This window comes from Methylobacterium hispanicum (genome assembly GCF_022179285.1).
Lineage (GTDB): Bacteria > Pseudomonadota > Alphaproteobacteria > Rhizobiales > Beijerinckiaceae > Methylobacterium > Methylobacterium hispanicum.
In genome coordinates this window covers 1-111857 of the sequence record NZ_BPQO01000017.1, presented here as the reverse complement: position 1 = coordinate 111857, position 111857 = coordinate 1, and the positions used below count along the sequence as shown (strand labels likewise).

General features: G+C 72.1%; 104 protein-coding genes, 3 tRNA genes, 1 other RNA gene and 1 riboswitch. Of the genes, 55 read left to right on the top strand and 53 right to left on the bottom strand.

Annotated elements, in window-relative coordinates:
• Positions 1-75 precede the first annotated feature (75 nt).
• The 6 genes from ftsA to murB are packed head-to-tail and all read right to left on the bottom strand — an operon-like array spanning position 76 to position 4840.
• Positions 76-1398 carry a cell division protein FtsA gene (gene ftsA, locus MFF56_RS19160; RefSeq protein ID WP_066918156.1) on the bottom strand — a complete coding sequence of 441 codons (1323 nt, stop codon included), beginning with the start codon at positions 1396-1398 and terminating at the stop codon, positions 76-78.
• A gap of 56 nt (positions 1399-1454) precedes the next feature.
• On the bottom strand, positions 1455-2381 hold the full coding sequence (locus tag MFF56_RS19155) for a cell division protein FtsQ/DivIB (RefSeq protein WP_238230589.1): 927 nt from the start codon (positions 2379-2381) through the stop codon (positions 1455-1457).
• The gene (locus MFF56_RS19150) at positions 2348-3271 is read right to left on the bottom strand and encodes a D-alanine--D-alanine ligase (protein ID WP_238230588.1); all 924 of its coding nucleotides are present in this window, start codon (positions 3269-3271) and stop codon (positions 2348-2350) included. Before MFF56_RS19150 ends, MFF56_RS19155 begins: the two co-directional genes overlap by 34 nt.
• A 35-nt stretch (positions 3272-3306) precedes the next feature.
• Positions 3307-3660: a type II toxin-antitoxin system PemK/MazF family toxin gene (locus tag MFF56_RS19145; RefSeq protein WP_066921212.1), complete on the bottom strand. Its 354-nt coding sequence runs from the start codon at positions 3658-3660 to the stop codon at positions 3307-3309.
• Complete coding sequence (locus MFF56_RS19140) at positions 3647-3874, bottom strand: AbrB/MazE/SpoVT family DNA-binding domain-containing protein (protein WP_066921214.1); 228 nt, start codon at positions 3872-3874, stop codon at positions 3647-3649. Before MFF56_RS19140 ends, MFF56_RS19145 begins: the two co-directional genes overlap by 14 nt.
• Before the next feature lie 33 nt (positions 3875-3907).
• Entirely contained in the window at positions 3908-4840 is a 933-nt protein-coding gene (murB, locus tag MFF56_RS19135) for a UDP-N-acetylmuramate dehydrogenase (RefSeq protein WP_066921216.1), read from the bottom strand.
• A 49-nt stretch (positions 4841-4889) separates the two neighbouring features.
• On the opposite strand from murB, the gene MFF56_RS19130 reads away from it, so the two are divergent.
• Both MFF56_RS19130 and MFF56_RS19125 read left to right on the top strand, forming a co-directional pair.
• The gene (locus MFF56_RS19130; protein WP_238230586.1) at positions 4890-5159 is read left to right on the top strand and encodes a type II toxin-antitoxin system RelE family toxin; all 270 of its coding nucleotides are present in this window, start codon (positions 4890-4892) and stop codon (positions 5157-5159) included.
• A gap of 10 nt (positions 5160-5169) precedes the next feature.
• Positions 5170-5553, top strand: coding sequence for a helix-turn-helix domain-containing protein (locus tag MFF56_RS19125; protein ID WP_066921218.1), 384 nt, complete (start codon positions 5170-5172; stop codon positions 5551-5553).
• A 16-nt stretch (positions 5554-5569) separates the two neighbouring features.
• Here MFF56_RS19125 and murC read toward each other — a convergent pair whose 3' ends face one another.
• The 3 genes from murC to MFF56_RS19110 are packed head-to-tail and all read right to left on the bottom strand — an operon-like array spanning position 5570 to position 9293.
• Positions 5570-6976 (bottom strand): UDP-N-acetylmuramate--L-alanine ligase, encoded by a 1407-nt coding sequence (murC, locus tag MFF56_RS19120; protein ID WP_066921219.1) that lies wholly within the window; start codon positions 6974-6976, stop codon positions 5570-5572.
• Positions 6977-7020: 44 nt separating this feature from the next.
• The gene (murG, locus tag MFF56_RS19115) at positions 7021-8130 is read right to left on the bottom strand and encodes an undecaprenyldiphospho-muramoylpentapeptide beta-N-acetylglucosaminyltransferase (protein ID WP_066921221.1); all 1110 of its coding nucleotides are present in this window, start codon (positions 8128-8130) and stop codon (positions 7021-7023) included.
• Complete coding sequence (locus MFF56_RS19110; RefSeq protein ID WP_066921223.1) at positions 8127-9293, bottom strand: FtsW/RodA/SpoVE family cell cycle protein; 1167 nt, start codon at positions 9291-9293, stop codon at positions 8127-8129. Before MFF56_RS19110 ends, murG begins: the two co-directional genes overlap by 4 nt.
• 274 nt (positions 9294-9567) lie before the next feature.
• Here MFF56_RS19110 and MFF56_RS19105 point away from each other — a divergent pair, with 274 nt between their 5' ends.
• Positions 9568-11043, top strand: a complete 1476-nt coding sequence (locus MFF56_RS19105; protein ID WP_066921224.1) for a methyl-accepting chemotaxis protein — start codon at positions 9568-9570, stop codon at positions 11041-11043.
• A gap of 106 nt (positions 11044-11149) precedes the next feature.
• Here MFF56_RS19105 and murD read toward each other — a convergent pair whose 3' ends face one another.
• From murD to rnpB, 8 genes are all read right to left on the bottom strand, one after another.
• Positions 11150-12526, bottom strand: coding sequence for a UDP-N-acetylmuramoyl-L-alanine--D-glutamate ligase (gene murD / locus MFF56_RS19100; protein WP_066921226.1), 1377 nt, complete (start codon positions 12524-12526; stop codon positions 11150-11152).
• Positions 12527-12617: 91 nt separating this feature from the next.
• Positions 12618-13703, bottom strand: coding sequence for a phospho-N-acetylmuramoyl-pentapeptide-transferase (gene mraY / locus MFF56_RS19095; RefSeq protein WP_066921228.1), 1086 nt, complete (start codon positions 13701-13703; stop codon positions 12618-12620).
• An 83-nt stretch (positions 13704-13786) separates the two neighbouring features.
• Positions 13787-15244 carry a UDP-N-acetylmuramoylalanyl-D-glutamyl-2,6-diaminopimelate--D-alanyl-D-alanine ligase gene (locus MFF56_RS19090; protein WP_066921230.1) on the bottom strand — a complete coding sequence of 486 codons (1458 nt, stop codon included), beginning with the start codon at positions 15242-15244 and terminating at the stop codon, positions 13787-13789.
• A 172-nt stretch (positions 15245-15416) separates the two neighbouring features.
• Positions 15417-16868 carry a UDP-N-acetylmuramoyl-L-alanyl-D-glutamate--2,6-diaminopimelate ligase gene (locus MFF56_RS19085; protein ID WP_066921232.1) on the bottom strand — a complete coding sequence of 484 codons (1452 nt, stop codon included), beginning with the start codon at positions 16866-16868 and terminating at the stop codon, positions 15417-15419.
• Positions 16865-18637, bottom strand: a complete 1773-nt coding sequence (locus tag MFF56_RS19080; RefSeq protein WP_066921250.1) for a peptidoglycan D,D-transpeptidase FtsI family protein — start codon at positions 18635-18637, stop codon at positions 16865-16867. Before MFF56_RS19080 ends, MFF56_RS19085 begins: the two co-directional genes overlap by 4 nt.
• 272 nt (positions 18638-18909) lie before the next feature.
• A complete protein-coding gene (gene ftsL, locus MFF56_RS19075; protein WP_066921234.1) occupies positions 18910-19323 on the bottom strand; it encodes a cell division protein FtsL in 414 nt (137 codons plus the stop codon).
• Positions 19320-20372: a 16S rRNA (cytosine(1402)-N(4))-methyltransferase RsmH gene (rsmH, locus tag MFF56_RS19070; protein ID WP_066921236.1), complete on the bottom strand. Its 1053-nt coding sequence runs from the start codon at positions 20370-20372 to the stop codon at positions 19320-19322. The genes ftsL and rsmH overlap by 4 nt, the downstream gene beginning before the upstream one ends.
• A gap of 466 nt (positions 20373-20838) precedes the next feature.
• Positions 20839-21256: RNase P RNA component class A (gene rnpB / locus MFF56_RS19065), an RNA gene on the bottom strand.
• Between the two features lie 193 nt (positions 21257-21449).
• On the opposite strand from rnpB, the gene MFF56_RS19060 reads away from it, so the two are divergent.
• Entirely contained in the window at positions 21450-21611 is a 162-nt protein-coding gene (locus tag MFF56_RS19060) for a hypothetical protein (protein ID WP_156453650.1), read from the top strand.
• 5 nt (positions 21612-21616) lie between these two features.
• Here MFF56_RS19060 and MFF56_RS19055 read toward each other — a convergent pair whose 3' ends face one another.
• From MFF56_RS19055 to MFF56_RS19045, 3 genes are all read right to left on the bottom strand, one after another.
• A complete protein-coding gene (locus MFF56_RS19055; RefSeq protein ID WP_066921238.1) occupies positions 21617-22057 on the bottom strand; it encodes a VOC family protein in 441 nt (146 codons plus the stop codon).
• An 80-nt stretch (positions 22058-22137) separates the two neighbouring features.
• Positions 22138-23547, bottom strand: coding sequence for a malonyl-CoA decarboxylase (locus MFF56_RS19050; protein ID WP_066921240.1), 1410 nt, complete (start codon positions 23545-23547; stop codon positions 22138-22140).
• Between the two features lie 204 nt (positions 23548-23751).
• The gene (locus MFF56_RS19045) at positions 23752-23949 is read right to left on the bottom strand and encodes a hypothetical protein (protein WP_066921252.1); all 198 of its coding nucleotides are present in this window, start codon (positions 23947-23949) and stop codon (positions 23752-23754) included.
• 357 nt (positions 23950-24306) lie between these two features.
• Between MFF56_RS19045 and MFF56_RS19040 the strand changes: the two genes are divergently transcribed.
• Positions 24307-25494 carry an MFS transporter gene (locus tag MFF56_RS19040; protein ID WP_066921242.1) on the top strand — a complete coding sequence of 396 codons (1188 nt, stop codon included), beginning with the start codon at positions 24307-24309 and terminating at the stop codon, positions 25492-25494.
• Between the two features lie 4 nt (positions 25495-25498).
• Here MFF56_RS19040 and cobD read toward each other — a convergent pair whose 3' ends face one another.
• Complete coding sequence (cobD, locus tag MFF56_RS19035) at positions 25499-26527, bottom strand: threonine-phosphate decarboxylase CobD (protein WP_066921244.1); 1029 nt, start codon at positions 26525-26527, stop codon at positions 25499-25501.
• On the opposite strand from cobD, the gene cbiB reads away from it, so the two are divergent.
• On the top strand, positions 26504-27517 hold the full coding sequence (gene cbiB / locus MFF56_RS19030) for an adenosylcobinamide-phosphate synthase CbiB (protein WP_066921254.1): 1014 nt from the start codon (positions 26504-26506) through the stop codon (positions 27515-27517). The genes cobD and cbiB overlap by 24 nt on opposite strands.
• Before the next feature lie 239 nt (positions 27518-27756).
• Here cbiB and MFF56_RS19025 read toward each other — a convergent pair whose 3' ends face one another.
• Genes MFF56_RS19025 through cobU form a run of 4 tightly spaced genes read right to left on the bottom strand, consistent with a single transcriptional unit; the run spans position 27757 to position 31761 of the window.
• The gene (locus tag MFF56_RS19025) at positions 27757-29100 is read right to left on the bottom strand and encodes an MFS transporter (protein ID WP_066921246.1); all 1344 of its coding nucleotides are present in this window, start codon (positions 29098-29100) and stop codon (positions 27757-27759) included.
• Positions 29101-29160: 60 nt separating this feature from the next.
• Positions 29161-30615 carry a cobyric acid synthase gene (locus tag MFF56_RS19020; protein WP_238230584.1) on the bottom strand — a complete coding sequence of 485 codons (1455 nt, stop codon included), beginning with the start codon at positions 30613-30615 and terminating at the stop codon, positions 29161-29163.
• 13 nt (positions 30616-30628) lie between these two features.
• Positions 30629-31237, bottom strand: coding sequence for a cob(I)yrinic acid a,c-diamide adenosyltransferase (gene cobO, locus MFF56_RS19015; RefSeq protein ID WP_066924157.1), 609 nt, complete (start codon positions 31235-31237; stop codon positions 30629-30631).
• On the bottom strand, positions 31234-31761 hold the full coding sequence (cobU, locus tag MFF56_RS19010; RefSeq protein WP_066924159.1) for a bifunctional adenosylcobinamide kinase/adenosylcobinamide-phosphate guanylyltransferase: 528 nt from the start codon (positions 31759-31761) through the stop codon (positions 31234-31236). The genes cobO and cobU overlap by 4 nt, the downstream gene beginning before the upstream one ends.
• Positions 31762-31864: 103 nt before the next feature.
• Positions 31865-32057: riboswitch (cobalamin riboswitch) on the top strand.
• Between the two features lie 38 nt (positions 32058-32095).
• On the opposite strand from cobU, the gene MFF56_RS19005 reads away from it, so the two are divergent.
• The 10 genes from MFF56_RS19005 to cobJ are packed head-to-tail and all read left to right on the top strand — an operon-like array spanning position 32096 to position 42293.
• A complete protein-coding gene (locus MFF56_RS19005) occupies positions 32096-32272 on the top strand; it encodes a CbtB domain-containing protein (RefSeq protein WP_066924161.1) in 177 nt (58 codons plus the stop codon).
• A 21-nt stretch (positions 32273-32293) separates the two neighbouring features.
• Positions 32294-33055, top strand: coding sequence for a CbtA family protein (locus MFF56_RS19000; RefSeq protein ID WP_066924163.1), 762 nt, complete (start codon positions 32294-32296; stop codon positions 33053-33055).
• Entirely contained in the window at positions 33048-33431 is a 384-nt protein-coding gene (locus MFF56_RS18995; RefSeq protein WP_066924165.1) for a DUF1636 family protein, read from the top strand. Before MFF56_RS19000 ends, MFF56_RS18995 begins: the two co-directional genes overlap by 8 nt.
• Before the next feature lie 12 nt (positions 33432-33443).
• Positions 33444-34478: a cobalamin biosynthesis protein CobW gene (gene cobW, locus MFF56_RS18990; protein ID WP_066924167.1), complete on the top strand. Its 1035-nt coding sequence runs from the start codon at positions 33444-33446 to the stop codon at positions 34476-34478.
• On the top strand, positions 34475-35374 hold the full coding sequence (locus tag MFF56_RS18985) for a DUF4349 domain-containing protein (RefSeq protein ID WP_066924169.1): 900 nt from the start codon (positions 34475-34477) through the stop codon (positions 35372-35374). Before cobW ends, MFF56_RS18985 begins: the two co-directional genes overlap by 4 nt.
• Positions 35375-35385: 11 nt before the next feature.
• Positions 35386-38751, top strand: coding sequence for a cobaltochelatase subunit CobN (gene cobN / locus MFF56_RS18980; protein ID WP_238230582.1), 3366 nt, complete (start codon positions 35386-35388; stop codon positions 38749-38751).
• The gene (gene cobG, locus MFF56_RS18975) at positions 38748-40124 is read left to right on the top strand and encodes a precorrin-3B synthase (protein ID WP_066922050.1); all 1377 of its coding nucleotides are present in this window, start codon (positions 38748-38750) and stop codon (positions 40122-40124) included. The genes cobN and cobG overlap by 4 nt, the downstream gene beginning before the upstream one ends.
• Positions 40121-40753 (top strand): precorrin-8X methylmutase, encoded by a 633-nt coding sequence (locus MFF56_RS18970; protein ID WP_066922052.1) that lies wholly within the window; start codon positions 40121-40123, stop codon positions 40751-40753. The genes cobG and MFF56_RS18970 overlap by 4 nt, the downstream gene beginning before the upstream one ends.
• On the top strand, positions 40753-41538 hold the full coding sequence (locus MFF56_RS18965; RefSeq protein ID WP_066922053.1) for a precorrin-2 C(20)-methyltransferase: 786 nt from the start codon (positions 40753-40755) through the stop codon (positions 41536-41538). The genes MFF56_RS18970 and MFF56_RS18965 overlap by 1 nt, the downstream gene beginning before the upstream one ends.
• Positions 41535-42293 (top strand): precorrin-3B C(17)-methyltransferase, encoded by a 759-nt coding sequence (cobJ, locus tag MFF56_RS18960; protein WP_066922055.1) that lies wholly within the window; start codon positions 41535-41537, stop codon positions 42291-42293. Before MFF56_RS18965 ends, cobJ begins: the two co-directional genes overlap by 4 nt.
• A 194-nt stretch (positions 42294-42487) precedes the next feature.
• Here cobJ and MFF56_RS18955 read toward each other — a convergent pair whose 3' ends face one another.
• Positions 42488-43219, bottom strand: a complete 732-nt coding sequence (locus tag MFF56_RS18955; protein ID WP_082773027.1) for a cobalt-precorrin-6A reductase — start codon at positions 43217-43219, stop codon at positions 42488-42490.
• On the opposite strand from MFF56_RS18955, the gene cbiE reads away from it, so the two are divergent.
• From cbiE to MFF56_RS18935, 4 genes are read left to right on the top strand one after another with little or no spacing between them, the layout of a single operon-like run.
• Complete coding sequence (gene cbiE, locus MFF56_RS18950) at positions 43218-44468, top strand: precorrin-6y C5,15-methyltransferase (decarboxylating) subunit CbiE (RefSeq protein ID WP_238230580.1); 1251 nt, start codon at positions 43218-43220, stop codon at positions 44466-44468. The two genes, MFF56_RS18955 and cbiE, sit on opposite strands and share 2 nt — an antisense overlap.
• Positions 44447-44848: a cobalamin biosynthesis protein gene (locus tag MFF56_RS18945; RefSeq protein ID WP_066923641.1), complete on the top strand. Its 402-nt coding sequence runs from the start codon at positions 44447-44449 to the stop codon at positions 44846-44848. The genes cbiE and MFF56_RS18945 overlap by 22 nt, the downstream gene beginning before the upstream one ends.
• An 8-nt stretch (positions 44849-44856) precedes the next feature.
• On the top strand, positions 44857-45639 hold the full coding sequence (gene cobM, locus MFF56_RS18940; RefSeq protein ID WP_066923639.1) for a precorrin-4 C(11)-methyltransferase: 783 nt from the start codon (positions 44857-44859) through the stop codon (positions 45637-45639).
• Positions 45636-46955 (top strand): cobyrinic acid a,c-diamide synthase CobB, encoded by a 1320-nt coding sequence (locus MFF56_RS18935; protein WP_066923637.1) that lies wholly within the window; start codon positions 45636-45638, stop codon positions 46953-46955. Before cobM ends, MFF56_RS18935 begins: the two co-directional genes overlap by 4 nt.
• Positions 46956-46962: 7 nt before the next feature.
• Here the strand turns inward: MFF56_RS18935 and MFF56_RS18930 are convergent, their stop codons facing one another.
• Entirely contained in the window at positions 46963-47376 is a 414-nt protein-coding gene (locus MFF56_RS18930) for a helix-turn-helix domain-containing protein (protein ID WP_066923635.1), read from the bottom strand.
• A gap of 320 nt (positions 47377-47696) precedes the next feature.
• On the opposite strand from MFF56_RS18930, the gene hmuQ reads away from it, so the two are divergent.
• The gene (gene hmuQ, locus MFF56_RS18925) at positions 47697-48038 is read left to right on the top strand and encodes a heme-degrading protein HmuQ (RefSeq protein WP_066923632.1); all 342 of its coding nucleotides are present in this window, start codon (positions 47697-47699) and stop codon (positions 48036-48038) included.
• Positions 48039-48059: 21 nt separating this feature from the next.
• Here hmuQ and MFF56_RS18920 read toward each other — a convergent pair whose 3' ends face one another.
• On the bottom strand, positions 48060-49319 hold the full coding sequence (locus MFF56_RS18920; RefSeq protein ID WP_066923630.1) for an MFS transporter: 1260 nt from the start codon (positions 49317-49319) through the stop codon (positions 48060-48062).
• Between the two features lie 251 nt (positions 49320-49570).
• Here MFF56_RS18920 and MFF56_RS18915 point away from each other — a divergent pair, with 251 nt between their 5' ends.
• From MFF56_RS18915 to MFF56_RS18900, 4 genes are all read left to right on the top strand, one after another.
• The gene (locus MFF56_RS18915) at positions 49571-51073 is read left to right on the top strand and encodes an undecaprenyl-phosphate glucose phosphotransferase (protein WP_066923645.1); all 1503 of its coding nucleotides are present in this window, start codon (positions 49571-49573) and stop codon (positions 51071-51073) included.
• Between the two features lie 165 nt (positions 51074-51238).
• Entirely contained in the window at positions 51239-54055 is a 2817-nt protein-coding gene (topA, locus tag MFF56_RS18910) for a type I DNA topoisomerase (protein ID WP_066923628.1), read from the top strand.
• Positions 54056-54175: 120 nt separating this feature from the next.
• Complete coding sequence (locus MFF56_RS18905; RefSeq protein ID WP_197430618.1) at positions 54176-54517, top strand: hypothetical protein; 342 nt, start codon at positions 54176-54178, stop codon at positions 54515-54517.
• A 96-nt stretch (positions 54518-54613) separates the two neighbouring features.
• Positions 54614-54892, top strand: a complete 279-nt coding sequence (locus MFF56_RS18900; RefSeq protein WP_066923626.1) for a DUF1488 family protein — start codon at positions 54614-54616, stop codon at positions 54890-54892.
• Positions 54893-54947: 55 nt separating this feature from the next.
• On the opposite strand, the gene MFF56_RS18895 is transcribed toward MFF56_RS18900, so the two are convergent.
• Positions 54948-56639, bottom strand: coding sequence for a M10 family metallopeptidase C-terminal domain-containing protein (locus tag MFF56_RS18895; RefSeq protein ID WP_238230578.1), 1692 nt, complete (start codon positions 56637-56639; stop codon positions 54948-54950).
• 529 nt (positions 56640-57168) lie between these two features.
• Between MFF56_RS18895 and MFF56_RS18890 the strand changes: the two genes are divergently transcribed.
• The 10 genes from MFF56_RS18890 to MFF56_RS18850 all read left to right on the top strand — a co-directional run bounded on the left by MFF56_RS18890 (position 57169) and on the right by MFF56_RS18850 (position 67448).
• Positions 57169-58206, top strand: coding sequence for a helix-turn-helix domain-containing protein (locus MFF56_RS18890; RefSeq protein ID WP_066920642.1), 1038 nt, complete (start codon positions 57169-57171; stop codon positions 58204-58206).
• A 211-nt stretch (positions 58207-58417) separates the two neighbouring features.
• A complete protein-coding gene (locus MFF56_RS18885; RefSeq protein WP_197430510.1) occupies positions 58418-58558 on the top strand; it encodes a hypothetical protein in 141 nt (46 codons plus the stop codon).
• Positions 58559-58956: 398 nt separating this feature from the next.
• Entirely contained in the window at positions 58957-59079 is a 123-nt protein-coding gene (locus MFF56_RS32140; RefSeq protein ID WP_280949065.1) for a hypothetical protein, read from the top strand.
• A gap of 12 nt (positions 59080-59091) precedes the next feature.
• Positions 59092-59181, top strand: coding sequence for a K(+)-transporting ATPase subunit F (locus MFF56_RS18880; RefSeq protein ID WP_017484418.1), 90 nt, complete (start codon positions 59092-59094; stop codon positions 59179-59181).
• Between the two features lie 23 nt (positions 59182-59204).
• Positions 59205-60920, top strand: a complete 1716-nt coding sequence (gene kdpA, locus MFF56_RS18875; protein ID WP_238230576.1) for a potassium-transporting ATPase subunit KdpA — start codon at positions 59205-59207, stop codon at positions 60918-60920.
• Position 60921: 1 nt separating this feature from the next.
• Positions 60922-61122 (top strand): hypothetical protein, encoded by a 201-nt coding sequence (locus tag MFF56_RS18870; protein ID WP_066921089.1) that lies wholly within the window; start codon positions 60922-60924, stop codon positions 61120-61122.
• Positions 61123-61182: 60 nt separating this feature from the next.
• The gene (gene kdpB / locus MFF56_RS18865) at positions 61183-63273 is read left to right on the top strand and encodes a potassium-transporting ATPase subunit KdpB (protein ID WP_066921091.1); all 2091 of its coding nucleotides are present in this window, start codon (positions 61183-61185) and stop codon (positions 63271-63273) included.
• 78 nt (positions 63274-63351) lie between these two features.
• The gene (locus tag MFF56_RS18860; RefSeq protein WP_066921128.1) at positions 63352-63957 is read left to right on the top strand and encodes a K(+)-transporting ATPase subunit C; all 606 of its coding nucleotides are present in this window, start codon (positions 63352-63354) and stop codon (positions 63955-63957) included.
• 21 nt (positions 63958-63978) lie between these two features.
• Positions 63979-66696, top strand: coding sequence for an ATP-binding protein (locus MFF56_RS18855; protein WP_066921093.1), 2718 nt, complete (start codon positions 63979-63981; stop codon positions 66694-66696).
• Complete coding sequence (locus MFF56_RS18850) at positions 66693-67448, top strand: response regulator (RefSeq protein WP_066921095.1); 756 nt, start codon at positions 66693-66695, stop codon at positions 67446-67448. The genes MFF56_RS18855 and MFF56_RS18850 overlap by 4 nt, the downstream gene beginning before the upstream one ends.
• Before the next feature lie 19 nt (positions 67449-67467).
• On the opposite strand, the gene MFF56_RS18845 is transcribed toward MFF56_RS18850, so the two are convergent.
• The gene (locus MFF56_RS18845; protein ID WP_082772978.1) at positions 67468-67713 is read right to left on the bottom strand and encodes a hypothetical protein; all 246 of its coding nucleotides are present in this window, start codon (positions 67711-67713) and stop codon (positions 67468-67470) included.
• A 209-nt stretch (positions 67714-67922) separates the two neighbouring features.
• On the opposite strand from MFF56_RS18845, the gene MFF56_RS18840 reads away from it, so the two are divergent.
• Positions 67923-69272, top strand: a complete 1350-nt coding sequence (locus MFF56_RS18840) for a TAXI family TRAP transporter solute-binding subunit (RefSeq protein WP_066921097.1) — start codon at positions 67923-67925, stop codon at positions 69270-69272.
• Between the two features lie 56 nt (positions 69273-69328).
• On the opposite strand, the gene MFF56_RS18835 is transcribed toward MFF56_RS18840, so the two are convergent.
• Entirely contained in the window at positions 69329-69694 is a 366-nt protein-coding gene (locus tag MFF56_RS18835) for a c-type cytochrome (RefSeq protein ID WP_066921100.1), read from the bottom strand.
• A 432-nt stretch (positions 69695-70126) separates the two neighbouring features.
• On the opposite strand from MFF56_RS18835, the gene MFF56_RS18830 reads away from it, so the two are divergent.
• Complete coding sequence (locus MFF56_RS18830) at positions 70127-70366, top strand: hypothetical protein (protein WP_066921102.1); 240 nt, start codon at positions 70127-70129, stop codon at positions 70364-70366.
• Between the two features lie 172 nt (positions 70367-70538).
• On the opposite strand, the gene MFF56_RS18825 is transcribed toward MFF56_RS18830, so the two are convergent.
• Positions 70539-70614, bottom strand: a tRNA-Lys gene (locus MFF56_RS18825).
• Between the two features lie 137 nt (positions 70615-70751).
• On the opposite strand from MFF56_RS18825, the gene MFF56_RS18820 reads away from it, so the two are divergent.
• The gene (locus tag MFF56_RS18820; RefSeq protein WP_066921112.1) at positions 70752-71822 is read left to right on the top strand and encodes a hypothetical protein; all 1071 of its coding nucleotides are present in this window, start codon (positions 70752-70754) and stop codon (positions 71820-71822) included.
• A 94-nt stretch (positions 71823-71916) separates the two neighbouring features.
• On the opposite strand, the gene tgt is transcribed toward MFF56_RS18820, so the two are convergent.
• Together tgt and queA are read right to left on the bottom strand one after the other, a co-directional pair.
• The gene (gene tgt, locus MFF56_RS18815; RefSeq protein WP_066921114.1) at positions 71917-73071 is read right to left on the bottom strand and encodes a tRNA guanosine(34) transglycosylase Tgt; all 1155 of its coding nucleotides are present in this window, start codon (positions 73069-73071) and stop codon (positions 71917-71919) included.
• Between the two features lie 8 nt (positions 73072-73079).
• A complete protein-coding gene (gene queA, locus MFF56_RS18810; protein ID WP_066921116.1) occupies positions 73080-74174 on the bottom strand; it encodes a tRNA preQ1(34) S-adenosylmethionine ribosyltransferase-isomerase QueA in 1095 nt (364 codons plus the stop codon).
• Between the two features lie 129 nt (positions 74175-74303).
• Between queA and MFF56_RS18805 the strand changes: the two genes are divergently transcribed.
• The 5 genes from MFF56_RS18805 (at position 74304) to MFF56_RS18785 (ending at position 76721) form a co-directional block, all read left to right on the top strand.
• On the top strand, positions 74304-74552 hold the full coding sequence (locus MFF56_RS18805; RefSeq protein ID WP_066921118.1) for a hypothetical protein: 249 nt from the start codon (positions 74304-74306) through the stop codon (positions 74550-74552).
• 8 nt (positions 74553-74560) lie between these two features.
• Positions 74561-74824 (top strand): hypothetical protein, encoded by a 264-nt coding sequence (locus MFF56_RS18800; protein WP_066921120.1) that lies wholly within the window; start codon positions 74561-74563, stop codon positions 74822-74824.
• On the top strand, positions 74814-75341 hold the full coding sequence (locus MFF56_RS18795) for a GrpB family protein (protein ID WP_066921122.1): 528 nt from the start codon (positions 74814-74816) through the stop codon (positions 75339-75341). Before MFF56_RS18800 ends, MFF56_RS18795 begins: the two co-directional genes overlap by 11 nt.
• A 68-nt stretch (positions 75342-75409) precedes the next feature.
• On the top strand, positions 75410-76297 hold the full coding sequence (locus MFF56_RS18790) for a cation diffusion facilitator family transporter (protein ID WP_066921124.1): 888 nt from the start codon (positions 75410-75412) through the stop codon (positions 76295-76297).
• A gap of 118 nt (positions 76298-76415) precedes the next feature.
• Positions 76416-76721: a class II aldolase/adducin head domain-containing protein gene (locus tag MFF56_RS18785; protein ID WP_066921126.1), complete on the top strand. Its 306-nt coding sequence runs from the start codon at positions 76416-76418 to the stop codon at positions 76719-76721.
• Positions 76722-76962: 241 nt separating this feature from the next.
• On the opposite strand, the gene MFF56_RS18780 is transcribed toward MFF56_RS18785, so the two are convergent.
• The 3 genes from MFF56_RS18780 to MFF56_RS18770 form a co-directional block, all read right to left on the bottom strand.
• Complete coding sequence (locus MFF56_RS18780) at positions 76963-78606, bottom strand: porin (protein WP_238230574.1); 1644 nt, start codon at positions 78604-78606, stop codon at positions 76963-76965.
• Positions 78607-79290: 684 nt separating this feature from the next.
• Positions 79291-79722, bottom strand: a complete 432-nt coding sequence (locus MFF56_RS18775; protein WP_066927013.1) for a hypothetical protein — start codon at positions 79720-79722, stop codon at positions 79291-79293.
• Positions 79723-79855: 133 nt separating this feature from the next.
• Positions 79856-80140: a hypothetical protein gene (locus MFF56_RS18770; RefSeq protein WP_066927014.1), complete on the bottom strand. Its 285-nt coding sequence runs from the start codon at positions 80138-80140 to the stop codon at positions 79856-79858.
• Between the two features lie 151 nt (positions 80141-80291).
• On the opposite strand from MFF56_RS18770, the gene MFF56_RS18765 reads away from it, so the two are divergent.
• From MFF56_RS18765 to ureG, 8 genes are all read left to right on the top strand, one after another.
• Positions 80292-80633: a hypothetical protein gene (locus MFF56_RS18765; protein ID WP_156453996.1), complete on the top strand. Its 342-nt coding sequence runs from the start codon at positions 80292-80294 to the stop codon at positions 80631-80633.
• Positions 80634-80839: 206 nt separating this feature from the next.
• Positions 80840-80915: transfer RNA gene (locus MFF56_RS18760), tRNA-Asn, on the top strand.
• A gap of 171 nt (positions 80916-81086) precedes the next feature.
• The gene (locus MFF56_RS18755) at positions 81087-81707 is read left to right on the top strand and encodes an urease subunit gamma (protein WP_066919411.1); all 621 of its coding nucleotides are present in this window, start codon (positions 81087-81089) and stop codon (positions 81705-81707) included.
• Between the two features lie 2 nt (positions 81708-81709).
• On the top strand, positions 81710-83437 hold the full coding sequence (gene ureC, locus MFF56_RS18750; RefSeq protein WP_066919413.1) for an urease subunit alpha: 1728 nt from the start codon (positions 81710-81712) through the stop codon (positions 83435-83437).
• Between the two features lie 15 nt (positions 83438-83452).
• The gene (locus tag MFF56_RS18745) at positions 83453-84007 is read left to right on the top strand and encodes an urease accessory protein UreE (protein WP_066919415.1); all 555 of its coding nucleotides are present in this window, start codon (positions 83453-83455) and stop codon (positions 84005-84007) included.
• Positions 83940-84668, top strand: coding sequence for an urease accessory protein UreF (locus tag MFF56_RS18740; protein ID WP_373324134.1), 729 nt, complete (start codon positions 83940-83942; stop codon positions 84666-84668). The genes MFF56_RS18745 and MFF56_RS18740 overlap by 68 nt, the downstream gene beginning before the upstream one ends.
• Positions 84665-85864, top strand: a complete 1200-nt coding sequence (locus MFF56_RS18735) for an aminotransferase class V-fold PLP-dependent enzyme (RefSeq protein ID WP_238230573.1) — start codon at positions 84665-84667, stop codon at positions 85862-85864. The genes MFF56_RS18740 and MFF56_RS18735 overlap by 4 nt, the downstream gene beginning before the upstream one ends.
• Positions 85861-86487 carry an urease accessory protein UreG gene (gene ureG / locus MFF56_RS18730; protein ID WP_066920535.1) on the top strand — a complete coding sequence of 209 codons (627 nt, stop codon included), beginning with the start codon at positions 85861-85863 and terminating at the stop codon, positions 86485-86487. Before MFF56_RS18735 ends, ureG begins: the two co-directional genes overlap by 4 nt.
• A gap of 10 nt (positions 86488-86497) precedes the next feature.
• Here the strand turns inward: ureG and MFF56_RS18725 are convergent, their stop codons facing one another.
• Positions 86498-87622, bottom strand: a complete 1125-nt coding sequence (locus MFF56_RS18725) for a hypothetical protein (RefSeq protein ID WP_066920537.1) — start codon at positions 87620-87622, stop codon at positions 86498-86500.
• Positions 87623-87696: 74 nt separating this feature from the next.
• Between MFF56_RS18725 and MFF56_RS18720 the strand changes: the two genes are divergently transcribed.
• Genes MFF56_RS18720 through MFF56_RS18705 form a run of 4 tightly spaced genes read left to right on the top strand, consistent with a single transcriptional unit; the run spans position 87697 to position 91778 of the window.
• Positions 87697-88134: a GlcG/HbpS family heme-binding protein gene (locus MFF56_RS18720; RefSeq protein ID WP_066920539.1), complete on the top strand. Its 438-nt coding sequence runs from the start codon at positions 87697-87699 to the stop codon at positions 88132-88134.
• Positions 88134-89726, top strand: a complete 1593-nt coding sequence (locus MFF56_RS18715) for a peptide ABC transporter substrate-binding protein (protein ID WP_066920560.1) — start codon at positions 88134-88136, stop codon at positions 89724-89726. Before MFF56_RS18720 ends, MFF56_RS18715 begins: the two co-directional genes overlap by 1 nt.
• Positions 89727-89766: 40 nt before the next feature.
• Positions 89767-90690 carry an ABC transporter permease gene (locus tag MFF56_RS18710; protein ID WP_066920541.1) on the top strand — a complete coding sequence of 308 codons (924 nt, stop codon included), beginning with the start codon at positions 89767-89769 and terminating at the stop codon, positions 90688-90690.
• Entirely contained in the window at positions 90687-91778 is a 1092-nt protein-coding gene (locus MFF56_RS18705; RefSeq protein WP_066920543.1) for an ABC transporter permease, read from the top strand. Before MFF56_RS18710 ends, MFF56_RS18705 begins: the two co-directional genes overlap by 4 nt.
• A gap of 27 nt (positions 91779-91805) precedes the next feature.
• Here MFF56_RS18705 and garD read toward each other — a convergent pair whose 3' ends face one another.
• From garD to MFF56_RS18630, 15 genes are all read right to left on the bottom strand, one after another.
• Entirely contained in the window at positions 91806-93377 is a 1572-nt protein-coding gene (garD, locus tag MFF56_RS18700) for a galactarate dehydratase (protein WP_066920545.1), read from the bottom strand.
• Positions 93378-93743: 366 nt separating this feature from the next.
• Positions 93744-94631: a LysR family transcriptional regulator gene (locus tag MFF56_RS18695; RefSeq protein ID WP_238230572.1), complete on the bottom strand. Its 888-nt coding sequence runs from the start codon at positions 94629-94631 to the stop codon at positions 93744-93746.
• Between the two features lie 80 nt (positions 94632-94711).
• Positions 94712-96046: an MFS transporter gene (locus MFF56_RS18690; RefSeq protein WP_066920549.1), complete on the bottom strand. Its 1335-nt coding sequence runs from the start codon at positions 96044-96046 to the stop codon at positions 94712-94714.
• 402 nt (positions 96047-96448) lie between these two features.
• Positions 96449-100657, bottom strand: a complete 4209-nt coding sequence (gene rpoC, locus MFF56_RS18685) for a DNA-directed RNA polymerase subunit beta' (protein ID WP_066920551.1) — start codon at positions 100655-100657, stop codon at positions 96449-96451.
• A 173-nt stretch (positions 100658-100830) separates the two neighbouring features.
• Entirely contained in the window at positions 100831-104961 is a 4131-nt protein-coding gene (gene rpoB / locus MFF56_RS18680; RefSeq protein WP_066920553.1) for a DNA-directed RNA polymerase subunit beta, read from the bottom strand.
• A gap of 264 nt (positions 104962-105225) precedes the next feature.
• Positions 105226-105606 (bottom strand): 50S ribosomal protein L7/L12, encoded by a 381-nt coding sequence (gene rplL / locus MFF56_RS18675; protein WP_066920555.1) that lies wholly within the window; start codon positions 105604-105606, stop codon positions 105226-105228.
• Between the two features lie 56 nt (positions 105607-105662).
• Positions 105663-106181, bottom strand: coding sequence for a 50S ribosomal protein L10 (gene rplJ, locus MFF56_RS18670; protein ID WP_066920557.1), 519 nt, complete (start codon positions 106179-106181; stop codon positions 105663-105665).
• A 498-nt stretch (positions 106182-106679) separates the two neighbouring features.
• Positions 106680-108323 (bottom strand): B12-binding domain-containing radical SAM protein, encoded by a 1644-nt coding sequence (locus tag MFF56_RS18665; RefSeq protein WP_238230570.1) that lies wholly within the window; start codon positions 108321-108323, stop codon positions 106680-106682.
• Positions 108324-108568: 245 nt separating this feature from the next.
• Complete coding sequence (locus MFF56_RS18660; protein ID WP_066922307.1) at positions 108569-108862, bottom strand: GIY-YIG nuclease family protein; 294 nt, start codon at positions 108860-108862, stop codon at positions 108569-108571.
• 78 nt (positions 108863-108940) lie between these two features.
• Entirely contained in the window at positions 108941-109639 is a 699-nt protein-coding gene (rplA, locus tag MFF56_RS18655) for a 50S ribosomal protein L1 (RefSeq protein ID WP_066922304.1), read from the bottom strand.
• Between the two features lie 11 nt (positions 109640-109650).
• Positions 109651-110100 (bottom strand): 50S ribosomal protein L11, encoded by a 450-nt coding sequence (gene rplK, locus MFF56_RS18650; RefSeq protein WP_066922303.1) that lies wholly within the window; start codon positions 110098-110100, stop codon positions 109651-109653.
• A gap of 226 nt (positions 110101-110326) precedes the next feature.
• Positions 110327-110860, bottom strand: coding sequence for a transcription termination/antitermination protein NusG (nusG, locus tag MFF56_RS18645; protein WP_066922300.1), 534 nt, complete (start codon positions 110858-110860; stop codon positions 110327-110329).
• A gap of 52 nt (positions 110861-110912) precedes the next feature.
• Positions 110913-111209 carry a preprotein translocase subunit SecE gene (secE, locus tag MFF56_RS18640; protein WP_066922309.1) on the bottom strand — a complete coding sequence of 99 codons (297 nt, stop codon included), beginning with the start codon at positions 111207-111209 and terminating at the stop codon, positions 110913-110915.
• A gap of 212 nt (positions 111210-111421) precedes the next feature.
• Positions 111422-111498: transfer RNA gene (locus MFF56_RS18635), tRNA-Trp, on the bottom strand.
• A 184-nt stretch (positions 111499-111682) separates the two neighbouring features.
• Positions 111683-111857 (bottom strand): EF-Tu C-terminal domain-related protein (locus tag MFF56_RS18630; RefSeq protein WP_505744315.1); only part of this gene is annotated, 175 nt, incomplete at its 5' end.

Genomic DNA, 111857 nt, shown 5'->3' with positions numbered 1-111857 from the left:
TTGGGATTGCTGGGGCGCCTAGACGCCGGAGTTTTCTCGTTCTTTCGCGGACCGCCGGGGCGGGCCGCCGAAACCTCAGAAGCCGCCGCGGATCCACTCGACCATGCGGCCGAAATACCCGTCGGTGCCGGTCCGCGCGAAGGCGCTGTGCCCGCGCGGCTCGAAGTGCTCGGCATGGGCGACCTGCGGGTAGACCAGCAGGCCGACCGCGGCCGAGAAGGCCGGGCCCTTGGCGGCCTCGGGCAGGCCGCGGATGCCGAGCGGGCGGCCGATGCGGACCTGGCCCTGCATCACCCGGCGCGCCACCTCGGGCAGGCCCACGAGCTGGCTCGCCCCGCCGGTGAGCACCACGCGGCGCCCGGCCTGGGCGGCGAAGCCCGCGTTGCGCAGGCGGTCGCGCACCAGCTCGACCACCTCCTCGACGCGCGGCTTGATGATCCGCACGAGCTGGGAGCGCGGCACGTGGGCCGGCGCGTCGCCCTCGTCCTCGCCGACGCCGTGGACCGCGATCATGTCGCGCTCGTCCGACGGGGTGGCGATGGCCGAGCCGTAGAGCGTCTTCAGCCGCTCGGCCGCCGCGACCCGGGTGGAGAGGCCGCGGGCGATGTCCATGGTGACGTGGTGGCCGCCGACCGCGACCGCGTCGGTGTGGACGAGGTGGCCGCCCTGGAACACGCCGAAGCTCGTGGTGCCGCCGCCCATGTCGATGACGCAGACGCCCATCTCGGCCTCGTCGTCGACGAGCGCCGAGAGGCCGGCCGCGTAGGGCGTGGCGATCACCGCCTCGACGCCCAGATGGCAGTGCTCGACCGCCAGCATCACGTTGCGGGCGGCCGCGGCCTCCGCGGTGACGACGTGGAGATCCACGCCGAGCGCCTCGCCGATCATGCCGGAGGGGTCGATCACCGCGCCCTGGCCGTCCAGCGCGTAGCCGGTCGGCAGGGCGTGGAGCACGGCCCGGCCGGGGCTGACGCCGTGGGCGCTCGCGGTCTCGAGCACGCGCTCGACGTCCGAGCCCGTGACGGTGCCGGTGCGGACGTTCACCCGCGCCTGGAAGTGCTGCGAGGCGAGGCGCCCGCCCGACATGTTCACGATGACGGACTGGACCTCGACCTTGGCCATCCGCTCGGCCGCGTGCACGGCCTGCCGGATCGCGCCCTCGGCGGCCTCCAAGTCCACGATGGCGCCGCCCTTGAGTCCGAGCGAGCGCTGGTGGCCGATGCCGATGATGCGCGCGAGGTGGGTGCGGCCGCGGAGCGTCGACATCGCCTCGGCGGGCTGCAGCTCGGCGATGAGGCAGACGACCTTGCTGGTGCCGATATCCAGCACCGAGAGCGTCGCGGCGCGGCGCGCCGAGAGCGGCTTCAGTCGGGGCGTGAGGCCGTGCTGGCTGTGCATCGAACGCTACCGGGCGACAGGAACGACGAGAGGGGTGGAAGAACGGGCGGGCGCGCTCACGAGGCCGTCCCCTTCTTGGTCTTCTTCTGCGCCTCGGCGCGGGCGGCGGCGGCCTCCTCGGTCAGCCGGACCACCACGCGGTCCGGCATCCGGAGGTCGACCGCGATGATGTCCTTGTCGAGGAGCCGCTCGCCGCGCTGCAGGGCGACGAGGCGGGCCAGCGCCGCGGCCGGGTCGGCCTCGGGCAGGCGGATGTCGACGCCGTCGAGTTTCAGCGTCCAGCGCCGGCCCGAGACGTAGGTGCCGGCCCGGACGCGCTCGCCGAGGCTGCCCGCGGCCTGGATCAGGCCGAGATATTCGGCGAGCCGCTCGTTGGCGCCCTCGCCCACGACGAGCGGCAGGCTGGCGTAGCGGTCGTCCCGCATCGTGTCGATCACGGTGCCGTCGGCGGCGATCACGCTGACCTCGCCGTTCTTCTGCCAGAGCGCGGCGGGCTCCCGCTCGACCTGCGTGATGACGATCTCGTTCGGGTAGATCTTGCGGACCGAGGCCGAGGCGATCAGCGGCACGCGCAGCAGCTTCTCGCGCACCTCGGCGACGTCGAGGAAGGGCACGGAGGAGCGCCAGTCGATGCCGGCCGCGGTCAGCACCTCCCGCTCGTACATGCGCGAGATGCCCGAGATGGTGACGCGCTCGACGCCGAACCCGGCGATGCGGGCGGCGATGTCCAGGGGGCGGCCCTGCTCGGCCACGAAGGCGTCGTAGCGGCCGCTCGCGACGAAGCCGGCGAGCGCGAGGCCGGCGCAGGCCGCGGAGAGCCCGACGGCGCCGACGCCGCGGGGGAGGCGGTGCTCGATCGGGAGCCGGGGGCGGAGGCTGCGGAAGGGCGAGCGGCGCAGGAGGCGCGCGGCCAGCCGCGCGACCGGTCCCGCGGCGGGGCCGGCGGGGCTCAGCGGCCCAGAGAAGCGTCCTCCACCATCCATCGGACGAGCTCACCGAATCCGTAGCCCGCATGGGCCGCCAACTCCGGCACAAGGCTCGTCTGGGTCATACCGGGTTGCGTGTTGACCTCGAGCACGACGAGGGCACCGGTGCCTCCCGGTGTATCGTCGTAGCGAAGGTCCGCACGGCTGACGCCCCGGCAGCCCAGTGCTTGATGCGCCGTTAACGCCAACTCTTGGACACGCTGGTAAACATTTGGTTTAAGCTCCGCCGGGAGGACGTGGATCGACCCCCCCTCGGCGTACTTGGCGTCGAAGTCGTACCACTCGCCCGATGCGGGCTTGATCTCGATGACCCCGAGGGCCCGGTCGCCCATCACCGCGCAGGTCAGCTCGCGGCCCGCAATGTAAGTCTCCGCAAGGACTTCCTCTCCGTAGGTCCACGCGTCCGAGGCCAGGATCTGGGGCGGGTGCGAGCGTCCGTCGCGCACGATGATGACGCCGACCGAGGAGCCCTCCGAGACCGGCTTCACGACGTAGGGAGGCGGCAAAGGGTGTGACTTGGCGGCCACGTGACGGTTAACGACGCGGCCCTCCGGCACGGCGACGCCGGCCGCCCGCATGACCACTTTGGCACGCTCCTTGTGCATGGCGAGCGCCGAGGCCAGCACGCCGGAATGCGTGTAGGGGATCTTCAGGATCTCCAGCAGGCCCTGGATCGTGCCGTCCTCGCCGGCCGGGCCGTGCAGGGCGTTGAAGGCGACGTCCGGGCGAAGATCCGCGAGCACGGCGGCGATGTCGGCCCCGACATCGACGCGGGTGACGCGGTAGCCCTCGCCTTCCAGCGCCCCCGCGCAGGCGTTGCCGGAACTGAGCGAGACGACGCGCTCGCTGGAGGTGCCTCCCATGAGGACGGCGACGTGCTTGGGCATGGGGGCACCTCGTGCTTCGGGTCTCGGAAAGGATCTCAGGCGCGGCCGATCAGCGAGCGGACGCGGTCGAACAGATGCTCGGCGGCGGCGGGATCGAGGTCGCCGGCCCGCCGGACGACCCGCGATCCGTCGATGCAGGCGATCTTCAGCGGGCGCACCACCGACGGCTTGGCAAGCCCGGCGCGGGCCAGATCCGCGATCGGCAGGTCGTCCGCCATCGGCGCGTTGCGCGCGCTCGTGATCATGGCGATCCAGACGAAGCCCGCCGCCGCGACGGACGCGTTCGAGATCACGACCGCGGGTCGCCGCTTCTCCGCCAAGCGATCCGCGTAGGGAAACGGGATGATCACGACGGCCCCCGCGCCGAGTGCGGGCTCAGAGGTCGGCATAGTCTTCGTCGTCGATCGGGCCAGCCCACTCGGTGAAGGCGACCAGCGGATCCTCACCCTCGGGGGGCGCCTTCTCGATCAGGACGCCGCGCGGCGTGAGGAGATAACGGAGGCGGTCGCCCGGGCGGAGGTCCAGGCGCTCGCGCACCTCCGCGGGGATCACGGTCTGGCTCTTCACCGACACCTTCGAGTAGGCCTTGGCCGTCCCGCTCACCGCCCACTCCCGTAGCTGAACGCGCCTTACGTCTTACGCCTTACCAATCGGGGCGTCGATGCCGATCCGCTTGATCTCCCAGTGCAGCTCGACGCCCGAGGTCTCGCGCACGCGGCGGCGGACCTCCTCGCCGAGCGCCTCGATGTCGGCCGCGCTGGCGTTGTCGCGGTTGATCAGGAAGTTGCAGTGCATCTCGCTGACCTGCGCGCCGCCGAGCGCGAGGCCCCGGCAGCCGGCCTGGTCGACGAGCTGCCAGGCCTTGGCCCCGGGCGGGTTCTTGAAGGTCGAGCCGCCGGTCCGCTCGCGGATCGGCTGGGCGGCCTCGCGCGCGGCGGTGACCCGGTCCATCTCGGCCTCGATCGCGGTGCGCTCGCCCGGTCGGCCGCGGAACAGGGCGCTCGTGAAGATCACGTCCTCGGGCGCCGTGCTGTGCCGATAGGTGAAGCCCATCTCGGCATGGGTGAAGCTACGCAGGTTGCCCCGGCGATCGACGCCCCTTGCCTCGACCAGCACGTCGGTGGTCTCGCCGCCGTGGGCTCCCGCGTTCATGCGCAGCGCCCCCCCGACCGAGCCCGGGATGCCGCGGAAGAAGGCGAGCCCGTCGAGCCCGGCCTCGGCCGCGGCCTTGGCGAGCCGCATGTCGGGCACGGCGGTGCCGACGCGCAGCCTGTCGCCGTCGATGTCGATCCCGCCGAAGGCCCGGCCGCCGAGGCGCACCACCACGCCCGGCACGCCACCGTCGCGCACGATGAGATTCGAGCCGAGGCCGATCACGGTCACCGGCACGGCCGGGTCGAGGACGGCGAGCAGTCGGGCGAGGTCTTCCTCGTCCGCCGGCGTGAATAGAACCTCGGCCGGTCCGCCGACGCGGAACCACGTGAGGTCGGCGAGCGGCTGGTTCGCCAGCAGGCGACCGCGCAGGCCGGGCGCCGCGGCGCGGATGGAATCGTGGAGCTGTGTGGTCATGCTATGCTTCGCGCCGGCCGAACCGGTTGCGTGAGGGGAGCGCGGCGGAATGAGCGCCGGAATGGGCAAGGAGCTTGTCTTCACCCGCGCCGCTGCACGGGCCCTGACCCGGATGCCGCGCGACAGCGAGGATCTGATCCGCCGGAAGCTGAAGCAGTACGCCGACGATCCGGCGAGCCTCGCCAACAACGTTCGGGCCCTGAAGGGCGAGGGCGAGCGCTACCGACTGCGTGTCGGCGACTGGCGCGCGGTCTTCACGAGCGAGCCGGATCGGATCATTGTCCACGTGGTCGGGCCGCGCGGCTCGATCTACGATTAGGATTGCGCCTGTGACCATCGTCAGAACGAGGACGCCCTCCGGCGAGGCGATCGTAATCCTACCGGAGGCCGAGTTCGAGCGCCTGCGGGAACTGGCGGAGGACACCCTGGACGCTCGCCTCGTGGACGCTTCGCAGGAGCGGCTGCGGGCCGGCACGGAGGAGTTGCTGAGCGAGGCCGACCTCGACGCCCTGCGTGCCGCGCCGAGCCCCCTCGCCTTCTGGCGGGCACGCCGTGGCGCCTCGGTTGCCCGGCTGGCGCAGGTATGCGCCCTCGACGAGGACGAGATCTCGGCTCTGGAGCGGGGCGTAGGCACGGCCGAGCCCGCGATCTACGAGCGGCTCGCACGGGTCCTCGACGTCGACGTCGAGGACCTCGTGCCGGAGGCGGCCTGAGCGGCGCGCATCCCCCTCACCGCTTCCGCGCGGCGAGCTCGCCCGGCAGCGCGTAGGCCCACTGGGTGATGTTGCCGGCGCCCAGGCACACCACGTAGTCGCCGGGCTTGGCGAGCTCCGCGACGATGCCGGCCAGATCCTCCGGTCGCTCCAGCGCCCGCGCGTCGCGGTGGCCGCGGGAGCGCAGGCCCGCGACCAGCCCATCGCGGTCGATGCCCTCGATCGGCTGCTCGCCCGCCGCGTAGACGGGGGCGACGATCACCGTGTCGGCGTCGTTGAAGCAGGTGCAGAAATCGTCGAACAGCGACTGCAGCCGCGAGTAGCGGTGCGGCTGCACGATCGCGATCACGCCCGCATCCGTCGAGGCGCGGGCTGCCTTGAGCACCGCCTTGATCTCAACCGGATGGTGCCCGTAATCGTCGAAGATCGCCGCGCCGTTCCACTCGCCCGTGCGGGTGAAGCGCCGCTTGACGCCGCCGAAGCCCGCGAGCGCCTGGCGGATCGCCTCGGGCTTCACGCCGAGCTCGTGCGCCACGGCGAGCGCCGCGGTGGCGTTGAGCGCGTTGTGCTTGCCGGGCATCGGCAGGACGAGATCCTCCATCTCCATCCGGTAGCCCGGGCGGCGGTCGCGGATCATCACTCGGAAGCGGCTCTGGCCGCCGCGCAGGTCCACGTCGATCAGGCGCACGTCGGCCTGCGGGTTCTCGCCGTAAGTGATGATGCGCCGGTCCTCGATATGGCCGACGAGGTCCTGCACGACGGGATGATCGATGCACATCACCGCGAAGCCGTAGAACGGGATGTTGTCGATGAAGCGCCGGAAGGCGTCCTTCACCGCCTCGAACGAGCCGAAATGGTCGAGGTGCTCGGGGTCGATGTTGGTGACGATGGCGACATCCGCGGGCAGCTTCAGGAAGGTGCCGTCGGATTCATCCGCCTCCACCACCATCCACTCGCCCTCGCCCATGCGGGCGTTGGTGCCGTAGGCATTGATGATGCCGCCGTTGATGACGGTCGGGTCGAGATTGCCGGCGTCGAGCAGCGTCGCGACGAGCGAGGTCGTCGTGGTCTTGCCGTGGGTGCCGGCGATCGCCACGCAGGACTTGAAGCGCATCAACTCGGCCAGCATCTCGGCGCGGCGCACCACCGGCAGGCGGCGCTCGCGGGCGGCCTGCAGCTCCGGGTTGTCGCGGCGGATCGCGGTCGAAACGACGACGAGGGCGGCCTCCTCGACGTTCCTGGCGTCGTGGCCCACGAAGGTGCGCATGCCCTGGTCGGCGAGCCGGCGCACGTTCGCGTTGTCGTTCGCGTCCGAGCCCTGAACCGTGTAGCCGAGATTGTGCATCACCTCGGCGATGCCGGACATGCCGATGCCGCCGATGCCGATGAAGTGGATGGGGCCGAGCTTGTCGGGCAGCTTCATGGGTCGAACCGTGGTGTCTGCGGACCCGTGAGAGTCCGGGAGAATCAGGTGCGGGCCGCCGTCTCGACGACGACCGTGGCGAGCCGCTCGGCGGCGTCGTGAATGCCCGCGCTTTTGGCCGCCTCGGCCGCCCGGGTCAATTTTTCGGGATTCTCGAAGGCCTCGACGAGCTCCGCCGTCAGCCGATCCGGCGTGAAGGCGGTCTGCGGCAGGGCGAGCGCCGCGCCGATCCGGCCGAGCGTCTCCGCGTTCGCCGCCTGGTCCTGGTCGAGCGCTCCGGGCAGCGGCACGAGGATCGACGGGCGGCCGATGGCTGCGAGTTCCGAGACCGTCGAGGCGCCCGAGCGCGAGACCACGAGATGGCTCGCGGCCATGCGGCCCGGCAGGTCCTTGAAGAAGGGCGCAGCCTCGAGGCCCCTGAGCCCCATCGCGAGATAGTCGTTCTGGACCGCGGTCAGGTCCTCGGGCCGCACCTGCTGCACGAGGTACAGGCGGGCGCGCAGATCCGCCGGCAACTGGGCGAGCGCCCTCGGCACCACCTCGCCCATCACCCGGGCGCCCTGGCTGCCGCCGAAGACGAGGAGGTGGAAGAGATCGTCGGGGCCGAGGGCCGGATAGGGCACCGTCGCGGCCTCGATCACCGCGGGGCGCAGCGGATTGCCGGTATGGATGCGCGGCGCGGTCGCCTTGTCGGGCACACCGCGCACCTCCTTGAACCCCGTCGCGATGGTGCGGGCGCCCCTGGCCAGGAACGCGTTGGCCCGGCCCATCACGGCGTTCTGCTCGTGCAGGATCGTGGGCACGCGCAGGATCTGGGCGGCCAGCATCGGCGGCACGGTCGGGTAGCCGCCGAAGCCGACGACGGCGGCCGGGTTCAGCCGTTTCACCTCCTTCGCGGCGATGCCGAAGCCGCGCCCCAGCGTCAGCACGGCACCCGCCCGCTTGACGAGGTTGCGGCCGGACGGCGTCGCCGAGGGGATGGTGACGATCTCGGAGGCCGGGAACTCGCCTTTCAGCCCCTCGACGCGCGCGTCGGTGGCGAGCGCCACCCGGATGCCGCGGGCGCGCAGCGCGTGGGCGAGGCTCTCGGCGGGGAAGAGGTGGCCGCCGGTCCCCCCTGCGCAGAGCAGGATCGTGGGGGTGAAGACCGTCACCGCATCACCCCGGCGACGGTGGCGGGCGCGGTGCCGGGCGGCTTCTGGCTGAGCATGGTCGAGCGCGGGCGCTTGCGGGTCAGCGCGATCAGGAAGCCCATGCCGAGCGCGAGCGAGATCAGCGAGGAGCCGCCGTAGGAGACGAAGGGCAGCGTCATGCCCTTGGCGGGCATCAGCTGGGTGTTCACCGCCATGTTGATGCAGGCCTGCAGGCCGAACAGGGTGGTCAGCCCCGTGATGGCCAGCCGCGTGAACGTGTCGTCGGTGCGGCGCGCGAGCTTGAGGCCGCGCAGCACGATGTAGGCGAAGAGCGCCACGAGGCCGAGGCAGACCAGCACGCCGAATTCCTCACCGGTGACCGAGAAGATGAAGTCGGTATGTGCATCGGGCAGGTGGCGCTTGGCCACCCCCTCGCCGGGGCCGGTGCCGAACCAGCCGCCCGACCAGAAGGATTGCTGCGACCAGTAGACCTGGAAGCTGTCGCCCGAATCCTTGTCGAGGAAGCGCTCGATGCGCTCGCGCACGTGGTGGAAGAAGGTGTAGGCGGCAAACACCCCGAACATGCCCGCGATGCCGATCGCCGCGACCCAGATCAGGTGCAGGCCGGCCACGAAGAACAGCGTCGACCAGACCAGCGTGATCAGCATGGTCTGCCCGAAATCGGGCTGCAGCAGCAGCGGCACGATGGTGACCGGCAGGAGCAGCATGCCGAGCGTGCCGCCCGGCATGTCGCGCCGCTGCGCGCCCTCCGAGAAGGCCCAGGCCGCCACCACCACGAAGGAGGGCTTCACGAACTCGGAGGGCTGCAGGCCGAAGGAGCCGAACTGGATCCAGCGGTGCGCGCCCTTGATCTCGGGCCCGAACTTGCTCGCGAGCAGGCAGAGCACCACGCCGAGACCCCAGGTGATCAGCGCGAGGCGGCGCACGCCGCGCAAGCTCAGGAACGAGACCGCCACGATCAGCAGGACCGTGGGGGCAAGGTACATCGCCTGCCGGTTGAGGAAGTAGAAGGTCGGCAGGCCGATGCGCTCGGCCACCGGCGGGCCGCCGCCCATCAGGAAGACGAGGCCGGCCACCATCAGGGCGCCGAGCGCCGCGAGCAGGCCGCGATCGACCGTCCACCACCAGTCCGTGAGGGGCGTGCGTTCCGCGCGGGACATCATGGCGGGCGAGGACTCCTGGGCGCGCTGGACGGGCTGCGGGCCACGGGGGATCCTGTGCCGGAATGGTAAACGCATCCTTAGGGAACCTGGCCCGGACACTTGGGGGACCGGGGCCGCACGTAACGGTTATCCCGCGTGCGAGCCCGCACGTTGCATTCCATGTTAAGAATCTGATGCAACCTTGGGTTTGGCCGACGCGGCGTCGGCCAACCGCCGTGCGGCAGGCCTCCCGTTCCCGCTCCGGCGTCGTCTCAGATCTGCGAGAAGACGGCCCATGTTCGCTGCCCGAAAGACCCTGCAGGCCCGCGCCAAGCTCGCCGCCCTCGACCGGGTGCAGGCCGTGATCGAGTTCGATCTCGACGGTCGCGTCCTCTCGGCGAACGAGAACTTCCTGGCGCTGATGGGCTACACCCTGCCGGAGATCGCGGGGCGGCACCACGAGATCTTCGTGGAGCCCGCACACCGCACCTCGCCCGAGTACAGGGCCTTCTGGCAGCGGCTGCGCGACGGGACCTTCGAGGCGGCGCAGTTCCGGCGGATCACGAAGGACGGCCGCGAGGTCTGGATCGAGGCGTCCTACAACCCGCTGATCGGCCGCGACGGCCGGCCCTACGGCGTGGTGAAGTTCGCTACCGACATCACGCGGCAGAAGCAGGAGGACGCCGACCGCGCCGGGCAGATCGCCGCGATCCGCAAGGCGCAGGCGGTGATCGCCTTCGATCTCGACGGCACGATCCTCGACGCCAACGACAACTTCCTGGCCGCCGTCGGGTATGACAGGGACGAGGTCGTGGGGCGCCACCACAGCATCTTCGTCGATCCACGCGAGCGCACGAGCCCGGACTATGCGGCGTTCTGGGCGAGCCTGCGCAGCGGCGCCTACCAGAGCGCGCAGTTCCGGCGCCTCGGCAAGGGCGGCCGCGAGATCTGGATCCAGGCGGTCTACAACCCGATCCTCGACGCGTCGGGCCGGCCCTACAAGGTGGTGAAGTTCGCCACCGACATCACCGAGCAGGTCCGCCTTCTGGGGAGCCTGCGCACGCTGATCGACAAGAACTTCGGCGAGATCGAGAGCGCCGTCACGCATTCGAGCACGGCAGCCTCGACCGCGACGCGGGCCGCCCACACGACCTCGGGCAACGTGCAGACGGTGGCGGCCGCCGCCGAGGAGCTGGCGGCCTCGGTGAGCGAGATGTCGCAGAGCATCGTGCGCTCGCAAGGGGCCACCGACAACGCCTACGCCTGCGTCCAGGCGGCGGACGGCTACACCAAGCGGCTCGCCGAGACGGCCGCCGCGATGACGGGCATCGTCGGGTTGATCCAGACGATCGCCGGGCAGATCAATCTCCTGGCGCTCAACGCGACGATCGAGGCGGCCCGCGCCGGCGAGGCGGGCCGCGGCTTCGCGGTGGTGGCCAGCGAGGTCAAGGCGCTGGCCGACCAGGCCGCGCGGGCGACGGAGCAGATCAACGCCGAGATCGGCAACGTGCAGGCGGTCTCGCAGGAGGTGGTGGGGGCGCTGGGCTCGATCCGCGGCTCGGTCTCGGTGATGCGCGAGACCGTGGTGGCGACCGCCGCGGCGATCGAGGAGCAGAGCGCGGTGACGCGCGACCTCGCCGAGAACATGCAGAGCGCGGCCGGCGCCGTCACCTCGATCACCGGCAGCATCGGCTCGATCGCCGCAGCGGTGGATCAGGTCTCGGCGGCGGTGAACACCACGCGGGACGCCGCCAAGGTGCTGGCGCGGTAGCGACGACGGACCTTCAGTCCGCGGAGGCTGCCGCGGTCACGGATCGGTAGGGGGCGAGCGCACCGCGCCTCCCTCCCCCGCAGAGGCGGGAGGGAGAGCGGCGCCCTCAGAGCACCTCCCGCACCAGCTCCCGGAAGCGGTCGCCGCGGTGCTCGAAGGAGCGGAACTGGTCGTAGGAGGCGCAGGCCGGGGAGAGCAGCACCACGGGCTCGGGCGCGCCCGACGCTTCCGCGCCCTCGGAGGCCGCCCGCACGGCGACGTCCAGCGTCTCGCAGCGGGTGTAGGGCACCGCGCCCTCCAGCGTCGCCGCGAAGGCGTCGGAGGCCGCACCGATCAGGTAGGCGTGGGCGATCCGCTCGAAATACGGCACCAGCGGGAAGATTCCGCCGTCCTTGGCCTTGCCGCCGAGGATCCAGTGGATGTCCCGGAAGGCGGTGAGCGCCTTCTCGGTGGAATCCGCGTTCGTGGCCTTCGAGTCGTTGACGAACAGGACCCGCCCGCGCCGGCCGACCTCCTCCATCCGGTGGGGCAGACCCGGGAAGGAGGCGAGGCCGGCCTGGATCGCCTCAGACGAGATGCCGAGCGCGCGGGCGACCGCCACCGCGACGGCGGCGTTCTGCCAGTTGTGTGCGCCGCGCAAGCTGCCGATGCCCGAGACGTCGGCGAGGCGGGTGTCGTCGGCGTCGAAGATTGCGGCGTCCCGGGCGATCAGCGCGTCGCCAGCCAGGGTCGCGTCGCGCGGCGAATGGACCGGGACGTGGATCCGCACCAGCCGGTCGCCCCGGCGCTCGGCGATCTCGCGGCTCGGGCGGTCGTCGATGCCGACGATCGCGAGGTCGGCGCCCCGGATCAGCCGCTCCTTGATGGCGGCGTACTGCTCCAGCGTGCCGTGCCGGTCGAGATGGTCGGGGGTGATGTTGAGCAGGACGCCGACGCTCGGAGCGAGCGAGGGCGTCAGGTCGATCTGGAACGAGGACAGCTCGATCACGTGGATGCGGTCGACCGACGGCGGCTCCAGGGAGAGGATCGCGGTGCCGATGTTGCCGCCCATCTGCACGTCGCGGCCAGCTTGCGCCAGGATGTGGGCGACGAGCGCCGTCGTGGTCGACTTGCCGTTGGTGCCGGTGATCGCGACGAAGGGCGCCTCGGGGGCGATCCTGGCGCGCTCGCGGCAGAACAGCTCGATGTCGCCGATGATCTCGACGCCCGCGCCCTCTGCCAGCCCGACGCTCCAGTGCGGCGCGGGGTGGGTCAGCGGCACGCCGGGCGCCAGCACCAGGGCGGCCATCTCCGCCCAGTCGATCCCGTGCAGGTCGGCGGTCTCGATGCCCGCTTCGCCCGCGCGCGCCACGCTTTCCGGGTTGTCGTCCCAGGCGAGCACGCGGGCACCGCCCGCCTTGAGGGCCTTGGCGGTGGCCAGGCCGGAGCCGCCGAGGCCGAACAGGGCGACGTCGCGCTCCGCGAAGGTGGTGATGGGGGTCATGCGCGCGAAACCTCGAGATCGGCCGCGCCGGGGCGCGGCCGCCTCTCCTAGCCCCGCCGCTCGGGGCTAGGGAAGAGCGCCGCGCGCCGTTTCAGCGCAGCTTCAGCGTGGCGAGGCCGGCCAGCGCCAGGATCACGGCGATGATCCAGAAGCGGATGACGACCTGCGCCTCCTTCCAGCCCTTCTGCTCGAAGTGGTGGTGGATCGGCGCCATGCGGAAGACACGCTTTCCCGTGAGCTTGAACGAGGCGACCTGGATGATCACCGACATCATCTCCAGCACGAACAGGCCGCCGACGATCGCCAGCACGATCTCGTGCTTGGTGGCGACCGCGATGACGCCGAGGAGGCCGCCGAGTGCGAGCGAGCCGGTGTCGCCCATGAAGATCTGGGCGGGGGGCGCGTTGAACCAGAGGAAGCCGAGCCCCGCCCCGATCACGGCGCCGCACACCACGGCGAGTTCGCCCGTGTCGCGCACGTAGTTCACCTGCAGGTAGCTCGCCGTGAAGGAGTTGCCGACGAGGTAGGCGATCACCCCGAAGGTGCCGCAGGCGATCATGACGGGAACGATGGCGAGCCCGTCGAGGCCGTCGGTCATGTTCACGGAGTTGCCCGCGCCGACGATGACGAAGGCACCGAACAGCACGTAGAACCAGCCGAGGTTCAGGAGCGCGTCCTTGAAGACCGGGAAGGCGAGCTGGTTCTGCAGCGGGGCCGGTGAGAAATAGGAGATCGCCGCGCAGGCCGCGCCCGCGATGAGCGCCTCCAGCAACAGGCGGGACTTGCCGGAGAAGCCCTTGTGCGACTGCTTCGTGACCTTGAGGTAGTCGTCGTAGAAGCCGATGGCGCCGAAGCCCAGCGTCACCAGCAGCGTCACCCAGACGTAGTGGCTGCGCGGGTTCGCCCAGAGCAGGATGGCGACGACGGCACCGGCCAGGATCATCAGGCCGCCCATCGTGGGCGTGCCGCGCTTCGTCAGCAGGTGGGTCTGCGGTCCGTCCTCGCGGATCGGCTGGCCCTTCCCCTGGCGCAGGCGCAGCAGTGAGATGATCCAGGGACCGAACCAGAACACGAACAGGCCCGCCGTGAACAGCGCGCCCCCGGTCCGGAAGGTGATGTAGCGGAAGACGTTGAGGGCCGAGAGCGTGCCGCTCAGGTCCGACAGGAGATACAGCATCGGTTCAGCCGAGCCCGCTCGTTCAGGGAGGGGGCGGCCCCTTGGCCGGCCCGGGATGGGGTCAGGTGAGGGAAGCGGGCCCCTCAGGGTGTGGCGGTGCGGGGCGAATCGCGCTGCGCCGCGGCGTCCGCGTAGCGGGCTTTCAGCGCCTCGACAATCCGGCCCATGCGCATGCTGTTCGAACCCTTGACCATCAGGGCGTCGCCCGGCCGCAGGAGCTTGGCCAGCGGCTCGACGAGGTCGTCGGAGGCGCCCGCCGCGATGCCGCGGCGCCCGATGGGCAGCGCCTCGAACAGGTGGCCCATCCGGGTGCCGGCGGTGAAGACGAGGTCGATGCCGTGGGACTCGACCGCCTCGGCGAGGCCGCGGTGCTGGGTCTCGCTGGTGGGCCCGAGTTCCAGCATGTCGCCGAGCACCGCGATCCGGCGCCCGCGCGGGCCGGTCTCGATGCCGGCGAGCGTCGCCAGGGCGGCGCGGGCGGAAGCCGGGTTGGCGTTGTAGCTCTCGTCGACCAGCCAGGCCTCGCCGCCGGGGAGGTGCAGGGCGGTGCGCGCGCCGCGCCCGACCGGGGGGCTGAGCCGCGCGAGCGCCAGGGCCGCCTCCGCGAGGTCGGCCCCGAGCGCGTGGATCACCGCCAGGACACCCAGCGAGTTCATCGCCGTGTGCCGGCCGGCGGTGCCGAGCTGGTAGGTCACGGGCTGGCCCATCACCACGGCGTCGACCACCGAGAGATCGGGGCGCACCACGATGCGCAGGGCCCGCACGTCGGCCGCCTCATGCTCGCCGAAGGTGATCACTCGGCCGGCGGGCGAGGCCTGTGCGTGGGCGAGCAGCCGCGAAAAGTTCGGGTTGTCGCGGTTGATCACCGCGACGCCGCCGGGCTTCAGCCCGGAGAAGATCTCGCCCTTGGCGTCCGCGATCGCCGCGAGCGAGGGGAAGTGCTCGATATGGACGGGCTCGACCGTGGTGATCAGCGCGACGTCCGGCCGGACCTCGGCGGTCAGCGGCAGGATCTCGTGGGCGTGGTTCATGCCGATCTCGAACACGCCGTAGCGCGTCTCGGCGGGCATCCGCGCCAGGGTCAGGGGCACGCCCCAATGGTTGTTGTAGGAGGCGACGGAGGCGTGGGTCGGCCCCTGCCCCGCCAGCACGTGGCGGAGCGCCTCCTTGGTGCCGGTCTTGCCGACCGAGCCGGTGACGGCGACGACCTGCGCGCCGGTGCGGGCGCGCGCCGCCCGGCCGATCGCCCGCATGGCGTCGAGGACCGGGTCGGGTCCCTCCCCCGGCACGGCAAGGACCGGCCCGGATTGGTAAAACTCCTCCGCCCGCGCGGCCCCGACGACCGCCGCGCCCGCGCCCCTTTCCAGCGCCGCGGCGACGAAATCGTGCCCGTCGCGGGCCTCGCCGCGGATCGCGAAGAACAGGTCGCCCGGCTGGAGCGTGCGCGTATCGATCGAGGCACCGCCGATCGGGCGGGCCGCGCCGACGAGCCGCCCGCCGGTGGCGGCCTCCAGGGCTTGCGGGGTCCAGAGGTCTGTCATTTCGTACCCACGTCTTTGCCCGGTCCGCGCCTGTATCGAGACCAGTTTCATGGTGGAGCGCGGGTCCCCTCTTCCGCACGGGAGAGGGAGCGCGTTGCGCCATCCGTGCCCCGGCCCGCAGGCCTTGCTCCGCCCGCTGAGGGCGCGCCTTCCGAGCGCGGCGGCGAGAAGCCTACGCGTCCGCGATCGCGGCCCGGACCACGTCGTGGTCCGAGAACGGCAGGGTGCGATCGCCCACGATCTGGCCGGTTTCATGACCCTTGCCGGCCACCACCAGAACGTCGCCGGGGCCGAGTTCGCGCACGGCCAAGCGGATCGCCTCGGCCCGGTCACCGATCTCGGCGGCGCCGGGTGCGGCCGCCAGGATCGCGGCGCGGATCGCGGCCGGGTCCTCGCTGCGGGGGTTGTCGTCGGTCACGACGACCCGGTCGGCGAGGCGGGCCGCGATCGCGCCCATCAGCGGGCGCTTGCCGCGGTCGCGGTCGCCGCCGCAGCCGAAGACGAGGACGAGGCGGCCGCCGGCGAAAGGGCGCAGCGCCGTCAGAACGCTCTCCAGCGCCTCCGGCTTGTGGGCGTAGTCCACCAGGCACAAGGCCCCGTTGGCCTCGCCGATCCGCTCCATCCGGCCGGGCACGCCGGTCAGATGATCGAGCGCGGCGAAGACGCCGTCCGGGTCGGCGGCACCCGCCGGCGTCGCCAGGACGAGCCCGGCGGCGACGAGCGCGTTCTCGACCTGAAAGGCGCCCACGAGCGGCAGGCGCACCGTGCGGGGCCCGTGCGCGCCGTCGAGGTCGAGCGCTTGCGCGAAGCCCTCGGTGCGGGCGGCGACGAGGCGGATTGCCTCCCCGGCCCGGCCGGTGGTGCGGACCGGCCGGCCCGCCGCCTTCGCCACCGCGATCACCCGGTCGGCGAAGGGGCCGTCGGCGTTGACGATCGCGGGGCGGCCTTCCGGCAGCAGGGTGTCGAACAGCCGGAGCTTGGCCGCGAGATATGATTCGATGTCGGCGTGGTAGTCGAGATGGTCGCGGCCGAGATTGGTGAAGCCGGCGGTGGTGAGCCGCACGCCGTCGAGGCGGCGCTGCTCGATTCCGTGCGAGGAGGCCTCCATGGCCAGATCCGTGACGCCCTCCTCCGCGAGACGCGCCAGGGTCTCGTGCAGCGTCACCGGGTCGGGGGTGGTCAGCGAGCCGTACTGCGCGCCGCGATTCGTCACGATCCCGACCGTGCCGAGGCTTGCCGCGTCGCGGCCGAGCCGGGACAGGATCTGGCGCACGAAATCGGCGACCGAACTCTTGCCGGCCGTGCCGGTGACCGCGACGACCGTCTCGGGCTGGCGCGGGTGGAGTGCGGCCGCCGCGAGCGCCAGCGCCCGGCGTGCGTCGGGCACCGCGATCCAGGGCGTGCCGGCCGGCAGATCGGCGGGCCGCGCGCCCTCCCCCGCGACGGCGACGGCGCCCGCGGTCGCGGCGGCCGCGGCGAAGATCCGCCCGTCCGCCTTCGTGCCCGGCACCGCGACGAAGACCGCGCCGGGCCCGGCCCGGCGGCTGTCGGCGGTGACGGCGGAGGCGGCGAGGTCGGCGACCGCCGCGTCGGCCTCCGGGAACAGGTCGCCGAGGGCCGTCATCGCCCGTCGACCTTGTCGGCGTGGTAGGCGCCGAGCTTCACCATCAGCGGGAACGGCTTCACCGGCGGCTCGAATTGCGGCGGCAGGCCGAGGATCGGCGCGACCCGCTCGATCACGCGGCCCGTCACCACGCCCGAGTTCCAGGCGGCGGTGGCGTAGCCGCCGGATTCCGGCAAGCCCTGCGGCTCGTCCATCAGGGTGACGAAGAGGTATTTCGGGTTGTTCATGGGTGCCGCCGCCATGAAGGTGGTGAAGAGGCGGTTCTTCACGTAGCGCCCGTTGATCACCTTCTCGGCCGTGCCGGTCTTGCCGCCGACGTAGTAGAGCGGGATCGAGGCCTTCTTGGCCGAGCCCTCGACGGCGTTGAGGCGCATGATGAAGCGCATCGCCTCGCTGGTGTCGGAGCGCAGCACCCGCGTGGCCTTCTCCATCGCCGCGTCGGGGGTGGTCTTCAGGAAGGTCGGCGTCATCAGGAAGCCGCCGTTGGCGATCGCCGCGACGGCCGCGGACGCCTGGAGCGGGGCTACCGCGAGGCCGTGGCCGAACGCGATGGTGATCGTGTTGATCTCGGTCCAGCGCGGCGGGATGATGGGGGCTGCCGATTCCGGCAGCTCGGTGCGCAGGCGGTCGAGCAGGCCCATCTTCTTCAGGAAGGCCTTGTGGCCGGGCACGCCGACGCCGAGCGCCATCTTGGCCGAGCCGATGTTGGAGGAGTGCGTGAACACCTCCGGCATGGTGATGACCCGGTTGGTGCCGTGGTACTCGTGGATCTTCTGACGGCCCCAGTTCAGCACGCCGCCGCGGGTGTCGAAGGTCGAGTTGACGGTGAACTTGCCCGATTCCAGCGCCATGGCGAGCGTCATCGCCTTGAAGGTCGAGCCCATCTCGTAGACGCCGACATTCATCCGGTTGATCCGGTCGGGCGAGAGCGCGTCCTTCGGGTCATTCGGGTCGAAATCCGGCATCGAGACCAGGGCGATCACCTCGCCGGTGGTCACGTCGAGGATCATCGAGGCGCCGGCCTTGGCCTTGAAGTGGTCGATGCCCCAGGCGAGCTCGTCGCGCACCGCGAACTGGGCGCGCAGGTCGAGCGAGAGCTGGACCGGCTTCAGGTCGGTCTGCTTGGCGACGAAGCCGAACTCGTTGAGGGCCTTGTTCCCTTGCGTGTCGATGTACTTCTCGATGCCCGCGATGCCGATGTTGTCGAGGTTCGTCGCGCCGATGATGTGGGCGGCCGCGACCCCGTTCGGGTAGACGCGCTTGTGGTCGGGCAGGAAGCCGATGCCCGGGATGCCCAGGCGGTGGACCTCGGCCTGCTGCTTCGGGGTCAGCTCGCGCTTCACCCAGATGAAGCCTGGATCGGTCTTGCCGCGGCGCTTCAGCCACTCCTTCTTGTCCTCGATCTTCTTGCGCAGGTCGCCGGCGTTCAGCTCGGGCAGCACCGCGGTCAGAAGCTCGACGGCCTCGTCCACGTCGTAGATGTTGCCGGGCTCGGCGAAGACCGAGACCGTGCGGATGTCGGTGGCCAGCACCTCGCCGTTGCGATCGACGATGTCGGGCCGGATCGCGGTCGTGGCGGCGGCCGCGACCGCGTGCTCGTTGAGGCCCTTGCCCGGGAAGGCGGCGCGGTAGACCAGCTTGCCGCCGATCGCCCCGAACACGCCCAGGAAGGCGAGGCCGACGATCGCCACGCGGGTGTGCGAGCGCTCGATGGCGAGGCGGAACATCGCCCCGAGAAGGTCGGCGAGCGGTCGCTGCCGCGGGCGCAGGGCGGCGACCGCCGCGGCGAGGCGCGAGGCTTCCTCGGGCGCGACCACGGCCGCCTCCGCGTGCGCCCCGGTCGAATCGTACGCGTCCGCCGCGTGGCCCGCCTCGGGGTGCTCGGCGGGATCCTGGGCGGCCTGGACCGGGTCCAGATGTTCGGCCGCGAAGGGCTCGGCGCCCGAAGTCGGGGTGAAGCCGGGCGCGGCGGACCCGGCGTCCGTCGCCTCGGCCCGTCCGTGCGCGTCGGGGGTGTGGTGGGCGTCATCAGGCACGGGCGCTACCTCGAAGCCGTGGTCGGCGTGCGGGTCGTGGTGACGGTGCGGGTGAGCGAGCCGGTGGTGCGCGGTTCCGGCGCCCCGCCGTCCTTCGGCGTCGCGGTCGCGGCGAGCAGGCGGCCGATCTCGTCGCCGCGCTCGGGCCGGGCCGGCAGGTCGCTGAAGCGGCCGAGATGGCTCACGCCGATCGGCTCCAGCGCGAGGTGCTTGGCAACCGCCGCCTGAAGCCGGTCGGGCCGCGTGAGCAACTGCCACTCGGCGCGCAGCACCGCGATGGCCTGCCGCTCCTTGTGCAGGGCGGTCTTCAGCTTCGAGACCTGACCGCCCTGGTAGAGCGTGTCGTACTTGATCGAGTAGGCGTAGATCGCGGACGCCACGAGGCCGCAGACCGCCAGCAGGTTGAGGAGACGGATCACCGGCGTGCACCTCCGCGCGGTTCGGGCAGGCTGGCGAGCGTGCGGATCGCGTCGAGGGGCTCGGGCGCGGGCGCCTCGGTGCGCTCGGCCGCGCGCAGCTTCGCCGAGCGGGCGCGCGGGTTGCGGGCGGTCTCGGCCTCGCCCGGCAGGACGGGCCCCTTCGTGACGAGCTGGAAGCTGCGCGCGGGCGTGCTGCCCGGGAGCGCGCCGGGCAGGTGGCGCGACCCCTGGGAGGCCCGGCCGCTGCGGGCGGCGAAGAACTGCTTGACGATGCGATCTTCCAGCGAGTGGAACGTCACCACGGCGAGCCGGCCGCCGGGCCGCAGCGCCCGCTCGGCGGCGTGGAGCGCGCGCACCAGCTCGCCCAGCTCGTCGTTGACCGCGATGCGCAGGCCCTGGAACGTGCGGGTGGCCGGGTGGATGCCGCTGCCGGGCTCGGCCCGGACGACGCCCGCCACGAGGTCGGCGAGCTGTGCCGTGGTCTCGATCCGGCCGCGGCGGCGCGCCTCGATGATCGTGCGGGCGACTGCGCGGGCGCGCCGCTCCTCGCCGTAATGGTAGATGATGTCGGCGAGCGCCGATTCCTCGGCGATGTTGACGATGTCGGCCGCGCTCGGCCCGTCCGCGCCCATGCGCATGTCGAGCGGCCCGTCGTGCCGGAAGGAGAAGCCGCGCTCGGGCTGGTCGAGCTGCATCGAGGAGACGCCGATATCGAGCACGACCCGGTCGGCCAGCCCCCCGTCGATCCGGCTCTCGCCGCTCTCGGCGAGCAGGACGTCGAGATCGCCGAAACGGCCGGGCACGAGGCGCAGGCGCCCGCAGGCCTCGGCGACGAGGCCGGCACCGGCCGCGATGGCGCTCGGGTCGCGGTCGATCGCGACGACGCGCAGGCCCGGCTCGGCCGCCAGCATGGCGCGGGTGTAGCCGCCCGCGCCGAAGGTTCCGTCCACGGCGAGCCCGGCGCCGGGCAAGGCCAGCGCCGCGATCACCTCGTCGAGCAGGACCGGAACATGGGGGGGCGCGGGGACGTGCCCGGCCGCCCGCTTCATCGCGCCCTCGCGTGGCGCGGCGTTCCGGGAATCGGTTCGACCCGCCCGCACGGGACGGCGTCTGCGCTGGATCGGCTCATGGGCACCTGCGTCCGACCGCGCTCCCGCCGACCGGAAAGGGGGGGCTCCGACGACCCGGCGGGACGCAATGCCCCGCCCGCGGGCGCTCCCTGCTCCGCGGCAGGGCGTGCCCGTCGGGCCGATCGACGCCGTTGACGGTATGGTTCCGGTTAACATGGGCCTCGGAGGATCGTCAACGCACCCTAGACTGCCGGATGGTGCGCCCCGATCAGATCGCAGCAAGGTTAACCGAACGTTATGCGTCGGCCCGATTCGGCAAAACACCTCGCCCAGCGCGCAGGCACCGATCTTCGCGGCCGGAGGTGGGGTATCGCTATTGACGAGACGCGCTCGAGGCCGCGGACGAATGCTTCGCGGCGCCTGCGCGTGCGGCAGGGCCCGCGGGCGGATCAGGCGGCCTGTAAGCCGGGTTCTGTAGGGCTCCGGACGCCTTGCGGCGCCCGGAACGTGGCAGCCATTCCTCTGGGACGACCGTTGCCGGCCGCCTCGAGCAACCAACCCGGGCGACTGGCCTGGAGAGAGGGCCTGCGGCTCCCTCGCGGGTGGCCGCGCGCCGCCCCTATTCGGTCTTGCTCCCGGTGGGGTTTGCCGTGCCGTCCGCGTTGCCGCGTCCGCGGTGCGCTCTTACCGCACCCTTTCACCCTGACTCCGTGGCGGGCCCGAGGGCCCGTCGGAGCGGTCTGCTCTCTGTGGCACTGTCCCTGGGGTCGCCCCCGCCGGAGGTTATCCGGCACCGTCTCTCCATGGAGCCCGGACTTTCCTCCCCGGGCGCGAGCGCCCGGAGCGGCCGCCCGGCCGCCTGATCCGCGGCGGGGATGCGCCGCGGGCGGTCCCGCGTCAAGGACGGTCGACGGGCCTGCCCGGCGATTGGGCAGGCCTGGATTTCGGGCAGACGGTTGCGGCGGTCCGCGCGCGGGCGCACCCTCCACTTCGAGGTCGGCGCCCGGCGCGCGAGACGATCCTGCCGGCGGGCACCCCTCTTCAGAGGAGAGAGCCATGACGGAGACGACCTGGACGCTCGATGCCGTGCAGATCCTGCGCGAACTCGCCCGCGCGGGCATCCCGCCCGCGGTGATCAGCCTGAAGCTCAAGCGTCCGGTCGAGGCGGTGCGGGCCAAGCTCGCCGAACTCGGCATCACGCCCGCGGCCGCGCTCTGAGGTCCCTACCAGCTTCCGGTGTTCTCCATCGAGGCCCAGGGCTCCTGCGGCGGCTTCGCGCCGCCCTTCTGCAGGATCTCGATGGAGATGCCGTCGGGCGACTTCACGAAGGCCATGTGACCGTCGCGCGGCGGGCGGTTGATGGTGACGCCCGCCTCCTTCAGCCGCGCGCAGAAGGCGTAGATGTCCTCGACCTGATAGGCGAGGTGCCCGAAGTTGCGCCCGCCCGTGTAGGTCTCCGGGTCCCAGTTGTAGGTCAGCTCGACCAGCGGCGACTTCGTGCTCTCGGCCCGCGCGACGTCGCCGGGCGCGGCCAGGAAGACCAGGGTGAAGCGCCCCTTCTCGTTCTCGACGCGCCGCACCTCCTTCAGGCCGAAGATCTCGACGTAGAAGTTCAGGGCCCGGTCCAGGTCGGCGACCCGGACCATCGTGTGCAGGTATTCCATCTGTCCTCACCCTGGCGCGGCGCCGCCGAGGCGGGGCGCCCTCGCCGCTGATCTAGGGCGGGGCAGCGGAAGGCCAGCCTTCACGCCTCGGCCAGCGCCACGGCGCGGGCGGGCGGCAGGTTCTGGCGCAGCTCGCGCGTGACCGCGCTCGAGGCTGCCACGGTGCCGAGATTGGCGAAGGTCTCGTGGTTCTTCTCGATGGCGGAGAGGTCGTAGAGGTAGTTCACCATCAGTCCGTAGGACTGCCGCAACCCCTTGCGGGAGACGTCGCCCAGGAAGTTGATCCGCTCCAGCCGGGCGCCGTTGCCGAGATGGAAGCGGGCGACCGGGTCGAGGGGACGGCCGCGCGGGTTCTTGGCCCGCAGGAAGTAGGCGGCCGCCGCCGGGATCAGGGCCTTGCGCACCGCGTCGGCCTTCGCCTTCTCGGTGCACCAGTCGGGCTCGTCGAGGAGCCGCAGGGTCTCGACGTCCTCGCGGGTCAGGCCCTGCGGGGCGTCGGCCCGGCGCTCCCGGTCGAGCCAGGCGGCGAAGCCCGGCACCGGCGAGAGGGTGACGAAGGTCTTCAGGCCCGGGATCTCACGGGCGAGATCCTCCACCACCTGCTTGATCAGGAAGTTGCCGAAGGTGACGCCGGCCAGGCCCCGCTGGCAGTTCGAGATCGAGTAGAAGATCGCGGTCGTGAAGGCGCGCGGGCTCAGCGTCCGGCGCTCCTCGCTCAAGATCGGCGCGATGGCCGGCGCGATCGCGTCGGTGAGCGCGACCTCGACGAAGATCAGCGGCTCGTCCACCAGCGCCGGATGGAAGAAGGCGAAGCAGCGCCGGTCCTTCGGCTCGATGCGGCGGCGCAGGTCGTCCCAGCCCTGGATCTCGTGCACCGCCTCGTAGCGGATGATCTTCTCCAGGATGTGGGCGGGGGTGGTCCAGTCGATCGGGCGCAGCACCAGGAAGCCGCGGTTGAACCACGAGGCGAACAGGTGCTCGAAATCGGCGTCGAGGCTGTCGATCGCGTCGGTGACCTCCGGCGGGCAGGCGGGGTCGTCGCGCAGCGCCTTGCGCAGGTCGAACAGGTCCTCGCGCATGCGCACCAGCGCCAGCGTGCCGTCGCGGGCGAGGTTGAGCCGGCGGATCAGCTCCTGGCTGCGCGGCTCCACCGCCGTGTGGAGCGCGCCGAGGCGCGCGCGGCTCGGTTCGGCCCGGTAGGCGGCGATGGCCGCATCGACCGCGGCGTGGTCCGCGTCGAAATCGACGGCGATGCGGCGCAGGAAGTCGTGACGCTCGGGCCCCGAGAAGCTCGCGTAGCGGTCGAGGATCAGGCGGGCCAGCGCCACGCCCGAGGCCTCGCCGCGCCGCGAGATCAGGTCGTCGCAGAGCTTGACCAGTTCGGCTGCGCTGGCGCGCGAGGCGAGGTCGCCCCGGCTTATGCCGATGAGGTCGCGGCCGCGGTCGCTGATCGTCTGGATCAGGTCCCCGAAGAAAGAGCTCGCCGCCATGCCTCGCCCGTCCCTCGCCTACCGTCCCGGACGCGGTCGCGCCGCGCGACGGTCGTCCTGTGGCCCGCCCGTTTCTACGGCGGAAGCGTCGCCGCGGCCAGGGCCCGCGGCAAGAGGCCGGGGACCAAGAGACCGGGGATCAAAAGGCCGGGCACCGAGAGGCCGGGCATCACGCGCCGGTCCTGCGCCGGCGCCTCCGGAGCGTCAGACCCGGCCGCCCTCGGCGATCACCGCGCGGTCGGCGCGCTCGCGCCAATCGCCGACGCCGTGCTGGCGTGCGAAGCGCAGCTCCGCGGCGCGCAGCGCGCGCTCGGGGTCGCGCGCCCGCTGGATGCCCACCGAGCCGACGGTGAAGGGAACCCCCAAGATCTCCCTGGCGAAGTCGATGCGGTAGTTCGACACGCGGAACTCCCTGATCGTGTTGCGGTTGCACCGGAGCCCGGCCGAATCGGATCGGGCGATGGCTAGGATCACCGTCATATAGGAGACGACGAATCCGCCGCCGCCAAGAGCGGAAGGCGGTCCATTCGGTACGCGCGGGCGCGATGCAGCGCTTTTTCGCGAGCCCGGAGCCCTAGCCGGACCCGGATATGGGGGCCCGATCCCCCGAATGAAGGCGGTGCGCCATTCTCCCGCGCCCCTGCCCTGCGGCCGTACCGGTTGTCAGGGTGCCCCGGCCGGCCTAACCGGCCCATCCGTCCTACCCCCGGAGCTCCACGAGGCCGCGATGCGTTCCACCCGTCCGTTGTCGGCCCGCGCATGACCGGAAGTCCGGATCCGGCCGGTTCGCCGACCGGTTCGCTGACCCCTCGGGCGCGCCTCGGCCTCACGCTGATCGCGGGCGGGGCGGTCGCCAACATCTACTACAACCAGCCCCTGCTGGCCTTGCTGGCGGGCGAGTTCGGCGACGCGGCCGCCCTCTGGGTGCCGGCGGCCTGCCTCGTCGGCTACGGGCTCGGCATCGTCGGGCTGGTGCCGCTCGGCGACGGCCTGCCCCGGCGCAGCCTCATCGTGGGGCAGCTCCTGGCGTTGGCCCTGGCCCTGGTCGCCGCCGGCCTCAGCCCGAACCTCGCGGGCCTGGCGCTCGCCAGCCTCGCCATCGGCATTCTGTCGTCGGCGGCGCAGCAGGCGGTGCCCTTCGCGGCCGAGCTGGCGCCGGACGCCTCGCGGGGCCGCGTCGTCGGCCAGGTGATGACGGGGCTCCTCACCGGCATCCTGCTCGCCCGCACCGCGAGCGGCTTCGTGGGCGCGCATCTCGGCTGGCGGGCGGTGTTCCTGGCCGCCGCCGGCGTGGCGCTCGCGATGGCGGGGATCGCGCGGGCCACCCTCCCGCATACCCCGCAGACCCGGCGCCTGCGCTACCGCGCGCTGATGCTGTCGATCCTGCACCTCGCCCGCACGCAGCCGGTCTTGCGCCGCGCGAGCCTGTCCCAGGCGCTGCTGTTCGCCGGCTTCAACGCCTTCTGGGTGACGCTGGCGCTCCTCGTCGAGGCGGAGCCCTTCAACCTGACGGCTGCGGGCGCCGGCCTGTTCGGTGTGATCGGCGTGGCGGGCGCGCTGGTGGCGCCGCTGTCGGGCCGCTTCACCGACCGGCGCGGGGCGCGGCCCGTCGTGGTCGGCGGCGCGGTGCTGGTGATGGCGGCCTTCGGGGTGCTCTGGGCCGCCGGGCAATGGTCGCTCGCGGCGGTGGCCGTGGGCGTGCTCCTCATCGACATCGGCCTCAACGGCGCGCTCATCGCCAACCAGACCCAGGTCTACGCCCTGGCTCCGGGCGCGCGGGGGCGCCTCAACACGGTGCTGTTCACGGTGATGTTCGTGTTCGGGGCGGCGGGCGCCTTCGCGGGCTCGCAGGCCTTCCTCGCCGCCGGCTGGCCCGGCGTCTGCGCGGTCGGGCTCCTGCTGTCGGGCGCATCGCTCCTCGTGGCGCTCCGCGGGCCGCGGACCTGAGCGCCTACCTCAGCACCCGCGAGAGCCGGCACCACTGCCCCTTGTCCGCCGGCAGGCCGAAGCGGAGCAGGTCCGACCGGTCGGCGAAGCGCCGCACGTAGATCCCGGCCGCGCCCAGCCGCTCGAACAGGCCGGGCGCGTCCGCGAAGCGCGCCAGCCGGAACAGGCAGGTGCCGCCGACGATCGCGCCGCCGGCCCGCGCCAGCATCCGGTCGAGCCGCGCGGCGTCGGCGGCGCGCGCCGCGGCGGCCGCCTCGCGCCACGCCCGGTCGGCGAGCGCCGCCCGGCCGACCGCCAGCGCCGGCCCGGAGACCGCCCAGGGCCCGAGCGCCGACGCGATCCCGCGGGCCGTCTCCGGAACCGCGAGCGCGAAGCCGAGGCGCAGGCCCGCCAGCCCGTAGGTCTTGCCGAAGGAGCGCAGCACGACGAGCCCCGGCAGGAGCGCGCCCGCGAGGCTCGCGGCCGATTCGAGGTCGCAGAAGGCCTCGTCCACCACGAGCAGGCCGCCGCGCCGGCCGAGATCCCGCGCCAGTGCGATCAGGTCGCCGGCCGGGAGGACGCGCCCGTCCGGATTGTTCGGGTTGACGGCGACGACGACCGAGGCGTCGCCCGCCGCGGCTAGATCCGGGACGGCGGCGACGGCGTGGCCGCCCCGCCCCCAGGCGGCGGCGTGCTCGGCGTAGGTCGGCCCGACGACGGCGACGCGGGCGGGCTGCACCAAGCGCGGCAGGGTCTCGATCAGGATCTGCGTGCCGGGCGCGGCCGCCACGTAGTCCGGGTCCGGTGCGCCGTAGGCCTCGGCGGCCGCCGCGCGGAGCGCTGCCTCGTCGGCGGCCGCGGGCAGGCGCTGCCACAGGCTGGCGTCCAGCGCCGGGCACGGATAGGGAACCGGGTTGATCCCCGTCGAGAGGTCGATCCAGGGCTCGGGTGCCGCCGGGAACAGGGCGCGCGCCGCCCCGAGATCGCCGCCATGCGCCGCCGGAGCGGTCTCGACTTTGCCGGTAGCCCGATGCTCTGGACCGCGCTCGCTCATCCGCCCGCCACGTTCGCCGTCCTGGCCCTGGCGCTCGCCGTGGAGGCCTTCGCCGGCTACCCGGACGCGCTCTACAGGGCGCTCGGCCACCCTGTCACCTGGATCGGCCGGCTGATCGCGGCCCTCGACCGGGGGCTGAACCGGGGCTCCTCCGCGCTGTGCCGGGCAATGGGCGTGCTGGCGTTGGTCGTCCTGCTCGCCGCGGTCGGCGCGGCAGCGCTCGTCCTGACGATTCTGGCGGGCCTCGCCGGGGCCCAGGCGGGCCTCGTTATCCTGGCGCTCCTCTGCGCCAGCCTGCCCGCGCAGCGCAGCCTGCACGACCACGTCGCGGCCGTCGCCCGCGCCCTGCGGGACGAGGGGCTGCCGGGCGGGCGCCGGGCGGTGTCGATGATCGTCGGGCGCGACCCCGAGACGCTCGACGAGGCCGCGATCTGCCGCGCCGCGATCGAGAGCCTCTCCGAGAACTTCTCCGACGGGATCGTGGCGCCGGCCCTCTGGATCGGCCTCGGCGGGCTGCCGGGCGGCGCCCTCTACAAGGCGGTCAACACCGCCGACAGCATGATCGGCCACCGCACCCCGCGCCACGAGGCCTTCGGCTGGGCGGCCGCGCGCCTCGACGATCTCGTGAACCTGCCGGCCTCGCGGCTCACTGCCGGGCTGATCGTCGCCGCAGCGGGGTTGCACGCACTGCGCGGTTCGTCGCGCCCCTCGCCCCGCCGCGCCCTCGCGGCGGTTCGGCGGGATGCGCGGCGGCACCGCTCACCCAATGCCGGCTGGCCGGAGGCCGCGATGGCGGGCGCGCTCGGGCTCGCGCTGGCGGGGCCGCGCGTCTACGGCGGCCGCGTGGTGGAGGATGCCTGGATGGGCGATGGGCGGGCCGAGGCCGGCCCGGCCGATATCGAGCGGGCGCTCGCGCTCTACCGGACGGCCTGCCTGCTGCTCTGGCTGCTGGCGCTCACGGCGGCCGGGCTAGGGTTCCTGCTCGTCTGAGGGCGACCTCGCCGGACCGATCCGGAAGAGGCTCCCCCCTCTCCCCGCGCGCGGGGAGAGGCCTGTCCGCACCTCGTTGTGCGGACAGGAAGCGAAGGCGCAGCCGGAGCGGTGGTGGGGCTTGAACGGAAGAGCCTCCTCCGTCGAAGCCCCCTCACCGTCGCCTGCCGGCTCGCTCAGCCGACGACGAGGTCGCCCGAGCCCTGTCCCCGCACGGCGGGGAGAGGGGATCCGGCAGTCTACGCCGTGCGCGGCGCCACCGGCTCGATCGCCACGCCCCGCCGCGCGGCGTCGCGGCGGAGCGCGGAGAGCACCACGAACATCAGGCAGGCCCCGAGCCCCAGGCAGGCCGCCAGGAAGTACATCGGCGCGAGGTCGCTGCCGCTGCGGTCGCGGATGAAGGGCACCGCGTTCTGGCTGATGAAGCCGCCGAGGTTTCCCACCGAGTTGATCGCCGCGATGCCGGCCGCCGCGCTCGCGCCCTTGAGGAAGGTCGGCGGCAGGGACCAGAACACGGGCTGGGCCGAGAAAACGCCCGCCGCCGCCACGCACAGGCAGGCGAACTTCAGCGCGGACCCCGGCAGCACCACGCTCAGCACCAAGGCGGCCGCCGCCACGAGCCCCGGCACCACCACGTGCCAGAGCTGGTCGCCGGTCCGCGCCGCGCGCCGGGGCACCCACCACAGCGCGAAGGCGGTCACGAGCCACGGCACGATGTTGATGAAGCCGTTGGCGGTGTTCGAGGCGCCGAACCCCTTCACCACGGTCGGCAGCCAGTAGCTCAACCCGTAGGCCGCGAGCGGGAAGGCGACGTAGACCGAGGCCAGCATCCAGACCCGCCGGTCGAGCAGCGCGCCGAACGGGTTGTGGTGCTCGACCTGGCCCCCGCTCTCGCGCTCGTGGGCGAGCTGGGCCGAGAGCCACGCCTTGCCTTCCGGCGGCAGCCAGGGCGCCCGCTCCGGTCCGTCCGGCAGGACGCGCAGCACCACGACCGTGAGCACCAGGGCCGGCAGGCCGGTCGCCACGAAGACCCATTGCCAGCCTTTGAGGCCCAACAGCCCGTCGAGGTCGAGGAGCGCGCCGCCGATCGCCGCGCCGACCGCGTTGGCGAAGGCGCTGGCGATCATGAACCAGCCGATCATCCGGGCGCGGTGAGACTGGGGAAACCAGAGCGTGAGCGCGAACAGCACGCCCGGGAAGAAGCCCGCCTCCGCCACGCCCAGCAGGAAGCGCAGCAGGTAGAACATCGAGGTGTTCTGGGTGAAGCCGAGCAGGATCGTGATCAGCCCCCAGGTGAACATGATGCGGGCGAACCAGCGCCGCGCGCCCACCCGCTCCAGGATCACGTTGGCCGGCACCTCGAACAGGAAGTAGCCGAGGAAGAACAGCGAGGCGCCGAGCCCGTAGACGCTCTCGCTGAGCCCCAGATCGCCGACCATCTGCAGCTTGGCGTAGGAGATGTTCTGCCGGTCGATATAGGCGATCAGGTACATCAGCCCGAGCAGCGGCATCAGCCGCAGCGTCACCGTGCGGACGGTGTCGTGCGCGAGGCGCGCATCGACCTGGGGCGGCTCCGGCGTCATGGCGTCCTCCCGCGTCCGGCTCCCGGGCCGGACTTCAGGTGCAGCCTAGGGCGCGCAATCCTAGCGGGCCAGCGCCAGCAGACGCCCGAGATCGACATGCGCCTCGAGGTGTCCGGCGAGCGCGTCGAGCGCCTCCTCGACGCCGGCCTCGTAGGCGTGGCCGCTGGCCCCGGCCCCGAGGCGCGCCAGCCAGGCGGCGCGCTGCCGGTCGTCGGCGAAGAGCCCGTGCAGGTAGGTGCCGCTGACGAGACCGTCCGCCGAGACCGCCCCGTCGAGGCGCCCGTCGGCGAGGCGGACGAGCGGGCGGGCGGCGTCGGGCCCGGAGGTTGCGCCGATATGCATCTCGTAGCCGGTGAGGGGCAGGCCGTCGGCGAGGCTGGTGCCGGTGACGGCCTCCAGCCGCTTCTCGGGCGTCATCACGGTCTCGACGTCGAGGAGGCCGAGGCCCGGCACGGTGCGGGGTGCGCCCTCGATGCCGTGCGGGTCGGCCAGCGTGCGCCCCAGCATCTGGTAGCCGCCGCAGAGCCCGAGCACCCGCCCGCCCCGGCGCAGATGCGCCCGTATGTCGATGTCCCAGCCCTCGGCCCGCAGGGCGTCGAGGTCGTCGATCGTGGTCTTGGAGCCCGGCAGCAGCACGAGCGCGGCGTCGCCCGGGATCGGCTCGCCGGGGCGCACCAGCACCACCGCGACGCCGGGCTCGGCCCTGAGCGGGTCGAGGTCGTCGAAATTGGCGATGTGCGGCAGCACCGGCACGGCGATCGTCACCCCCCCGGCTCCGGGCGCCGAGCCCGCGAGGCCCAGCACGTCCTCGGCCGGGAGCCGGGCGGCGGCGGGCAGGTGCGGCACGAGCCCCAGCGCCTCCCAGCCGGTGTGCTCGGCGATGAGGCGCATGCCCTCGGCGAACAGGGTTGGGTCGCCCCGGAAGCGGTTGACCAGAAAACCCCGGATCATCGCGGCGTCGCCCGGCTCGATCACCGCCTTCGTGCCGACGAGGCTCGCGATCACCCCGCCCCGGTCGATGTCGCCGACCAGGATCACCGGTGTGTCGGTGGCGCGCGCGAAGCCCATGTTGGCGATGTCGCCGGCCCGCAGGTTCACCTCGGACGCCGAGCCCGCGCCCTCGACCAGCACGAGGTCGGCCTCCGAGCGCAGCCGGGCGAAGCTGTCGAGCACCGCCCGCATCAGGCGCGGCTTCCAGGCCTGGTAGTCGCGCGCCTTCGCGGTCGCGATCATGCGACCCTGAACCACGACCTGGGCGCCGACATCGCTCTGGGGCTTCAGCAGGACCGGGTTCATGTGGACGCTGGGGCTCACCCCGGCCGCCCGCGCCTGCAGCGCCTGGGCGCGGCCGATCTCGCCCCCGTCCGCGGTGACGGCGGCGTTGTTCGACATGTTCTGCGGCTTGAACGGCCGCACCCTGAGGCCCTGCCGCGAGAAGGCGCGCGCCAGCCCGGCCACGATCAGCGACTTGCCGACGTCCGAGCCGGTGCCCTGGATCATCAGGGCCCGGGTCATGCGCGCGCCACCATCAGAACTCGATCCCCTCCTGCGCCTTCACGCCCGCTGCGAAATGGTGCTTGACGCTGCCCATCTCGGTGACGAGGTCGGCGGCCTCGATCAGCATCGGCTTGGCGTTGCGGCCCGTGACCACGACGTGCAGGTCCGGCCGCCGAGCCTGGAGCGTTCCCACCACCGCCGCAAGATCGAGATAGTCGTAGCGGAGCGCGATGTTGAGCTCGTCGAGGACGAGCAGGCGGACCGTGGGGTCGGCCATCAGAGCCTCGGCCCGCTCCCAGGCGTGGCGGCAGGCGGCGATGTCGCGGGCCTTGTCCTGCGTCTCCCAGGTGAAGCCCTCGCCGAGCGTGTGCCAGGAGACCCTGTCGCCGAAGGCCGCGAAGGCGTGGCGCTCGCCCGTGTCCCAGCCGCCCTTGATGAATTGCACGCAGGCCACCCGCCAGCCGCGCCCGAGCGCCCGGACCATCAGCCCGAGCGCCGCCGTCGTCTTGCCCTTGCCGGGGCCGGTATGGACGATGAGCAGGCCCTTCTCGACGGTCTTCTGCGCGACCTCGGCGTCCTGCACCGCCTTGCGCTTGGCCATCTTCTCGCGGTGGCGGTCGGCTTCCGTCGCGTCGGTCATGGCTGGGCTCCGGGTTTCACGATCATGGGGAGGCCCGCCACCATGAAGACGACGCGCTCGGCTCGGCCCGCGAGGCGCTGGTGCAGGCGGCCGGCGGCGTCGCGGAAGCGGCGGGCGAGCGCGTTGTCCGGCACGATGCCGAGCCCGACCTCGTTGCCGACGAGCACGACCGGGCCTCGCGCCCCCGCGCAGGCGGCGATGAGGGCGGAACCCGCCGCCTCGACGTCGGCGTCGGCGAGGATCAGGTTGGTGAGCCAGAGCGTCAGGCAATCGACCAGCACCGGGCCCCTCGCGGCGGCGACGGCCTCGGGCAGATCCATCGGCACGTCGCGGGTGATCCAGTCGCCCGAGCGCCGCGCCCGGTGGAGCGCGATCCGCTCGCGCATCTCGTCGTCCCACGCCTGGGCGGTGGCGAGGTAGAGCCAGGGCGCGGGGTGCGCCTCGACCAGCGCCTCCGCGTAGGCGCTCTTGCCCGAGCGCGCGCCGCCGAGCACCAGGGTCGTCCGGGGAGAGGCCTGAACCATTCGGCTCCTTTGCCCGCGGAGAGCCGGGGCGTCAAAGCGCCCGTCGGTCGAACTCCTGCTTCGAAGTCGGATGCGGACGCGTTGTGCGCCCGCCCGCGACAGGCTATGAGCGGGAATGGACGGTGCCCCCTCGCGGGGGTGAAAAGGGAATGCGGTGAGGGGGGCGACCCTCGAATCCGCGGCTGCCCCCGCAACTGTGAGCGGCGAGTTCCTGCCACCAGCCACCGGGTGTCCCGGGAAGGCGGCAGGCGCGAGGATCCGCGAGCCAGGAGACCTGCCGTCCGCCCGTGTTTCCTCGAACGCCGCCGGTGGGGCGGCCGGAGATCGTCATCCGATGACCACGCAGGTTCAGACCCTCGGCGCCACCCGCACGAACGAGCGCCTCGGCGCGGTCGTGCTCGCCGCCCTCTTCGGCCTCGGCCTCGTCTTCATGGCGGGCTTCGCCCCGGCCCAGGCGCTGCACAACGCCGCACACGACTTCCGGCACACGCAGAACTTCCCCTGCCACTGACCGCCTGAAGCCACCAGCTTCATGATTCTCCGGCTCCTGTCGGCGGCGCTCGCCGCCGGCTTCCTCGCGGCCGTGGTCGCGACCGGCCTTCAGGTCGCCCTCACCTCCCCGCTGATCATCGAGGCCGAGCGCTACGAGAGCGGCACCGCGCACAGCGCCGCGCTGCCGCTCGCGCCTGCCCGCTTCGAGGGCGCGCTCCTGCACCGCGCCCACCTGCATCTCGCGCATGGCGGCGAGTCGCACGACCACGGCGGCGCTCCGGCGTGGCAGCCCGGCGAGGGCCTGCCGCGCATCCTCTTCACGGGCCTCGCGACGCTCGTTGGCGGCGTCGGCTACGCGCTGCTGCTCGGCGCCGTGATGCTGGCCCTCGGGCGCGACCCGACGCCCGAGCGGGCGCTGGCCTTTGCGGTCGCAGGCTTCGTCAGCGTGGGCTTGGCGCCCGCGCTCGGCCTGCCGCCGGAACTGCCCGGCAGCGAGGCCGCCCCGCTCGCCACCCGGCAGGCGTGGTGGCTGATGACCGCGCTCGCGACCGCGATGGGGCTCTACCTCATCGCGATCCGGCGCGCCGCCGTGACGATCCTCGGCGGCCTCGTGCTGATCGTGGCGCCCCACATCGCCGGGGCGCCCGAGGTGGCGGCCGCGAAGTCCGAGCTGCCCGCGGGCCTCGCGGCGCAGTTCGCGGCTCGCTCGCTCGCGGTCGGCTTCGTGTTCTGGGCGGTGATCGGGCTCAGCTTCGGCTGGGCCTGGCAGGTCTTCGGCCGGGAGCGCCCGATCCGTGTCTGACCCGGCGACGCTCTACGTCTGCACCACCTGCCGCAGCCCGGACGACGCGCCGGACGGCCCCCGCGGCGGCGCGCGCCTGCTCGACGCGCTGCGCGCCGAGCTGGCGGCGCACCCGGCGGCGTCCCTCCGGATCGAGCCGGTCGAGTGCCTCTCGGTCTGCAAGCGGCCCTGCACGGTGGCGGTCGCGAGCGCCGACCGCTGGACCTACGTGTACGGCGACCTCGACCCGGTCGCATCCGCCCGCACCATCCTCGACGGGCTCGCGCGCTACGCCGGCACCCCGGACGGGATCGTGCCCTGGCGCGAGCGGCCGGAGGCCTTCCGCAAGGGCGTCGTCGCCCGCATCCCCCCGTTTCCCGCAGCCGATGCGGGCTGAAGGTTCCCCGTCATGACCATCGTCCAGAAGGTGCCCTGCACCATCGTCACCGGCTTCCTCGGGGCCGGCAAGACCACGCTGGTGCGCCACGTGGTGGAGAACGCGGGCGGGCGCCGGCTCGCGATCCTCGTCAACGAGTTCGGCGATGTCGGCTTCGACAAGTCGTTCCTGGCCGCCTGCGGCGTCGAGGGCTGCACCGAGGATTCCATCGTCGAGCTGCCGAACGGCTGCATCTGCTGCACGGTGGCGGACGACTTCGTGCCGGCGCTGACCGCGCTCCTCGACCGGGCGGAGCCCCCGGAGCACATCCTGATCGAGACTTCCGGCCTCGCGCTGCCCAAGCCCCTCGTCCAGGCCTTCCAGTGGCCGGCGATCCGCTCGCGCGTCACCGTGGACGGCGTCGTGGCGGTGGTGGACGGCCCGGCGGTCGCCTCCGGCGCCTTCGCGGACGACCCCGAGGCCTCGGCCGCCCAGCGCGCCGCAGACACGTCGGTCGACCACGACAACCCGCTGGAAGAGGTGTTCGAGGACCAGCTCCTCTGCGCCGACCTCGTGGTGCTCAACAAGTCCGACCTGATCGCCGCCGAGACCCGGGCGCGGGTGCGGGCCGAGGTCGAGGGGCACCTGCCCCGCGCCGTGAAGGTGGTGGAGACCGAGCGTGGCGCGATCGACCCGCGCGTGCTCCTCGGCCTCGCGGCGGCCGCCGAGGACGACCTCGACGCACGCCCCTCGCATCACGGCGAGGGCGAGGACCACGACCACGACGACTTCGAGACCGTGGCTCTCGCCGTACGGCCCGCCACGACGCCGGGCGACCTCGCCGCGCGCGTCGAGCGGGCGGCCGAGACCGCGGGCGTGCTGCGCATCAAGGGCTTCGCCGAGGTCGAGGGCAAGGCGATGCGCCTCGTCGTGCAGGGCGTCGGCCGGCGCGTGAGCCACCACTTCGACCGGCCCTGGCGCAGCGGCGAGCCCCGCGACGGCACGCTCGTGGTGATCGGCCTCAAGGGCTTCGACCGGGATGCGGTCGCGGCCGCGCTCGCCGGGTGAGCGCCCGCGCGCGCCGTCGGATTCTTGCGGCCGTCGCGGCCTGCGGCCTGCTCGCCGCCTGCCAGGAGCAGGGGCGGCAGGACGAGGCCGCAACGGCCGCGCCGCAGGTGCGGCCGGCCGCGAAACAAGCGTCCCAGGACGGCGGTGCGCCGGATCGGGCCAGCCGGGCGAAGCTCGCCTACAGCCACGACCTCTCCCTCGACCTTCCGGCGGACCGTCTGGGGCCCCGCTTCGAAGCGGTCCGCGACCGGTGCCTGAACGAGGCGGTCCTCGCCTGCGTCGTGCTGCAATCCTCGATCCGCAGCGGCGCGGGCCCCCGGTCGGAGCCGGAGGCCCGGCTCCAGGTGCGGCTGCCCCACGCATCCGTCGCGCCCTTCCTCGCCTTCGCGACGGCGCCCCTTCCGGGCGAGCCGGCGGGCACCGTGACGGTCCGTGAGCAGGCGACCCGGGCCGAGGACCTCGCCCGGCCCGTGGCCGACGTCGAGCGGCGCCTCGCGCAGCTGCGCGCCTATCAAGACCGCCTGACCGCTCTCGCCGAGAAGCCCGATACCCAGGTCGAGAATCTGGTGAAGATCGCGGGCGAACTCTCCCAGGCCCAGACCCAGATCGAGGAGGCGGAAGGGCGGCGCCGCGCGCTGGAGGAACGGATCGACACCGAGACGGTCGCGCTCGTGCTGCGGGCGGAGCGCGGCGGTGCGGGCGCCCTCGCCCCCATCCGGCGGGTCTGGGCACGCGGCGGCGAGACGCTCGGCGCCAGCGCGGCGGCCGCGCTCGGCTTCGCGATCGCCAGCGTGCCCTGGATCCCGATCCTCGCCCTCGGGATCGTCCTGATCCGCGCGCTGATGCGCTGGCGCCGCCGCGACCGGGCCGCCGCGCGCGACCGCGCGGAGAGCTGAGGAGGCGCCCGATGCACCTCGTGCGCGTCGATACGGTCTCCCTCGACGAGGGCGAGGCAGCGGTGGATCTGGGCCAGGCGCCCGGGGAGATCGTCGTGCTCTCGTTCACCGACACCGATCTCGCGGCGATCGCGGATGCCGCCGCGTCGGAGCCCGACCTGCCCGCCCTGCGCCTCGCCAAGCTGGCGCGGCTGCGCCACCCGATGTCGGTCGATCTCTACGTCGACGCGGTGGTGGCGCGGGCGCGGATCGTGGTGATCCGCTGCCTCGGCGGGCTCGATTACTGGCGCTACGGCATCGAGCGCTGCGCTGCGGCGGCGCGCGCGAACGGCGTGCGGCTCGTTCTGCTGCCGGGCGATGACCGCCCGGATCCGCGCCTCGACGCCCACGCCACCGCACCCGAGCTCGCTCCCCTCCTCGACGCCTATTTCCGCGCGGGCGGGCGGGACAACCTGCGCCAGATGCTGCGGCGCCTGGCCTGCGAGTCCGGCCTGGACCTCGCCTACGCGCCGCCGCGCCCCCTGCCTCGGGGCTTCCCGTGCTGCCCCGGCTGCGGCCCGGTCCCGCTGGACCGGGCGCTCGCCGCCGGGGCCCCTGCACGGGCTGAGGACGCTCCGCACGCGCTCGTCCTGATCTACCGGTCGGCGGCACTCGGCGGCGATCTCGCGCCCGCCGCCGCGCTGACGGCCGCGCTCGCCGCCCGCGGCATCGGCACGCTCGTCGTCGCCGTCGCCAGCCTCAAGGATCCGGAGGCGGTCGCCGCGGTCCGGGCGGCGCTCGCCGCGCGCAAGCCCGACCTGATCATCGCCGCCACCGCCTTCGCCGCCCGCGAGGACGCGGGTTTCGTGCTCGACGGTGCCGACTGCCCGGTCCTGCAGGCCTACACGCTCGGCTCGGCCCGGGAGGCCTGGGCGGCCTCGGCACGCGGCATGAGCGCGGCCGACCTCGCCATGCAGGTGGCGCTGCCGGAGTTCGACGGGCGCCTCGCGGGCTTCCCGATCTCGTTCAAGGAGGAGGCGCCGGAGGTCGAGGGCCATGTCGAGCGCCGCGCCGTGCCCTACGCCCCCGGCATCGCCGCGCTCGCCGACCGGGCCGCCGCGTGGCTGCGCCTCGCCCGCACGGAGCGGGCGGACCGGCGGATCGCGCTGGTGCTCTCGGATTATCCGGCCCGCGGCGGCCGGGCCGGCTTCGCGGTCGGGCTCGACACGCCGGAGAGCGCGCGGGCGATCGCGGACGATCTGGCGGCGGCGGGCTACGCGGTGGGCGCGCTGCCGGACGGGCCGGGGCTGATGCGGGCGTTGAGCGCGGGCGAGCCGGGCTTCGCGGTCGGCCTCGCGGCGTACCGGGCGTGGCTCGCCGGGTTGCCGGAGGCGGCGCAGGCCGCGCTGACGGAGCGCTGGGGCGCCCCGGAGGCCGACCCCGCCTGCCACGACGGGGCATTTCGCTTTCCGACCGTCGCCGTGACCCTTGCCCCCTCCACAGAGCCCACCGCTCCCTCTCCCACAGAGGGGGGAGGGAGCGGTGGGCTCTGCATCTTCCTCCAGCCCGACCGCGGCCGTGCCCTCGACCGCAAGGCCGGCTACCACGATCCCGACGAGCCGCCGACGCATGCCTACCTCGCCTTCTACCTGGGACTGCAGGAAGGTTTCGACGCCCTGATCCATCTCGGCACCCACGGCACCACCGAGTGGCTGCCCGGCAAGGCGGTCGCCTTGGCGCCCACCTGCTGGCCGGCGCTCGCGGTCGGCGCGCTGCCGGTGATCTATCCGTTCATCGTCGACGATCCGGGCGAGGCCGCGCCGCTGAAGCGCCGGCTCGGCGGGATCGCGCTCGGCCACCTCACCCCGGAGATCCAGCGCGGCGGGCGCGACCCGCAGACCATGCGGCTGCGCGAGCAGGTGGAGGAGTACGCCGCCGCGAGCGTCCTCGACCCGCGCCGGGCCGACCTGATCGCCCGCGCGATCCTCGAGGAGGCGGACGCGCTCGGCCACCTCGCGGGCGCCGGGATCGCACCCGGTGCGCCGATGCCGGAGGCGCTGGCCGCGCTCGACGCGCATCTCTGCGACCTCGGCGAGACCGCGTTCCGCGACGGTCTCCACGTCTTCGGCCGCGCTCCGGCCGACGCCGCGCCCGCCCGCCGGGCGAGCGCGGAGGCCGAGCGGGCCGCTTTGCTGGCGGCCCTCGACGGGCGGTTCGTCGCGCCGGGTCCCTCTGGCTCACCCGCGCGAGGTCGCGCCGACGTGCTGCCCACGGGCCGCAACCTCACCACGCTCGATCCGCGCGCCATCCCGACCCGCGCCGCGGCGACGCTGGGCGCCAAGGCCGCGGAGGCCGTCGTCACCCGCTACCTGCAGGACGAGGGCGCCTACCCCGAGCGGGTCGTGATGGACCTCTGGGCCTCACCGACGCTGCGCACCGGCGGCGAGGACGTGGCGCACGCCCTCCACCTGATGGGTGCGCGCCCGCTCTGGGACCACGCCTCGACCCGGGTCACCGGCTTCGAGGTGCTGCCGCCGGCGCTCCTCGGGCGCCCCCGCATCGACGTGACGGTGCGGATCTCGGGCGCCTTCCGCGACACCTTCCCGGACACGCTGGCGCTCCTCGACCGCGCGGCCCGTGCGGTCGCGGCCCGCGAGGAGCCCGACGAGGACAACCCGCTCGCGGCCGCCCGCCGCCGGGGCGAGGATCCGGCCAGGGTCTTCGGTGCCGCCCCCGGCCGCTACGGCGCGGGTGCGGCCGAGACGGCGCTCGACGGCGCCTGGGCGACCCGCGCCGACCTCGGCCGGGCCTACCTCGCGGCGAGCGACCACGCCTACGGCGACGCGCCCGCCTCCTCGGCGGCCTTCGCCGACCGGGTGGCGCGCGCCGACGCCTACCTCCACGCCTTCGACGTGGCCGAGCGCGACCTTCTCGATGGCGACGCCGCCGCCGACGCGATGGGCGGCCTTTCGGCCGCCGCCGCCCTCACCGGCGCCGCGCCCGCCCTCTACAGCCTCGATGTGTCCGACCCCGAGCGCCCGCGGGCGCGCACCGCCCGCCAGGACGTCGCCCGGCTGATCCGGGCGCGGCTCGCCGAGCCCGCCTGGATCGCCGGCCAGCTCCGGCACGGCTACCGCGGTGCGCAGGAATTGGCGCAGGGGCTCGACGCGGTCTTCGTGCTGGCCGCCGCGACGGACGCGGTGTCCCACGCCGATCTCGATCGGCTCTACGGCGCCTGGATCGCGGATCCGGCGGTCTTCGAGGCCCTGCGCGCGGCCAACCCCGACGCCCTGCGCGCGATCCTCGAGCGCTTCGACGAGGCGCGCGCCCGCGGGCTCTGGGTCTCCCGCCGCAACGCGATGCCGGCGGACGCCCTCATGCCGGAGGCCGCCGAGTGAGCGCCCGCCGCGCCCTGCCCGCGGCCCCGAGCCGCCGCGGCTGGTGCCCGGGCCTCGCCCGGCCGATGCCGACCGGCGACGGGCTCCTGGCCCGCGTCCACCCGCCGCTCGGCATCCTCTCGCTCGCCCAACTGCGCGCGGTCGCGGAGGCGGCGTCCCGCTACGGCAACGGCCATGTCGACATCACGGCGCGGGCCAACCTCCAGATCCGCGGCGTGCAGGAGGCGACGCGCGAACCTCTCGCGGCGGCGCTCACGGACGTGGGCCTCGGCGACGTCCGCCACGACGGCGGGCCGCAGCGGCTGACTCTGACGAGCCCCCTCTGCGGCCTCGACCCGGAGGCGCTGGTGGACGGGTCGACGCTCGCCGCGCGGATCGAGGCTCTGGGTCGCGCCGTCGCGCCGCTGCCGGCCAAGACGCTGGTGGCGGTTGAGGCCGGCGGGCGCTGCACCCTGCCGGATGCGGAGGCCGACATCCACGTGCGGGCGGTGGCGCCGGGCCGGGCGGAGATCGCCCTCGCCACGGGCGGGGCGCCGCTCGGGCTCGGCGTCTGGCCGGAAGACGCGGTGCCGGAGACGGTCGCCGCCCTGCTCGCGGCCTTTGCCCGAACCGGCGCCCGGCGCGTCCGCGATCTGTCCGACATCGAGCGCGCGTCTCTCTCTCCCCCCTCTGCGGGGGAGGGTCGCACCCGAAGGGTGACGGGCGAGGGGGCGACGCTTCCGAGAGAGGCGCGACCTTCATGCGAGTTGCAGCCCGACCCTGAAGCTGTGGTCCCCTCGTGCGGGACTTCGTCCCGGTCCCCCCTGCTTCGCAGGGTACCCTCCCCCGCAGAGGGAGGAGGGAGGGCGGCCGTCACCGCCGACGCCCCCTTCGGCCGCAGCACCGCCGACGCGCTCCTGCGTCTCGCCGCGATCGCGGACTGGGCCGGCGCCCGCGACATCCGCCTCAGCCCCAGCCGCGGCGTCGTCCTCGCGGTCGATCCGGCCCGGGCCGCCGAGGCGCTGGCGCGCCTCGCGGCCGACTTCATCACCGACGCGCACGACCCGCGCCGCGCGGTCGCGGCCTGCCCCGGCGCGCCCGCTTGCGCCTCCGGCTCGACCCCGACCCACGCCGACGCCGCACGCCTCGCCGAGGCCTTCCGGCCCTTCGCGGCCAGGGGGCTCACCGCGCACGTCTCCGGCTGCGCCAAGGGCTGCGCCGAGCCGCGCCGCCGCGACCTCACCCTCGTCGGCCACGCGGGCCGCTACGGCGTCGTGCCAGACGGCGCCCCCGGCGACGCGCCCGTCGAATGGCTGACTATCGAGGCGGCCCTGGAGCGCGTAAGAGGGGCGCAAACGGCCAACCTCGAAGACCTGTTCAGGACCAGACCATGAGCGCGCGCCTCGACTACCTGCGCGACGGGAGCGCGATCTACGCCCGATCCTTCGCGATGATCCGCGCCGAATCCGACCTCGCCCGCTGGTCGGGCACGGCCGAGCGCGTGGTCGTGCGGATGATCCACGCCTGCGGCATGACCGACCTGCCCCGCGACGTCGCGATGTCGGAGGATTTCGCGGCAGCAGGCGAGGCCGCGCTCAAGGCCGGCGCGCCGATCCTCTGCGACGTGCGCATGGTGGCCGACGGCGTCACCCGCGCGCGCCTGCCCGCGAACAACCCGGTGATCTGCACGCTCGGTGACCCGCGCGTGCCGGGGCTGGCCGCCGAGATGGGCAACACCCGCTCGGCCGCCGCGATGGAGCTGTGGCGCGAGCACCTGCCGGGCAGCGTCGTGGCCGTCGGCAACGCGCCCACCGCCCTGTTCCGCTTGCTCGAACTGCTCGACGCGGGCGTCGGCGCGCCGGCCGCGGTGATCGGCATCCCGGTCGGGTTCGTGGGCGCGGCGGAATCCAAGGAGGCGCTCGCCCGCGACGGCCGCGTCCCCTTCTGCGTCGTCCACGGTCGTCGCGGCGGCAGCGCCATGACGGCGGCGGCCGTCAACGCCCTCGCCTGCGAGGTCGAGTGATGGAGGCCGGCGGCATCGATCCGGCGATCCTGGATCCAGCGGAGGCGCCGGCCGGCGTCACCACCGGCACGCTCTACGGCGTCGGCATGGGGCCGGGCGACCCCGAATACCTGACTCTTCGCGCCCTGCGGGTGCTGGAGCGGGCTCCCGTGCTGGTCCATTTCTGCAAGCGGGGGAAGCGGGGCAACGCCCGCACCATCGCGGACGCGGTGGTGCGCGACCCCGCCCGCGAGATGGCGCTGGCCTACCCCTACACGACCGAGCTGCACCCCGAGCATCCGGACTACGTGGCCGCGCTCGCCGGCTTCTACGACGATGCGGCCGGCCAGCTCGCCGACCATCTCGGCGCCGGCCGCGACGTGGCGATCCTGTCGGAGGGCGATCCCTTCTTCTACGGCTCGTTCATGCATCTCTGGCGCCGCCTGAAGGACCGCTTCCCGGTCGAGGTGGTGCCGGGCGTCACCGGCATGTCGGGCTGCTGGACGCGGGCCGGCACGCCGATCACCTGGGGCGACGACGTGCTCACCGTCCTGCCCGCCACCCTGCCGGCCGAGGCGCTCGCCGAACGCCTGCGCGGCACCGACGCGGCGGTGGTGATGAAGCTCGGCCGCCACCTGCCGAAGGTGCGCGCCGCGCTCGACGCCGCGGGGCTGCTCGCCCGCGCGGTCTACGTCGAGCGCGGCACCATGGCGGGCGAGCGCGTGGTGCCGCTCGCCGAGAAGGCCGACGACGAGGCACCCTACTTCTCGATGGTGCTTGTGCCCGGCGAGGGACGGCGCCCGTGAGCGGCAGCCTCACCGTCGTCGGCCTCGGTCCCGGAGACCCCTCGCTGCTGACCGAATCGGCCCGCCGCGCCCTCGACGCGGCCGAGGACCTGATCGGGTACATCCCCTACGTCGCGCGCGTGCCCGAGCGGCCGGGCCTCGTGCGGCACGCCAGCGACAACCGCGTCGAGGTGGACCGCGCCCGCCACGCGCTGGAACTCGCGGCCTCGGGGCGACGCGTCGCGGTGGTCTCCGGCGGCGATCCGGGCGTGTTCGCCATGGCGGCGGCCGTGTTCGAGGCGCTGGAGCAGGGCGAGCCGGCGTGGCGCGACCTCGCCATCACGGTCGAGCCCGGCATCACCGCGATGCTGGCGGCGGCTGCCCGCCTCGGCGCCCCGCTCGGGGGCGATTTCTGCGCGCTCTCGCTGTCCGACAACCTCAAGCCCTGGGACGTCATCACGGCGCGGTTGGAAGCCGTGCTGCGCGCCGACCTCGTGGTGGCGCTCTACAACCCGATCTCGCGCGCCCGGCCCTGGCAGCTCGGCGCGGCATTGGGGATCGCCGCGGAGATCCGGGCCGCCGATACCCCCGTCGTCTTCGCCCGCGCCGTGACCCGGCCGGACGAGGCTCTGCGGGTGATGACTCTGGCGGAGGCGCGCGACGCGCCCGCCGACATGGCGACGCTGGTCATCATCGGCGCCTCGGCGACGCGGCTGATCCCGCGGGCCGAGGGGCTGCCGTTCGTCTACACGCCGCGCAGCGTCGCGGCGCGATGACGACCCCGCGCGATCTTCCTCCCCCCTCTGCGGGGGAGGGTGGCACCCGAAGGGTGACGGGAGAGGGGCCTCCGCTTCAGGATGGGGCCGTGCCCTGCATGCAGGCCGCGCCGGTTCCTGAAGCTGGGGTCCCCTCTCCCCGCCTGCTTCGCAGGGTGCCCTCCCCCGCAGAGGGGGGAGGGATGGCGTCGCGCCTAGCCTTCCAGCCAGCGCAGGGCGCCGGCCGCGTCGTCCACGCAGGTCACCGCCGGCTTCTCGGGCCGCCGCACCATCACCACCGGCAGCCCGAGCGCCCGGGCCGCCGCGATCTTTCCGTAGGTCGCCGGGCCGCCGGCATTCTTGCTGACCAGAACCTCCACCCCCCGCTCCCGCATGAACGCGGCCTCCGCCTCCGCACCGAAGGGCCCGCGTGCCCGGATCTCGGTGAGGTGCGGCACCGGCAGCACCCCGTCGAGCGGCTCGATCGTGCGGACGAGGTAGGCGTGCTGCGGCGCGCGCGCGAAGGCGCCGGCCTCGTTGCGGCCCACCGTCACGAACACCGTGCGGGGCGTCGCGCCGATCGCGTCGGCGGCCTCCGGCACGCTCGCGACCTCGCGCCAGTCGTCGCCCGGCTCCCGCGCCCAGGCCGGGCGCCGTACTGCGAGAAGCCGCACGCCGGCGGCCTCGGCGGCGAGCGCGGCGCTGCGGCTGATCCGGGCGGCGAAGGGATGCGTCGCGTCGATCAGGCGCTCGACGCCCTCCGCCCGCAGATAGGCCGCCAGCCCCTCCGGTCCGCCGAAGCCGCCGACCCGCATCGGCAACGGCAGGGGTTTCGGATCGGCCGTGCGGCCGGCGAGCGAGAGCGTGCAGGCGAGGTCGCGGCGATGGCCGAGCGCCCGGGCGAGCGCGCTCGCCTCGGTCGTTCCGCCCAGGATGAGGATGCGCATGGCCGCCTTCTCGCCCGCGCCTGAGGCGCCGTCGAGCCCTTCGTCGAGCCCCTGGCTCGCCATCGTCGGCATCGGCGAGGACGGGCGCGCCGGGCTGAGCCCCGCCGCCGCCGCCGCGCTCGACGCCGCCGAGATGGTCTGGGGTGGGCGCCGCCACCTCGCGCTGGCCGGCCCGCTGCGGGCCGAGACCCGCGCCTGGCCGAGCCCGATCGATGCGGCCTACCCGGAGATCCTGGCGCGGCGCGGCCGCCCGACCTGCATCCTCGCCACCGGCGACCCGTTCCACTACGGAATCGGCGCCGAGATCGCCCGGCTGGTGCCGCCGGGTGAGTTCCGCGCCTACCCGCAGCCCTCGGCCTTCAGCCTCGCCTGCGCGCGGCTCGGCTGGTCGCTGCCGGACTGCGCCTGCCTGACGCTGCACGGCCGGGCGCTGCCGCTGATCCTGCCGCATCTGCAGCCCGGCGCGCGCCTGCTCGTCCTCTCCTGGGACGGCACCACCCCGGCCCGCGTCGCCGCCCTGCTCACCGAGCGCGGCTTCGGTCGCTCGCGGCTGATCGTGCTCGAGGCGATGGGCGGCCCGCGCGAGCGGGTGCGCGGGGCCACGGCCGAGCGGTTCGACCTCGCGGGGATCGACCCGCTCAACACGCTGGCGGTGGCGGTCGAGGCCGATCCCGGCGCGCGGGTCCTGGCGCTCAGCCCCGGCCTGCCCGACGCGCTGTTCGAGAACGACGGCCAGCTCACCAAGGCCGAGATCCGCGCCGTCACGCTCGCGGCTCTGGCCCCCCGCCGCGGCGGGCGGCTCTGGGACGTCGGCGGCGGCGCCGGCTCGGTCGCGATCGAGTGGATGCTGCGCCACCCCGCCATGCGGGCGGTCGCGGTCGAGGCGCGGGCCGAGCGCGCCGCGCGTATCCGGCGCAACGCCGACGATTTCGGTGTGCCGGGCCTCGACGTGGTGGAGGGCACGGCGCCGGAGGCGCTGGCCGGCCTCGCCCCCCCGGACGCGGTCTTCATCGGCGGCGGCGTTTCGGACCCTGGCGTGATCGCGGCGGCCTGTGCGGCGCTGCGGCCGGGTGGGCGCTGCGTCGCCAACGCGGTCACGCTGGAGGGCGAGGCGTCCCTGCTCGCGGCGTTCCGCGAGCGCGGGGGCGCACTGCGCCGCCTCGCAATCTCCCGCGCCGATCCGGTCGGCGGGATGCATGGCTGGCGCTCCGCCATGCCGGTGACCCAGTGGGTCTGGACGTGCTCGTGATCGCGGGTGTCGGGTTCCGGGCCGGCACGGGCGCGGCAGAGATCGCCGGGCTGATTCGCCGGGCACTGTCCGAAGCCGGCCTGGAGCCGGGCGCGCTCGCCGGCATCGCCACGGCCGCCGACCGCGCGGGGATGCCGGCGCTCCGCGAGGCGGCCACCGCTTTCGGGCTCGTCCCGCACGGGGTCGAAGCCGACGCCCTGGTGGCCGCGGATGCGCGCGTGTTCACCCGCTCGGAGCGCCTGCAAGCCCTGCGCGGCGTCGGCTCGCTGGCTGAGGCCGCCGCCCTCGCGGCCGCGGGGCCGGAGGCGGCGCTCGCCCTCCCCCGCATCGCCAGCCCCGGTGCCACCTGCGCGCTCGCAGGGTACGCGGGAGGCCTGTAGAAGACCTCATGACCGTCCACTTCATCGGCGCCGGACCGGGCGCGGCCGACCTCATCACCGTGCGGGGGCGCGACCGCATCGCCGCCTGTCCGGTCTGCCTCTACGCGGGCTCGCTCGTCGCGCCCGAGATCCTGGCCTGGTGCCCGCCGGGCGCCCGCATCGTCGACACCGCGCCCCTCGACCTCGACGCCATCGTGGCCGAGATCGAGGCCGCGCACGCGAGAGGCCAGGACGTCGCGCGGCTGCATTCCGGCGACCTCGCGATCTGGAGCGCGCTGGCCGAGCAGATGCGCCGGCTCGACCGGCTCGGCATCCCCTACACGGTGACGCCGGGCGTGCCCGCCTTCTCGGCCGCCGCCGCGGCGCTGCGGCGGGAACTCACCGTGCCGGGCCTCGCCCAATCGGTGGTGCTGACCCGCTCCTCGGGCCGCGCGAGCGCGATGCCCGAGCGCGAGCGGCTCGCGGCCTTCGCGGCCACCGGCGCGACGCTCGCCCTCCACCTGTCGATCCACGTGGTGGAGAAGCTCGTGGCCGAGGTGACGCCGTTCTACGGCGCGGACTGCCCGGCCGCGATCGTCTACCGCGCCTCCTGGCCCGACGAGCGGGTGCTCACCGGCACGCTGGCCACCATCACCGGACAGGCGGCCGAGGCGGGCTTGGAGCGGCAGGCGCTGATCCTCGTCGGCCCGGCCCTCGACCCGCACGAGTTCCGCGAGAGCGCCCTCTACGCCGCCGATTACGACCGGCGCTTCCGGCCCGGCGGCGCGGTGGCGGCCGAGGGTGCGCGATGAGCGTTCCCGGCCTCCTCGTCGCCGCGCCGCGCTCCAGCTCCGGCAAGACCACCGTCGCGCTGGCGCTGATGCGTGCGCTTGCCCGGCGCGGTCTGCGGGTCCGCGGCGCCAAGTGCGGGCCGGACTACATCGATCCCGCCTTCCACCGGGCCGCGACCGGGCATCCGAGCTTCAACCTCGACAGCTTCGCGATGGGCCCCGCTCTCCTCGACGCGGTGGCGGGGCACGCGGCCGCCGGGGCCGACCTCGTGGTGGCGGAGGGCTCGATGGGCCTGTTCGACGGGGTGCGGGCCGCCCCCAGCCGGACGGGGGCCAACGCCGACATCGCGGCGCGCTACGGCTGGCCGGTGCTGCTCGTGCTCGACGTCTCGGGGGCGGCCCAGTCGGCGGCCGCGGTGGCGCTCGGCTGCGCCACCTACGACCCGAGCCTGCGCGTCGCCGGCGTTGTGCTCAACAAGGTCGCGAGCCCGCGCCACCGCCGCCTCGTCGAGGCGGGGCTCGAACGGGTCGGGATCCCGGTCCTCGGCGCGCTCGCCCGCGACGCGGGCCTCGTCCTGCCCGAACGCCATCTCGGCCTCGTCCAGGCCGGCGAGACCGCCGACCTCGAGGCCCGCCTCGACCGCTTGGCTGACCTCGCCGAGGCCGGACTCGACCTGGACGCGATCCTGGCCTGCGCGGCCGGTGCGGCGCCCTCCGCCGCGGGCGCCCTACCCCCGCCCCCGGGCCAGCGCATCGCGGTGGCGAGCGACGCCGCCTTCAGCTTCCTCTACCCCCATCAGGAGGCGGGCTGGCGGGCGGCCGGTGCCGAGATCGTGCCGTTCTCTCCGCTGGCCGACGAGGCCCCGCCGGCCGATTGCGACGTCTGCTGGCTGCCGGGCGGCTATCCCGAACTCCATGCCGGCCGGCTCGCCGCGGCGGAGCGTTTCCGCGCCGGCCTCCGAGCCTTCGCGGCGGAGAAGCCCGTCCACGGCGAGTGCGGCGGCTACATGGTTCTGGGCGAGAGCCTGGAGGATGCGGACGGGGTGGCCCACCGCATGGCCGGTCTTCTGGCGGTAGCGACGAGCTATGCCCGGCGTCGCCTGCATCTCGGCTATCGCGTCGCGCATCTGGTGGCCGACGGGGTGCTGGGTCCGGCCGGCACCCGTCTCGTCGGGCACGAGTTCCACTACGCGGGCGAGATGACCGCGGCGCCCGACGAATCGGTCGCGCTGGCGCGCGTGACGGACGCGGAGGGCACGGATCTCGGCTTCGCCGGGCACCGCAGCGGCCAAGTCACCGGCAGCTTCTTCCACCTGATCGCGGCCGAGCCGGCCTGAGGGCGGACTAGGATTCGGGGTTCTCCGCGCCCGCCTCGGCCTTGGCCTGCGAGAGGCGGGCGGCGGCGCGCACGATGGAGAGCACGTCGCGGCGGACCTGGTCGTCCTGGATCGAGGCGTAGGCGCGCAGCAACTCGATCGCCCCGTGCGCGCTGAGGAAGCCGAACACGTCCTCCTGCGGTCCCTCGGTCTGGCCCTCGTCCTCGAAGAAGGCCGAGACCGGCACCTCGAGCAGGCGGGCGATCTCGCGCAGGCGCCCGGCGCCGACACGGTTCTGGCCCTTCTCGTACTTCTGAACCTGCTGAAATGTCACGCCGACCGCGTTGCCGAGGGCCGTCTGGCTGAGGCCGCGCGCCTTCCGCAACGCGGTGATGCGAATGCCGACGAGGCGGTCCACGTCGGTCGTTTGCTTCGGCATCATCGGACCAGAACCACCCTCTTCACGTTGCCGCCCGCGCCAGCCCGCCGCCGCCCGATGCCCCGACACCCTTCCGGGGCCGAGATCTCCGCGCCGCCGTCCGGGATACGCCGGAGACCTCACCCCTCGGGTGCGCGTCGTGCGAGTTCTCAGCCGGCCGCCCGACAGCACATCCCGTTCATATGCTCAAGTTGCGCAAAATGTCCATCTCCACCGTGCGGCCGGAGGAAGGTCTCCCGCGCGCGAAATGCTGAGTCCGCGGTTGACTCCCGCTGCCGCGGGCCTGAACCCTCGCGCTCACGCGCACCAGAACGGAGATGCGGATGTTTATTGCCATGAACCGCTTCAGGGTGGTCAAGGATTCGACGGCCGAGTTCGAGCAGGTGTGGCTGGGACGCGACAGCCACCTCGGCGAGATGGCGGGCTTCGTGGAGTTCCACCTGCTGCGCGGCCCGGAAGCCGAGGACCACGTCCTCTACGCCTCGCACACCATCTGGCGCTCGCGGGCCGATTTCGAGGCCTGGACGCGCTCCGAGCAGTTCCGCAAGGCGCACGGCCGCGTGCCCTCGACCAAGCCGCTCTATCTCGGCCACCCGCAATTCGAGGGTTTCGAGACGATCCAGACGGTCGCCCGCCCCGCCACGCCGGACGAGGCCGCGGCCTGAGGCGCCCGGTGCCCGGTCGCCTCAGGCGGCCGGGCGCAGGCGCGGCAGGAAGACCGCGAGCAGGCCGATCAGCGGCAGGTAGGCGCAGAGCCCGTAGACGAACGCGATGCCGGTCCGGTCCGCGACCTCGCCGAGCACGGCCGCCCCGAGGCCGCCCATGCCGAAGGCGAAGCCGAAGAACAGCCCTCCGACGAGCCCGATCCGCCCGGGCAGCAATTCCTGCGCGAAGACCAGGATCGCGGGCATCGCCGAGGCCAGGATCAGGCCGATCGGCACGGTGAGCGCCACCGTCCAGCCGAGGCCGACATGGGGCAGTGCCAGCGCGAAGGGCAGCACGCCCAGGATCGAGCCCCAGATCACCGGCTTGCGGCCGATGCGGTCGCCGATCGGGCCGCCGAGGATCGTGCCGGCCGCGACCGAGCCGAGGAAGACGAACAGGTAGAGCTGCGACTGCACCACCGAGACGCCGAAGCGGTCGATCAGGTAGAATGTGTAGTAGGATGAGAAGCTCGCCATGTAGAAATACTTGGAGAAGATCAGCGCGAGCAGGACCGCGACGCTCGTGCCCACCCTCAGCCGCGTCAGGCCGTTCTCCGCGCCGCCGCCCGCCCGGGGCCGCGCCACCGCCGTCCGCAGGCGCGCCCGGTACCAGCGCCCGACCGCCGAGAGCACCGCGATGCCCGCGAGCGCGGCCAGCGTGAACCAGGCCACGCTCGCCTGGCCGTGCGGCACCACGAGCGCCGCCGCGAGCAGCGGTCCGAGCGCCGTGCCGGCGTTGCCGCCCACCTGGAACATCGACTGCGCGAGGCCGTAGCGCCCGCCCGCTGCCAGCCGGGCGACGCGCGAGGCCTCCGGGTGGAACACCGCCGACCCGATCCCGATCAGCCCGGCGGCGAGGAGGAGCGCGGGGTAGGCCGAGGCTGTGGCGAGCGCGACGAGGCCGACCAGCGACATCGTCATGCCGCCCGCCAGCGAGAAGGGCAGCGGCCGGCGGTCGGTGTAGAGCCCCACCACCGGCTGCAGGATCGAGGCCGTCACCTGGAACACGAAGGTGATCAGGCCGACCTGCCCGAAATCCAGGGCGAAGCGGGCCTTGAGCAGCGGGTAGATCGCCGGCAGCAGCGACTGCACGAGGTCGTTGAGCAGGTGCGACAGGCTGAGCCCGGCCAGGATCGCCAGGGCCGGTCCGGACGCCGGATCCCGGGCGGTCGCGGCCCCGGCGGCCGCCGGCCGCTCGCCCGCGGGCAGCGCGCCCGCAACCTCGATGCCCTGTCCGCTCATCGCCGCATCCGTCCCGGCGCGTCCCGAGACCTCGCCGTCGCAGGACCGTCGCACGGTCCGGAAAACCGATCCCTAGCGCAGGCGGGGGGCGCCCGGCAGTGCTGCGGGTGACGAAGTGGCCCGCGTGCCGCGCCGGCACCGACGCGGCGGGCGCGGAGCTTGCGGACAAGCGGCGGTGCGACGTCGCGGACGCATGAACCTGTCCCGTTTCAGGACATTTCTCCGACCAGAACGGACCGATGGCCCAGCAGATGTTCCAAGATCGGCCTCCTCGGATCTACCGCGCCCTCCCCGAACCGGGTGCGCGCCGGACCGTCTGGGCGGCGTTGCTGCCGCGGCGCCGACGCGCGCTCGCGCGGCTCGGCGTCCCGCTCGCGGCGGCCTGCGTCGATCTGGCGGTGATCGTCGGCGTGACGCTGCTCCTCGAATACGCCTACGCCTACACGATGGAGGTCGGACCCCCGGCCTCCCCCCACCTGCGGGCGTGGCGCCTCGCGGGTCTGCTCGCCCTCGTGGTCCTCTGTGCCAACACCCTGCGGGGCAGCTACACGATCGAGACCCTGCTCGACCGCCGGCCCCAGCTCCAGCGCACGGCCTCGCTCTGGCTCGCCGCCTGGGGCGCCGTGCTGGTGGTGGGCTTCGTCACCAAGACCACGACCGACTTCTCGCGCGCGGTGGCGGCCGGGACCTTCGTGCTCGGACTGCCGGCACTGATGCTCGGCCGTGCCCTCACGGTCCGGCTGGTGCGCCGCCTCGCCCGGCCGGGCTCGTCCTCGCTCGTGCGGATCCATCTCGTCGGCTACGAGGAGGACATCGCCCGCTTCTACGCGGGCAACGCCGCGGACGCCCTGGGATTGCGGGTGATCGGCACGAGCTACCTGCGCGCTCCCGCGCCGGAGGCCGACCCCGCCGCGCGCCAGGCTCAGCTGGACGAGGATCTCGAACTCGCCGTCTCCGTGGTGCGCTTCCTGCGGCCCGACGACGTGTTCATCCTCGTGCCCTGGGCCTCCACCGCCGAGGTCGAGCGCTGCATCGACGCGTTCCTGCGCGTGCCGGCCGCCCTGCACCTGCGGCCCGGCACCGTGCTCGACCGCTTCCCCGACATGCAGGTCTCGCGGATCGGACGGCTGTCCGGGATCAATGTCGGGCGCCGCCCGCTCAACCTCGCCGAGGTGGCGCTGAAGCGCGGCTTCGATCTCGCGGTGTCGCTCGTCGCGCTGGCGCTGCTGGCCCCGCTCCTCGGCGTCGTCGCCGTCCTGATCCGGCTCGACACGCCCGGTCCGGTCTTCTTCCGGCAGAAGCGCTACGGCTTCAACCAGCAGCCCTTCTGGGTCTTCAAGTTCCGCAGCATGCGGGCCGAGGCCGACGCGGCCTTCCGGCAGGCGACCCGGAACGACGCGCGCGTCACCCGGGTCGGCGCCTTCCTGCGCCGCACCAACCTCGACGAACTGCCCCAGCTCCTCAATGTCCTGAAGGGGGACATGTCCCTCGTCGGCCCGCGCCCGCACGCGCTGGCGCACGACCGCAGCTTCGAGCGGCGCATCGCCCTCTACGCCCGGCGCCACAACGTGCGGCCCGGCATCACCGGCTGGGCCCAGGTCAACGGCCTGCGCGGCGAGACGCTGACCGACGCCGACATGGAGGCCCGGGTCGCCCACGACCTGCACTACATCGACAATTGGTCGCTCTGGTTCGACATCCGGATCATCCTCCGCACGGTGGTCTCGCCCCGCGCCTACGACAACGCATTCTGACCCGTCCGCGGGCCGGCGGCGACCTCAGGTTCCGGGCCGCGATTTGACAACACGGGCCCCGTGAACCACTTGTCCCGCCGCGAGGCCCCATCCCGCCCAGGGGCCGGCCATCCGCACAATCCGTCCGACCCGTCGCGGTGGCTCCGTCGAGAGGCTGATCCGTCCATGAAAGTCGTCGTCGTCGAGTCGCCGGCCAAAGCCAAGACGATCAACAAGTATCTCGGCCGCGACTACGAGGTGCTGGCCTCCTTCGGCCATATCCGCGACCTGCCGGCCAAGGACGGATCGGTCGATCCGGAGGCCGACTTCCAGATGGTCTGGGAGCTGGAGGACCGCGGCTCGAAGCGCGTCTCGGAGATCGCCAAGGCAGTCAAGGGCGCCGAGAAGCTGATCCTGGCGACCGACCCGGACCGCGAGGGCGAGGCGATCTCCTGGCACGTGCTGGAGGCGCTGACCGCCCGCAAGGCGCTGAAAGGCATCCCGGTCGAGCGCGTCACCTTCAACGCGATCACGAAGGACTCGGTCGAGCAGGCGATGCGGCGGCCCCGCGCGATCGACCAGGCGCTGGTCGATGCCTATCTGGCCCGTCGCGCGCTCGACTATCTGGTCGGCTTCAACCTCTCGCCGGTGCTCTGGCGCAAGCTCCCGGGCGCCCGCTCGGCGGGCCGCGTGCAGTCGGTGGCGCTGCGCCTCGTCACCGAGCGCGAGGTCGAGATCGAGACGTTCCGCCCACGCGAGTACTGGTCGCTGGTGGCCACCCTCGCGACCGACAAGGGCGGCGTGTTCGACGCGCGGCTCGTGGGCGCCGACGGCCGGCGCATCCAGCGCCTCGACGTCGGCACGGGCGAGGAGGCGGCGGCCTTCCGCCGCGACCTCGAACTCGCGACCTTCCGGGTCGCCGCCGTCGAGGCCAAGCCCGCCAAGCGCCATCCGCAGCCGCCCTTCACAACCTCGACGCTGCAGCAGGAAGCCTCGCGCAAGCTCGGGCTCGCCCCGGCCCAGACCATGCGGGTCGCCCAGCGGCTCTACGAGGGCGTCGATATCGGCGGCGAGACCGTCGGCATCATCACCTATATGCGGACCGACGGCGTCGACATGGCGCCCGAGGCCATCCAGGATGCGCGCGCGGTGATCGGGCGCGAGTTCGGCGACGCCTATGTGCCGGGCGCGCCGCGCAAGTACACGGTCAAGGCCAAGAACGCGCAGGAGGCCCACGAGGCCGTGCGCCCGACAGACATGGGCCTGCTGCCCAAGCAGATCGCCCGCCACCTCGAGCCCGAGCAGGCCAAGCTCTACGAGCTGATCTGGACCCGCACCGTGGCGAGCCAGATGGAGTCGGCCGAGCTGGAGCGCACCACCGTCGATGTCGAGGCGAGCGTCGGCCCGCGCAGGCTCGATCTGCGCGCGACCGGCCAGGTGGTGAAGTTCGACGGCTTCCTCACCCTCTACCAGGAGGGCAAGGACGACGAGGAGGACGAGGAGTCGAAGCGCCTGCCGATGATGCGGGCGAACGATGCGCTCACCCGCGAGCGCATCACCGCGACCCAGCACTTCACCGAGCCGCCGCCGCGCTACTCGGAGGCCAGCCTCGTCAAGCGCATGGAGGAGCTCGGCATCGGCCGACCCTCGACCTACGCCGCCGTGCTCCAGACGCTGCGCGACCGTGAGTACGTGCGCATCGAGAAGAAGCGCCTCGTGCCCGAGGACAAGGGACGGCTCGTCACCGGATTCCTGGAAAGCTTCTTCAAGCGCTACGTCGAGTACGACTTCACCGCCGACCTCGAGGGCCAGCTCGACCGGGTCTCGAACGCCGAGATCGATTGGCGGGCGGTGCTGCGCGACTTCTGGCGCGACTTCTCCGCCGCGATCGGCAACACGAAGGAACTGCGCGTCACCGACGTGCTGGAGGCGCTGAACGGGCTGCTCGGCGCCCACATCTTCCCCGAGAAGGCGGACGGCTCGAACCCGCGCGCCTGCCCGACCTGCGGCTCGGGCCAACTCTCGCTGAAGCTCGGCAAGTTCGGGGCCTTCGTGGGCTGCTCGAACTACCCCGAGTGCAAGTACACCCGCCAGCTCTCGGCCTCGGGGCTCGACGGCGAGGGCGAGGGCTCCTCCGCGGACGGCGGCCAGCCGGGCGTGCGGGTGCTGGGCGACGACCCGGCCACCGGCCTGCCGGTGAGCCTGCGCGACGGCCGCTTCGGGCCCTTCGTGCAGCTCGGCGAGGCCTCGACCGAGAAGGGCGCCGAGAAGCCGAAGCGCTCCTCGCTGCCCAAGGGCCTCGCGCCCTCGGCGGTCGATCTGGAGAAGGCGCTGCGGCTGCTGGCGCTTCCCCGCGAGGTGGCGCGCCATCCCGAGACGGGCGAGCCGATCCTGGCCAATCTCGGCCGCTTCGGGCCCTACGTGCAGCACGGCAAGACCTACGCGAATCTCGGGCGTGACGACGACGTCCTGGAGATCGGGGCGAACCGCGCCATCGACCTCATCGTGGCCAAGGAGCAGGGCGGCGGGCGCGGCCGGCCGGCCGCCGACCCTGGCCGTCCGCTCGGCAAGGACGAGGCGAGCGGGCGCGAGCTCGTCGTCAAGGCCGGCAAGTACGGCCCCTACGTGACGGACGGCGAGGTGAACGCCACCCTGCCGAAGACCGCGAGCGCCGAGGCGCTGACGCTGGAAGAGGGCATCGCCCTCGTCAAGGCGCGGCGGGAGGCGGGCGGCGGGAAGCCCGCGCGCGGCGGCCGCAAGACGGCGGCCAAGCCCACCCGGAAGGCGGCGGCGAGGAAGGCGGACGGGGACGGCGAGGCCGCACCCGCCGGGAAGGCAGGGGCCAAGGCAGGGGCCAAGGCGGGCACGAAGGCGCGCGCCAAGGCCGCGGCGAAGCCGGCTGCCAAGGCTGCCGGGGCGAGCGTCGCCAAGACGGTCAAGACGACCAAGACGGTCAAGACGACCAAGGCGGCCAAGACGACGGCCGGATCGGATCCGGCCTAGCGCCGCGCGACACCCTGACCGAGCGGTCTCGCCCGGACGCGTGTGCCGGGGCGAACGGGACGGCGAACCGTTTCGGGTCCGGCGACGTTTCGCATCCGACCGAATCGCAGAGGGGGTCGCGTGATCAAGAGGTTCTGTCTCGCCCTGGCCTTCGCGGGCGGGCTCATGGCGTCCGCCCCGGCCTCCGCCATGACGCTGCCGACGGCCGCCGGTCTCGCGGGCGCCGCCGACAGCGCCATCGTCGAGGTTCGCTGGCGGCGGCACTGGCGGCGCCATCACCGCCACCGCTGGCACAGGCACCACCATCGCCGCTGGCACCACCACCGGCGCCATCGCCACGCGCTGAACCATCACCGACCGCTGCGCTTCAGCGTCGGCCGGGCTCCGGTCACGCGGGCCCAGCCCTGGCGCGACCCGGTGCGCCCCGTTGCAGGCGGCCGTCTGACGCCGCGGCTCGACTGAGCGCCCGGGTCCCCGCTCTCGCCACGGGCGTCGGCCACGCTACCTCCCCGTGCGACACCGCGAACGAGGCGGATGAACCAGACAGGGAGAAGCCCGATGCCGCTCGAGAGATACACGCACGGCGCGCCGCACCACGATGCGGCCACCGAGGGCGCGATCCGCTTTCCGATGACGAACGGACAGCGCGTGATCGCCTGCGAGATCGAGGCGGAGGTGTTGCGCCAGCAGTTCGGCGACGACGGGGGCGACCCGCTCGACGTGTTCCTGCGGCACAGGGCGGCGATCGAGGCCGCGGCGAGCCGGGCCTATGACCGCGGCAGCTTCCCGAACGACCTGATGGAGCTGACCGCGAACGATTTCGCGCCGGGCGCCTGAGCGCGGTTGCCGTGCCGGTGGAGGCCGCGCGCCTCCACCGGCCCGTCCCCCGGCCTCAGGCGAGGTAGCCGCTGCCGAACTGGGCTACGCTGATGCCGGCGAGTTCGACGGAACCGCCGCCCGACAGGAGGAGCAGGGCGTTCCCGCCCGCGGCGGAGCCGAGCGTGTAGGTCTGGCCCGAGAGGCTGAGGCGGTCCCCCTGGCTGCCGTCGAAGCCGAGGATCAGGTCGCGCCCGGAATTCGCGCCGAACACGAAGCGGTCCGCTCCGAGATTGCCCACGAGCACGTCGTCGCCCGCATTGCCGAAGAGCACGTCGTCGCCCTGGCCGCCGTAGAGCGTATCGTTGCCCTGACCGCCGTAGAGGGTGTCTGCGCCCTGGTTGCCGTACACGATGTCGGCGCCGAGGTTCCCGTAGACGACGTCGTTGCCGAGATTGCCGAAGGCCACGTCCGCGTCCTGGCCGCCGATCACGCTGTCGTTGCCCTGGCCGCCGTACAGCACGTCCGCGCCCTGGTTTCCGTAGATCAGGTCGTCGCCCTGGTTGCCGTAGAGGACGTCCGCCCCGCCGCCGCCGGCGAGCGTGTCGGTTCCGAGGCCGCCCTGCAGGATCTCGGCGGCTTCTCCGCCCGCGATGCGGTCGGCGCCGGAGCCGCCGATCGCGCGGCCGACCTGCGTGCCGTAGGCGATGCCGATGTTGTTGGTGAGGCCGCCGGCGCTGCTGAAGCTGCCGGGGGTCAGGTCCACGACGGCGTTCTGAGCGAAGCCGGAGAGATCGAGGGTGTTTCCGGACGCGCTGCTGTAGAGCGTCACCACCGGGCGCGTGTTGATGCTGAAGTCGAAGAAGGTCTTCGTCGCGTCGGCGATGGTGGTGTTGAAGCCGAAGGTCTGCGCCTGCGTGAGCGTGCCGACGGTCGCGGCGCCGTAGATCCGCTGGATCGCCAGGATGTCGAGGGATTGCGGCGTCACCGCCTGGTTCGGAGAGGTCCCGTCCGCCGCCAGCCCGTAATTGGCGCGCAGCGGGTAGCTGCCGTACAGCCGCGCGTTCACGTCGTTGGGCGCGACGTACGACATGATGCTGTAGGGGGCCTGATCGTAGACCGTGAACTGCGCCGCCGATGCGCCGGCCCCGCCCGTCCCCTCGCCCTCGTTGTAGGGGCCGCCATGGTCGAGGCCGAGCAGGTGGCCGATCTCGTGCACGGCGGTGTTGAAGGCGTTGCCGCCGTCCGAGTAATCGTTGGCCCAGTTGCCGAAGCCGATGCCCGGCCGCATGTCCACGCTGATATAGGGGCCGACGCGCTGCGGGATCAGGCTCGAGCCGATCGGCACGGCGTACGCGTCGGCTGCCGTGAAGAAGGCCTTCGTGTCGGTGTTGCGGCGGAACGTGAAGTCGGCCGCGGCCGTGCCGGAGGCCTCCGCGAACTGGACGTTGGCGACGTTCTGCCAGACCTGCATGCCCGCCAGGTAGGTCGCCTTCTCGGCGGCGCTGAAGCTCCCGTCGAAGGCGTAGCGCAGGGTGCCGCCCGGGGTGCCCGCTGTCTTGTTCGGCCCGGAGAGGTCTCCCCCGGCGGTGGGGAAGCCGCCGCCCCACTTGAATACGCCGGATTCCGTGGCGTTGTAGCTCCGGTCGGTCGCGTTGTAGGTCGCGCCCGCTGTCGCGGCGACGGTTCCGTCGGCATTGAAGCCGGAGATGAAGACGATCTCGCGAAGGGCATCCGCGCTGAGGGCTGGTAGAACTTGAGCAACCATTGGTCGTCCCCCTGAAGCTGCGTTGTTCAGGTCCGGCTGGACAGTGCAGCGTCGTGCATGATGGATCGGTCCGCGGACATCTCTCCGCAACGCGGCGGATGATGCCCGGTCGTCCAATGTTTTGATGCATGTGATCCAGGTTTCCGGCTGTAACGCCGCGGCAACATGGTTGCGGCCCTAGCAAGTCGTGGGACTGGCTGGGCGACATTTGAGACGCGGAACCGTGATCCGACAGGCGAGTATTCTGCCCCGACCGGTGCCCTACTGCACTGCACACGCCGCCGCCGCCGCGCGCTGCGCCGCGGGGGCTGCCGGCCCCGGGGGGCGCACGTGCAACAGATCAGCCGATCCGCCGGGGGCGAGCCAGTCGAGCCCGAACTCGTTACTGAGTGTGTTCACAATTTCAGGCTATCCCTTCGCACGAGGGTCATTCACGAAGCGCCCAGCCACAGTCTCGCACGGAATCCGCGAGTCTTCCGGCGTCGGCGTTTCGTGCCGAGCCTGACTGGTCGGCGATCAAGAACGAACGATGTCGAACAAGGACGTTGAGGGTCCGCAGGGCGAGGGTCCGCGGATCCTGTGCCACCGCTTCGAGCCCCCCGCCGACAGGGCCGACCTGGGACGCGCGTGGCGTGAGCACCTCGCGCCCGTCTTCGCGGTCGCCTTCCGGCCCGAGACAGACCTCACGGTGCCGATCGCGATGCGCTCCTACCACCTCGGCGACCTGCTGATCGGGGACGTGGTCGCCCCCGCCCACATCCTGGAGCGCACGCCCGAGATGATCCAGCAGCAGGGGCTCGACCATATCCTGCTGCAATTCTACCGGCGGGGGCAGAGTACGGTCGAGAGCGAGGACAGGGCGAACCCGGTCCTCGAGACGCAGTGCGTGGTCTTCGACCTCGCCCAGCCCGTCCGCATCGTCGCCGCCGCCGTCGATGCCACGAACGTCGTGATCCCCCGCGCCCTCTTGGAGGACCAGGGATGCCGGCCGGAAGGCCTGCACGGCCAAGCCTTCGACCACGACGGCGATCCCTATGCGCGCCTCGTCCACGCCTTCATCGCCGACGTCGTCGCCTGCGGCGACCTGCTCCACCAGCACGAGGCCGCGACCGCCGCGCGGGCGATCGTGCAGCTCTGCGGCACCTATCTGCGCGGACGCGCGGGCACCGCCGCTCCCCAGAACCTCGATGCGAGCATCAAGGCGCGCCGCCTGATCGAGCGCGAGCTCCACGACTTCGCCCTCAGCCCGGCCACGATCGCGGCGCGCCTCGGCATGTCGCGCTCCACCCTGTACCGGCTCTTCGGCGAGACCGGGGGCGTGCTCGCCTACATCCGGGACCGCCGCCTGATGCGCGCGATGCGGATGCTCGTCCGAGGGGATGCGGCGCGCCCGCTGCGCATCTCGCAACTCGCCTACGCGGTCGGCTTCTCGGACGAGAAGACGTTCCGCCGCGCCTTCCGCCAGCGGTTCGGCTTCATCCCGAGCGAGGCGGTCGCCTACCCGTTCGGCGTCGGCGAGCGGCAGGCCGGGATCTCCGTGCTGCGGAGCTGGTTCGACAACCTGTGAGGCGGCGCTCCGCACTGGTGCCGGCGCGCCCCTCGGCCGGGCGACCGTCCGACCTGCGCCGGCTGGCGACGGAGCCCTGCACGGGCACGGGGGACCCGCGGCCGTCCCCTATGGATCCCTTATGCCCGGCGGCCCGCACCCGGCTTGTTCCCTAACGCGGTGAGCGGGCTTTCTCGCGCCACCCGGGCATCCGCCCGGATGGAGCCTTCCCATGAGCGTCTTCCGGCACATCGCCGCCGAATGCAGGGCCGATCGCGTCTTCGCCCTGATGATCCTGGGTCTCGGCTCGTGGTCGGCCGTCTCCCTGGCGCTGCTCGCGCTGAACATCCTCGACCTGCTGCCCGCGCCGTGAGGCCGACCGCCCGCCCCGGGGCGACCACGCTCCAGCCCCGAGCCGCCCCGCCGCGGCCGACCGGCCGCTGCGACCCCGGTGGGTCCGGCCTCCGATGCGTCGGCGGCCGCTGCCCGATCTGCGCCATTCCCTTTCGCGGCTTCACGGACGGCGATACGGGCGTGATCCGGATCGACCGGGCCGGCTGGGGCGAGGCCTGTCCGCGCGCGGCGCTCCTGGGGGCGCCGGGCGCCTGTCCCGCCCTGCGGGCGGCGTGGCGGCGGGCGTGTCCGGCCGGCTCCGGCGGCCCGGCTGCGGGCCGATCCTAACGCGATCCTTACAACAACGCCGCCCGCCCCCGCTCGAACCCTAACGCGGTTCCCGTCCACATTCCGGGTCGGCCGAGGCCGGTCGCGGGCATGCCCGCCGCCGGCCGGCCCGACAGACACGGACGACCCATGCCCGACATCCTCTTCCTCGCCGGAGGCCTCGCCGTCTTCGCGCTCGCCGCCGGCTACGCCGTCCTCTGCGAACGGCTCTGAAGGCAGGCCGCCATGACCCTCGACCTTGCTCTCGGCGCCCTCGTGACCGCCGGGCTCCTCGTCTACCTCACCTACGCCCTCGTCCGCCCCGAGCGGTTCTGAGCGGCCGAGCACGGACCACCCCTATGACACTCAACGGCTGGATGCAGATCGCGCTCTACGGCGCGATCGTGCTGGCGCTCGTGCGCCCGCTCGGGGCCTACATGACCCGGGTCTTCGACGGCGGGCGCACGCCCCTCTCGCCCGTCCTCGGCCCGCTCGAGCGCGGGCTCTACCGCCTCGCCGGCATCGATGCCCGGCAGGAGCAGACCTGGCTCGGCTACGCGGGCGCGATGGTGCTGTTCAACCTCGCGGGCTTCGTCCTGCTCTACGCGATCCTGCGGCTGCAGGCGGCGCTGCCGCTCAATCCGACCGAACAGGCCGCGGTGGCGCCGGACCTCGCCTTCAACACCGCGACAAGCTTCGTCACCAACACCAACTGGCAGTCCTACGGCGGCGAGACCACGCTCTCGTACCTCGCCCAGATGCTCGGGCTGACCCACCAGAACTTCGTCTCGGCGGCCTCCGGCATGGCGGTGGCGGTGGCGGTGATCCGTGGGTTCGCCCGCGCCTCGTCGAGGACGCTGGGCTCGTTCTGGGTCGATACGACCCGCGCCACCCTCTACGTGCTGCTGCCGCTCTGCGTCCTGATCGCGCTGGTCCTCGTGTCGCAGGGCATGCCGCAGACGCTCGCCCCCTCCGTCGAGGCGACGACCCTCGAGGGCGCGCGGCAGACCATCGCGGTCGGACCCGTGGCGAGCCAGGTCGCCATCAAGATGCTCGGGACCAATGGCGGCGGCTTCTTCAACGCCAACGCCGCCCACCCCTTCGAGAACCCGACCGCGCTCTCGAACCTCCTACAGATGGTCGCGATCTTCGCGATCGGTGCCGCGCTCACCAACGTCTTCGGCCGCATGGTCGGCGACGAGCGCCAGGGCTGGGCGATCCTGGCCGCGATGGGCCTGCTCTTCGCGGCCGGCGTCCTCGTGACCTACTGGGCGGAGGCGAGCGCCCACGGAGTCCTTGCCGATCTCGGCCTCGCGGGCGGCAACATGGAGGGCAAGGAGGTCCGCTTCGGCATCGCCGCCTCCGCGCTGTTCGCGGTGATCACCACGGCCGCCTCCTGCGGCGCGGTCAACGCGATGCACGATTCCTTCACGGCGCTCGGCGGTCTCGTGCCGCTCCTCAACATGCAGCTCGGCGAGGTCATCGTCGGCGGCGTGGGTGCCGGCCTCTACGGCATGCTGGTCTTCGTCGTGGTGGCGATCTTCGTGGCCGGCCTGATGGTCGGGCGCACGCCCGAATATCTCGGCAAGAAGATCGAGGCACGCGAGGTGAAGATGGCGGTGCTCGGCATCCTCTGCCTGCCGCTGATGATGCTGGGCTTCACCGCGCTCGCGACCGTCGTGCCCGCCGGCCTCGCGGGTCCGGCCAATGCAGGGCCCCACGGCTTCTCGGAGATCCTCTACGCCTACACCTCGGCCGCGGCCAACAACGGCTCGGCCTTCGGTGGTATCACCGCCAACACCCTGTTCTACAACACGACGCTCGCCATCGGCATGCTGGTCGGCCGGTTCTTCGTGAAGATCCCGGTGCTCGCCGTCGCGGGCTCGCTCGCGGCCAAGAAGCGGCTGCCGGCCTCGGCCGGCACCTTCCCGACTCATGGCGGCCTCTTCGTCGGCCTGCTGGTTGGCGTGGTGCTGATCATCGGCGGCCTGACCTTCTTCCCCGCGCTGGCGCTCGGCCCCGTGGTCGAGCACCTCGCCGGGGCGGCGGGCCAGACCTTCGCGACGGGAGGCTGAGATGCCGCGTGCCATCCCCTCCCGGCGCCTGCCGCGCCATCACCTGCTGCCGCACCGGACGGCCCGGCACCGCGCGCACGGTTCCGGGATCAAGCCCCTGCGCACCTCGGACCTCGTGCTTGCGCTCCTCGGTGTCGTGCTCCTCGGCGGCCTCGCCCTGCTTGCGGCCCTCGCGCTGACCGCCGGCGCGAGCGCCGCCTGACCCGACCGCGGCCCGGTGCCGGGCGCCGGGCCGCCCACCCTTCCTCGGACACGCGAACCCATGTCCCGCAAGACCTCATCGCTCCTCGGCGCTGCCCTCGTCGGGCCCGCCCTCTTCGGCTCCGTCAGGAAGCTCGACCCGCGCGTCATGATCCGCAACCCGGTCATGTTCGTGGTCGAGGTCGTGGCGGCGCTGACCACCCTGCTCTTCGTGCGCGACCTCGCCGCCGGCGGATCCGACCTGCTCTTTTCCGGCCAGATCGTCCTCTGGCTCTGGTTCACCCTGCTGTTCGCCAACTTCGCCGAGGCGCTGGCCGAGGGCCGCGGCAAGGCCCAGGCCGACAGCCTCCGGCGCACCCGCACGGAGATGACGGCCAAGCGCCTCACCGGGCCCGGCCGGGCCTACGAGACCGTGCCGGGCACGAGCCTCAAGGTCGGCGACGTCGTCCTGGTGGAGGCCGGCGACCTGATCCCGTCCGACGGCGAGGTCGTCGCGGGCGTGGCCTCCGTCAACGAGGCCGCCATCACCGGCGAGTCGGCCCCCGTCATCCGCGAGTCGGGGGGCGACCGCTCGGCGGTGACCGGCGGCACGCAGGTGCTGTCGGACGAGATCAGGGTCCGCATCACGGCCGCGGCCGGCTCGACCTTCGTCGATCGCATGATCGCGCTGGTCGAAGGTGCGGCGCGCCAGAAGACCCCGAACGAGATCGCGCTGAACATCCTGCTGGCCGGCCTCACCATCGTGTTCGTCCTCGCGGTGGCGACCATCCCGAGCTTCGCGAGCTATGCGGGCGGGTCGATCCCGGTCGCCGTGCTGGTGGCCCTCTTCGTCACGCTGATTCCGACGACCATCGGCGCGCTGCTCTCCGCCATCGGCATCGCCGGCATGGACCGGCTGGTGCGCTTCAACGTGCTCGCCATGTCGGGCCGCGCCGTGGAGGCGGCGGGCGACGTCGATACGCTGCTCCTCGACAAGACCGGCACGATCACGCTGGGCAACCGCCAGGCCACCGAGTTCCGCCCTGTCCGCGGGGTCTCCGAGCACGATCTCGCCGACGCCGCGCAACTCGCCTCGCTCGCCGACGAGACGCCGGAGGGCCGCTCCATCGTGGTGCTCGCCAAGGAGCGCTACGGCATCAGAGCCCGCGACATGGCCGGCCTGAACGCCGCCTTCGTGCCCTTCACCGCGCAATCGCGGATGTCGGGGGTCGATCTGGACGGCGCCTCGATCCGCAAGGGCGCGGTCGATGCCGTCATCGCGTCCCTTACCGGGCAGCCGACGGCGACGCGCGGCTCCGGCGCGGCGCTCGCCTACCGCCCGGCCGTCGAGACCGAGGCCATGATCGAGATCCGCGCCATCGCGGAAGAGATCGCCCGGGCCGGCGGCACGCCCCTGGCCGTGACGAAGGACGACCGCCTCCTCGGGGTGGTCTACCTCAAGGACATCGTGAAGGGCGGGATCCGGGAGCGCTTCGCGGAACTGCGCCGCATGGGCATCCGCACGGTGATGATCACCGGCGACAACCCAATGACCGCGGCGGCGATCGCGGCCGAGGCCGGGGTCGACGACTTCCTCGCCCAGGCGACCCCGGAGGACAAGCTGGCGCTGATCCGCCGCGAGCAGGCCGAGGGCAAGCTGGTCGCCATGTGCGGCGACGGGACCAACGACGCGCCGGCCCTCGCCCAGGCCGATGTGGGCGTGGCCATGAACACAGGCACGGTGGCGGCCCGCGAGGCCGGCAACATGGTGGACCTCGACAGCGACCCGACCAAGCTCATCGAGATCGTCGGCATCGGCAAGCAGTTGCTGATGACCCGGGGGGCGCTCACCACCTTCTCCATCGCCAACGACGTAGCGAAATACTTCGCCATCATCCCGGCGATGTTCCTCTCGCTCTATCCCCAGCTCCAGGCGCTCAACGTCATGGGTCTCGCCTCGCCGCAGAGCGCGATCCTCTCGGCCATCATCTTCAACGCCCTCGTCATCGTGGCGCTGATCCCGCTGGCCCTGAGGGGCGTGACCTACCGGCCGGTCGGCGCCGCCGCGCTGCTCCGCCGCAACCTCCTCGTCTACGGCCTCGGCGGCGTGCTCGTGCCCTTCGTGGCCATCAAGGTCATCGACCTCGCCGTCACCGCCCTCCACCTCGCCTGAACGAACGGTCCTGGGAGACCTGCCATGTCCAACCCGCAACCCATGTCCGATCCGCAACCCATGGCGAATCGCCTGCCGATGTCGAATCCGCTCCGTCCCGCCCTCATCCTGCTCGTCGCCCTGACGGCGCTCACCGGCCTCGCCTACCCGCTGGCCGTCACCGGTCTCGCCGGGACGATCTTTCCCGCCGAGGCCGCCGGCAGCCTGATCACCCGGGACGGGAAGGTGGTCGGATCGAGCCTGATCGGCCAGAGCTTCACCGGCGCGGGCTACTTCCATGGCCGGCCCTCGGCCACGACGGCGCCCGACCCGGCCGATGCGTCGAAGACCGTGGCGGCTCCCTACAACGCGGCGAACTCGATGGGCTCGAACCTCGGGCCGACCAGCGCCGCGCTCGCCGAGCGCGTGCGGGCCGAGCGCGACGCGCTGAGGGCGGAGAACCCGGACGCAGCGGTGCCGGTCGATCTCGTCACCGCGAGCGGCTCGGGGCTCGACCCCGACGTCACGCCGGACGCCGCCCTCTTCCAGGTGCCGCGCGTCGCCCGGGCCCGCGGCCTGCCGGAGGACAGGCTCCGCGCGCTCGTCGCCGGGCAGGTCCGGGGCCGCACGCTGGGTCTGCTCGGGGAGCCGCGCGTCAACGTTCTGGCGCTCAATCTGGCCCTGGACGATCTCGCCCGCCGCTGACCCTCTGGGATAGGATCGCGCATGCCCGAGACCGGCCGCGACCCCAACCGCCCCTCGCCCGACGCGCTGCTCGAAGCCGCCCGCCGGGAGGAGCGGACGCGCGGACGGCTCAAGGTCTTCCTTGGCGCCGCCCCCGGCGTCGGCAAGACCTACGAGATGCTGACGGTCGGCCGGGCCCGGCTGAAGGCCGGCACGGACGTGGTCGTCGGGGTGGTGGAAACGCACGGGCGGGCCGAGACCGAGGCCCTGCTCGACGGCTTCGAGGTCGTCGCCCGCCGGCCGGTGCGCTATCACGGCACGGTCCTGCAGGAGATGGACCTCGACGCGCTGCTGGCCCGCCGGCCGCAACTCGCGCTCGTGGACGAACTCGCCCACACCAACGCGCCGGGCTCTCGCCACCCGAAGCGCTACCAGGACGTCGAGGAACTGCTCGACGCCGGCATCGACGTCCTCACCACGCTCAACATCCAGCACGTCGAGAGCCTCAACGACGTGGTGGCGGCGATCACCCGCATCCGGGTGCGCGAGACGGTGCCGGACGGGGTGCTCGACCGGGCCGACGACATCGAGGTGGTCGATCTCAACCCGGACGACCTCGTCGAGCGCCTGAAGGCCGGCAAGGTCTACCTGCCCGCCGACGCCGAGCGGGCGCTCGGGCACTACTTCTCGCGCGGCAACCTCACGGCCCTGCGCGAGCTCGCCCTCCGGCGCACCGCGGACCGGGTGGACGACGAACTCCTCGGGCACATGCGGGCGAACGCGATCCCGGGGCCCTGGGCGGCGGGCGAGCGGGTCCTCGTCTGCGTCAGCGAGGACCCGCGCTCGGCCGGCCTCGTGCGCTACGCCAAGCGGCTGGCCGATCGGCTGCACGCTCCCTGGACGGCGCTCTCCATCGAGGGACCGCGCGCCGCATCCCTGCGCGAGGGCCAGCGCGACCGGATCGCCGAGGTCCTGCGCCTCGCCGACCGGCTCGGCGGGGACGCCATGACCCTGCCGGGCGGCCGGCGCATCGCCGACGACATCCTGGCCTATGCCCGCTCGGCCAACGTCAACCATGTCGTGGTGGGCAAGGCGACGCGTTCCTGGCTGTTCGAACTCGTCAACGGCTCGGTCGTGCACGACCTCGTGCGGCGCAGCGGCAACATCAGCGTCCATGTCGTTCCCGGAGAGGCCGTCGCGCCGGAGGCGGCGCCGCGCCGGTCCGTGGCGACCGCGCCGCCGCGCCGGGCCTTCGAGACGCGCGCCTATGCCCTGGCTCTCGCCGCGACGGGTGCCGGGCTCGGCCTCGCCGTGCTGCTCCAGCCCTATACGGGCGTGGAGAACGCCGACCTCATGCTGCTCACCGCCGTGGTGGCCGTCGCGGTCCGGTGGGGGCTCGGCCCCTCGCTCACCGCGGTCCTGGCCGCCTCGCTGTCCTACAACTTCTTCTTCCTGCCGCCGGTCTACACCTTCACCATCGCCGACCCGACCAACATCGCGGCCTTTCTGCTCTTCACGCTGGTCGCCGTGCTGGTCTCGAACCTCGCCGCCCGGGCGCGCGCGGTCGCGGTGGTCGCCCAGGCCCGCGCCCGCTCCACGGAGCGGCTCTTCGGCTTCTCGCGCAAGCTCGCGGCCTGCGGGACGCTCGACGACGTGCTCTGGGCCACCTCCGCGCAGGTCGCCACCATGCTGCGGGTCCGGGTCGTCCTGCTGCTGCCCGAGGGCGCCGCCGTCACCGTGCGGGCCGGCTACCCGCCCGAGGACAGGCTGGACGAGGCCGACCTCGCGGCCGCCCAATGGGCCTTCGACAACGACCGCCCGGCGGGCCGCGCCGCCGACACCCTGCCGGGCGCGCGGCGCCTGTTCCTGCCGATGCGCACGGGGCGCGGCACCATCGGGGTCATCGGCCTCGACGCGGACGGCACGGGGCCGATCCTGACGCCGGAGGGCCGCCGCCTCCTCGATGCCCTGGCCGACATGGGCGCGCTCGCCATCGAGCGCGTGCGCCTCGTGGAGGATCTCGACCGGGCCGAGCGCGCTGCCGAGACCGACCGGCTCCGGCAGGCCCTGCTCACCTCGATCAGCCACGACCTGCGCACCCCGCTGGCCTCCGTGCTCGGCTCCGCCAGCACCCTGCGCGACCTCGATGCGGCGCTCGCGCCGGAAGCGAAGGCGGATCTCCTGGCAACCATCATCGCGGAGGCGGAGCGGCTCAACCGCTTCATCGTCAACCTGCTCGACATGACCCGCCTGGAGGCGGGCGCCGTCGCCCCGAACCTCTCGGCGCAGGACGTGGCCGAGACCGTCGACACCGCCCTGCGCCGGGTCGAGGCCGTGCTCGCCGGGCACCGGGTCTCGGTCGCGGTCGCACCGGACCTGCCGACGCTCCGGCTCGACCCCGTGCTGTTCGAGCAGGTGCTGGTCAACCTGCTCGACAACGCCGCCAAGTACGCGCCCGAAGGAACCATGGTTACGGTCCGCGCCCGAATGGAGGGCCGCCGCGTGCGCATCGAGGTCCTGGACGAGGGGCCCGGCCTGCCCGAGGGCGACGTCGAGCGGGTGTTCGACAAGTTCTACCGGGTGCGCCTGGGCGACCGGGTCCGGGCCGGCACGGGCCTCGGTCTCGCCATCGCGCGCGGCTTCGTCGAGGCGATGGGCGGCACCGTCACCGCGGCCAACCGGCCGGATCGGACCGGCGCCGTCTTCACCGTCACGCTGCCGGTTCCGGCCCGGACCGTGCCAGGGGATCTCGCCGCATGAGCCCGACCGTCCTCGTCATCGACGACGAGCCCCCGATCCGCAAGCTGCTGCGCACCGGGCTCTCGACCCAGGGCTACGCCATCGTGGAGGCGGCGAGCGCCGCCGCCGCCCTGGACCTGCTCGCCCGGCAGAGCCCGGACCTCGTCATCCTCGACCTCGGCCTGCCCGACATGCGCGGGCACGACCTGCTGCGCGCCATCCGGGCGGGCCACCCCGCCCTGCCCGTCGTGGTGCTGTCGAGCCGCGACGACGAGGGCGGCAAGGTCGAGGCGCTCGATCTCGGCGCCGACGACTACGTGACGAAGCCCTTCGGCATGGCCGAACTCCTGGCGCGGCTGCGCGCGGCGCTCCGCCACCAGCTCGCCGTGCAGGGCGAGCGCCCGGTCTTCCGGATCGACGGCCTCTCCGTCGATCTGGTCCGGCGCATCGTGAAGGTCGGGGACGACGTGGTGAAGCTCACCCCCCGCGAGTACGACTTCCTGCGCGTCCTCGTGCTGCACGCCGGCAAGGTGCTGACCCACGCCCAGCTCATGCAGGCGGTCTCGGCCTCCTCCGAGCCGCAATACCTGCGCGTCTACATGCGCCAGCTCCGGCAGAAGCTGGAGGTCGACCCCGAGCGCCCGCGCATCCTCCTGACCGAGACCGGCGTCGGCTACCGCCTGCGGGCGCCCGACGACGAGCCGGGCCGAGACGCACGACCGGCCGACCGCGCCGCGCCGGTCCCGGGAGGAGCCCCGGGACCGGATGCGTGACGGCGCGGGGCGGGCGCTCTCACAGGCGCAGCGCGACGCGCTCCCCGGACAGGCGCACGGCGTCCGGCCGGTGTCCGGTCTCGTCCTCGGCGTAATCGATCGCGTCCCGCCGGCTCCGGAACAGGCCGCCGGCGCGCCCGTGGACCTCGAACGCGACCCAGCGGCCCTCCGGGTCCTGGCCGACGACGAACCGGGCGTCGGCCGGGGCGGGATCGGCAGGTTGGGCGCCGGTCTGCGCGGGCGCGGCCTGGATGACGGGAGGCATCGGCTGTCCGGGGTTCGCGCGGTCGCCTGGGACCGCGCCACGAAGCTCTGCCGAGTCGCGTTAGGATGCGAGCGGGCGCGGGCGCCCTTCCCATCAGTATCGCATCAGGATCTTCGGGCGATGGAGACCCGGCACCCTGGGAAGCGATGCCGTGTCGCCCATCTGGACACCACGCGGCCGCATCGGGCCGCAGCGAGCGGGAGCGCGCGTTGCGTAAGTTGGCATTGCCTGTCGGCCGCGAGGCCCTTCTTCCGCTGGGGCTGGCTGTCCTCTTGGTGCTCGGCGCTCTCACGGCGTTTCAGGTGACGCGGCCCACGACGCTCACCATCGCGGTCGCCCCGGAGGGGGGCACGGAGCCCGCCCTGCTGCGCGCCTACGCCGACGAACTCGCCCGCCGGAGGCTCGGGATCCGGCTGAAGGTCCTGCCCTTCGCCGGGGTGCGCGAGAGCGCGGAGGCGCTCAAGGCCGGCAAGGCCGATCTGGCGGTGGTCCGCCCGGACGTCGCGATGCCGGGCAATGGCCTGACGCTGGCGGTCCTGCGCGAACTCGCGGCGTTCGTGGCGGCCCCCGCCGCCTCCGGCATCAAGGGCGTCCCGGACCTCGCGGGCAGGCGCCTGGGCATGCTGGCGAGCCGGACCGCCGACAGGACGCTCGTCGGCGACCTCGCCGCCCATCACGGGCTCGAACTCCTGACGGAGGCGGCGAGCGGGAGCGCCCCGCAGACGGCCGTCGCGCTCGTCCCGGTGGCGGAGGCCGACGTCGCGGCGGCGCTCGGCGCGGGACGGATCGACGCCCTGGTGCTCGTGACGACACCCACCTCCCCGGCCGCGAGACGGCTCGTCGACCATGTCCGGGCGGCGAGCCCCGACGGGGAGGTCACGCTGATCGGGGTGCCGGACGCCGCCGCGGTGCTGGCGCGTTGGCCGCGCCTGCAGCCCGTCACGGTCCCGGCGGCCCTCTTCGGCGGCAACCCGCGCCTGCCGGCCGAGGATGTCGCGACGGTCGGCTCCTCCTACCGCCTGATGGCGCGCGCCGACCTCTCCCGCAGCCTCGCCGCCGAGGTCACCCAGCACCTGTTCGAGATGCGCGCGGCGCTCGCCGAGACCGTTCCCGCCGCCGAGGACGTCACGCACCCCGCCTACGAGGACACGGCGGACGCCACCAGCGCGCGCCTGCCGATCCACCCGGGCGCGATCGACTATTACGAGCGCGAGCAGGAGACCTTCATCGAGCGCTACGAGAGCTGGATCTACCTCGTGGCGATCCTGGCCGGCGGCGTCGGCTCGACGGCCGCTTGGCTGCGGCAACGGCTCGGGCGGATCCGCCGGGAGCGGATCGAGGTGGCGACGGCACGCCTGCTCGAACTGCGCTCCGAGGCGCGCCGCGAGACGGACCGCGCGCGCCTGGAGGGCATGGCGGGCGAGGTGGACGATCTCGCCGCCAGCATCGCGCGACACGCCCTCAACCGGCCGACCGAGCCCCGTACCCTTGCGGCCGCCAACGTGGCGATCGAGGCCGCGCGCTCGACGGTCGGGCGTGCGCGCGCCGGCACCGGGTGACGCCCGCGCTGTCCATTGGCACAGGCCGCGCGGGCCTTCGTATGCCGCTCCCGCCTTCAGCTCTTCGATTTCAGATAGGCGATCACATCGTTGATCTTCTTGTCGTCCTTGATGCCTTGGAAGATCATCTTCGTGCCGGGGACCTTGGCTTTGGGATCCTTCAGCCACTCGTGCAGATTGGCCTCGTCCCAGGTGAGGCCCGAATTCTTGAGCGCCGCGGAGTAGCTGTAGCCCTCATAGGTTCCGGCCTTTCGGCCGACGACGCCCTTGAGGTCCGGCCCGACGCCGTTCTTCTCGAAGTTGTGGCACGCCTTGCACGGGGCGAAGGCCTTCTCGCCGGCTGCCGGATCGCCCGCGTCCTGCGCATCGGCCGAGACAGGAAGCAGAAGCAGCAGGGCTGCGCCAAGGATGGGTGATCGCACGTTTTCCTCCCGTCGTTTATTCCATCTCCGAAACTACGGCAGCGGTCCGCCGCGACCAGAGGTCCTGCGCGCCGATCTCACGCGTTCGTGTAGGTGGGGGCGCCCCCGGGGTCGCGGGATCCGGGTGCAGGACCTGGGAGAGAAGAAGCCTGCCGAGCAGGACGGCGGCAGACCGGGAGTGGGCGTCACGCCATCGGGCTCACGTGGCCGCAGGAATGATACGCGCGCGACCGACACAGTTGCGCGGCCGCGTGCGATCCCGGCGTCGTCGTGCTGTTCCGTCATCCTCGGATGTGGACGCCGTTCAATAATCAGTCCCGATGCGCCCACCTGCCCGCTCGGAACGTCGCCGTGGTGGCGCAGGACGAGGCGCGGTACAGCAACGATGTGGAGCTTCCATCGCCCGGACGCCCGAACCTGCGGAGATCCGACATGACGCTGGCTCTGGCCATACCGTTCGTCGAAGCCGCCGCGTTCACGGTGGGTTGCGCGCTCATCCACGGTCAGCGTCACAGGCCGGAGCGCGTGACCTTCGCCCTTTTCGGCCTGCTCTGCCTTGTCGCACTCGGCGGATTGGCGCTCGCCCTCGCGCATGTCGGGCCCGCCGACCCCGTCCGGGCGACGGCGGAGCTCCCCTTCGAGAACCATGCCGCGGGAGCCATACGGTACTGAGATCGTGTCGGGATAGGGCTCGCAGCGCAGCCTCTCGCACACGCACGCCGGGATCCCGATCGGTCGGCGAAGGCCGTCGGGCGCTTAGCGAAGCCCGACGGCGGAGCTCGGCCCGGTCCAGGTCCGAAGAATGCGGAACCCGACAAGTCCCTCGTTCAGCGAGTGAAATCTGTGGTGAGCGCGCTGGGGCTCGAACCCAGGACCTACAGATTAAAAGTCCGTTGCTCTACCAGCTGAGCTACGCGCTCGCGTTCGTCTCACCGCCTGTCGCGGGGATGAAGCGTGGCCCGCAATAGGGGAGCGGTCTGGGCGGGTCAACCGGGAAGGTGGCGCGGCCTGGCCGTTTGCCCCAGCGCCGCCACGGTTCGGTGACAGCGGCGGTGGGATGAGCCGTGAAGCCCTGGATATCCAGCCTCTCCGCTCCGGGCCCGCGCAGGCGTGGCGCGGCTTCGCGGCTGCCTTCTGCGGCGCGGCCCTCGCCGTCGGACTCGCCGTCGCGGGTCTCGTGGCCGCCCTGGATCCCTACGGCCTGCGAGCAGGGCGCGGCCGGGCGGCCGGCCCTATCATGGACCGCAATCAGCGCTTCATGTACCCCCAGATCGCCCGCAGCGGTGCCTTCGACGCCGCGGTGTTCGGAACCTCGACGGCCCGCCTGCTGGATCCCGAGGCGCTCGGTGCGGCCTTCGGGGGGCGCTTCGCCAACCTCGCCGTCAACGCGGCGACGCCCGACGAGCAGGGGCGCCTCGCCGGGCTCTTCCTCGCCGCGGGGCGGCCCCGGATGGTGCTGTTCGGGCTCGACGCGACGTGGTGTGCCGTCGCTCCGCCGGCTCGGACCCAGCATCCCTTCCCGGACTGGCTCTACGCGCCCGGCGCGCCCCGCGGCCTCTGGCACCAGGTGAGCTGGCAGGGACTGACAGTGGCGGCCGGTGTGGCGCTGCATGCCCTGCACCTCCTGCCCGCCCGCATCCGGCCCGACGGCTATGCGGTGTTCACGCCGCCGGAGGCGGCCTACGACCTCGCCCGCGCGCGGGCGCACATCCGTGCGGGGACCGCCGCGGATCCCGACGCGGCGGCGCCTGCCGCCGCCGAGCCGGCGGAGGGCGGAATGCCCGCGCTCGACCGGCTCGACGCGCTGCTCGCGAGCCTGCCGCGCGAGACGCGGCGAATCCTGGCCTTCATGCCGGTCCACGCCGCGGCGCAGGGGCAGCCCGGCACGCCGGCCGGCCGGCGCGAGGCGGCGTGCAAGGCTCGCGCCGCCGAGATCGGCCGGGCGCGCGGCGCCCTGGTCGTCGATTTCCGCATTCCCTCCCCGGTCACCACCGAGGACGCGAACTACTGGGACGCCCTGCACTACCGCCTGCCGGTAGCGGACCGGATCGTCGCGGCCCTGAAGCGCGCTGCCGAGACCGACGAGGATGCGCCGGACGGCTTCTACCGGGTGCTCGCCCGCCCCTGAGGCGAGATGGGTCGCGGTGTCGAGAGGCCCCAGGCCTCTCGCGGGTGCAGGGCGGAGCCCTGCTTGGCCGGTGACGGGCCGCCGCGATCCGCGTTCAGGCTCCGGCCTTGGCGGCGACCTCAGCCCGCTCCCAGCCCGCGCGGGTCTCCTCCGCGAAGGCCAGGAACCGGCCCGCCCGGATTGCCGTCCGCATGCCCGCCATCAGGTCCTGGTAGTAGGCGAGGTTGTTCCAGGTCAGCAGCATCATGCCGAGGATCTCGTCCGAACGGACGAGGTGGTGGAGGTAGGCGCGGGAATAGTCGCGCGCCGCCGGGCAGGCGGAGGCCTCGTCGAGGGGCCGCGTGTCCTCGGCGTGGCGGGCGTTGCGCAGGTTGATCCGGCCGTGACGGGTATAGGCGAGGCCGTGGCGCCCGGCGCGGGTCGGCATCACGCAGTCGAACATGTCGACGCCCCGCTCGACAGAGCGCAGGAGGTCGTCGGGTGTGCCGACGCCCATGAGGTAGCGGGGCTTGTGGGCCGGCAGGTGCGGCTCCACCGTCTCGATCATGGCGAGCATCACGGCCTGGGGCTCGCCCACCGCGAGGCCGCCGATGGCGTAGCCCTTGAGATCGAGATCGACCAGGGCCCGCGCGCTCGAGACGCGCAACTCGGGGATGTCGCCGCCCTGCACGATGCCGAACATCGCTTTGCCCGCCTGCTCGCCGAAGGCCACACGGCAGCGCTCGGCCCAGCGCAGCGACAGGCGCATCGCCTTCTCGATCGCCTCCGGGGGGGCGGGCAGGCGCACGCATTCGTCGAGCTGCATCTGGATGTCGGAGCCGAGCAGGCCCTGGATCTCGATGGAGCGCTCCGGGCTCATGCGGTGGGCGGTGCCGTCGATGTGCGAGCGGAAGGTGACGCCGTCCTCGTCGAGCTTCCGCAGGGCGGAGAGCGACATCACCTGGAAGCCGCCGGAATCGGTGAGGATCGGGCCGTCCCAGCGCATGAAGCGGTGGAGGCCCCCGAGCCGGGCCATCCGCTCGGCGCCGGGCCGCAGCATCAGGTGGTAGGTGTTGCCGAGGACGATGTCGGCGCCGAGATCGCGCACCTGATCGGCGTACATCGCCTTCACGGTCGCGGCCGTGCCCACCGGCATGAAGGCCGGCGTGCGGACCACGCCGCGCGGCATCGTGACCGCGCCGGTGCGGGCGCGGCCGTCCGTGCCGTGGACGGCGAAGCGGAAGTCGGGCGTGGCCTGGGGCTCGGTCATGGATGCGCTCATGGGGTGTCCGTGCGCGCGGCCGGGAAGAGCAGGCTGGCGTCGCCGTAGGAGTAGAAGCGGTAGCCCGCAGCGATCGCGTGAGCGTAGGCCGCCCGCATCGTGTCGAGGCCCGAGAAGGCCGAGACCAGCATGAACAGGGTCGAGCGCGGCAGGTGGAAGTTCGTCATCAGGGCGTCGACCGCGCGGAAGCGGTAGCCCGGGGTGATGAAGATCTCGGTCGGGCCGGCGAAGGGGTGGAGGCAGCCGGTCTCGTCTGCGGCGCTCTCCAGAAGGCGCAGGGCCGTGGTGCCGACCGCGACGACCCGGCCGCCCCGCGCGCGGACCGCGTTGAGGGCGTCCGCGGTGGCGGCGTCGATGTGTCCGATCTCGGCGTGCATGCGGTGCTCTGCGGTGTCCTCCGCCTTCACCGGCAGGAAGGTGCCGGCGCCGACATGCAGCGTGACGTGGTGCCGTTCGAGGCCGGCGGCGTCGAGGGCGGCCAGCAGGTCCTCGGTGACGTGCAGGCCGGCGGTCGGCGCGGCGACAGCGCCGGGCTCGCGGGCATAGACCGTCTGGTAGTCGGCCGCGTCCCGCTCATCGACCGGGCGCTTGCCCGCGATGTAGGGGGGCAGCGGCAGGATTCCGAGCGCGGCGATCCGCTCGTCGAGGAGCGAGCCCGCGAGGTCGAACCGCAGCACGACCTCGCCGCCCTCCCCCTTCGCCGCCACGGTGGCGTCGAGCTGCGCGAGGTCGCAGGCCGCGTCCGTCCCGGTGCCGAACCGGATCCGGTCGCCCGCCGCGAGGCGCTTGGCGGGCCGCGCGAAGGCGCGCCAGCAATCCGGCGCCTCGCGCAGATGCAGCATCGCCTCCATGCGCTGGCCGGGCGCGCCGGGGCGCAGGCGCAGGCCGTGCAGGCGCGCCGGGATCACCCGCGTGTCGTTGAAGACCAGGGCATCGCCCGGCCGCAGGAGGCCCGGCAGGTCGGCCACACGGCGGTCGGCGAGGCCGGAACCCGGATCCACCACGAGCAGCCGCGCCGAGCCGCGCGGCTCGGCGGGTCGCAGCGCGATGCTCGTCTCGGGCAGGTCGAAATCGAAGAGGTCCACACGCATCGGGCGCCACCTGCACGGAATGCGCGCGCGAATCAATTTCCCGGACCGGCGCAGCGGAACTTGAGCGGGGCGGTTCGGGTTGCGGCGAAGCCCCTGCCCGGCAGGGATGGACACGACGGGAGGCCGCCGATGCCCTGGTTCTCGCTGCGCCCGCGCGATCCGGCCGATCCGCGCTGGCCGCTTCCCGATGAGCCCGAGGTGGCGCTGAAGGCCGCCGACGCCGCTGAGGCGCGGGCGAAGTTCGCGCAGGCCTATCCCAGCGAGCCCTTCGGCACGCCGGCCGTGCCGGTGCCCGATGCAGGGGCCGGGAGCTTTCGCAACGATCCGGACGCCCTGGTGGTCTCCGAGACGGCCGAGCCGCCGGCTCGGCGGGCGTGAGGCGAGCCATGGCGACGCCTGCCGGGCGCAGGCCCCGGATCACCCTCGACGGACAGCTCGTCGGCTACTGGGAGCGCGAGGCCGCCCGCCTCGACGCGCTGGCGGCGGAGGCCCGGTTCGGCTGGCAACGGCGGCGCTACCTCCGAAAAGCCGAACAGGCCCGCGCTCAGGCCGGGCGCAGCCGCGCCCGCGAGGTCGCGCGGGGGAACGCTCCACCCGACGCGCCCTCTCCGGAACCGGTGGCCACGGCCGCCGCGCCGGATGAAAAGTGAGCCCGAGATCCTCCGCCTCGCCGATCCGGGGCCCGCGTCCGCCGCCGCATGGCGGCTGTTCGCCTCCGTCCAAGCGGAACTCGCGGCCTGTCTGCCGGCGGAGGCCACGATCGAGCATGTCGGCGCGACCGCGGTGCCCGGCTGCCTCGGCAAGGGCGATCTCGACATCGCCGTGCGGGTCCCGCCCGACCGCTTCGCTGCCTGTCGGGCAGTCCTCGGCCGGCGCTACCCCGACAATCCCGGCTCCGTCCGGACCGCCGACTTCGCCGCCTTCCAGGACGAAGCGACCGAGCCGCCGCTCGGTATCCAGCTCGTCGCGCTCGGATCGGAACTCGACGTCTTCGTGCGCTTCCGCGACCGGCTCCGGATCGACCGCGCTCTGGCCGGGCACTACAACGCGCTGAAGCAGGCCCATGCCGGTCGACCCATGGCGGCCTACCGCGCGGCGAAGGACGCGTTCATCGCGGCGGCTCTGGCCGCTCCGGCCGAGGCTCGGCCCGGCGATAGCCCAGGCTAAGACCTTTGCCGTGGCCTTGTGGGCCGAGAGTCCCGTATGCGCCCCGGATCCCAACCGGACCCAGCAGCATGAACCGCACCCAGAAGGCCGCGCTCGCCAGCGCCGGCATCGGCCTCGCCGTCACCGGGCTGAAGTTCCTGGCCTGGTGGCTCACCGGCAGCCTCGCGCTCTGGTCGGACGCGCTGGAAAGCATCATCAACGTCGTGGCGGCCTGCGGGGCCTTCGTGGCGCTGCGCGTGGCCGGCCGGCCGGCGGATGCCGATCACCCCTACGGCCATCACAAGGCGGAGTTCTTCTCCGCGGTGATCGAGGGCATCCTGATCGCGGTGGCGGCGCTGCTGATCCTGCGCGAGGCCTATTACGGCATCCTGGAGCCGAAGCCGATCGAGGCGCCGGCGCTGGGTCTCGCGGTCAACGCCGTGGCGACGGTGGTCAACGGGGTCTGGGCGGTCGCGCTGCTGCGCTGGGGTCGGGCGTGGCGCTCCCCCGCGCTGATCGCCGATGCGCGCCACGTGCTCGCCGACGTTGTCACCTCGGTGGGCGTGCTCGCGGGCCTCGGCGCCGTGCTCGCCACGGGCTATCCCGTCCTCGATCCCCTCGTGGCGGGTCTGGTGGCACTCAACATCCTGTGGTCGGGCTGGACCATGGTACGTGAATCGATCGACGGTCTGATGGACCGGGCCGCTCCGCCCGAGATGGTCACGGAGATCCGCGCCCTGATCTCGCGGCACGGTTCGGGTGCCCTGGAGGCGCACGACGTACGCACCCGCTCGGCCGGCCAGGCGACCTTCATCGATTTCCACCTCGTGGTGCCGGGCGAGATGAGCGTGCGGGAGGCCCATGCGATCTGCGACCGGATGGAGGGCGCGCTGGAGGCCGACATCCCCGGCGCGGTCGTCACGATCCACGTCGAGCCCGGTGAGGAGGCCAAGGGTTTCGGTCTCCCGGTGATCTGAGCGTGGCGCGGGACGCCGCCGACGATTGTCACGCGAGCGCGATTTCCCTTCCCGGTTGAATTATGGCTGATGCCGGATCGCCCGGCTCGGCCGGGATCGCCGTCAGAGACATCGAATCATGCGCCGCCTCGTCCTCACCGCCTGCCTGCTCTCGTTCACCGCCGGTCCGGTCCCGGCACAGGATCGGCTGCTTGCACCGACGCTCTCCTGCCAAGCGCTCAAGACGGCGGTGGCGCGCGGCCGCGAGGTCGTCGTGGCGTCGAGCGACACGGCCTACGACGTCGTGCATGCGGATGGTGGCGCGTGCCTCAACGTCAACGGCGAATCGAGCGAGCCGGCCTACGTGCCGACGACGGACGAGCCGAGCTGCCTGGCGGGCTGGCGCTGCATGCAGCGCAGCAGCGACGGCAGCAGCAGCCACTGAGGGATTCCGCGGCGCCCTCGGGGCGCGGCTCCGGCATCCGGCGTCCGCCGATGGGGGCGAGGTCCGGGTGCATCCCGGCACGCTCGTCCCGGGAGGCGTGGGGCCGGAGGAGCGTGCCGCGCCTGTCCCCCGATGCGCGGCACGGAAAAAGCCCGACCTTTCGGCCGGGCTCGTAACAAGTCGGAAGCTTTTGGAAGACCCGTGTGGGCGCCGGGGCGCCCACACGGCGAGGCCGGGAGGCTTAGAAGTCGCGCTGGACGCGGGCGCGGACCTGGAACACGTCGGCGTTGGTGACGGTGCGCAGGGTGCCGGCGGCGACCGCGGCGTTCAGCAGCGTCTGCGAGGTCACGCCGGGCGAGCGGTTCGCGTCGATCACGCGGCCGTTCTGCACGCCGTAGTTCTGGTAGACGCCCTCGACGCCGATATCGAGGTCCTTCACCGGCGACCAGATCAGGCTGCCGCCCACGTTGAAGGCGTAGGTGTCGCGCAGGATCTGGTTGAGGTTGTAGTAGCTCGAGCCGAAGGCGCCGATGTTGGTGATGCCGGCGATGCCGAGGCCGTTGTAGGAGGCCTGGGCGGCGCGGGCGCCGGGGGCGAAGGCGACCTCGCCGTAGGAGCCGAACAGGGCCGAGCGGAGCGTCGGGTTCCAGTAGTGCAGCAGCGAGGCGACGACCGAGAAGGTCTGCGTCAGCTCGAGGCGGTTGCTGAGCGGGTTCAGCACCGCATCCGAGAAGAACTGCTGGAACGGCGCGCCCTGGAGCGAGGTGGCCGACTGGATGTAGGAGCCCGCCCAGGCCGAGACGCCGGTGTACATGCCCGCGCCCTCGCCGTAGGCGCCCTGCAGGTACAGGGTGTCGCCGGGAGCGATGAAGGGCAGGTTGATCTTCAGGCCGCCCTGGACGGCCCAGCCGTACTCGGAAGCCGCGCGGCCGAGCGTGCCGGGGTTCGTGCCGACGATCTGGGCGGCGGCGGTGTTGAGCGTGCCGATGTTGACCTCGTGCACGGCGCCCGAGATCTGAGCCGAGCCCCAGGGCTGGTCGTAGCGCAGCACGCCGACGAAGTCGGGCATGCGGTTGCGCTGGATCGTGTCCTCGAAGCCGAGGCCGACCGGCAGGCCGGCGGCGTTGAAGCCGAGGAAGACCGGGGCCGGCGACTGCGTGACCGCGAAGGTCTGCAGGCTGGAGTTGCCGAGCACGGCCGCCGCGGCGGCGACGTTGGCGGGCGAGTAGACCGGCGTGCGGCGGAAGCTCGGGTCTTCCATCGACAGCGTGGCCGAGAAGCCGTTGCCGAGGGTGGCGGTGTAGGCCGCGAGGTTGGTCGAGGCGACGTCCGAGCCGAGCGTGCCGGCCTGGATCTCGAAGTCGTGGGCGTAGAAGTCGAAGAACGAGGACGCGCGACCGGCGGTGAAGCCGGCGAACTGCACGAACGCCTTGTCGGTGTTGAAGTACTGCTGCACGCGGCCGAACCCGTCGACGCCGAGCGCCGGGAAGGCGTTGCCGATGCGGTTCTGGGTGCCCGAGTGCATGGTCGGGAAGCCGGTGCGGCTGGCCGTCTCGAGGCGGACGAAGGCGCGCAGGGTGCCGTAGGCGGTCTGCGTGCGGGCGTCGAGGTTGATGCGGGCGAGGCCGCGGTAGCCGCTGTAGTCGCCGTTGCCCTGGCTGCGGGCGAGCGGGGCCTGGTAGCCGTACTCGAAGCGGGCGCGGCCCGAGAGGCGCAGGCAGGTGTCGGTGCCGGGGATGTAGAAGAAGCCGGCGCCGTAGGTCGAGCAGACGCGCACGTACTCGATCGGGGCGGCCTTCTTGATCGGAAGGTCGGCGGCCTGGGCGCCGGCGACGGCGGCGAGCGCCGCGGCCGAGCCGAGCAGGGAGCTCTTCAAGAGCTTCATCGATATCTCCAAAAGCTTCGAGACCCGAGAGGAGCCCGATGAGCCGCCGCTTTCGCTGCCGCGCCCGGGCCTTTTGTCTTGACCGGCCTGCATCTGTGGCAGGCTCGTGCGGGCTCGCTGTCGCGAAACCCTTATGGCGATTCCACTCTGGGCGAACGGACTGTCCCGGGCAACGTGGATTCCCCGACTCGCAGGTAGTTCCCAAGCCATGTTGCGACTCAGCAACAACGGCGGAAGGCATCTGTCGGAGGATAGTCCTTTCCTGCCAAGACAGGCTTTTTTGCCTCGACCTTCGGCCTCGAGGTCCTTACTTGGCTCTGGAGCGGAACTGCGTAGCAGGCCCCTCTCGGGGCGGACTGGTACAGGTCAGGGACGGTGCGCATCGCGCCACGAAGCTTGCGGGCGGCCAGAGCCGCTCGACCCAGCCACCGGCCACGCACTCTTGAAAGTGCCGCGCGCCGCCGGTGCCGGATGCCTTGGGGCGACGCGATGAACCGGCTGCCGAGGCCCGGCCTCTGGCGGTCCGTCCCAGATGCTCACGTCGTGGGGTTCGGCCCGCCCGGTGCGCGGGCAGAGGCTCTCGCAGGCGACCGGGCCGCTACCGCGCGGTCGCACGGCAGGCGCCGGTCGCCCCGACCCCGCTCCGCCGAACCGCGACGATCCGGGTCGTTCCGGCCGATGGGCTCAGAAGCCGAGGCCGATCTCGGCCTTGCTCTCGCTGGCCTCGGCCACGCTCAGGGCCTCGATCAACGCGCCCATGGCCGCGCGGGCGACCTGCCGCTGCGCGTCCGCGTGCGCCCAGCCGGCCCGGCCGATGCAGGCGACGAGCAGGTCCGAGGCGGCGCGGGCGCCCTCCAGCGCGCGCTCGATCGCCGGGGTCGGATCGACCCATTCCCGGAGGCAGGCGCTCATCGCCGCGCTGGTCTCCTGCAGCCAGTGGGTCGTCCCGGGTCCGGCCTGCTCGATGGCCTGGAGCCAGGGTTCGAGCAGGAAGGCGATCCAGGGATGGATGGCGGGAAGCGGCCAGTCCGTCGCGCCGCCGCCGGGTGCGGCGTCCGACATCTCCCAGCTCTGCGCGAGCGTCACCGGTTCCGGCCGCAGCTTGACCGTCCTCATCGGTCATCCTCCCGTGTTGGCTTTTGTCGGCTGGGAAGAGGATGTGCCAGACCAAGCCCGGCGGTGCGTTCACAATTATTTATGGCGGGTGACGAAGTGGCGCCGATGTCGCCGGTTGATCTGTCTTTTTGCGCTATGCCGCGAGCTGCGCCGGGCCCAGGAATTGCACCCAGAGCCGTGCGCCGTCCGCGCCCTGCTTGCGGACGGTGACGCGGGCCAGCCGCTCGTCGCCGCTCGCCTCGTCCGAGAGCACGAAGAGGTCCGGGATGCCGGAGGCGCTCGGCAGGGACAGCCGCGCGCCCGCGCGGCCCTCCGGTCGCAGGCGGCAGGACAGGATCGCGTCCCCGGTGAGGATCTTCGCGGGTCCCTCCGCGTCGGAGGACGGGCCGCGGCCGAGGTCCGATCGGGTCGGCTGCATGGCAGGCTCCTCTTCGGTTCGAATCGGGGGCACCCTCGGCGCGAGCGGTTAACAGGAGGTTGAGCCGCCCCCCCCGCGGACTGCCGCTATCGCGCGGGCGCCCCGCCGGATAGGGTTGCGCTCCAAACGAGATGCCGGGGAGTTGCGGGCGTTGAGACGGATCGTTCTGGCCGGCGTGCTGATGCTGGCATCCACCGCGGCGGACGCGGCCTGCCGCTGCGCCTGCGTCGGCGGGCGGGCGGTGGCCGCCTGCTCCTCGCCCAGCGAGATCGAGCCGATCTGTTCGCAGATCTGCCCCGAGGGCCTGACTCCCGGCGCGCTGGTCGAGCCGCTCGTGCCCGCCGGCGCCATCCGGCAGCCCGGCCCGGCGCTGTCGGACGAGGAACTCGGTCGGCGCGGCGCGGAGGCGAGCTCGCCGCTCGGCGGAAGCAACTTCGATCCCAAGCAGGGGCTCGCCCTGCCCTCCGTGGGCGGCACCGAACCGCAGCAATAGGCGCGGCGCGCGGAACGGGCGGTCGTCTGGCGTATTAACGAACCGTCAAGGTTTTGCCCGAAGGAGCCCGCGATGCCCGAAGAGCTCTTGGTGTTCGGCCTGTCGGCCCTGACCTTCGCGGCCTACGCCTTCTACCGGACCGCGCGCCCCTGAACGCATCCCGGTTGACCGGCGCGGCGGGATGGCCTACAGCCCCGTCTCACTGATCCCCGATAGCTCAGTTGGTAGAGCAGGCGACTGTTAATCGCCTTGTCGCAGGTTCGAGTCCTGCTCGGGGAGCCAGTATCTCCTGACAATCGAACGGTCTTCGTCGGCGCGGACAAGCATATCCCCGTCGAAGTCTCGTTGCGCCCGTATGCCCTGCTGCACCGATGCACGCAGCGGGCTTGACCGCGCCGCGCGCATGATCCTTGCTCCCGGCCCGGTTCCCGGTCGCATGCGAGGTCCAAAGCCGTGCTCCTCACCCCCCGCGAGAAGGACAAGCTCCTCGTCGCCATGGCGGCGCAGGTGGCGCGCAATCGCCTCGCACGGGGCGTGAAGCTGAATCACCCGGAGGCGGTCGCGCTGATCACCGATTTCGTGGTCGAGGGCGCCCGCGACGGGCGTTCCGTCTCCGAGCTGATGCAGTCCGGCGCCACCGTGCTCGACGCCTCCCAGGTGATGGAGGGCGTGGCGGAGATGATCCACGACATCCAGGTCGAGGCGACCTTCCCGGACGGCACCAAGCTCGTGACCGTGCACCACCCGATCCGCGGCCTGCCCTCCGCCGACGTGCCCGGCACCGTGACGGTGCTGCCCGGCGAGATCGTGTTCAATGCGGACGCGCCGCGCACCGTGATCACGGTGGCCAACACGGGCGACCGGCCGATCCAGGTCGGCTCGCACTACCATTTCTACGAGGTCAATCCGGGTCTGGTCTTCGAGCGCGAGGATGCCCGCGGCAAGCGCCTCGACATCGCGCCCGGCACCGCCGTGCGCTTCGAGCCGGGCGCCACCCGCGAGGTGGCGCTGGTGCCGCTCTCGGGCGGGCGCACCGTCTACGGCTTCCGCGGCGACGTGATGGGCAAGCTCTGACCATGGCCAACGCACCCAAGCCCGCCGCCCTCCCGCGCGGCGCCTACGCGGCGATGTTCGGGCCGACGACCGGAGACCGCATCCGGCTCGCCGACACCAGCCTCGAGATCACCGTCGAGCGCGACTTCACCACCTACGGTGAGGAGGTGAAGTTCGGCGGCGGCAAGGTGATCCGCGACGGCATGGGCCAGTCGCAGGTCACGAACGCGGACGGCGCCGTCGATACGGTGATCACCAACGCGGTGGTGCTCGACCACTGGGGCATCGTGAAGTGCGACGTCGGCATCGTGCGGGGTCGGATCGCCAAGCTCGGCAAGGCCGGAAACCCGGATGTGCAGCCCGGGGTCGACATCGTGGTCGGGCCCGGCACCGAGGTGATCGCGGGCGAGGGCAAGATCCTCACCGCCGGCGGCTTCGACAGCCACATCCACTTCATCTGCCCGCAACAGATCGAGGAGGCGCTCTGCTCCGGCATCACTACGATGCTCGGCGGCGGCACGGGGCCCGCCCACGGCACCTTCGCCACGACCTGTACGCCCGGCCCCTGGCACATCGCCCGGATGATCGAGGCGGCCGACGCCTTCCCGATGAACCTCGCCTTCGCCGGCAAGGGCAACGCCGCGCGGCCCGAGAGCCTCGTCGAGATGATCCGCGCGGGCGCCTGCGCGATGAAGCTGCACGAGGACTGGGGCACCACCCCCGCGGCGATCGACAATTGCCTCACCGTCGCCGACCAGCACGACGTGCAGGTGATGATCCACACCGATACGCTCAACGAGTCGGGCTTCGTCGAGGACACGATCGCGGCCTTCCGGGGCCGCACCATCCACGCCTTCCACACCGAGGGCGCGGGCGGCGGCCACGCGCCGGACATCATCAAGGTGGCGGGGCTGCCGAACGTCTTGCCCTCGTCCACGAACCCGACGCGGCCCTACACGAAGAACACCATCGACGAGCATCTCGACATGCTGATGGTGTGCCACCACCTCGACCCGGCGATCCCCGAAGACCTCGCCTTCGCCGAGAGCCGGATCCGCCGCGAGACCATCGCGGCCGAGGACATCCTGCACGACATCGGCGCGCTCTCGATGATGTCCTCGGACAGCCAGGCGATGGGCCGGGTCGGCGAGGTCGTGATCCGCACGTGGCAGACCGCCGACAAGATGAAGCGGCAGCGCGGGGCGCTTTCCGGCGACGCGTCGGGCACCGACAACCTGCGGGCGCGCCGCTACGTAGCGAAGTACACGATCAACCCGGCGATCGCGCACGGCGTCTCGCGGCACATCGGCTCGGTCGAGCCCGGCAAGCTCGCCGACCTCGTGCTCTGGACGCCGGCCTTCTTCGGGGTGAAGCCCGACCTCGTCCTGAAGGGCGGCAGCATCGCGGCCGCCCCGATGGGCGACCCGAACGCCTCGATCCCGACGCCGCAGCCGGTCCATTACCGCCCGATGTTCGGCGCCTACGGCCGCACGCCCTTTTCCACCGCCCTCACCTTCGTGTCGCGGGCGGCGGTCGAGGACGGCGTGCGCGAGCGTCTCGGCGTGCAGAAAGAGCTGGTGGCCGTCGAGAACGTGCGCGGCGGCATCTCGAAGAAGAGCATGGTTCTCAACGACGCCACGCCCGTGATCGAGGTCGATCCCGAGACCTACGACGTGCGTGCCGACGGCGAACTCTTGGTCTGCGAGCCCGCCGAGGTGCTACCGATGGCCCAGCGCTACTTCCTGTTCTGACACCCGCTCGCAGCCATGCTCCGCGCCACCCGCATCCTTCGCCGCGACGCCCTATCGGGGGCTGAGATCGTCGATCGCATCGTGCTCGATCACGGCGACCGGCACCGCCGCCGCATGGCGATGCGGGGGCTCGGCGGCCTCGCCTTCCTGCTCGACTTGGCCGAAGCCACGGTGCTGGAGGACGGCGACGCCCTGGTGCTGGAGGACGGGCGCCTCGTCTGGGTCGAGGCCGCGCCCGAGCGGCTCCTGGCGATCCGCGCACCCTCCGATCACGCCCTGAAGCGCCTGATCTGGCACATCGGCAACCGACACATTCCGGCCGAGATCGCGCCCGACGCGGTCTATATCGGGGACGACCACGTGCTGGCCGAGATGGTGCGCGGCCTCGGCGGCAGCGCCGAGCCGGTGGAGCGCCCGTTCCGGCCGGAGGGCGGCGCCTACGCGGGGGGGCACGGTCATACCCACGACCAGACCCATGAGCACGGCCACCCAGGCCACGACCATGGCCATCACGATCATGGCCATCACGATCATGGCCACGGGCATCACCATCACCGCCCGCATGACTGATGCCCTGCGGCTGATGGCGTGGCTGTCGCCGACCTACCCGGTCGGCGCCTACGCCTATTCCCACGGGCTCGAATGGGCCGTGGAGGCGGGCGACGTGTGCGACGAGGCGAGCCTCGCCCTGTGGCTCGACGACGTGGTCGAGCGAGGGAGCCTGCGCAGCGACCTGATCCTCGCCGACAACGCCCATCGCGGCGCGGCCGACGCCGCGCTTCTTGTCGAGGTGAACGCGCTCGCCCTGTCGCTGGCGCCGTCCCGCGAGCTCCATCTCGAGACCAGCCAGCAGGGGCGCAGCTTCCTCGACGCGACGCTGCAGGCCTGGCCCTGCTCCGGTCTCGCGGGCGTTGCGGCAGCGCTGCCGGAGGCGGTGGCCTACCCGGTCGCGGTCGGCGCGGCGGCGGGCGCGCACGGCATCGCGGCCGGCCCGATGCGCGCCGCCTACGGTCTCGCCTTCGTGCAGAACCTCGTCTCGGCGGCCCTCAGGGCGGCGCCGGTGGGCCAAGCGGCGGGCACCCGGGTGATCGCCGGGCTGACGCCGCGCGTCGCGGCGCTCGCAGATTCCGTGGCGGGACTCGATCCCGACGCGGTCGGCTCGGCCACCTTCCGGCTCGATCTCGGATCCTTCCGGCACGAGACGCAGTACTCGCGGATCTTCCGCTCGTGAGCGGCCTCGACCTCGCGCGTTTGCGCGCCGACACGCCCGGGACGGCGCACGGCATCCACCTCAACAATGCCGGTGCGAGCCTGATGCCGCGGCCCGTGGTCGAGGCGGTGAAGGCCCATCTCGACCTCGAGGCGGCCTGGAGCGGGCACGGCGCGGCCGAGCGGGAGGCCGAACGCCTCGCGGGGGTCTACGCGAGCGTCGCCCGACTGATCGGGGCGGCGCCCGACGAGATCGCGCTCGCGGAGAGCGCGACGCGGGCGTGGCAGATGGCCTTCTACGCGCTGGCCCGCGGTTTCCGTCCCGGAGACCGGCTCCTCGTCGGCCGGCAGGAATACGGCGCGAACCTCATCGCCCTGCGGCAGGTCGCGGCGGCGACCGGCGCGGTGGTCGAGGTGATCCCCGCCGCGCCGGACGGGCGCATCGACGTCGTGGCCCTCGCGCGGATGCACGACACCCGTGTCCGGCTGATCGCCGCCGCCGCGATCCCCTCGAACGGCGGCCTCGTGAATCCGGTGGCGGAGATCGGGGCGCTCGCCCGAGCGCACGGCATCCCGTTCCTGCTCGACGCCTGCCAGATGGTCGGGCAGCGCCCGGTCGATGTCGCGGCGCTCGGCTGCGACATGCTCGCGGCCACGGGCCGGAAGTTCCTGCGCGGGCCCCGCGGCACCGGCTTCCTCTACGTGCGGCGCGCCTGGCTCGACCGGCTGGAGCCACTGATGCTCGACCATTTCGGCGCGCCCCTCGACGGGGACGGCTACCGGCTCCGCGACGACGCCCGCCGCTTCGAGACCTACGAGTACGACCACGCCGCCCGGCTCGGGCTCGGTGCCGCCGTCGAGTACGCCCTCGACCTCGGGCTCGACCGGATCGCGGCGCGCGTCGGCGCTCTCGCCACCGCGCTCCGGCAGGGCATCGCCGCGCTCCCGGGCGCGACGGTCCACGATCTCGGCCCCGACCCCGCCGGGCTCGTCACGGTCACGCTGGCGGGACACGACTCTGCCGCATTGCGGGCCGCGCTCGCGCAGGCCGGCATCGCGGCCGGGCTTTCGCTGCGGGCCGCCGCGCCGCTCGACGCGGACGCTCGGGGGTTGCCGCCGCTCGTGCGGCTCTCGCCGCACGTCTTCAACAGCGCGGACGAGATCGGGCGCGCGCTCGAGATCCTCGCCCGCCTCGCACAAGGGAAGATCCAGTCATGACCTCGCAGAACGGTCCCCTCAATGGTCCCTTGCGCGTCGGCATCGGCGGCCCGGTCGGCTCGGGCAAGACGGCCCTGATGGAGCAACTCTGCAAGCGCTTCCGCGACCGCTACGAGATCTGCGCCATCACCAACGACATCTACACCAAGGAGGACGCGCGCATCCTCACGGTGGCCGGCGCCTTGCCCGAGGAGCGCATCATGGGCGTCGAGACCGGCGGCTGCCCCCACACGGCGATCCGCGAGGATGCCTCGATCAACCTCGCGGCGGTGGCCGAGATGCGCCGCCGCTTCCCCAGGCTGGACCTCGTGCTGATCGAGTCGGGCGGGGACAACCTCGCGGCGACCTTCTCGCCGGAGCTGGCCGACATCACGCTCTACGTCATCGACGTGGCGGGCGGCGAGAAGATCCCCCGCAAGGGCGGCCCGGGCATCACCCGCTCCGACCTTCTCATCGTCAACAAGACCGACCTCGCCCCCCTCGTCGGGGCCGATCTCGGCGTGATGGAGAGCGACACGCGGCGCATGCGGGGCGAGCGGCCCTACGTCTTCGCCTCCCTGCGGGAGGGCGCGGGCGCCGACAGGGTCGCCCGCTTCATCGAGGAGGCGGGCGGCCTCGGCTGAGATCCGCCGCTCAGCACACCCGCCAGCGGCTCTCCCACCCGGCGAGCCGGGCGAGCCCCATCGCGCCGTCCTCGATCCGGGCGGCGGATCTGGCCAGCAGCGGCGCCGGCTCGCGGAAGCCGAAGCGCCGCATGGTCTCGCTCACCAGGGCCGCGATCGCGGCCTCGGTCTGGGCCGGAATCGTCCGGTGCGCCAGCTCGTTCGGCGGAAGGTCCCGGCCCGGCGCTACCACGGCGTCCCAGGACTGCCCCCAGGCGAGTTTGGCGAAGCGCTCGCGCGTCTCGAAGGTGTGCGTCTCGATGCGCGCGCGGTATTCCGGCGCCTCGCCGCGGAACGGCTCCGGGTCGAGCCCGCGCGCCCAGGCCGCCTCATCGAGGGCGTGGCCGATGCGGCGGGGATGACCTGCAACCTGGCGGTGCACCCGCAGCGCCCGCAGGCGGCGCGAGGCCTCGACCGCGACCGGCCCGGAGGAGCGGTTGCTGCGGTAGCCCGCGGCTTGCGCACCGATCAGGTCGCCCAAGCGGTCGCCGAGACCGAGGGCCTCGACGATGCGGCCGACGAGCGGCTCCGCCGAGCGCCGGTCGGCGAGCGGCACCGCCGTGACCCGGCCGTCCGCGGCCTCGGCCCAGGGCGCGACCAGCGCCCGGTAGTCGATCCGGCCGGAGCGCCAGTGCAGCGCCAGGTAGTCGCGAAAGCTGCCGGTCTCGCGGATGAGCTGGGCGCGGTGGGCGTAGGCCGAGTTCAGGAAGGCGAAGGGCGGCTTGACCACCATCAGCACCTCCGGTGCGAAGCCGCGCCGCGCCAGGATCTCCCGCAGGGTCTCGGGCACGCCGAAGCGGGGGCGCTGCACCGAGAAGTCCTCGTAGGAGAGGATCACCGTGTCGGCCCGGGTCCGCCGCAGGGCCTCGTCGAGGCGTCCGAGCACGACGCTGCGCTCGGCGCGCGGACGGCGCCCGTCGAGGACTTCGCCGAGCGGCTGGTGGTTGACGTCCCGGTCGGGATGAGAGCCCGGCGGCGCGAGTTCGGGGTAGAGCAGCCCGGCCTCCGCGAGCCTCGGCCTGAGGCCGGCCAGCACCTCCTGAAGGGCGGTGGAGCCCGTCCGCGGCATTCCGATGTGGATGATTGCACGGCGCATGCTAATCGTTTCGTCTCCGCTCTGCGGCGGGTGCCCGGCCCGCCTCGTGGTCCTCTCCCCCTCGACGTGTGACGATGATCGACCTGACGCTCGACGCTGCCCGAACCATCGTGGCGACCGCCCTGGAGGCGGCGCGCGCGCGCGGCCTGCAGCCGCTCGCGGTGGTTGTATATGATGCCCGCGGGTCTCTGAAATGTGTCCAGGTGGAGGACGGCACCTCGCTGCGCCGGGCCGAGGTGGCGATGGGCAAGGCGAACGGGGCGCTCGCCCTCGGGCTCGGCTCGCGGGCGCTGCACAAGCGGGCCGAGGTTCAGGCCTACTTCCTCACGGCGGTCGCGGAGGTCGCGGGCCCGGCGGGCCTCGTGCCGGTCCCGGGCGGCGTGCTGATCCGCGCCCGCGACGGGCGGCTCCTCGGCGCCGTCGGCGTCTCGGGCGACACCTCGGACAACGACGAGGCCTGCGCGGTGGCCGGCATCGAGGCGGCGGGCCTCGTGCCGGAGACCGGCGCCTGATATCCTTGCGCCGCCGCGACTTCGTCTCCGGCGCGGCGGCGCTCGCCGCCCTGCCCCGCCCGGCGCGGGCCGTGGGCGCGCCGCTCTACCGGCGCGGCAACGACGCCGATCCCGAGACGCTCGACCCGCACCGCTCCTCGACGGTGGCCGAGGCGCACATCCTGCGCGACCTCTTCGAGGGGTTGCTGACCTACGACAACCGGGGCGCCATCATACCGGGCGCGGCCGAGAGCTGGACGATATCGGACGATCGCCGCACCTACACCTTCCGGTTGCGGACCGAGGGGCGCTGGTCGAACGGCGAGCCGGTCGAGGCGGGGGCCTTCGTGTACGCGCTGCGCCGGATCCTCGCCCCCGCGACGGCGGCGAAATACGCCGAGGTGCTCTTTCCGATCCGCAACGCCGCCGCGGTGAATGCCGGCGCGATGTCCCCGGATCAGCTCGGCGTCACGGCGCCGGACCCGCGCACCCTGGTGATCGCGCTCGACAACCCGACGCCGTACCTCCTCGAACTCCTCACCCACCAGACCAGCCTTCCGGTGCACCCGGCCTCCGTCGAGCGGTTCGGCGACGCCTTCACGCGGCCGGGCAACCTCGTGTCCAACGGACCCTATCGGCTGCGCGACCTCGTTCCGAACGACCGGATCACGCTCGTGCGCAACCCGCATTTCCACGCGGTCGCCGAGGTCGCGATCCCGGAGGTCGCCTTCCTGCCGACGCCGGATCTGGCCAGCGCGGTGCGACGGTACGCGGCCGGCGAGATCGACTCGCTCGCCGATCTGCCCGGTGACCAGATGGCGGCGCTCAAGCGCCGCTTCGGCGATCAGGTCGTGCTCGGGCCCGGTCTCGGCCTCTACGCGCTGGCGGTGAACACCCGCAAGGCGCCCTTCTCGGACCCGCGGGTGCGCCGCGCCCTCTCGCTCGCGATCGACCGGCCTTATCTGGCGGAAGCGCTCTGGGGCGGCACGATGAGCCCGGCCTGGTCCTTCTGCCCGCCGGGGCTCGACAATTACCGCGCCCCGCCCGAGACCGAGGGGCGCCGGGGCTTTCCGATCGACCACGAGGCGGAGGCGCGGCGCCTGCTGGCCGAGGCCGGGTTCGGGCCGGGCCGCCCCTTGCGGGTCGAGTACCGCTTCAACACCACGGACAACAACCGCAACACCGCGGTGGCTTTGGCCGAGATGTGGCGCGCGCTCGGGATCGAGACGCGCTTCGTCTACACCGACGCCAAGACGCATTTCGCCTATCTGCGCGACGGCGGCGACTTCGATATCGCCCGGATGTCGTGGATCGCCGACTATTCCGACCCGCAGAACTTCCTGTTCCTGCTCCGCTCCGGCAACGACGGGATGAATCCCGGCCGCTTCGCCGATCCGGCCTACGACGCGCTCCTCGACGCCTCTGCCCGCGAGCCGGACATCACGGCCCGCGCCGACCTGCTCTGGCGCGCCGAGGCGATCCTGATGCGCGACCTGCCCTGGATCCCGGTGATGCACACCCGCTCCAAGGCGCTGATCAGCCCGCGGCTGCATGGCTACCACCCGAACCTCCGCAACGCCGCGCCGACGCGGTTCCTGAGGCTGGAGGGATGATGGGATCGATGCTCCGCGCGCTCGAGGCGGGCCCCCGCCCATGATCGGCCTCGTCCTCCGCCGCCTCGCGCAGGCCGTGCCCACCCTCCTCCTCGTCGTCGCCGCGAGCTTCTTCCTGATGCGGCTCGCGCCCGGCGGCCCGTTCGACCTCGAACGTCCCCTCGCGCCGGCCGCGATGGAGAACCTGCGCCGGGTCTACGGGCTCGACCAGCCGCTCCTCGTCCAGTTCGGCCGCTACCTCGGTGCCCTGGCGCGGGGTGATCTCGGACCCTCCTTCTCGTTCCGCGATCTGACCGTGGCCGATCTCCTCGCCCGCGGGCTGCCGGTCTCGCTGACGCTCGGCGCGCTTGCCCTCCTCCTCGCCCTGGGGATCGGCATCGGGTTCGGCTGCCTCGCGGCCCTGCGGCAGGGCGGCGCCACCGACCGCGCCGTCACCCTGCTGGCGGGCTTGAGCCTCTCCCTGCCGAGCTTCGTCGTGGCGCCTCTCCTGCAGATCGGCTTCGGACTCGCCCTGCACTGGCTGCCGCTCGGCGGCTGGGGTGGGGGCGCGCCGGGCCACCTCGTCCTGCCGGTGATCACCCTCGCCCTGCCCCAGATCGGCGCGGTGGCGCGGCTCACCCGGGCCTCCCTCGCCGAGGCGCTCCGCGCCCAGCCGGTGCGGACCATGCGCAGCCTCGGGCTCCCTCCGGGCCGGGTGCTGCGCCACGCGCTGCGCGGCGCGCTCCTGCCGGTGATCGCGCTGGCCGGGCCGCTTGCCACCGGCCTGCTCACCGGGTCCGTGGTGGTCGAGACGGTGTTCGGGCTGCCCGGCATCGGGCGCTACTTCGTTGAGGGGGCGCTCAACCGCGACTACACGCTGGTGATGGGCACGGTGCTGCTCGTCGGCGTGTTCGTCGTCGTGCTGAACCTCGCGGCCGACCTCGCCGCTGCCTGGGCCGACCCGCGCCTGCGGGGGCGCGCGTGAGCGCGCCGGGCCGCGGCGTGCTCCGTCGCCTCGGCCGCGGGGCGTGGGCAAGCCTTGCCGTGCTCGTCCTCGTGGCGCTGGCCTGCTTGGTCGGCCCGCTGCTCACCGGCCACGCGCCCGAGCGCGCCTATCCGGATCTGCGCCAGCTCGGCGCGGGGCTCGGACCTCAGCCGGCGCCCGACCGGATCGGACCGGCGCTGGAACGCCTCGCCTACCGGATGCGGGCACGGCTCGAAGGGTTCGAACAGGGCCCGGATTCCGTCCGCCTCGTCCTCGGCTCGGACGAGCCGGTGGACCGGCGCGGCCTCGTCTACCTGCCGCGCTCCGACCTGTTCGGCGAGGCCCGGGTGGTCGAGGCGTCCGCCGACGGGCGCCGCCTCGTCGTCGAGGCGCCGCTGCGGCGGCTGCACTTCCCCCTCGGCACCGACGTGCACGGGCGCGACCTCCTCACCCGCAGCCTCGTGGCGGGCCGGGTCTCGCTCCTGATCGGCCTCACGGCGACGCTCGTCGCCCTTGTCGTCGGAGTCGCCTACGGGGCGGTGGCGGGCTTCGCGGGCGGCGCGGTCGATGCCGTGATGATGCGGCTCGTGGACGTGCTCTACGCCCTGCCCTTCGTGTTCTTCGTGATCGTGCTGGTGGTGTTCTTCCGCCCCGGCCTCGGGCTGATCCTCTTCGCCATCGCGGCGGTCGAGTGGCTCGACATGGCCCGCATCGTGCGCGGGCAGGCGCAGGCCCTGAAGGCCTGCGACTTCGTCCGCGCGGCGGAAGCGCTGGGGCTGACCGCGCGGCAGATCCTCGTGCGCCACGTGGTGCCGAACGCGCTGGGGCCGATCCTCGTCGCCGCGACCCTGCTGGTGCCCCGGGTGATCCTGCTGGAGAGCTTTCTCTCGTTCCTCGGCCTCGGCGTGCAGGAGCCCGAGACCAGCTGGGGCGTGCTGGTGGCCGAGGGCTCGCGGGCGATCGAATCGGCTCCGCACATGCTGGCGGCCCCGGCCCTCCTGCTGGTCACGACGCTGGTGGCGCTGAACAGCCTCGGCGACGGGCTGGCGGACGCGGTCGATCCGCGGACGGTGCGCCGCATCGCCTGACCAGGCCGGGCGGAGAGCGGAGGAGGATCAGGTGATCGGCGCCGGGTTGAACAGCGTCAGGTCGTTGTAGAGGCCCCAGCGGTCCGACCAGGGCTGCTTGCACCCGCTCGCCACGTCGAGGATCAGGCGGAACAGCTCCCAGCCCATCTCTTCGATCGTCGCCTCGCCGGTGGCGACCTTACCCGCGTCGAGGTCGATCAGGTCGGACCAGCGCCGGGCGAGTTCGCTGCGCGTGGCGACCTTGATCACCGGGGCCTGTGCGAGGCCGTAGGGCGTGCCGCGGCCCGTCGAGAACACCTGAAGCGTGATGCCGGAGGCGAGCTGCAGGGTGCCGCAGACGAAGTCGCTGGCCGGCGTCGCCGCGAAGATCAGCCCCCGCTCGCGCACCCGCTCGCCCGGGGCCAACACGCTCGTGATCGCGCTGGTGCCGGATTTGGCGACCGATCCCAGCGCCTTCTCGACGATGTTGTTGAGCCCGCCGCGCTTGTTGCCGGGCGACGGGTTCGCCCGCCGGTCGGCGCCGCCCTTCTCGAGATAATCGTCGTACCACGCCATCTCGCGGATCAGCGCGTCGGCGACCTCCGGGGTCGCGGCCCGCGGGGTGAGCAGGTGGATCGCGTCGCGCACCTCCGTCACCTCGGAGAACAGCACGGTGGCGCCGCAGCGCACCAGCAGGTCGGCGGCGAAGCCGAGCGCCGGGTTGGCGGTGACGCCCGAGAAGGCGTCGCTGCCGCCGCATTGCAGGCCGACCACGAGGTCGGAGGCCGGACAGGTCTCACGGGTACGCCGGTTCAGCACCTGGAGCCGCGCCTCGGCCATCCGCATGATGCTGTCGATCATGCTGCCGAAACCCTCGTGGCGCTCGTCCTGCAGGCGGACCACGTTCTCCGGATCCTCGGCCGTTCCCTGCCGGCCGGGCACGAGGCGCTCGGAGACGAGCTTCTCGCAGCCGAGGCCCACCACCATGACCGCGCCGCCGAAATTCGGGTTCTGGGCGAGGCTCTGGAGGGTGCGGATCGGGATCACCGCCTCCGGCGCGTTGATGGCGACGCCGCAGCCATAGGCGTGGGTCAGGCCGATCACGTCGTCCACGTTGGGGAAGCGCGGCAGCAATTCCTGCTTGATGCGCCGGATCGCGACGTCGAGCGTGCCGGTCACGCACTGCACGCTGGTCGAGATCGCCAGGATGTTCTTCGTGCCGACGCTGCCGTCCGGATTGCGAAAACCCTCGAAGGTGTAGCCGTCGAGCGGCGGCAGGGGCGCCGGCACGCGGGTACACGTCTCCAGCGCGTCGAGGGCGGGGGCGACCGGCGTCTCGACGCAGGATTCCTCGACCCAGGAGCCGCGCGGGATGTCCCGCAGGGCAATCCCCACCACCTCGCCGTAGCGCACGACGTGGCCGCCCCGCGGCACGTCGGCGAGTGCAACCTTGTGGCCCTGGGGCACGAACTCGGTGAGCGTCAGGCCGTCCGGGAACACCGTGCCGGCCGGCAGCCCGAAGGCGTTGACCACGATCGCGACGTTGTCCTTCGGGTGGACCCGGATCGTGCGGGGGGCGTCGCCGACGGGACGCGGCGGGGCTACCAGATCGCTCAGCATCGGTTTCCTCCGGCGGGACTCCCTTGCACGGAAGGCCCGATTTTCAGATCAGGCTAGTGCCGCCGGGTACGGAGATCCAATGCCGCCTCTGGATCGACCGATGCCGGACGTGCATCGATAAAAGATCACCTTGCCTTCACCGCGCATCGTCCGTGCAGATGGGCACTGGAAACTCCACCCTTTCCCGGACGCCCGGAGCGTCAGCGGAGGGTGATCCGGGATCCGGCGACTGAAGCGCCGCGAAGCGGCTCGATCTTCAGCACCGGCAACCATGCGGACGCTGCGCGTCATCGTGTGCTCGGTCCCGGGTCGCATTCCGCTGACGCTGCATGCACCCGGGAAAGGGCGCGACGGTGCCGGACCGCATCAGTGCTCAAGGTCGCCCACGATGCCGCGCAGCGCGTCGACCAGCGGGTTGTCGTGGTCGCGCCGCCAGCTCAGCATCAGCTCGGCGGGGTGCGGCCGCGGCAGGGCGAGGGGCCGGAAAGCTACGCCCTCGAAGCGCAGGCGCTCGGCCGCCGCCGGCACCAGCGCGAGGCCGATCCCGGCCCGCACCAGCGCCAGGATCGAGTGTATCTGCGTGAGCTGCTGCAGGACGCGCGGCTGCACGCCGGCCTCCGCGAAGAGCGCCGCCACGAGGTCGTGGAAGTAGCTCGCCTCGTGCGGCGCGTAGGCGACGAAGGCCGCGCCGCGAAAATCCTCCGGCGTCAGCGCGGACCGGCCCGCCAGCGCGTGCCCGGCCGGCACCGCCGCGATCAGCGGCTCGGCCAGCGCGCGGGCCGTCTCCAGCTCGGGATGCGTCACCATCGGACGCACGAGCGCCGCGTCGAGCTGGCCTGAGAGCAGGCCCTCGAGCTGGTCCTTCGTCACCATCTCGCGCAAGCTCAGCGTGACATCGGGCAGGGCGGCCCGGCAGGCGGTGACGAGGCGGGGCAGGAAGTCGTAGGCGGAGGCCGCCGTGAAGCCGAGCTTGAGCACGCCCGCCCGCCCCGCCGCCACCTGCCGGGTGACGTGCGCGGCGGTCTCGGCGAGCCTGAGGATCCGCTGCGCCTCGGGCAGGAAGCTGCGCCCGGCCGCAGTGAGCCGCACCGAGCGGCTCGTGCGGTCGAGGAGCTGGGCGTCGAGCACGCGCTCCAGAACCTGGATCTGCCGGGAGAGGGGCGGCTGCGTCATGTTCAGCCGGGCGGCGGCCCGGCCGAAATGCAGCTCCTCGGCGACCGCCACGAAGCAGCGCAGCTGGCTGAAATCGAACATGCCCGCAACCCTACGACAAGGGCCGCGGGGAAGCCCCGCGGCCGCCGAGATGAGCACAGGTTTGTCTCCGGGCCGGCGCCTCAGCGCAGCTCGACCCGGCGGATCTCGCCGACCACCACGAGGTAGCAGAAGCAGGCCACCAGCGCGTTGAGACCGACGAAGATCAGCGCCCCGTTGAACGAGCCCGTGCTCTGCACGATGTAGCCGATCGCGATCGGGGTGGTGATGCCGGCGGTATTGCCGAACGTGTTGAACAGGCCGCCCGAGAGGCCGCCGCTCTCCCGCGGCGAGGTGTCCGAGACCACGGCCCAGCCGAGCGCCCCGATGCCCTTGCCGAAGAAGGCCAGCGCCATCAGGCCGACCACGACGGCGTCCGCCTGCACGTAGTTGCAGCCGATGATCGACATCGACAGCAGCATGCCGCCGACGATCGGGATCTTGCGGGCGGCGGTGAGCGAGTGGCCGCGGCGCAGAAGCATGTCGGAGATGACGCCGCCCAGGATGCCGCCGACGAAGCCGCACAGCGCCGGAAGCACCGCCGCGAAGCCTGCCTGCAGGATCGACAGCCCGCGCTCCTTCACGAGGTAGACCGGGAACCACGTCAGGAAGAAGTAGGTCAGCGTGGTGATGCAGTACTGGCCCACATAGATGCCGAGCAGCATGCGGTTGGCCAGCAGCTGCTTCAGCGTGCGGCCGACATTGGCCTGCCTGGCCGAGCCCTGGCCGTCCATGTCGAGCAGCGCGCCGCCCCGCTCGATGTAGTCGCGCTCGGCCGCGTTCATGCTCGGATGGTCCTTCGGGCCGTGGATCACCTGGGTCCAGAGCAGCGCGAAGGCGATGCCGAGCGCGCCCATCATGGTGAAGACGTGGTGCCAGCCGAAATGGTGGACCACCCAGGCCATGAGCGGCGTGAACAGCACGGTGGCGAAGTACTGTGCCGAGTTGAAGAAGGCCGAGGCCATGCCCCGCTCCTTGGCGGGGAACCACGCTGCCGTGATGCGGGCGTTGGCGGGAAAGACCGGCGCCTCGGCGAGGCCGACGGCCAGCCGCAGCGCGAACAGCAGCGCGACCGCGGTGGCGCCCGTGAAGAAGCCGACCGCGCCCTGCACCAGCGTGAAGGCCGACCACAGGAAGATCGCGGCCGCGTAGACCCACTTCACGCCGTAGCGGTCGAGCAGCCAGCCGCCGGGGATCTGGGCGAGCACGTAGGACCACGCGAAGGCCGAGAACACGTAGCCCATCTGCACGGCGTCGAGCCCGAGATCCTTCGACAGGGCGGGGCCCGCGATCGAGATGGTCGCGCGGTCGGCGTAGTTGATCGTCGTGGCGACGAACAGCATCAGGACGATGGAGATCCGGACGCGGCTTCGCCGGGCATCGGACACGGCAAGGCCGGCGCTCGTCTGCGCGCTCATGGGCAATTCCTCCCAGCATGGGCCGCCCGGCTTTTGCCGTGACGGGCGAAGAAACCTGAGGATTCTCCGCAGATGCCAGAGTGGTCGTCCGACTCTTCCGGGTCCAACTCAAAGACTGGATGGATCGATGCCGGGCGCGCATCGATCGAGGACTTTGCGCGATGCCCCTTTCCCGGACGCCTGGAGCGAAGCGGAAGGTGATCCGGGATCCAGCGCAAGGAGACGCGGAGCGCCCGAACCCTGCAACGTTGCTCAAGATCGCGCCGCTGCGCGGCACTTCATCCTCTGGATCCCGGATCACCTTCCGCTGACGCTCCAGGCGTCCGGGAAAAGGGCGGTCCGCCAAACGAGAAAGGGCGGCCCCGCGGGGCCGCCCTCTGTGCTTCGTCTCTCCGGAGCGGATCACTCCGCCGCGGGCGAGAACTCCTCGATCTGGCCGGCACCGCTCTCGGCCTGCTTCTGCTGCAGGATGAGGTTGTCGCGGCGGCGCGCGATCGAGCGGATGTCCGCCACCAGGGAGCCCGTGCCGGCCGGGATGAGCGAGCCGACGATGACGTTCTCCTTGAGGCCTTCCAGCGTGTCGACCTTGCCGTTGACCGCCGCTTCCGTGAGGACGCGGGTGGTCTCTTGGAACGAGGCCGCCGAGATGAACGACTTCGTCTGCAGCGAGGCCTTGGTGATGCCGAGCAGCACCGGCACGCCCACGACCGGCTTCTTGCCCTCGGCCAGAAGCTTCTCGTTGATGTCGGTCAGCTCGGTCCGGTCGATCTGGTCACCCGGGATGATGTCCGAATCGCCGCTCTCGGTGACTTCCACCTTCTGCAGCATCTGCCGGACGATCACCTCGATGTGCTTGTCGTTGATCGACACGCCCTGGAGCCGGTAGACCTCCTGGATCTCGTTGACGAGGTAGGCGGCAAGCTCCTCCACGCCCTTGATCGCCAGGATGTCGTGCGGCGCCGGGTTGCCGTCGACGATGTAGTCGCCGAGCTCCACCACGTCCCCGTCCTGCAAGTGGATGTGCTTGCCCTTGGGGATCAGGTACTCGACCGTCTCCGAACCGTCGTGCGGCGTCAGCGAGAGCCGGCGCTTGTTCTTGTAGTCCCGGCCGAAGGCGATCGTGCCCGACTTCTCGGCGATGATCGCCGCGTCCTTCGGGCGGCGCGCCTCGAACAGCTCCGCCACCCGCGGCAGACCGCCGGTGATGTCGCGGGTCTTGGCCGAGTCGGTCGAGACGCGGGCCAGGATGTCGCCGGCCTTCACCGTGCCGCCCGGGTCGTAGCCGATGATGGCGTCGACGGGCAGGAGGTAGCGGGCCTCCGAGCCGCGCGGCAGGCGGATCGGCTTGCCGTCCTGGTCCACGATGACCATCGCGGGCTTGAGGTCCGAGGTCCGGGCCGAACCGCGCCAGTCGATGACGACGCGCTTCGAGATGCCCGTCGACTCGTCGGCCGTCTCGGTGATCGACTGGCCGTCGTAGAGGTCCTCGTAGGCCACGACGCCGTCCACCTCGGCGACGATCGGACGGGTGTAGGGATCCCACTCGGCGATCCGCTGCCCGCGCTTGATCTTGTCGCCCTCGTCGACCCGCACCTTGGCGCCGTACTGCAGGCGGTGCACCGCCCGCTCGGCCCCGTCCGAGCCCACGATCACCACGGCCACGTTGCGGCCGGTGGCGATGAGGTCGCCGTCCGAGTTCTTCGCGAGCGCCCGGTTGCGGATCCGGATGGTGCCCTCGAAGCTCGACTCGATGAAGGACGAGTCCGCGATCTGCGCCGCACCGCCGATGTGGAAGGTGCGCATGGTGAGCTGGGTGCCCGGCTCGCCGATCGACTGCGCCGCGATGACGCCGACGGCCTCGCCCATGTTGACGGGCGTGCCGCGGGCGAGGTCGCGCCCGTAGCAGGTGGCGCAGACGCCGCTCTTGGTGGCGCAGACGAGCACCGAGCGGATCTTCACCTCCTGGATGCCGGCGGCGGTGATCGCCGGCAGGTGGCGCTCCTCGATGGTCTCGCCGGTCTTGACGATGACCGTGCCGTCCTGCGCGACCAGATCCTCCGCCGTGGCGCGGCCGAGGATGCGGGTGGCGAGCGTGGCCACGACCTGACCCGCGTCGATGATGGCGCGCATCCGGATGCCGTTGGTGGTGCCGCAATCCACCTCGCGGATCACCGCGTCCTGCGCCACGTCGACGAGGCGGCGGGTGAGGTAGCCCGAGTTGGCGGTCTTGAGCGCCGTGTCGGCCAGACCCTTCCGGGCGCCGTGGGTCGAGTTGAAGTACTCGAGAACGTCGAGGCCTTCCTTGAAGTTCGAGATGATCGGGGTCTCGATGATCTCGCCCGAGGGCTTCGCCATCAGGCCGCGCATCGCCGCGAGCTGCTTCATCTGCGCCGGCGAGCCGCGGGCGCCCGAGTGGCTCATCATGTAGATCGAGTTGACCTGCTTGTCGGCGCCGTTCTCGTCCTTCTGCACCGACGAGATCCGGCCCATCATCTCCTGGGCCAGCTTGTCGGAGCACTTCGCCCAGGCGTCGACGACCTTGTTGTACTTCTCGCCCTGGGTGATCAGGCCGTCGTTGTACTGCTGCTCGTAATCCTTCACGAGCGTGCGGGTCGCGTCGACGATCGACCACTTGTTGTCCGGCACCACCATGTCGTCCTTGCCGAACGAGATGCCGGCGCGGAAGGCGTGGCTGAAGCCGAGCGCCATGATGCGGTCGCAGAAGATCACCGACTCCTTCTGACCGCAGTGGCGGTAGACGGTGTCGATCATCGCCGAGATCTCCTTCTTGGTCATCAGCTTGTTGACGACGTCGAAGGGCACCTTGCGGTGCTTCGGGAGCGCGCCCGAGAGGATCACGCGGCCCGGGGTGGTCTCGTAGATCTGGGTCAGCGGCTCGCCGTCCGGGCCGATGCCCTTCCAGCGCCACTTGATCTTCGAGTGCAGCGAGACGGCCTTGGCGGCCAGAGCGTGCTCCAGCTCGCCGATGTCGCCGTAGACGCCCTGCATCGGGTTCTGCTTGTTGTCGGCGTTGTACGCGCCGACCGCGCCCTCGGCGACGATCGAGAGGTAGTACAGGCCGAGCACGATGTCCTGCGACGGCACGATGATCGGCTGGCCGTTCGCGGGGTGCAGGATGTTGTTGGTCGACATCATCAGGACGCGCGCCTCCAGCTGAGCCTCGAGGCTCAGGGGGACGTGCACGGCCATCTGGTCGCCGTCGAAGTCGGCGTTGAACGCGGCGCAGACCAGCGGGTGCAGCTGGATCGCCTTGCCCTCGATCAGCTTCGGCTCGAAGGCCTGGATGCCGAGGCGGTGCAGCGTCGGCGCGCGGTTCAGCATCACCGGGTGCTCGCGGATCACCTCATCGAGGATGTCCCAGACCTCCGGCTTCTCCTTCTCGACGAGCTTCTTGGCCTGCTTGACGGTGGCCGAGAATCCCTTGGCGTCGAGGCGCGCGTAGATGAAGGGCTTGAACAGCTCCAAGGCCATCTTCTTCGGGAGGCCGCACTGGTGCAGCTTCAGCTCGGGGCCGACCACGATGACCGAGCGGCCCGAATAGTCGACGCGCTTGCCGAGCAGGTTCTGGCGGAAGCGGCCCTGCTTGCCCTTCAGCATGTCGGCGAGCGACTTCAGCGGGCGCTTGTTGGCGCCCGTGATGACGCGGCCGCGGCGGCCGTTGTCGAACAGCGCGTCCACCGCCTCCTGAAGCATGCGCTTCTCGTTGCGGATGATGATGTCGGGCGCGCGCAGCTCGATCAGCCGCTTCAGGCGGTTGTTGCGGTTGATGACGCGGCGGTAGAGGTCGTTGAGATCCGACGTCGCGAAGCGGCCGCCGTCCAGCGGAACCAGCGGGCGCAGGTCCGGCGGGATGACGGGGACGACCGTCAGGATCATCCACTCGGGCCGGTTGCCCGACATCTGGAACGCCTCGATGATCTTGAGGCGCTTCAGGAGCTTCTTGGGCTTCAGCTCCGAGGTGGTGACGGCGATCTCCTCGCGCAGATCGTTGGCGATCTTGTCGAGGTCGAGCTCCTGCAGGATGCGCCGGATGGCCTCGGCGCCGATCATCGCCGTGAACGAATCCTCGCCGTACTCCTCCTGAGCGCGCAGGTACTCCTCCTCCGAGAGGAGCTGGCGCTCCTTCAGGGGCGTGAGGCCCGGCTCGATGACGCAGTACGACTCGAAGTACAGGATCCGCTCAAGGTCCTTGAGCGCCATGTCGAGCAGCAGGCCGATGCGCGAGGGCAGCGACTTGAGGAACCAGATGTGCGCGACCGGGGCGGCCAGCTCGATATGGCCCATGCGGTCGCGCCGGACGCGCGCCAGCGTCACCTCGACGCCGCACTTCTCGCAGATGACGCCCTTGTACTTCATGCGCTTGTACTTACCGCACAAGCACTCGTAGTCCTTGATGGGCCCGAAGATGCGCGCGCAGAACAGGCCGTCGCGCTCGGGCTTGAAGGTGCGGTAGTTGATCGTCTCGGGCTTCTTGATCTCGCCGTAGGACCACGAGAGGATCTTCTCGGGGCTGGAGATCGAGATCTTGATCTGGTCGAAGCTCTGGGGCTGGGCCTGCTGGTTGAAAAGGTTCATGACCTCTTGGTTCATGATCCACTCCTTGGCTCGACGGGCCGCGCCGCGCCTGCGCCGCCACGTCCGAAAAACACCCTCGGCGCAGCGCCCTGCCGGACGCCGCTGGCCGTCTCAAACCGTCGGAGGCCCCGCCCCTCCCCGCTCGAACCGTGCCGGCGCGTCACCGGCACGGGAGGTGTCGTCTGTCGCTACTCGGCGGCGTTGGCGGGCGGCTCGAGCTGGTCGTTGGCCGCCTGCTGCTGCTTGGAGCTCGTCAGCTCGACGTTGAGGCCGAGCGAGCGCATCTCCTTCACCAGCACGTTGAAGCTCTCGGGGATGCCGGCCTCGAAGGTGTCGTCGCCGCGGACGATCGCCTCGTAGACCTTGGTGCGGCCGGCCACGTCGTCCGACTTCACCGTGAGCATCTCCTGCAGCGTGTAGGCCGCGCCGTAGGCCTCCAGCGCCCAGACCTCCATCTCGCCGAAGCGCTGGCCGCCGAACTGCGCCTTGCCGCCCAGCGGCTGCTGGGTGACGAGCGAGTACGGGCCGATCGAGCGCGCGTGAATCTTGTCGTCCACGAGGTGGTGGAGCTTCAGCATGTAGATGTAGCCCATGGTGACCTTGCGGTCGAAGGGCTCGCCGGTGCGACCGTCGTAGAGGGTCGACTGCGCCGAGCGGTCGAGCCCGGCCATCTCCAGCATCTGCTCGATGTCGGCTTCCTTGGCACCGTTGAACACCGGCGTCGCCATCGGCACGCCGCGGCGGAGGTTGTTGCCGACCTCGGCGTACTCCTCGTCCGTCAGGCCCTCGAGCTCGTGGGGGGAGTAGATCGCCTTCATCTCCTCCTTCAGCGGCGCGATGTCCTGCGTCTTCAGATAGGCATCGACCGCCTTGGACACCTTGCGACCCAGGCCCGCAGCCGCCCAGCCGAGGTGCGTCTCGAGGATCTGACCGACGTTCATGCGGCTCGGCACGCCGAGCGGGTTGAGCACGATGTCGGCGTGCGTGCCGTCCTCAAGGAACGGCATGTCCTCGATCGGCACGATGCGCGACACCACGCCCTTGTTGCCGTGGCGGCCGGCCATCTTGTCGCCGGGCTGGATCTTGCGCTTCACCGCCACGAAGACCTTGACCATCTTCATGACGCCGGGCGGGAGCTCGTCGCCGCGCTGCAGCTTCTCGACCTTGTCGAGGAAGCGCTGCTCGAGGCGCTTCTTCGACTCGTCGTACTGCTTCTGCATCGCCTCCATCTCGGTCATGAGACGGTCGTCGACGACGGCGAACTGCCACCATTGCGAGCGCGGGTACTCGCTCATCACCTCGCGGGTGAGCACCGTGTCCTTGCGGAAGCCGCGCGGACCGGCGATCGGGGCCTGGCCGATGAGCGTGTCGGCGAGCCGCGCGTAGGTGTTGCGGTCGAGGATCGCCTGCTCGTCGTCGCGGTCCTTGGCGAGGCGCTCGATCTCCTCGCGCTCGATCGCCTGGGCGCGCTCGTCCTTGTCGACGCCGTGGCGGTTGAACACCCGGACCTCGACGATCGTGCCCGTGACGCCGGGGGGCACGCGCAGGGACGTGTCGCGCACGTCGGACGCCTTCTCGCCGAAGATGGCGCGAAGGAGCTTCTCCTCCGGCGTCATCGGGCTCTCGCCCTTCGGCGTGATCTTGCCGACCAGGATGTCGCCCGCGTGCACCTCGGCGCCGATATAGACGATGCCGGCCTCGTCGAGGTTCTTGAGCGCCTCCTCCGAGACGTTCGGGATGTCGCGGGTGATCTCCTCCGGGCCCAGCTTGGTGTCGCGGGCCATCACCTCGAACTCCTCGATGTGGATCGAGGTGAACACGTCATCCTTCACGATCCGCTCGGAGAGCAGGATCGAGTCCTCGAAGTTGTAGCCGTTCCACGGCATGAACGCGACGAGCACGTTCCGGCCGAGCGCCAGCTCGCCGAACTCGGTGGACGGTCCGTCGGCGATGATCTCGCCCTTCTTCACGAACTCGCCGACGCGGACCAACGGCTTCTGCGTGATGCAGGTCGACTGGTTGGAGCGCTGGAACTTCTGCAGGCGGTAGATGTCGACGCCCGGCTTGTTGGCGTCGGCCTCCTCGGTGGCCCGGATGACGATACGGGTGGCGTCCACCTGGTCGATGATGCCGGTGCGGCGCGCCGCGATGGCGGCGCCGGAGTCGCGAGCGACCACGGCCTCCATGCCGGTGCCGACGAAGGGCGCGTCGGCGCGGACCAGCGGCACCGCCTGGCGCTGCATGTTCGAGCCCATCAGCGCCCGGTTGGCGTCGTCGTTCTCGAGGAACGGGATCAGCGCCGCGGCAACCGAGACGAGCTGCTTCGGCGACACGTCCATGAGATCGACGCGCTCGGGGCCGACGACGATGACCTCGCCGGCGCGACGGCAGACCACCAGCTCCTCGGTGAGCTTGAAGTTCTCGTCCATCTGGGCGTTGGCCTGGGCGACGTAGTACTTCGCCTCCTCCATGGCCGACAGATAGGCGACCTCGGTGGTGACCACGCCGTCCTTCACGCGGCGGAACGGGGTCTCGATGAAGCCGTACTTGTTCACGCGGGCGAAGGTCGCCAGCGAGTTGATCAGGCCGATGTTCGGGCCTTCCGGCGTCTCGATCGGGCAGATGCGGCCATAGTGCGTCGGGTGCACGTCGCGCACCTCGAAGCCGGCGCGCTCGCGGGTCAGGCCGCCCGGGCCGAGGGCCGACAGGCGGCGCTTGTGCGTCACCTCGGAGAGCGGGTTGGTCTGGTCCATGAACTGCGAGAGCTGGCTGGAGCCGAAGAACTCGCGCACGGCCGCGGCCGCGGGCTTCGCGTTGATCAGGTCCTGCGGCATCACCGTGTCGATGTCGACCTGGCTCATGCGCTCGCGGATGGCGCGCTCCATGCGGAGCAGGCCCAGACGGTACTGGTTCTCCATCAGCTCGCCGACCGAGCGGACGCGGCGGTTGCCGAGGTGGTCGATGTCGTCGATCTCGCCCTTGCCGTCGCGCAGCTCGACGAGCGCCTTGACGACCGCCAGCATGTCCTCCTTGCGGAGCGTCCGGACGGTGTCGGCGGCGTCGAGGTCGAGGCGCATGTTCATCTTCACGCGGCCGACCGCGGAGAGGTCGTAGCGCTCGGCGTCGAAGAACAGCGAGTGGAACATCGCCTCGGCCGTCTCCAGCGTCGGCGGCTCGCCCGGGCGCATCACGCGGTAGATGTCGAACAGCGCGCCCTCGCGGGCCGAGTTCTTGTCCACGGCGAGCGTGTTGCGGATGTAGGGGCCGACGTTGACGTGGTCGATGTCGAGCACCGGCAGCGCGGTGATGCCGACCTCGTCGAGCGCCTTGAGGAGCTTCTCGGTGATCTCCTCGCCGGCCTCGGCCCAGATCTCGCCGGTCTGCATGTTGACGAGATCCTCGGCCACGTACTGGCCGACGAGGTCCTCGTCCGTGGCACGCAGGAACTTCGTGCCCTTCTCGGTGATCTGGCGGGCGTTGCGGGCGTTGAGCTTCTTGCCCGCCTCCAGCACCACCTCGCCCGAATCGGCGTCGATCAGGTCTACGGAGGCCTTGAAGCCCTTCAGGCGCTCGGCGTCGAACGGCACGCGCCAGTCGGCGCCGTCCCGGTCGTAGGTCACGTGGTTGTAGAAGGTCGAGAGGATCTCCTCGCCGTCGAGGCCCAGCGCGAACAGCAGCGAGGTGACCGGAAGCTTGCGCTTCCGGTCGATGCGCACGTGCACGATGTCCTTGGCGTCGAACTCGACGTCGAGCCAGGAGCCGCGATACGGGATGATGCGGGCGGCAAACAGCAGCTTGCCCGACGAGTGCGTCTTGCCCTTGTCGTGGTCGAAGAACACGCCCGGGGACCGGTGCATCTGCGAGACGATGACGCGCTCGGTGCCGTTGACGATGAAGGTGCCGTTCTCCGTCATCAGGGGCATGTCGCCCATGTAGACGTCCTGCTCCTTGATGTCCTTGACCGACTTCGCCTGGGTGTCCGGATCGACGTCGAACACGATCAGGCGCAGCGTCACCTTCAGCGGGGCCGCGAAGGTGATGCCGCGCTGGCGGCACTCGTCGACGTCGTACTTCGGCGGCTCGAAGGTGTAGCGCACGAACTCGAGCAGCGACGTCGAGGCGAAGTCCGAGATCGGGAACACCGACTTGAACACGCTCTGGAGGCCCTCGTCGCCCCGGCCACCCTCGGGCTCGTCCACCATCAGGAACTGGTCGTAGGACGCCTTCTGAACCTCGATGAGGTTCGGCATCTCGGCGACTTCCTTGATCTTGCCGAAGAACTTCCGAATGCGCTTGCGACCGACCAGCGTGTTGGCCATGTGACCTCGCTCCTACCCGCGTCCTGGTGGTCCGGGGAAACCGTCGTTCCCGCGCCGGACCCGTGACGCGCGCCCCGCCGGACCGCGCCACCCGTCTCGAATTCCTGTCCGGACCCGTTCCAGGGCCCGCCGGTCGCGTCCGACGACCCGGGGGTCGTCCGAAGCGACCTTAGCCCGCGGGTGGCGACACCCGCGGGCTCCGGTCACGATCGGCTGTGGACAAGCCGCCGTGGAGGGGTGGGCCGGGTGCGGCCCACCGGGGTCTTACTTGAGCTCGACCTTGGCGCCGGCCTTCTCGAGCTGGGCCTTGAGCTTCTCGGCCTCGTCCTTGGCGACGCCCTCCTTGACGGGCTTCGGCGCGCCCTCGACCAGGTCCTTGGCCTCCTTGAGGCCGAGGCCGGTGATCGCGCGGACCTCCTTGATGACCTCGATCTTCTTGTCGCCGGCGGAGGCGAGCACGACCGTGAACTCGGTCTGCTCCTCGGCGGCGGCAGCGGCGCCACCACCGGCGGCCGGGCCGGCGGCCACGGCGACGGCAGCAGCGGCCGAGACGCCCCACTTCTCCTCGAGCATCTTGGCGAGGTCGGCGGCCTCGAGAACGGTCAGCGACGAGAGGTCGTCGACGAGCTTGGCGAGATCAGCCATGATTCACTGTCCTTGATATCGGTTTGAACGGAAGGGTTTTAAAGGGGCGAACGGCCTCAGGCCGCCTCGTCCTTCTTGGCATAGGCCCCGAACACGCGGGCGAGCTTGGCCGCCGGCGCGTTGGTGAGCTGGGCGAGCTTGGTCGCGGGCGCCTGGATGAGGCCCACGAGCTTGCCGCGCAGTTCGTCCAGGGACGGGAGCGAGGCCAGGGCCTTCACGCCGTCCGGGTTCAGGGCAGTCGTTCCCATCGCGCCGCCGAGAATCACGAGCTTGTCGTTCGTCTTGGCGAAGTCCACCGCGACCTTGGCGGCGGCGACCGGGTCGCCCGAATAGGCGAGCAGGGTCGGGCCCTTCAGGAGGGGCTTGATGGAGGCGACGTCAGTGCCATCGAGAGCGAGGCTCGCAAGGGTGTTCTTTGCGACCTTCACGGTGGCGCCGGCCTGCTTCATCTGCGCGCGCAGCTTCTGCATGTCGGCGACCGTGAGGCCCTTGTAGTGGGCCACGACGACGACGGCGTTGTTCGCGAACACGCCGTTGAGCGTCGAGACGAGATCAGCTTTTGCTGTCCGGTCCACTGGGGCTCTCTCCGGTTGGCGGAACCCGGGAGGGGTCCGCCGGTTGCATATGCCGCCGGGAACGGACGCGGTCGGTAGAGACCGGTAACGTCCTCGTGCGACGCTTCGCGGCCCTGTTCCCGGATGCCGCCCGTCTCCGGGCCGCCTCCAGGGCGAGTGGGTTCAAACCGATGCCTCTCCGCGGCAGGGCCACGGCGAGGGTCTTGAATTCGGTCATCCCCGTCTGTGCAGGTCGGGTGGATTAAGCCGGGAGCCGGCACCTGCAGTCTCGGACAGGACATGGCCGGATGAGGCCCCGCGAGACTTCTCAGTCCGCGTCGCCGTCCGGCCATCCCGCTCGGTCGCCCGAGCGGATCTCATGATGGAGCGCAGCCATACGGCTCCGTTCCATGGGATCATGTGATTGCGTGAGCGGGTGTATAGAGGCCTGCAAGCGCCTTGCCAAGAGGCGGAACGCGACTTTTGCGCCGCAGGCAAGGTTGCTGTGCCGGGCGCGGCTCAGGCCGCCTCGCGCTCCGGCACGAAGCGGCGCCGGGCGTTCTCCCACCAGGTCCGCTCGCGCGCCTCCTTCGCCTCCGCGGCCTTGGCTGCGTAGAACGAGGCGTTGTGCTCGCCGCGCAGGGCCTCGCGGGTGAAGCGGATCAGGTGGTGGGCGACGAAGCCCATGTTGAACACCGCCTCGATCTGCCCGCGCCTGAGGGCGTAGCCCGCCGCCTGCCAGAACGGCCGGCGGTAGTCGGAGACGATGCCGACCCGCGTGATGATGTTGAAGCCGAGGATCAGGCCGCGGCGCAGGTTCGTGAAGGTGAGCTTGCCCTTGGTCGGCGTCTTGATCCGGTGCGGGTAGGTGACGGCGCACTGGTGCTTGAAGCGCTCGAAGATCTTGTCCGGCTCGTAGGCGTGCGCGATGGCGCGGCGCCACGAGCTCACCACCGCGTCGTGCGGACGCTTGAACAGCACGTTCGATTCGAGGCTGGCGTCGTGCAGGAGCCGGCCCTCCCGCTCCAGCCTGTCCCAGAGCGGGGTCTTGGGCAGCGCCTGCAGCAGGTTGATCGTCAGGACCGGGATCGCCGAGCGGTCGATGAAGTCGATCAGGTTCTGCTCGGACTTGTCGGTGTCGGTATCGAGGCCGAGGATGATGCCCGAGGTCACCTCGAGCCCGTAGGAGTTCAGGGTCTCGATCGCCTCGTACATCGGCACGGCGGCGTTGTGGGTCTTGTCGATCCCCTTGAGGGCGTCCGCCTCCGGCGTCTCGATGCCGACGAACACCGTCATGAAGTTCGCCTGCCGCATCAGCTCGAGGATCTCGGGCTGCTTGGCCATGTTCAGCGTCGCCTCGCAGGCGAACTGGAGCGGGTAGTCGTTCTTCTTCTGCCACGCCACGAGGTGGGGCAGCATGTCCCGCGTCGCCTTGCGGTTGCCGATGAAGTTGTCGTCCACGAAGTAGACCACCGCCGGGTGGCCGGGCTGGCTGATGATGGCGTCGAGCTCGGCGCACATCTGCTCGGGGCTCTTCAGCCTGGGCTGGCGCCCGTAGAGCTGCGGGATGTCGCAGAACTCGCAGCGATAGGGGCAGCCCGAGGAGAATTGCAGCGAGCCGATCAGGTAGCGCTTGAGCGGCGCGTGCTCGTAGGCGGGTGCCGGGAAGTCGGCGAGCGCGAGCCGGTCCTTCGTCTCCAGGGAGACCTGGGCGGCGGGGCGCGCGACGTCGCGGTCGAGGATCTCGATGAGCCGGTCGGTGGCGTCGCCGATCTCGCCGAGATGCAGGTAGTCGAAGTCGTCGTACTTCTCGGGCGCGCCGGAGACCGAGGGACCACCCAGCACCGCGACCTTGCCGGCCGCGTGCGCGCGCTCGCGGATGTCGTGGATCTGCGGCTCCTGGATGTGCATGCCGGAGACGAAGACCGCGTCCGCCCAGGCGAAGTCCGCCGGGCCCGCCCGGCGGATATTCTCATCGATGAAGCGGCATTCCCAGGCCTCGGGCATGTAGGCCGCGATCAGCAGGAGCCCCTGTGGCGGCATGAAGGCCTTGACGCCCCCCATCAATGGGTAGGCGTGCGAGAATGTGCCGAAGGACGGCGTGTAGGCGGGGAAGACGCAGAGGATGCGTCGCTTGGAGGAGACCGGAAGGGAGCATCGCATGGGGCGCTATCTAGCACAGCCCCGCGCGATGGCGCCCCCCTCGGTGTTGAGATTGGTGTGAGGGAGAGCGTGATGCGGTGCCGCTGCGCGGCGCTTCTGGTGCTGGATCCCGGATCGGGTTCCGCTTCGCTCCACCCGTCCGGGAAAAGGGCGGTGCAGAATTGAGCGCCACGCCCTTTCCCGGACGCCCGGAGCGCCAGCGGAGGGTGATCCGGGATCCAGCACAGGAAGCGCCGCGCAGCGGCTCAGAATGCCAGATCGGCGTACAGGTCGCGCCAGCCCGGGTTCATCCCCTCGATCAGCGCGAGCTTCCAGGCCTGGCGCCAGCGCTTGATCGCGTATTCCCGGTGGCGAGCGTCGAGGATGCGGGGATAGCCCTCGTACCAGACCAGCAACGTCACGCCGTGATCGCGCGTGAAGCCCGGCAGCGCACCGGTCCGATGCTCCCAGACACGGCGGGCCAGATCAATCGTGGAGCCGGTGTAGAGCGTGCCGTTCCGCTGGCTCGCCAGCATGTAGACGTGCGATACCCGCTCCATCGCACGCCCCCGCAACGGAAAACGCCCGGCCGAATCGGCCGGGCGCTCCCGCAACGTAGCAGGTTTGCAAACCTCGCCTCAGGCGGTCAGGACCGTGTTCGGCTCGACCTTCACGCCCGGGCCCATCGTCGAGGTGACGGCGATGCGCTGGATGTAGGTGCCCTTGGCGCCGGCCGGCTTCGCCTTGGCGACGGAGTCGGCGAAGGCCTTGATGTTCTCGACGAGCTTCTGCTGGTCGAACGAGACCTTGCCGATGCCGGCGTGGACGATGCCCGCCTTCTCGACGCGGAACTCCACGGCGCCGCCCTTGGCGGCACCCACCGCACCCTTCACGTCCATCGTGACGGTGCCGACCTTCGGGTTCGGCATCAGGCCGCGCGGGCCCAGCACCTTACCGAGGCGACCGACGAGCGGCATCATGTCCGGGGTCGCGATGCAGCGGTCGAACTCGATCTTGCCGCCCTGGACGATCTCGAGGAGATCCTCGGCGCCGACGATGTCGGCACCGGCCGCGCGGGCGTCGTCCGCCTTGGCGCCGCGGGCGAAGACCGCCACGCGGACCGTGCGGCCGGAGCCGTTCGGCAGGTTGCAGACGCCGCGGACCATCTGGTCGGCGTGGCGGGGATCGACGCCGAGGTTCATCGAGATCTCGACGGTCTCGTCGAACTTGGCGTTCGCCTTCGACTTCACCAGCGCGATCGCCTCGTCCAGGCCGTAGAGCTTGGTCGGGTCGATGCCCTCGCGGGCGGCGCGGATACGCTTGCCTTCCTTAGCCATGCTGCCCTCCCTCAGGCCACGATCTCGAGGCCCATGGCCCGCGCGGAGCCACGGATCATCGCGACGGCCGAATCGACCGAGTCGCAGTTCAGGTCGGGCATCTTCTTCTCGGCGATCTCGCGGAGCTGCGCTTCCGTGATCTTGCCGACGGTCGGGCCCTTGCCGGGGGTCTTCGAGCCGGAGGCCGGCTTCTTGCCGATCTTCAGGCCGACGGCCTTCTTCAGAAAGAAGGTGACCGGGGGCTGCTTCATCTCGAAGGTGAAGGAGCGGTCCTGATACGCGGTGATGATCACCGGGATCGGGGTGCCCTTCTCCATCTGCGCGGTCTTCGCGTTGAAGGCCTTGCAGAATTCCATGATGTTGAGGCCGCGCTGACCGAGCGCGGGGCCGATCGGCGGCGACGGGTTGGCGGCGCCGGCCGGGACCTGAAGCTTCACGTAGCCCGTGATCTTCTTCGCCATGGGAGAACTCCCAAGAATTGCGCGTCGCCGCACTGCCTAGGCGCGGGCGGACGGGCGATTGCAGGTCGCGGTACGGACCGTTGAACCCCGGCGGCGATCCGGGCGGGCCTCCCGCGAACGATGCCGAGGGGGCTCGTGCCCCAACGGCGTTTCACGGCGTGGCCAGGGCCGCGCCGGGAAAAGCGACGATCAAGTCAGTGCTGACTGATCGGAAAAGCCGGCCCGATCAGACCTTCTCGACCTGGCCGTATTCCAGCTCGACCGGGGTGGCGCGGCCGAAGATCGAGACGGCGACCTTGAGGCGGGAGCGGGTGTCGTCCACTTCCTCGACGGTGCCGTTGAAGCTGGCGAAGGGGCCGTCCGAGACGCGGACCGTCTCGCCGACCTCGAAAGAGATCGAGGGCTTCGGGCGGTCGACGCCCTCGGCGACCTGGCCCTTGATCCGCTCGGCCTCGGCGTCCGGGATCGGCACCGGCTTCGACTTGTCGGCGCCGAGGAAGCCCGTGACCTTCGGGGTGTTCTTGATCAGATGGTAGACCTCGTCGGTGAGGTCGCACTTCACCAGGACGTAGCCGGGGAAGAACTTACGCTCGGCATCCACCTTCCGGCCGCGCCGCACCTCGACGACCTTCTCGGTCGGCACCATCACCTCGTCGAAGAGGTCGGTCAGCCCGCGCTGGGCCGCCTGATCCTTGATGGACTGGGCGACCTTGTTCTCGAAGTTCGAGTAGGCGTGGACGATGTACCAGCGCTTCGACACGGTTCAGTTCAACTCCGGACCAATCTGGCGACCCCGCGGATCGCGCTCATCTCTAGAGGCCGAGGATCAGCCCGACCCCGTAGCGCAGGGCCTGATCGACCACCGTGAAGAACACGCTCGCCAGGATCACCATCACGAAGACCATGATGGTGGTGACCGTGGTCTCGCGCCGGGACGGCCACGTGACCTTGCGGCCCTCGTCGCGGACCTGGGACAGGAACTCGACCGGGCCGACGCGCTTGGGCGCCGGGCGCTGCGGCGGCACCTGACGGGAGGGCGCAGGCGTGCCCGTGCCCCGCGGCGCGCCGCGGGCCGTGTCCACCTTCTTGCTCGCTTCGTTCGATGCCATGGCGCCAGGGTCTTGGTTCTTGACGACGGTGATCGAGCCCACCCGGACACCGCCTCCGGGAACGGGCCATCGGGTGCCGGGGGCTCATGCCCAGCCCGCACCGACGGCCTCTCAGGATCTCGGAGTGCGCCCGCTCTAGCGCAAGTCGACAGGCTTGTCGACAGTGCGGCGTCGTGCGGGCCGGCGGAGAGGGAAAGGCAGGAAAATCGAACTGGCAGGAGTGGAGGGACTCGAACCCGCAACCTCCGGTTTTGGAGACCGGCGCTCTGACCAGTTGAGCTACACTCCTGCGCGGCGCCTCGCGGCGCGCGGCCTGCTCAATGCCGCAAGCCGGGCCGGGATGCAAGCGTATCGTGATACGCCGGAGGCGATTCCCGCAGGCTCGAACAGAAAAGGGCCGGCCCAACGGCCGGCCCCTTCCAAGTCGCGACTGCGAGGCGCGCGAGCGAAGCCGCGCGCCCAATCCGAAGAGACTACTCGGTGATGGCGGCGACGACGCCGGCGCCGACGGTGCGGCCGCCCTCGCGGATGGCGAAACGCAGCTTCTCCTCCATGGCGACCGGCACGATCAGCGCGACGTCCATGGTCACGTTGTCGCCCGGCATCACCATCTCGGTGCCCTCGGGCAGCGTGCACACGCCGGTCACG

Excerpts from the sequence above, each read along its gene's own strand:
- MFF56_RS18665 (WP_238230570.1), bottom strand. The coding sequence starts at position 108,323 with ATGCGATGCTCCCTTCCGGTCTCCTCCAAGCGACGCATCCTCTGCGTC.
- MFF56_RS18885 (WP_197430510.1), top strand. The coding sequence starts at position 58,418 with ATGAGCGTCTTCCGGCACATCGCCGCCGAATGCAGGGCCGATCGCGTC.
- MFF56_RS19025 (WP_066921246.1), bottom strand. The coding sequence starts at position 29,100 with ATGACGCCGGAGCCGCCCCAGGTCGATGCGCGCCTCGCGCACGACACC.
- queA (WP_066921116.1), bottom strand. The coding sequence starts at position 74,174 with ATGCGTGTGGACCTCTTCGATTTCGACCTGCCCGAGACGAGCATCGCG.
- garD (WP_066920545.1), bottom strand. The coding sequence starts at position 93,377 with ATGCTGAGCGATCTGGTAGCCCCGCCGCGTCCCGTCGGCGACGCCCCC.
- murD (WP_066921226.1), bottom strand. The coding sequence starts at position 12,526 with ATGACCCCCATCACCACCTTCGCGGAGCGCGACGTCGCCCTGTTCGGC.
- MFF56_RS18820 (WP_066921112.1), top strand. The coding sequence starts at position 70,752 with ATGAGCCGTGAAGCCCTGGATATCCAGCCTCTCCGCTCCGGGCCCGCG.
- topA (WP_066923628.1), top strand. The coding sequence starts at position 51,239 with ATGAAAGTCGTCGTCGTCGAGTCGCCGGCCAAAGCCAAGACGATCAAC.
- MFF56_RS18805 (WP_066921118.1), top strand. The coding sequence starts at position 74,304 with ATGCCCTGGTTCTCGCTGCGCCCGCGCGATCCGGCCGATCCGCGCTGG.
- MFF56_RS19105 (WP_066921224.1), top strand. The coding sequence starts at position 9,568 with ATGTTCGCTGCCCGAAAGACCCTGCAGGCCCGCGCCAAGCTCGCCGCC.
- MFF56_RS19130 (WP_238230586.1), top strand. The coding sequence starts at position 4,890 with ATGAGCGCCGGAATGGGCAAGGAGCTTGTCTTCACCCGCGCCGCTGCA.
- MFF56_RS18690 (WP_066920549.1), bottom strand. The coding sequence starts at position 96,046 with ATGAGCGCGCAGACGAGCGCCGGCCTTGCCGTGTCCGATGCCCGGCGA.
- MFF56_RS18860 (WP_066921128.1), top strand. The coding sequence starts at position 63,352 with ATGTCGAATCCGCTCCGTCCCGCCCTCATCCTGCTCGTCGCCCTGACG.
- MFF56_RS32140 (WP_280949065.1), top strand. The coding sequence starts at position 58,957 with ATGCCCGCCGCCGGCCGGCCCGACAGACACGGACGACCCATGCCCGAC.
- ureC (WP_066919413.1), top strand. The coding sequence starts at position 81,710 with ATGGCCAACGCACCCAAGCCCGCCGCCCTCCCGCGCGGCGCCTACGCG.
- rpoB (WP_066920553.1), bottom strand. The coding sequence starts at position 104,961 with ATGGCCAACACGCTGGTCGGTCGCAAGCGCATTCGGAAGTTCTTCGGC.
- MFF56_RS19050 (WP_066921240.1), bottom strand. The coding sequence starts at position 23,547 with ATGGCGGCGAGCTCTTTCTTCGGGGACCTGATCCAGACGATCAGCGAC.
- MFF56_RS18900 (WP_066923626.1), top strand. The coding sequence starts at position 54,614 with ATGCCGCTCGAGAGATACACGCACGGCGCGCCGCACCACGATGCGGCC.
- MFF56_RS18720 (WP_066920539.1), top strand. The coding sequence starts at position 87,697 with ATGATCGACCTGACGCTCGACGCTGCCCGAACCATCGTGGCGACCGCC.
- cobO (WP_066924157.1), bottom strand. The coding sequence starts at position 31,237 with ATGACCGACGCGACGGAAGCCGACCGCCACCGCGAGAAGATGGCCAAG.
- MFF56_RS18790 (WP_066921124.1), top strand. The coding sequence starts at position 75,410 with ATGAACCGCACCCAGAAGGCCGCGCTCGCCAGCGCCGGCATCGGCCTC.
- MFF56_RS18710 (WP_066920541.1), top strand. The coding sequence starts at position 89,767 with ATGATCGGCCTCGTCCTCCGCCGCCTCGCGCAGGCCGTGCCCACCCTC.
- MFF56_RS18870 (WP_066921089.1), top strand. The coding sequence starts at position 60,922 with ATGCCGCGTGCCATCCCCTCCCGGCGCCTGCCGCGCCATCACCTGCTG.
- MFF56_RS18770 (WP_066927014.1), bottom strand. The coding sequence starts at position 80,140 with ATGCAGCCGACCCGATCGGACCTCGGCCGCGGCCCGTCCTCCGACGCG.
- MFF56_RS19150 (WP_238230588.1), bottom strand. The coding sequence starts at position 3,271 with ATGCCCAAGCACGTCGCCGTCCTCATGGGAGGCACCTCCAGCGAGCGC.
- MFF56_RS19060 (WP_156453650.1), top strand. The coding sequence starts at position 21,450 with ATGACGGAGACGACCTGGACGCTCGATGCCGTGCAGATCCTGCGCGAA.
- cobW (WP_066924167.1), top strand. The coding sequence starts at position 33,444 with ATGACCATCGTCCAGAAGGTGCCCTGCACCATCGTCACCGGCTTCCTC.
- MFF56_RS18745 (WP_066919415.1), top strand. The coding sequence starts at position 83,453 with ATGCTCCGCGCCACCCGCATCCTTCGCCGCGACGCCCTATCGGGGGCT.
- MFF56_RS18725 (WP_066920537.1), bottom strand. The coding sequence starts at position 87,622 with ATGCGCCGTGCAATCATCCACATCGGAATGCCGCGGACGGGCTCCACC.
- MFF56_RS18830 (WP_066921102.1), top strand. The coding sequence starts at position 70,127 with ATGACGCTGGCTCTGGCCATACCGTTCGTCGAAGCCGCCGCGTTCACG.
- MFF56_RS18800 (WP_066921120.1), top strand. The coding sequence starts at position 74,561 with ATGGCGACGCCTGCCGGGCGCAGGCCCCGGATCACCCTCGACGGACAG.
- cobD (WP_066921244.1), bottom strand. The coding sequence starts at position 26,527 with ATGAGCGAGCGCGGTCCAGAGCATCGGGCTACCGGCAAAGTCGAGACC.
- rpoC (WP_066920551.1), bottom strand. The coding sequence starts at position 100,657 with ATGAACCAAGAGGTCATGAACCTTTTCAACCAGCAGGCCCAGCCCCAG.
- murB (WP_066921216.1), bottom strand. The coding sequence starts at position 4,840 with ATGACCACACAGCTCCACGATTCCATCCGCGCCGCGGCGCCCGGCCTG.
- rplA (WP_066922304.1), bottom strand. The coding sequence starts at position 109,639 with ATGGCTAAGGAAGGCAAGCGTATCCGCGCCGCCCGCGAGGGCATCGAC.
- rplK (WP_066922303.1), bottom strand. The coding sequence starts at position 110,100 with ATGGCGAAGAAGATCACGGGCTACGTGAAGCTTCAGGTCCCGGCCGGC.
- kdpB (WP_066921091.1), top strand. The coding sequence starts at position 61,183 with ATGTCCCGCAAGACCTCATCGCTCCTCGGCGCTGCCCTCGTCGGGCCC.
- mraY (WP_066921228.1), bottom strand. The coding sequence starts at position 13,703 with ATGCTGTATCTCCTGTCGGACCTGAGCGGCACGCTCTCGGCCCTCAAC.
- ureG (WP_066920535.1), top strand. The coding sequence starts at position 85,861 with ATGACCTCGCAGAACGGTCCCCTCAATGGTCCCTTGCGCGTCGGCATC.
- MFF56_RS18935 (WP_066923637.1), top strand. The coding sequence starts at position 45,636 with ATGAGCGTTCCCGGCCTCCTCGTCGCCGCGCCGCGCTCCAGCTCCGGC.
- MFF56_RS18955 (WP_082773027.1), bottom strand. The coding sequence starts at position 43,219 with ATGCGCATCCTCATCCTGGGCGGAACGACCGAGGCGAGCGCGCTCGCC.
- MFF56_RS18845 (WP_082772978.1), bottom strand. The coding sequence starts at position 67,713 with ATGCCTCCCGTCATCCAGGCCGCGCCCGCGCAGACCGGCGCCCAACCT.
- MFF56_RS18965 (WP_066922053.1), top strand. The coding sequence starts at position 40,753 with ATGGAGGCCGGCGGCATCGATCCGGCGATCCTGGATCCAGCGGAGGCG.
- MFF56_RS19085 (WP_066921232.1), bottom strand. The coding sequence starts at position 16,868 with ATGACGGCCCTCGGCGACCTGTTCCCGGAGGCCGACGCGGCGGTCGCC.
- cbiE (WP_238230580.1), top strand. The coding sequence starts at position 43,218 with ATGGCCGCCTTCTCGCCCGCGCCTGAGGCGCCGTCGAGCCCTTCGTCG.
- MFF56_RS18855 (WP_066921093.1), top strand. The coding sequence starts at position 63,979 with ATGCCCGAGACCGGCCGCGACCCCAACCGCCCCTCGCCCGACGCGCTG.
- rplL (WP_066920555.1), bottom strand. The coding sequence starts at position 105,606 with ATGGCTGATCTCGCCAAGCTCGTCGACGACCTCTCGTCGCTGACCGTT.
- MFF56_RS18920 (WP_066923630.1), bottom strand. The coding sequence starts at position 49,319 with ATGAGCGGACAGGGCATCGAGGTTGCGGGCGCGCTGCCCGCGGGCGAG.
- MFF56_RS19055 (WP_066921238.1), bottom strand. The coding sequence starts at position 22,057 with ATGGAATACCTGCACACGATGGTCCGGGTCGCCGACCTGGACCGGGCC.
- MFF56_RS19020 (WP_238230584.1), bottom strand. The coding sequence starts at position 30,615 with ATGACCCGGGCCCTGATGATCCAGGGCACCGGCTCGGACGTCGGCAAG.
- ftsA (WP_066918156.1), bottom strand. The coding sequence starts at position 1,398 with ATGCACAGCCAGCACGGCCTCACGCCCCGACTGAAGCCGCTCTCGGCG.
- MFF56_RS18740 (WP_373324134.1), top strand. The coding sequence starts at position 83,940 with ATGGCCATCACGATCATGGCCATCACGATCATGGCCACGGGCATCACC.
- cobU (WP_066924159.1), bottom strand. The coding sequence starts at position 31,761 with ATGGTTCAGGCCTCTCCCCGGACGACCCTGGTGCTCGGCGGCGCGCGC.
- MFF56_RS18695 (WP_238230572.1), bottom strand. The coding sequence starts at position 94,631 with ATGTTCGATTTCAGCCAGCTGCGCTGCTTCGTGGCGGTCGCCGAGGAG.
- MFF56_RS19110 (WP_066921223.1), bottom strand. The coding sequence starts at position 9,293 with ATGATGTCCCGCGCGGAACGCACGCCCCTCACGGACTGGTGGTGGACG.
- MFF56_RS18795 (WP_066921122.1), top strand. The coding sequence starts at position 74,814 with ATGAAAAGTGAGCCCGAGATCCTCCGCCTCGCCGATCCGGGGCCCGCG.
- hmuQ (WP_066923632.1), top strand. The coding sequence starts at position 47,697 with ATGTTTATTGCCATGAACCGCTTCAGGGTGGTCAAGGATTCGACGGCC.
- cobM (WP_066923639.1), top strand. The coding sequence starts at position 44,857 with ATGACCGTCCACTTCATCGGCGCCGGACCGGGCGCGGCCGACCTCATC.
- kdpA (WP_238230576.1), top strand. The coding sequence starts at position 59,205 with ATGACACTCAACGGCTGGATGCAGATCGCGCTCTACGGCGCGATCGTG.
- rsmH (WP_066921236.1), bottom strand. The coding sequence starts at position 20,372 with ATGAAGCGGGCGGCCGGGCACGTCCCCGCGCCCCCCCATGTTCCGGTC.
- MFF56_RS19155 (WP_238230589.1), bottom strand. The coding sequence starts at position 2,381 with ATGGATGGTGGAGGACGCTTCTCTGGGCCGCTGAGCCCCGCCGGCCCC.
- MFF56_RS18775 (WP_066927013.1), bottom strand. The coding sequence starts at position 79,722 with ATGAGGACGGTCAAGCTGCGGCCGGAACCGGTGACGCTCGCGCAGAGC.
- MFF56_RS18850 (WP_066921095.1), top strand. The coding sequence starts at position 66,693 with ATGAGCCCGACCGTCCTCGTCATCGACGACGAGCCCCCGATCCGCAAG.
- murC (WP_066921219.1), bottom strand. The coding sequence starts at position 6,976 with ATGAAGCTGCCCGACAAGCTCGGCCCCATCCACTTCATCGGCATCGGC.
- MFF56_RS18780 (WP_238230574.1), bottom strand. The coding sequence starts at position 78,606 with ATGAAGCTCTTGAAGAGCTCCCTGCTCGGCTCGGCCGCGGCGCTCGCC.
- cbiB (WP_066921254.1), top strand. The coding sequence starts at position 26,504 with ATGCTCTGGACCGCGCTCGCTCATCCGCCCGCCACGTTCGCCGTCCTG.
- MFF56_RS19000 (WP_066924163.1), top strand. The coding sequence starts at position 32,294 with ATGATTCTCCGGCTCCTGTCGGCGGCGCTCGCCGCCGGCTTCCTCGCG.
- MFF56_RS19145 (WP_066921212.1), bottom strand. The coding sequence starts at position 3,660 with ATGCCGACCTCTGAGCCCGCACTCGGCGCGGGGGCCGTCGTGATCATC.
- MFF56_RS18930 (WP_066923635.1), bottom strand. The coding sequence starts at position 47,376 with ATGATGCCGAAGCAAACGACCGACGTGGACCGCCTCGTCGGCATTCGC.
- MFF56_RS18915 (WP_066923645.1), top strand. The coding sequence starts at position 49,571 with ATGTTCCAAGATCGGCCTCCTCGGATCTACCGCGCCCTCCCCGAACCG.
- MFF56_RS18785 (WP_066921126.1), top strand. The coding sequence starts at position 76,416 with ATGCGCCGCCTCGTCCTCACCGCCTGCCTGCTCTCGTTCACCGCCGGT.
- tgt (WP_066921114.1), bottom strand. The coding sequence starts at position 73,071 with ATGACCGAGCCCCAGGCCACGCCCGACTTCCGCTTCGCCGTCCACGGC.
- MFF56_RS18660 (WP_066922307.1), bottom strand. The coding sequence starts at position 108,862 with ATGGAGCGGGTATCGCACGTCTACATGCTGGCGAGCCAGCGGAACGGC.
- MFF56_RS18970 (WP_066922052.1), top strand. The coding sequence starts at position 40,121 with ATGAGCGCGCGCCTCGACTACCTGCGCGACGGGAGCGCGATCTACGCC.
- MFF56_RS19090 (WP_066921230.1), bottom strand. The coding sequence starts at position 15,244 with ATGACAGACCTCTGGACCCCGCAAGCCCTGGAGGCCGCCACCGGCGGG.
- MFF56_RS19005 (WP_066924161.1), top strand. The coding sequence starts at position 32,096 with ATGACCACGCAGGTTCAGACCCTCGGCGCCACCCGCACGAACGAGCGC.
- MFF56_RS19040 (WP_066921242.1), top strand. The coding sequence starts at position 24,307 with ATGACCGGAAGTCCGGATCCGGCCGGTTCGCCGACCGGTTCGCTGACC.
- MFF56_RS18890 (WP_066920642.1), top strand. The coding sequence starts at position 57,169 with ATGTCGAACAAGGACGTTGAGGGTCCGCAGGGCGAGGGTCCGCGGATC.
- cobN (WP_238230582.1), top strand. The coding sequence starts at position 35,386 with ATGCACCTCGTGCGCGTCGATACGGTCTCCCTCGACGAGGGCGAGGCA.
- secE (WP_066922309.1), bottom strand. The coding sequence starts at position 111,209 with ATGGCATCGAACGAAGCGAGCAAGAAGGTGGACACGGCCCGCGGCGCG.
- MFF56_RS18880 (WP_017484418.1), top strand. The coding sequence starts at position 59,092 with ATGACCCTCGACCTTGCTCTCGGCGCCCTCGTGACCGCCGGGCTCCTC.
- MFF56_RS18895 (WP_238230578.1), bottom strand. The coding sequence starts at position 56,639 with ATGGTTGCTCAAGTTCTACCAGCCCTCAGCGCGGATGCCCTTCGCGAG.